This window comes from Delftia sp. NA_296.1 (assembly GCF_052692095.1).
Genome location: NZ_JBQZGF010000007.1, coordinates 281594 through 383145, shown reverse-complemented (window position 1 = coordinate 383145; position 101552 = coordinate 281594). Strand labels below are relative to the sequence as shown.

The window sequence follows — 101552 nt, the reverse complement described above, 5'->3', positions numbered from 1 at the left end:
CACGCGCTTGACCGGGACCAAAACCTTCATTGCAGCGGCTCCTGATTGATTGATAGATTGACGTTTACGTAAACCGAAATCATTGTATGCGGCGCTGCAGCAGCTGCGGCAGGTTTCCCTGACGGCCGAGGGCCGCATGCGCGCTCACAAAAAAGAACGATCGTGCCATTTTAAGCACGACCATTGAGATTTCCTGCGGGGGAACAGCTTGAACTCAGGGTATGCACCTAGGAATAATCCTAGCTGCTTTTCTCTGCTGCCTGAGCCACCACGCCCCCGCGTTCGGTGATCTGTACCACCTGCTTGGGAACTGGCAGGCTCACGCCCGCCGCACGCAGGCCGCGCAGCACGGCGAGGTTCACCTCGGAGCGCACATTGCCCTGGCCATTTTGCGGGTCGTTGATGTAGTAGCTGAGACTGAACTGCAGACCCTGCTCGACAAAGTCGACCAGTGCCACCGAAGGCGCGGGCGTCTTGAGAACGCGCGGCTGCGCGGCTGCGGCATCGAGCAGGATGCCGCGCACCTGCTCCACATCGCTGTCCATGCCCACGACGATGTTGGTGGACAGGCCGAACTTGACGTCGAATCCGGTGAGGTTCTCCACACGCTGGGTGATCAGCGTCTCGTTGGGCACGATGGACTCGCGGCCGTTGAGCGCGCGGATGATGGTGTAGCGCGTGCGGATGTCGGTGATGCGGCCCTCAAAGCCATCCACGCGCACGTTGTCGCCGATGCGTAGCGCGCGCTCGATCAGCACCAGAAAGCCGCTGACGTAGTTGGAGGCGATCTTCTGCATGCCGAAACCCAGGCCCACGCCGATGGCGCCGCCCATGACGGACAGCGCCGTCAGGTCCACGCCCACCATGGACAGCGACACCAGCAGCCCCACCAGGATCAGCACGCTGCGCGTGATGTTCATGGCCACCTTGCGCATGGACAGGTCGCTGACCCACTGGTTGATGACCTTCTGCTCGAACAGCGTTGCTACCCACAGCACGGCCACCATCATCAGGCCCGCCGACAGCGTGCCTTCGATCAGGTTGAGCAGGCTGACCGGCGTCTTGCCGATGTTGAACTGCAGGGCCTCCAGCTCCTCCATGACCTGCGGCAGCAGGCCGATGCTGTGCAGCACGGCCGCGCCCCAGGCCAGCCAGGAAAAAATGCGCTCGATCAGGCGCACCACGGTGGAGTGGGGGAAGGTCCGGCTGAGCACCCGCGCCACGAAGCGGATCACCGACAGGGACACCAGCAGCGACACGGCCACGCGCAGCCAGAACACCGTGGAAAACCGCGCCAGGATCTCCTGGCTGGTGAAGACCAGCACCAGCGCCAGCAGCGGGAACAGGGCGCCATCGAGCGCATGGCGGCCTATCCATACGGAGGGCTTTCCATCGTTGAGATGGCCGTAGCGCGCATGCAGGCCGCGCATGGCGCCGTAGGCCAGCAGCAGGCAGGCGATGAGCACGGAGAACTCCAGCCAGGCGCTGGAGCTTTGGAAGTCGTTGATGAGCTTGTCGAAGATGTCCATGGGTCAGGGCCGTTCCGCCGCAAGGGCGCAGGCCGCCATCATCGCGCAGATCCAGGACAGGCCGACCGGACCGGGACCTACATGCAGGTCGGTCAGCGGCCCGTCTTCCAGGCCGGTTCGCGCTTGGCGGCGAAGGCCTGGGCGCCCTCCTGGGCGTCGGCATCCATCATGTTGGCGGCCATGGTCTGGCCGGCCAGCTGGTAGGCCGCCTCGATGCCCATCTCGCGCTGCCGGTGAACCAGCGCCTTGCCCATGGCCACGGCCGCACGGGGCTTGCTGACGATGGACTGCACGAAGTGCTCGACGGCATCGTCCAGCGACTCCTCGGCCACCACGCGGTTGACCAGGCCCTGCTCCAGCGCCTGCTGGGCGTCGATGAAGTCGCCCGTGAGCAGCATCTCCATGGCCTGCTTGGCCGGCACATTGCGCACCAGCGGCACGCTGGGGGTGGCGCAGAACAGGCCATAGTGGATGCCGCTGGTGGCAAAGCGTGTCGCCTGCGCAGCAACGGCCAGATCGCACTGGGCGACGAGCTGGCAGCCTGCCGCCGTGGCAATGCCGTGCACGCGCGCGATCACGGGAACGGGCAGCCGGTGGATGGACAGCATCATGCGGCTGCACTGGGCGAACAGCTTCTGGTAGTAGTCCAGCTGCGGATGGGCCGCCATGTCCTTGAGGTTGTGTCCCGCGCAAAAGGCCTTGCCGGCCGCAGCCAGCACGACCACGCGCACGGACTCGTCACGTGCCACATCGTCCAGCGCCTGCTGCAGCTGCGTGAGCATCTGCTCGCCCAGGGCATTGAAGCGCTGCGGGTCGTTGAGCGTGAGGCGCACGACGCCCCGCGCGTCGCGCTGCACGTCGAGCAGGGGGCTGGCTTCAGAAGGAGGGGTGCTCGCGTTCATGGTGCTCCAGATCCGGTTCAGAGGTCGGCCAGCACGCGCACGTGCGCTTCCACGCTGCGCGCAAGCGGCCCCATCACATAGCCGCCTTCCAGGCAGGAGACGATGCGCCCCTTGGAAAAGCGCCGCGCGATGTCCTTGATGCGCGAGGTGATCCAGGTGAAGTCCTGCTCGGTCATGCCCAGCTGGCCCATGTCGTCCTCGCGGTGGGCGTCGAAGCCGGCGCTGATGAAGATCAGCTCGGGCTTGAAGGCCTCCAGGCGCGGGATCCACATCATCTCGACGATTTCGCGGATGTCCATGCCCTTGGTATAGGCGGCCACCGGCACGTTGACCATGTTGGCGGCCGGATGCTGGTCGCCGCTGAAGGGATAGAAGGGGTGCTGGAAGATGCCGCACATGAGCACGCGGTCGTCGCCGGAGAGGATGTCCTCCGTGCCGTTGCCGTGGTGCACGTCGAAATCGATCACGGCCACGCGCTTGAGGTGGTGGCGGCTGAGCGCGTACTTCACGCCCACGGCCACGTTGTTGAAGAAGCAAAAGCCCATGGCCTGGTGGCGCGTGGCATGGTGGCCCGGCGGGCGCACGGCGCAAAAGGCGTTCTCCAGCTCGCCGGCCATCACCGCATCGGTGGCAGCCAGCGCGGCGCCGGCCGCATGCAGGGCGGCCGAGAAGGTGTGGCTGTTGATGGAGGTGTCGGTGTCGATCTGGGAGTACTCGGGGCCACCGGCCTGCTGCTCCTCGACCAGGCGCTGTGTCAGGCCCTGCAGCGCGGCCACATGCATGCGGTCATGGGCCAGTTCGATGTCGGCCAGCGAGGCCTGGGGGGCCTCGTGCCGCTCCAGTGCATCGGCCACGCCGGTCACCAGCAGCCGGTCCTCGATGGCATCGAGCCGGGCCGGGCATTCCGGGTGCCCCGGCCCCATCTCATGCCGCCAGCACTCCCTATGGGTGAAATAACCCGTCTTGCCCACAGTGATGTCTCCGCGATGTTTTTTTTAGGATAACGTCGCGCCATGCAAGCAACACACAAGATCAAGGCGCTTCTGGATCAGCTTAACACGGTGGTTGTAGGGAAACCGGCTCAGGTCCGCGACAGTGTGGCCTGCCTGCTGGCCGGGGGACACCTGCTGCTGGAAGACGTTCCCGGCGTGGGCAAGACCACGCTGGCGCATGCGCTGGCACACAGCTTCGGGCTGCAGTTCTCGCGCGTGCAGTTCACGGCCGACCTCATGCCCAGCGACCTCACCGGCGTGTCCATCTACGAGCGCGCCAGCGAGACCTTTGTCTTCCACCCGGGCCCCGTTTTCGCCCAGGTGCTGCTGGCCGACGAGATCAACCGCGCCAGCCCCAAGACGCAGAGCGCCCTGCTCGAAGCCATGGAGGAACGACAGGTCTCGGCCGAGGGCCGCACGCACCGCCTGCCCGAGCCCTTCTTCGTGATCGCCACCCAGAACCCGCAGGAACAGCTGGGCACCTTCCCGCTGCCCGAAAGCCAGCTGGACCGCTTCCTGATGCGCATCAGCCTGGGCTATCCCGACCGCGCGGCCGAGCGTTCCCTGCTGTCCGGCAATGGCCGGCGCGCCCAGGCCGATGCGCTGGCACCGCTGTTGACCACGGACGAGCTGCAGCAGTTGCAGGCAGCCGTGCTGCAGGTGCATGCCAGCGATGCCCTGCTCGACTATGTGCAGGACCTGCTGGAAGCCACGCGCTCGGGCCAGTGGTTCGTGCAGGGCCTGTCGCCTCGCGCGGGCATTGCGCTGCTGCGCGCGGCCCGGGCCGTGGCCCTGATGGAGGGGCGCGACTACGTGGCGCCCGACGATGTGCAGGCCATCCTGCCGCAGACGGCGGCCCACCGGCTGGTGCCCATAGGCTCTTCTGGCCGGGGCGCCGTGGAGCAGGTGCGCGCCATGCTGGACGCCGTGGCGCTGCGCTGATGCCGGCCGCTCCCGCGTCTTCGCCCGGCGCCCCTCAGCCGGGGGCATCGCTGCGCCAGCGCTGGTCTCCCGCGCGGCGCGTGCGCCAGTGGTGGCATGCCCGCCTGCCCCGCACGGACAGCCTGAAGCTGACCCAGCGCAATGTCTACATCATGCCGTCGCGTGCAGGCTGGGCCCTGGCGCTGACGCTGTGCGTGCTGCTGGTGGCCGCCATCAACTACCAGCTCAACCTGGGTTATCTGCTGACGTTCCTGCTGGCCGGCAGCGCGGCAGCGGGCATGGTGGTCGGCCACGGCAATCTGCGCGGCCTGGCGTTGCACCTGCTGCCTCCGGCCGGCAGCTTTGCCGGCCAGCCCTGCCGCTTCGACGTGGTGCTGCACAACACGCGCCGCAGCACGCGTTGGGGCATAGGCCTGGCCGTGCAGGGCGATACGGCGGCCATCGACTGGACCTGGATCGATGTCCCGGCACAGGGCAGCACCACGGCGCAACTGGCTTTCACGCCACTGCGCAGGGGCCTGCAATCGCTGCCCACGATCACGGCGGCCACGCGCTACCCGCTGGGCACCTTCCGCGTCTGGGCGCTGTGGCGCGCGCAGACCCAGGCCTGGATCTACCCGGCGCCCGAACACAATCCCCCGCCCCTGCCTGCGGCCAGTGCCGATGCCGGCGGCCGCAGCGCGGCCTCCACGCGCCATGGCGACGAGTTCGATGGCGTGCGTGCCTACCGGCGCGGTGATGCGCTCAAGCTGGTGGTCTGGAAAAAGGCTGCCCAGGCCTTTGCCACGGGCAGTGACCAACTGGTGAGCCGCGACCGCCCGCTGTCCCAGCAGCACCGCCTGTGGCTGGACGCCAAGGCCACCGGTCTGGCCGACCCCGAGGCCCGCCTCAGCCGCCTGACCGCCTGGGTGCTGGTCGCGCGCCAGCAGGACCTGACCTGGGGCCTGCGCCTGCCCGACGGCCGCGAGATCGCCCCCGACCAGGGCGCGGCCCACGCCACGCTATGCCTGGAAGCCCTGGCGGCCTGCCCATGAATCGCACGTCCATGCCCTCCTCCTTCCAAGCCATTGCGCAGCCCGCGGCCCCCTGGCGCCAGCGCCTGGCCGCCCTGCCGCGCGATGCGCGCGACACCCTGTTCCTGCTGGCCGTTATCGCCTGGGTGCTGATGCCCCAGGCCGCCCACACGCCCTGGTGGACCATGGTCTTCGTGGCCGGCCTGCTGCTGTGGCGCGGCCTGCTGGCCTGGCGCGGCCAGCCCCTGCCCGGCCGCTGGGTGCTGGGTGGATTGCTGCTGCTGGCCGTGGGCGCCACCTGGGTCTCGCACGGCACCTTTATCGGGCGCGATGCGGGCGTGACCCTGATCGTGCTGCTGCTGGCGCTCAAGACGCTGGAGTTGCGCGCCCGGCGCGATGCCATGGTGGTGTTCTTCCTGGGCTTCTTCGCGCTGCTGGCCAACTTCTTCTATTCGCAGTCCCTGCTGCTGGCCCTGGCCATGGTGCTGGGCCTGCTGGGCCTGCTCACGGCCCTGATCAATGCCCACATGACCGCCGGCCGCCCGCCGCTGACGCAGGCGCTGCGCACGGCAGCCCTGCTGGCGCTGTGGGGTACGCCGGTGATGGTGGCGCTGTTCCTGTTCTTCCCGCGCATGGCGCCGCTGTGGGGTGTGCCTAGCAACGACCTGGCCGGCCGCAGCGGCCTGTCGGAAAACATGCGCGTGGGCTCCATGGCCTCGCTGGTGCTGGACGAAAACGTGGCCCTGCGCCTGCGCTTCGATACGCCCGATGGTGCTCCTCCGCCTGCCAACACCCTGTATTTCCGGGGGCCCGTTCTGTCGCGCTTTGACGGACAGGAATGGCAGATGGACACGGAGGCCGTTCTGGAGGACGCGCAGTTGCGCGTCTCCGGCGAGGGCGTGAGCTACCAGATGACCATCGAGCCCAGCCGCCGCCCCTGGCTGCCCCTGCTGGACGCCGCGGCCAGGGCTCCCGAGCTGCCCCCGGGCATGGGCAGCGCCCGCATGACGCCGCAGCTGCAATGGCTGACCTGGCGCCCCATCACCGACGTGGTGCGCATCAGCGCCCAAAGCCATGTGCAGTTCAGCTACGGGCCGCGGCAGCCCACCCGCGCCCTGCGCCGCTACACCCAGCTGCCCGAAGGCAGCAACCCGCGCACGCTGGAGCTGGCCCGGCAGATGCGCGCCGACCCGCAACTGGCCGACGCCCCGCCCCGCGCCTGGGTACAGGCCGCCCTGGCGCGCCTGCGCACGGGAGGCTACACCTACACGCTGGAGCCCGGCGTGGTGGACAGCGTGCACACGGCCGATGACTTCTGGTTCGACAGCAAAGAGGGATTCTGCGAGCACATCGCCTCGGCCTTCGCCGTGCTGATGCGCGGCATGGGCGTGCCTGCCCGCATCGTCACCGGCTACCAGGGCGGCGAGCGCAACCCTGTCGATGGCTACTGGACCGTGCGCAACGCCGACGCCCACGCCTGGACCGAGGTCTGGCTGGCGGACGAGGGCTGGGTGCGCATCGACCCCACCGGCGCCGTGGCTCCGTCGCGCGTGGGCGAGTTCCAGCGCCTGCGCGCGCCCCAGGGTGCCATTGCGGGCGCCGTGGGCAACTTCGTGGGCGTGGGCATGCTGCAGCAGATGCGCGCCGTGTGGGAGGCCGTCAACAACGGCTGGAACCAGTGGGTGCTGAACTACACGCAAAGCCGCCAGCTGGACCTGCTCAAGAACCTGGGCGTGCAGTCGCCATCGTGGGTGGACATGCTGCGCCTGCTGGGCGCGCTGGCCGGCGTGGCCGCGCTGGCCTGGCTGGCCTGGATGGCCCGCGCCCAGCGCAACAGCCGCGATGAATGGCTGCGCCTGATGGACAGGACCCGCGCCCGGCTGCGGCGCATCGGCCTGGACGCCGACGCCAGCCTGCCCCCGCGTGCGCTGGCAGCCCAGGTCATGGACCGCTGGGGCCAGGACGATGCCAAAGCGGCCCAGGCCCTTCACGACTGGCTCCTGGGCATGGAGCGCCAGCGCTACGCACGCGCCCCCCAATCCGCACCCGACACCCCCGGCCTGCCCGCCCTGCGACGCCAATGGCGGGCGCTGGACTGGCCACGCACTCCGCAGCCACGGCCACAAGCCGCCGCTGCCGGCCCCACGACAAGCACACCATGACCAAGCAACGACTGATCCCTTCCGCCCTGCTGCTGCTCGCGGCCGCCGCCCTGCCCTGCGGCGCGCTGGCCAGCAAGCCGGCGCCCGCCCAGACCGGCGCAGCCAAGACTGCCGCCAAGTCCACGGCCAAACCTTCCACGAAAAAGCGCACGGCCGCTGCTGCCGCCGCCACGGCGGCAGGCGGCGCCGCCGTGGCCAGGACCGTGCAGGGCAGCACGCCCTACGGAGAACGGCCTGATGCCATGCAGATGGCCGCCGACATTGCGATGCGCCACGACCTGCCGGTGGACTGGGTGCGCGACACCATCTCCCAGGCGCGCTTTCTGCCCCAGGTTCCCCGCCTGATGACGCCGGCTGCCCAGGGCACGGCCAAGAACTGGGGCGTCTACCGCAGCCGCTTTGTCGAGCCCGTGCGCATACGCGCCGGAACCCGTTTCTGGCAGGCCAATGCCGCCGCGCTGGCGCGTGCCGAAAAGCAGTACGGCGTGCCGGCCGAAATCATCGTCGGCATCATCGGCGTGGAGACCATCTACGGCCAGCAGATGGGCAATTTCCGCGTGATCGACGCCCTGGCCACGCTGAGCTTCGACTTCCCCGCAGCCCACCCCCGCGCGCAGGCACGCACCGAGTACTTCCGCGGCGAGCTGGAGCAATTCCTGCGCTTCACGCACCGCGCCGCAACGGACCCGTTCTCGCTGCGCGGCAGCTACGCGGGCGCCATGGGCATGGGCCAGTTCATGCCCAGCAGCTGGGTGAAGTGGGCGGTGGACTTCGACGGCGATGACCGCATCGACCTGTTCGGCAGCGCGGCCGACGCCATCGGCTCGGTGGCCAACTACTTTGTCGCGCATGGCTGGAAAAGCGGCATGCCCACCCACTACCCTGTGATCATGCAGGCCCAGGGCGCCGACCTGGCCGCCCTGCTGGCGCCCGACATCCTGCCCCAGTTCACGGCCGACGAGATGGCTGCGCGCGGCGTACAGCTGCCGGGCAGCGGCGCGGCGCATCAAGGGCCGCTGGCCCTGGTCAAGCTGGAAAACGGCGCGCAGGGCCAGCCGCTGTACATCGCGGGCACGGAGAACTTCTATGCCATCACGCGCTACAACTGGTCCAGCTACTACGCGCTGTCCGTGATCGAACTGGGCCAGGAAGTCGCTGCGGCCATGGGCCGCTGATCCGGGCCATCCAAACCGTCGAGGCGGTCAGGGACGGCGCATGCGGCACATCGCAGGCTGCTCGGCACGCGCCGCCTCGATCTCTCGCACCACGCGGAAGCCGTAGCCCGAGCCCTCCACATCGAAGGGCACGCCGGGCGCGCCCTGCCTGTCCATGACGCCGACAACCAGCGCCTGCTGGAACTGGTGGTCGGCCGCGCGCATGCGGCCCTTGCGCCCGGCCAGCGCCACCTCGGCGCCTTCCAGCGCCTGCGCCACGGCCACCGTGTCGGTGCTGCCCGCACGCGCCATGGACTGGGCCAGGGCCTCGATCATCAGTTGCATGCGCATGTGCACATAGTCATCGGCAGGCCTGGGAAAGCGCTCGCGGAATGCCTTGTAGAAGGCCTGGCTGTCGGGGCCCGGCACGTTGGGCAGCCAGTCGGCCACGGCCAGCACCTTGCCCACGCCGGCCTCGCCTAAAGCGGCGGGTGCACCCAGCGCATTGCCGTAGAAGGTGTAGAAGCGGCCGTCAAAACCCGCCTCCCGCGCGGCCTTGACCAGCAGCATCAGATCGTTGCCCCAGTTGCCCGTGATCACGGCCTGGGCGCCGCTGGCCTTGATCTTGGCGGCATAGGGCGCAAAGTCCTTGACGCGCCCCACGGGGTGCAGCTCGTCGCCCACGATGGCCACATCGGGCCGCTGCGCGGCCAACTGGCGCCGTGCCTCGCGCAGCACGGCCTGGCCAAAGCTGTAGTCCTGCCCGATCAGGTAGGCGCTGCGCACGGCCGCGTCCTCGCGCAGCACCTGCATCAGCGCGGCCATGCGCATGTCGGCATGGGCGTCGAAGCGAAAGTGCCAGAAGCTGCAGCGCTCGTTGGTGAGCGCAGGATCGACGGCCGAGTAGTTCAGGTACAGCACGCGCCGGGCAGGATCGCGCTCGTTGTGCTTGGCAATGGCATCGACCAGCACGGCGGCCACGGTCGAAGAATTGCCCTGCATGACCACGCGCGCACCGCCGTCGATGGCTGCGCGCAGCGCAGACAGCGCCTCCTCGTTCTGGCCCTTGCTGTCATGGCGTTCGATGGCCAGGGGCCGGGCGCCGCCCTGCGCGGCCGGCAGTGGCACACCGCCGCGCGCATTCACGCGCTCGGTGGCCCACAGAAGGTTGCGGAACACGGCCTCGCCCGTATTGGCAAAGGGGCCGGACAGGCTTTCGATCAGCGCCAGCCGTATGGGCTCGCCGCGCGGCGGGGGCACGGGCTGTCCGCGTTCGTTTGCGGCCCGGGCCGCCAGCGCGGGCGCCGCAAATAGCGCCATGGCACCGCTTTTCAAGACCTTGCGGCGCAATTTATTCATGGCTTTTTCCCTCTTGAAATGCGTTCAACGCCGCTCAACTACGCTCCATGCGGCGACAACTTCGATGAAGCCGCGCAGTTTATAGGAGCCACTTCACCATGATCTTCTCGCCTGTTCTCCGCCGCAACGCCTTCAACCCCCAAGCCGCCGATCTGGCCCTGCAGCGCTTCCTGCAAGGCACCCTGGGCAACGCCGCCCACTCTCCCTCGTCGGTGCAGGTGCAGCGCGATGAAAAGGCCACGACGCTGCAGCTGGATGTGCCCGGCCTGTCCCGCGAGCAGCTGCAGCTGAGCATCGAAGGCGCCGTGGTCCGTCTGTCCAGCGTCGAGGGTGCGCCCCGCCAGGTGCAGCGCGCCTGGGAGCTGGACCATGAGATCGACACTGCCGCCAGCAGCGCAAAGCTGGAAAACGGCGTGCTCACGCTGTCCCTGGCCCGCCTGGAGCCGCAGAGCAAGGCCACCACGCTGAGCATCCAGTAAATCCGGTCAGCGAGTTTGTGCACCCGGGCTGTCAACCAATCCTTTCTTCCCTCCTCTTAGCAAGGTGACAGCCCGTTTTCAAAGCCCGGCACATGCCGGGCTTTTTTTGTGCTGCACAGGCTGCGCCTCAAGGTGGCCCGCCGCACAGCGCGGCGATAGGGAAGGCAGAGGCGGCCGAAGAATCAGGCCAGCGAATCGAGCGGCCAGCGCGGCTTGACGTCGAAGGCGTAGTGCCTGTTGGCCACTTCCCGGCCCGCCTGCAGGCGCATGGCTGCGGCCATGGCGATCATGGCGCCGTTGTCGGTGCACAGGTGCAGCTCGGGGTAGTGCACGCGCAGCTTGCGCTTGGCGCAGGCCGCATCCAGCTGCGAGCGCAGCAGCCGGTTGGCACCCACGCCGCCGGCCACGACCACGCGCTTCATGCCAGTCTGCTGCAGCGCGGCCAGGGTTTTCTTGACCAGCACTTCGACGATGGCGGCCTGCGTGCTGGCGGCCAGGTCGGCCTTGCGCGCCTCCAGGTCATCGCCCAGCTTCTTCGCCTGGGTCAGCACGGCCGTCTTCAGGCCGGCGAAGGAGAAGTCCAGGTCGCCCGAATGCAGCAGCGGCCGGGGCAGCTTGAAGGCCTGGGCATCGCCGCCTTCGGCCAGGCGCGAGAGCACGGGACCGCCCGGATAGGGCAGGCCCATGAGCTTGGCCGATTTGTCGAAGGCCTCGCCGGCAGCGTCATCGATGGTCTCGCCCAGGATGGCGTAGCTGCCCACGCCGTCCACGCGCATCAGCTGCGTGTGGCCGCCCGAGACCAGCAGGGCCACGAAGGGGAATTCGGGGGGATCGGCGCTCAGGAAGGGCGACAGCAGATGGCCTTCCAGGTGGTGCACGCCCAGCACGGGCTTGTTCAATGCCGCAGCCATGGCGCAGGCCACGCCCGCGCCCACCAGCAGCGCGCCGGCCAGGCCGGGGCCGCGCGTGAAGGCGATCACATCGACCTGGTCCAGCGAGCGGCCGGACTCGCCCAGCACGTTTTCGGTCAGCGGCAGCACGCGGCGGATGTGGTCGCGGCTGGCCAACTCGGGCACCACGCCGCCGTAGGCGCGGTGCATGTCGATCTGGCTGTGCAGCGCATGGGACAGCAGCGTGGGCACGCCCGTGCCATCGGGGGCCTCGACCAGGGCCACGCCGGTTTCATCGCAGGAGGATTCGATCCCCAGAATCAGCAAACTCATGGGGCTGAAGTGTAGAACCTGCGGGCGCGGCGCACGGCCACCGGCATCAATGGCCCCTGGCAGGCGGGCAGTTGCACGGCCGGCGCTCCGCTACAGGTTGTCTATGTAGGAAGAGCGCGAGAACCGCACGGGCTCGAAGCCGTCGGAGGTCCAGATTTCGCTGGCGATCAGTGCCTGGGCATCCATGGGGCGGGCAAAGTAAAAGCCCTGCAGCTCGTCGCAGCCCAGCGCCTGCAGCACTTCGCGCTGCTGCTGGTTGGTCACGCCTTCGGCCACCACGCGCAGCTCCAGCGCATGGGCCAGGCGCACGATGGCATCGACCACCGCCCGCGCATCGCTCTTGAGGGCCACGTCGCGCACAAAGCTGCGGTCGATCTTCACCTCGTCGGCGCACAGCTGGCGCAGCAGGGCCAGGCTGGAGTAGCCGGTGCCGAAGTCGTCGATGGAGATCTGCACGCCCATGCCCGTGAGTTCGGCAATCACGGCCATGGTGGTCTTGTCGTCCTCCATGGCCACGGACTCGGTGATCTCGAAGACCAGTTGCTCGGGCCGGATGCTGTGCCTTGCGATCGCCTCGGCGATGAACTGCGCCAGCCGCGTCTGAAAGAGCTGGTAGCCCGAGATATTGATGGACACCCGCATGAAGCGCCGCTCGCGCGCCCATTGCGCGGTCTGGCGGCAGGCCTCGTCGATGACCCAGTCGCCGATCTCGCTGATCAGGCCGAAGCGCTCGGCCAGCGGGATGAACACGCGGGGACTGATCAGGCCGAACTGCGGGTGGTTCCAGCGCGCCAGCGCCTCCACGCTGCGGATGCGGCCCGTGCGGGTATCGATCTTGGGCTGATAGAACAGCACCAGTTGCTGGCTGGCCACGGCGCGGCGCAGGGCCTGCTGCAGGTCGAACTGCGCGACCACGCCCTGGCGCATGCTTTCCTTGAAGATGGCGTAGGTGTTCCCGCCGGCACGCTTGGCCGTGTACATGGCGGCATCGGCCGCCGCCATGAGCTTTTCCTTCTTGCCATGGTCGGGATAGATGGCCACGCCGATGGAGCTGCTGATGGAGACCGCTTTTCCTGGCAGGTCGAACGGCTGGCTCAAGGCCTTCTGCACCCGTCCGGCCATGGCCACGGCATCGTCCACCGAAGCCAGGCAGCCCAGCAGCAGCACGAACTCGTCGCCACCCACGCGCGCCAGCGTGTCCGATTTGCGCGTCATATGGCCCAGGCGCACGGCCACCTGGCACAGCAGCGCATCACCGGCGGCATGGCCTTCCACATCGTTGATGGGCTTGAATCCATCCAGGTCGATGTACAGCAGGCCCACGCGCACCGGCCCGCAGGGCCCCGGCTGCTCCACCGAGCTGTCGGCGCGCGCAATCGTGCGGCCCAGCCGGTATTCGAAAAGCGCCCGGTTGGCCGTACCGGTCAACGGGTCCCTGAAGGCGATGCGCTTGAGCTTCACATTGGCGCGCAGCAATTTCTCATTGCTCTGCTTGAGCGACTGCGTCAGGCGCTGCGCCTTGCAGCGCATGCGGATGTAGAGCACCGAGCACACCAGCAGGAACGCCACGAACGCACCGGCACCCCACGGGCCGAGGGCATGCCATCCAGCGAACCAGACGCCCTCATCGGCAAATTGCGCCGACGCGACGCCGTCCTGGGCGGCCGCAAGCACCTGACCCTGCGCCATGCAGGGCAGCAGCGAAGCCAGCCAGCACGCAAATGTCGGGCTGCGCCAGCGCGCTGGTATCCACCGGGACACCCCCTCGGTCATGAACAGCCAATGCATGGGGAAAAACCGATCTTCTCGTGATATTTCAAACTCATGCCGATTCAGCCTCACTGCCGCATTGCGCAGCCCAATGCCGTGGTCTGCGTTGCCATGTGCGCCGGATGAACGGGGCTTTTCTTGAAAAACCGCCCCATTCGCTTTGCAAACATTCGACACGCTTACACGTCAGTTTGTGTATCGAAAATTTCAAATCATTAAAAAAATTCTATCAAATCATCGATCCCGTGCCCATGCAAGCACCGCGCGACGCCCCCGGCATGGGAATTGCATCCAGGCCCCTTGCACCAAGGCAAACTGCATCAAGGCAGGCAGACAGGACCAAGCCCCCCATGAAAACCGCTCTCAACTTTCTTGTGGCCGCGCGGCAGTGCGAAATCGGCGAGCTGGAGCAACTGCAGCGCACCAGCGCCCTGGTGGATCTGCTCAGCCGCCTCATCCATGCGCTGCAAAAGGAGCGCGGCCTGTCCAACGTCTTTCTGGCCAGCGCAGGCGCGCGCGGCGGCCCGGCCAGGCTGGCGCAGATGGCCGAGTGCGACCGCATGGCCGCTGCGGCGCGCGACGGCTTCGAACTGGTGGACATGCAGCCCGGCGGTGCGGGACTCACCGGCCACCCCGGCCATGGCGCGCGGCTGTTCAGCCGCATCGCCCATGTGCTGCAGTGCCTGGACGCCCTGCCCGCGCTGCGTGAGCGCGTCGCCAGCCGCGCGCTGTCGCCGGAGGCGGCCACGGCGCTCTATATCGATCTGGTGGCCGGCCTGCTGGCCGTGGTCTTCGAGGCGGCGGACAGCGCGCCCGAGCCCGGCATCTCGCGCCTGCTGGTGGCCTTGTTCAACTTCATGCAGGGCAAGGAGTTCGCGGGCCAGGAGCGCGCCACGGGCGTGGCGGCGTTCGGCGCGGGCGTGAGCGATGCGCCGCGCCAGCAGCACTGGCTGCACCTGATCGCCTCGCAGGAGCGCTGCTTTCAGGTCTTTGCGGAGTTCGCGCCGCCCCATTCCCTGGCCCTGTGGCAAGAAAGCAGCGCGGCCGACGCCACGCTGGCCGTGATCGAGCGGCTGCGCCGCGTGGGCTGCACGGCCACGGCGGGCGCGCCTTTGTCCGTGGAGATGGCCGAGCCCTGGTTCGACAGCTGCTCGCAGCGCATGGACGCGCTGCAGACCGTCGAGGCCCGCCTGACGGCCGAGCTGCAGCAGCAATGCCAGCACCGCATTGCCGATGCCCGCGCCGCCCTGCAGACGCTGCTGCAGGCGCCGCAGGCATTGGCGACCACGCCGGTCTCGGCCACGCTGGCGCCGGGCGAGCTGCAGCCGCCGGCCGCACGGCTGGGGCCGCAATTGGACCGTTCCGTGATGGACCTGGTGCAGGACCAGTCGCAGCGCCTGCAGGCCATGCAGGCCGAGCTGGAGACCGTGCGCGCCACGCTCACGGAGCGCAAGCTGCTGGAACGCGCCAAGGGCCTGCTGATGGCGCGGCGCCAGCTCAGCGAAGGCGAGGCCCACAAGCTGCTGCGCCAGACCGCCATGAACCAGAACCGCCGCCTGGCCGATGTGGCGCAGGCCGTGCTTTCCATGGCCGATCTCCTGCCACCTGCGCATTGAACGCCGGGCCGGTGCGAGCCATGCTGCAGTGCAGCACCGACTTGGTGCCATGGAACGCACCAGAAGGTGGCCCGGCGAGGCTGGCAAGGCCGATGGACGACATGGCCCCCTGTGAACACGGCCTGGCACGCTTTCTGCATTGACTTTGGCAACTCCCGGCCAAAGGCGGCCGGGACCCCGGTCTTGATTCAAGGCCCCAGGACAACGGCGTCACTCTCCCCGCGCAGCGCGGCTGGAGAGGACGCCGTTTTGCTTGGAGCAGGGCCCGTTTGCAAGTGTTCCATTCCCGACGATCGAAGGAGTTCCGCCATGGCGTCAAGCCCCAAGCCCACCACAGGCCCTCTCACCGCCGGCCCGGCCCTGCCCCGGCGCGACTTTCTGCGCCAGGCCGGCACGCTGGCAGGCGGTGCGGCGCTCTACACCCAGCTGGGCCACCATGGCGCCTGGGCGGCCGGCTCGGATGCGCCAGAGAAGAAAGAGGTGCGCATCGGCTTCATCCCGCTGACCGACTGCGCCAGCGTGGTGATGGCCTCGGTGCTGGGGATCGATCAGAAGTACGGCGTCAAGATCATTCCCTCCAAGGAAGCGAGCTGGGCCAGCGTGCGCGACAAGCTGGTCAACGGCGAGCTGGACTTTGCCCACGTGCTCTACGGCCTGGTTTACGGCGTGCACCTGGGCGTGGGCGGCGCCAGGAAGGACATGGCCGTGCTGATGACGCTCAACCACAACGGCCAGGCCATATCGCTGTCGAAGAAACTGGCCGACAAGGGTGCCGTCAATGGCGCGGGCCTGGCCAAGCTGATGGCCAGCGAAAAGCGCGAATACACCTTTGCCCAGACCTTTCCCACGGGCACGCACGCCATGTGGCTGTACTACTGGCTGGCGGCCAACGGCATACACCCGCTCAAGGATGCCAAGGTCATCACCGTGCCGCCGCCGCAGATGGTGGCCAATATGCGCGTGGGCAACATGGACGGCTTTTGCGTGGGCGAGCCCTGGAACCACCGCGCCATCATGGACGGCATCGGCGTCACGGCCGCCACCACCCAGTCCATCTGGCAGGACCACCCCGAAAAGGTGCTGGGCACCACGGCCGAGTTCGCACGCCAGAACCCCAACACGGCACGCGCCGTGACGGCGGCCATCATCGAGGCCAGCCGCTGGATCGACGAGAGCCTGGCCAACAAGACCCGCATGGCCGAGACCATTGCCGGCAAGGCCTATGTGAACACGGGCGTGGATGCCATCAACCAGCGCATCCTGGGCCGCTACCAGGACGGCATGGGCAAGACCTGGGACGACCCCAACCACATGAAGTTCTACGGCGACGGCAGCGTGGGCTACCCCTACCTGTCCGACGGCATGTGGTTCCTGACCCAGCACAAGCGCTGGGGCCTGCTCAAGGACCACCCCGACTACCTGGGCGTGGCCCGCTCCATCAACCGCCTGGACATCTACCAGCAGGCCGCCACCGCTGCCAAGGCCCCGCTGCCCAAGGCGGAGATGCGCAGCAGCAAGCTCATGGATGGCACGGTCTGGGACGGCAAGGATCCGCGCAAGTACGCGGACAGCTTTGCCATCAAGGCCTGAGAGATACCCTTTGAAGCCCCACCCCACAGAGGAACACACCATGGTCAGCGCCGTCTTCCACTTCCCGGCCGAATCCGCTGCCGCACCGGCAGCCGCTTCCACACCGATCTCCGCGCAGGTCTCAGGGCCCGCCGCTCCAGCCGCGCCGGCCCCCCAGGCCCGGGCACCCGCCGCCCCGCGCGACTGGGCAGCGCTGTCGCGTGCCTTCTGGCTGGCCGTGCTGCCGCCGCTGTGCGGCTTGGGTTTGCTGGTGGGCGTGTGGTCCCTGGTGGCTGCAGGCTCGGGCCAGAGCATTCCGGGGCCATTGGCGACCTGGCAGCAGGCGGTGGAGATTTTCAGCGACCCGTTCTACCGCAACGGCCCCAATGACCAGGGCGTGGGCTGGAATGTGCTCGCTTCGCTGCAGCGCGTGGCCGTGGGCTTTGGCCTGGCGGCGCTGGTCGGCATTCCGGCCGGCTTCGTGATCGGGCGCTTCAACTTCCTGTCGCGCATGTTCAACCCGCTGATCAGCCTGCTGCGCCCGGTGTCGCCGCTGGCCTGGCTGCCCATCGGCCTGCTGGTCTTCAAGGGCGCCAACCCGGCGGCGATCTGGACCATCTTCATCTGCTCGATCTGGCCCATGCTCATCAACACCGCCGTGGGCGTGCAGCGCGTGCCCCAGGACTACATGAACGTGGCGCGCGTGCTCAACCTCAGCGAATGGAAGATCGCCACCACCATCCTGTTCCCGGCCGTGCTGCCCTACATGCTGACCGGCGTGCGCCTGGCGGTGGGCACGGCCTGGCTGGTCATCGTCGCGGCCGAGATGCTTACCGGCGGCGTGGGCATCGGCTTCTGGGTCTGGGACGAGTGGAACAACCTCAACGTCAAGAACATCATCATCGCGATCTTCGTGATCGGCATCGTGGGCCTGCTGCTGGAGATGGCCCTGGTCAAGCTGGCAACGGCATTTACGTTCGAAGAGGTGAAGGCATGAATGCATCGTCCAAGTTCATCGAGGTCCAGGGCGTGGAGCAGAGCTTCAAGACCGCCAAGGGCCTGTTTCCGGCGCTGCGCAATATCGACCTGACCATTGCGCGGGGCGAGTTCGTCTCGCTGATCGGCCACTCGGGCTGCGGCAAGTCCACCCTGCTGAACCTGATCGCGGGCCTGACCACGCCCACCACGGGCGTGCTGCTGTGCGCCAACAAGGAGATCAAGGGCCCCGGGCCCGAGCGCGCCGTGGTCTTCCAGAACCACTCGCTGCTGCCCTGGCTGACCTGCGAGGGCAACATCCACCTGGCCGTGGAGCGCGTCTATGGCCGCACGGAAAGCCGCGCCCAGCTCAAGGCACGCACCCTGGCCGCGCTGGAGCTGGTGGGCCTGGGCCATGCCGCGCACAAGCGGCCCGGTGAAATCTCGGGCGGCATGAAGCAGCGCGTGGGCATTGCGCGCGCGCTGTCGATGGAGCCGCAGGTGCTGCTGATGGACGAGCCCTTCGGCGCGCTCGATGCGCTCACGCGCGCCAAGCTGCAGGACGAGCTGCTGGAGATCGTGGCGCGCACGCAAAGCACCGTGGTCATGGTCACCCACGACGTGGACGAGGCCGTGCTGCTGTCCGACAAGATCGTGATGATGACCAACGGCCCGGCCGCCACCATCGGCGAGGTGCTGCAGGTCGGCCTGGCCCGCCCGCGCAACCGCGTGGCGCTGGCCGAGGACGACCGCTACCGCGAGTGCCGCAAGGCGGTGATCGACTTCCTCTACACACGCCAGGGGCATGTGGAAAAGGCGGCCTGAACCTTCGCCGGTCCTGCCGCCTTCCAGGCCCTGCACATTGCGGGCCGGCCGGGCCCCGGTTCAGTGCCGGCCCGAGATGTAGTGCTCCAACTGCTCGATGATGAACTTCTGCTCGGAGATGATGTCCTTGACCAGGTCTCCGATGGAGATCAGGCCCAGCAGCTTGCCGCCCTCGTCCACCACGGGCAGGTGGCGCAGCCGGTTCTCGGTCATCACCGCCATGCATTCCTGCGTGGTCTGGGTGGGGCCGACGAAGAGCACGTCGCGCGTCATCACGTCGCGCACCAGGGTGGCGCCCGAAGTGCGCCCCAGCAGCGCGATCTTGCGCGCGTAGTCGCGCTCGGTGACGATGCCTGCGATCTCGCTGCCCTCCATCACGAGCAGGGCTCCAATGCCCTTGTCGGCCATGAGCCGCAGCGCATCGAGCACGGAATCGGTAGGCGCGATGCTGTACACCGCGCCGCTGGCCTTGGACTTGAGAATGTCTGCAACTGCTGTCATGGGTGCCTTTCAGTCGTTCGCCAATTCGGTTCTAGTGTCATCCGAACTGCGCCCAAAAAGCAACAGGGCCAGCGCGTGTATGCACACGCACCGGCCCTGCCCGTTCCCCTGATCCCAACCTATCCGTTGGTCCTGCAATAGAGCCACCTGCAGCGCATACGACTGGCGCTACCTAAGCGAGGGACGCCGAGCAAGAGCCGCCTCGCGGCGGGGGCGCCTAGCCGACGGCGTCGTTCCCCTCCCGCGAAGCGAGAGAGGGGCGCCGTGCAACGGGAAGCCGCGAAGCGGCTCAGGGGGTGTTGCATCATTTCAGCGGCGGCCGCCCAGCAGACTGCCACCAATCTTCATCAGATCGCTGAGACCTACCTGGCCGTCGCCATCCTGATCGAGCAGGCTGCCCAGCAAACCACCACCCAGACCGCCCTGCTGCTGCGCCTGCGCATGCTCGCGGCCCAGCACCTGGCCCAGGCCGCCGGCATCCATGCCGCCTGCGCTCACGCGCTGTGCAAGAAAGGACATGACGATGGGGGCCAGCAGCTGCAGCAGCTGGGCCGCGCCGCCGCTGCCCAGGCCCGTGGCCTGGCCCAGTCCGTCCTGCGCGCGCTGCTGGTTGCCACCCAGGATGTGGCCCAGGATGGCCGCGCCATCGAGCCCGCCACCTGCATTGCCGCCCGCGCCTGCGCCGCCGCCCAGCAGCGAGCCCAGCAGGCCGCCGAGGTCCAGGCCACCGGCGCCGCCGCCGCTGGCCGCGCCATGGTCGCGCTGCAGAGCGCCGAAGAGATTGGCCGCGCCCTGCGGATCGGCCGCATTGCGGCCCAGCGAGGCCAGCAGCACGGGCAGGGCCGCGCCCACGGCGCTTTCGGTCTGGGCGGGGCTGGCGCCGATCTGGTCCGCCATCTGCTGCATGGGCGCGCCCTGCAGTTGGGCCATCAGTTCGGCGGCCAGGGAAGAGCTGGAGTTCATGGTCGTTCCTTCATCCGGTCGCCCGGTCAACACAAAGCCACATGGTATGCGCAAGCCTGCGCAGCGCACATGACGGTGCCACGTCCAAGTGTCAACGATGTTTTCCAGCGTCCGCAGGAACCCGCAGGGATCAGGTCGTGGTCAGCACCCTCTGCGGCTGCGCGCGCGCCTGCCGCATCTGTGGCGCGCTCTGCACCTGGCTGCGTGCCTGGCCGCCTGCCGGGCTCTGTGCCTGGGCCTTCATGGAGCGGCGCAGGGCCACGGCATCGCCCGCTGCGGCAGGCGAGCGGCCCGTGGCGTCCAGCCGGAACACCTGCACGGTTTCCGACACGGTCTGCGCCTGGGCCTGCAAGGCCATGGCCGATGCCGCGTTCTGCTCGACCAGGGCCGCGTTCTGCTGCGTGATGCTGTCCAGATGCGCCACGGCCGCGTTGACCTGCGAGATGCCGCTGAGCTGCTCGCTGGAGGCGCTGTGGATCTCGCCGATCAGCAGGCTCACGCGCCGCACCAGATCCAGCGATTCGATCATGGTCTTCTGCGCCACCTCGGTCCTCTGGTTGCCGTCCAGCACCTTGGCGGCGGAATCGTCGATGAGCTCGCGGATCTCCTTGGCCGCCGCCAGCGTGCGCTGCGAGAGGCTGCGCACCTCGGCCGCCACGACCGCAAAGCCCCGGCCCTGGTCGCCCGCGCGCGCGGCCTCCACGGCAGCGTTCAGCGCCAGGATATTGGTCTGGAAGGCGATGGAGTCGATGAGCTGCGTGATCTCTCCGATGCGCCCCGACGCGGCCTGGATCTGCTTCATGGTGGCGGCCACGCCATCGACGGCGCCGCTGCTGCGTTCGGCCACCTCGCTGGCCTGGGCGGCCAGGTCCGTGGCCTGGCGGGCCGAGTCGGCCGTGTGCTTGACGGTGCCCGTGATCTCCTCCATGGAGGCCGCCGTCTGCTGCAGGTTGCCCGCCTGGGTTTCGGTGCGCGCGGACAGGTCATGGTTGCCCTGCGCGATTTCCCGGCTGGAGATCTGCATCTTGTCGCTTTCCTCGCGCGCATCGCGCACGATGGACAGCAGGTTCACGTTGAGCTGGCTCAGCGCCTTCTGCAGATCGCCCACCACGTCCTTGCGCGTGATGCGTATGGTCTGCGTCAGGTCGCCGGCCGCCAGGCGGTTGGCCAGCAGCACCATCTGCGCCAGCGGCGCCACGGTCAGCCGGTAGGCCCAGGCCCCGGCCAGGCCCGTGAAGATGCAGACCGCCAGCCAGGCCAGCGCAGACCATGCGTCCAGCGTATGCCCTCCCGCCAGCGCCGCGCCAAAGGCCGCCGCCACCACCATGAAGAAGATCAGCACCAGCTTGCCGGCCAGGCCCAGGCTCAATGCGTTGGCCAGGCGGCCGCGCAGGTTGTTGCGCAACAGGTGGCCGGCACGCAGCACGTGGACCCGGCGCCCGGCGTCCTTCTCGGCGCGCATGGTGGCGTAGAGGCGCTCGGCCGCATCCGTCTGCTCGCGCGTGGCCTCGGTGCGCACGGACATGTAGCCCGAGGGCCGGTCGCCATCCATCAGCGGGGTGACATTGGCCATGACCCAGTAGAAGTCGCCGTTCTTGCGCCGGTTCTTCACGGGGGCGGACCAGGGCAGGCCCGCCGAGATGGTCTCCCACATGTCGCGGAAGGCTTCCTCCGGCATGTCGGGGTGGCGGATCATGTTGTGGGGCTGGCCCAGCAGGTCTTCGCGCTCGTAGCCGCTGACCTCGATGAACATCGGGTTGCAGTAGAGGATGCGGCCCTTCAGGTCCGTGGTGGAGACCAGGGTCTGGCCCTTGGGAAACGAGTACTCGCGCGTACTGACCGGCAGATTCACTCTCATAGGCATCCTCCCTTGAAGAAGAAAAATCCTGCGTGCCCCATCCGGCCCAGCGAACCGCTGGCCGGAGTTCACAGTTTTTACCCCGAATCGCCACATTTGAAACAAATAAAAACAAAACCTCCATTGGATTCAGACATCTGATAGGACCGTATCGATAGCACGCGCACCGCTTTGATGCATGCGGCGCACCAGCCTGGCACGGCCGCGCGGACTCGCGTCCCCGGGCGATCAGTCGCCACAGGGCAGCAGGCCTGGCACGCAGCTTGCTAAATACCGGGCGTGGCCATGAAGGGCCGCAGGGCCAGGCGCAACGACGTGCCACGGCCCGGGACAAAGGCGTCACCCCGCGCGCAGCCATCGGCCGCGCAGCGTGGGGACGCCTTTTTTGTTTTCCGAACCGCAACGGGGGCACGATGAAAAAATCCAGGCTGGTGATGGTGGGCAACGGCATGGCCGGCGTGCGCACGCTGGAGGAGCTGCTCAAGATCGCGCCCGACCTCTACGAGATCACGGTATTCGGTGCCGAGCCCCACCCCAACTACAACCGCATCATGCTGTCGCCTGTGCTGGCGGGCGAGCAGCGGCTGGACGAGATCATCCTCAACGACTGGTCCTGGTATGCGCAGCACGGCATCACCCTGCATGCGGGCTGCCGCGTGCACGCAGTCGACCGGGCGCGCCGCGTGGTGCACGCCGTGGACGCGGCCGGACAGCCGGTGAGCGCCGAGTACGACCGGCTGATCCTGGCCACGGGCTCGCGCCCCTTCATGCTGCCCGTGCCCGGGCGCGAGCTGGAAGGCGTGCTGGGCTACCGCGACATTGCCGACACCCAGGCCATGATCGCGGCGGCCGCCAGCCACCGCCATGCCGTGGTCATCGGCGGCGGCCTGCTGGGCCTGGAGGCCGCCAACGGACTCATGAAGCGCGGCATGGACGTTACCGTGGTGCATGCGGGCGAGCGCCTGCTGGACCGCCAGCTGGACGAGACCGCCGCCGCCTTGCTGCAGGCCTCGCTGGCCGAGCGCGGCATGCGCTTTCTGATGCAGGCCCAGACCCGGGCGCTGACGGGCGACGGCCAGGGCCGCGTGGCCTGCGTGCACCTGCAGGACGGGCGCGAGGCACCGGCCTCGCTGGTGGTCATGGCCGTGGGCATCCGGCCCGAGACCACGCTGGCCGAGCAGATGCACCTGCACGTGCAGCGCGGCATCGTGGTCAGCGACACGCTGCAGACCGTGACCGACCCGCGCATCTACGCCGTGGGCGAGTGCGCGGCGCACCGGGGCGTGGCCTACGGGCTGGTGGCGCCGCTGTTCGAGCAGGGCAAGGTGCTGGCCAACCACCTGGCGGAGATGGGCATCGGCCGCTACCCGGGCTCGCAGACCTCGGCCAAGCTCAAGGTCACGGGCATCCATCTGTTCAGCGCGGGCGACTTCCGCGGCGACGAGGGCACGGAGGAAATCGTGCTCAGCGACCCCGGCGCGGGCGTGTACCGCAAGCTGGTGCTGCGCGGTGACAGGCTGGTCGGCGCCTGCCTGTATGGCGACACCGAGGACGGTGGCTGGTACTTCCGCCTGTTGCGCGATGGCGTGGCAGTGCAGGAACTGCGCGACCGCCTCATGTTCGGCGAAAGTCAAGCCAGCCAGGCCAGCCAGGCCGACCCGGCCAGCGGCCCGTGACGGCGCCCGCCCCCGTGCCCTGCCCTTCCCTCATCCACCCCAGGCCCGCCATGCAAGAAACCCGATCCACCTGCCCCTATTGCGGCGTAGGCTGCGGCGTCCTCATCGAAAGCGATGGTGCGCGCATCACGGGCGTGCGCGGCGATCCGGCGCACCCCGCCAACCACGGCCGCCTGTGCACCAAGGGCAGTACCCTGCACCTGACGGCCTCGCCCGCCCTGGCACAGCAGACGCGGCTGCTGCAGCCCGCGCTGCGTGCCACGCGCGGCGCGGCGCCCCAGGATGTGGGCTGGGATGCCGCACTGGACCTGGCCGCCGGCAGGCTGGCCTCCATCGTGCAGGAGCACGGCCCCGACGCCGTGGGCCTGTATGTGAGTGGCCAGTTGCTGACCGAGGACTACTACGTCTTCAACAAGCTGGCCAAGGGCCTGATCGGCACCAACAACATCGACACCAATTCGCGCCTGTGCATGAGCAGCGCCGTGGCCGGCTACAAGCTCACGCTGGGCGCCGACGCGCCACCGGCCTGCTACGAGGATGTGGACCATGCGGACTGCCTTTTCATCGCGGGCAGCAACGCGGCCTGGGCGCATCCCGTGCTCACGCGGCGCATCGAGCAGGCGCGTGCCGCGCGGCCGCAGATGAAGATCATCGTGGCCGACCCGCGCCGCACCGACACGGCCGGCATGGCCGACCTCTTCCTGCCGCTGCGCCCCGGCAGCGACACCCTGCTGTTCCACGGCATGCTGCACATCATGGAACTGGAAGGCTGGCTGGACCAGGCCTACATCGCACGCCACACCAGCGGCTTTGCCGACCTGCAGGCCCTGGTGCGGGAGGCCACGCCCGAGCGCGTGGGCGATCTCTGCGGCCTGCCCCGGCACGACCTGTTCCAGGCCGCGCAATGGTTTGCGCTGGGCGGGGATGCACGCGACGGCGCCGCCCGTGGCGCCACGCTGAGCCTGTACTGCCAGGGCCTGAACCAGAGCAGCAACGGCACGGCCAAGAACGCCGCGCTGATCGGCCTGCACCTGGCCACGGGCCAGATCGGGCGCGCGGGCGCGGGGCCGTTTTCGCTCACGGGCCAGCCCAATGCCATGGGCGGGCGCGAGGTGGGCGGGCTGGCCAATCTGCTGTCGGCCCACCGCGACCTGGCCAACCCGGCCCACCGCGCCGAAGTGGCCGCACTGTGGGGCGTGGACGACGTGCCGCCCCGCCCCGGCAAGACCGCCGTGGAGATGTTCGAGGCCGCCGCCGAGGGCGAGATCCGCGCGCTGTGGATAGCCTGCACCAACCCTGCGCAAAGCATGCCCGACCAGGCCCTGGTGCGGCGCGCGCTGCAGCGGGCCGAATTCGTCATCGTGCAGGAGGCCTTTGCCACCACCGCCACCTGCGCCTACGCCGACCTGCTGCTGCCTGCCACCACCTGGGGCGAGAAGATCGGCACGGTGACCAACAGCGAAAGGCGCATCTCGCGCGTGCGCCCCGCCGTGGCCGCACCCGGCGCCGCACGCCATGACTGGCGCATTGCCGTGGACTGCGCGCGGCGCATGGAGGCACGGCTGCGCCCGGGCCGGCCCAGCCTCTTTCCCTACGACACCGAAGACGCCGCTGCCGGCGCCCAGGCCATCTGGAACGAGCACCGCGAGAGCACGCGCGGGCGTGACCTGGACATCACCGGCCTGTCCTGGGATCTGCTGGACGCGCAAGGCCCCCAGCAATGGCCGCTGCCCGAAGGCGCAGCCCAAGGCCGCGCACGGCTCTACGAAGACGGCCGCTTTCCCACGCCCGATGGCCGCGCACGCTTTGCCCTGCTGCCCTGGCAGCCGCTGGCCGAGCCGCCCGATGCGCACTACCCCTTCAGCCTGACCACGGGCCGGCTGCGCGACCAGTGGCACGGCATGAGCCGCACGGGCCAGCTGGGCCGCTTGTTCGGCCATGCGGCCGAGCCCTGCCTGCAAATGCACCCGCGGGACATGGCCGAGCGCGGCCTGCGCGCGGGCGACCTGGTGCAGATGAGCAGCCGGCGCGGCGCCCTGCTGGTGCCGGTGCAGCCCGATGACACGCTGACGCCCTCCCAGCTCTTCATGGCCATGCACTGGGGCGGCGAGTACCTGGGCGGCACTTCAATGGGCGGCACTTCAATGGGCGGCGTCAATGCCCTGACCACACCTGCCTTGTGCCCCGGCTCCAAGCAGCCCGAACTCAAGCACACGGCCGTGAAGCTGCAAAAGGCCGAACTGCCCTGGACCCTGCTGGCCATGGCCTGGCTGCCCGAGGACCGGGTGCTGGCCGTGCGCGAGCAGTTGTCCGCCCTCATGCCGCACTTCGGCTTCGCCAGCTGCGTGCCCTTCGGCAATGCCGTCCCGCTGCAGGACGCCGCCCGGGCCCGGCACGGCGTGCTGCTGCGCGCCGCCGCGCATGAGGCGCCGGGCGAGGCCGTCCTCGCACGGATCGAATCCCTGCTGGGCCTGGATGCCGCCGACACCCTGCGCTACAGCGACCGCCGCCGCCAGCACAGCCGCGCGCTGCGGCTGGACCGCCACAGCCTGTCCACCACGGTCGAAGCCCTGCTGCTGGCGGGCGACACGCGCGCGGGCAGCTGGCTGTCCACCCTGCTGCAGGACCAGATGCCGGCACAGGACTATGGCCGCCTGCTGCTCATGCCCTCGGGCTCGGCGCCGCTGGCCATCCAGCCGCGTGCGCGCCAGGTCTGTACCTGCTTCGATGTGGACGAGACCGCCATCGCAGGCGCGCTTGCGCGCTGCGAGGGCAGCGACGACGCGCGCCTGGCCGCGCTGCAGGGCCAGTTGCGCTGCGGCACCAATTGCGGCTCCTGCCTGCCCGAGCTCAAGCGTCTGGTGCGCCACATCCCCCTGGCGAAGAGCCAGGAGGCCGCATGAAAGAGGCGATTGAACAACGGGTTTGCATATATAGCGAAAAGTAATGAAACCTGCGGGAAAATATGCCCCCACAGGATTCCACCCACGATTGCAACGCCATGGGCATCAGCCAATACATCAAGGAAATAGGCCGCGGCGCACGCGGAGCCAAGGCGCTGGAGCGCCCGCAGGCGGCCGACCTGTTCGGCCAGGTGCTGGACGGCGGCGTCAGCGACCTGGAGATCGGGGCCTTTTGCATCGCCATGCGCATCAAGGGCGAGACCGTCGAGGAGATGAGCGGCTTCCTGGACGCCGTGCATGCGCGCGTCGCCCGTTTTCCCGCCGCGGCCAATGGCCGCCCCGTGATCGTGCTGCCCAGCTACAACGGCGCGCGCCGCCTGCCCGTGCTCACGCCCCTGCTGGCCCTGCTGCTGGCACGCGAAGGCCTGCCCGTGCTGCTGCACGGCATGCGCACCGAGGCGCGCCGCATCCTGGCCAGCGATGTGCTGCAGGCTCTGGGCATTGCGCCGCTGCCATCTCCCCAGGCCCTGGCCGGCGGCCAGGTGGCCCATATCCATACCGAACATCTGCACCCGGCCCTGGCGCGCCTGCTGTCCGTGCGCGAGGTCATCGGCCTGCGCAACCCGGGCCACAGCGTGGTCAAGCTGCTGGCGCCCTGCGACGGCCCCTGCCTGCTGGTGACGGCCTACACCCATCCCGAGTACCTGCCCATGCTGCACGGCACCTTCGGGACACTGGGCATGAATGTCCTGCTCTCGCGCGGGCTGGAAGGCGAGGTCGCGGCCGACCCGCGCCGGCTGCCGCGCTACGACGGCTTTGTGGCAGGCGCTCACCAGCTGCTGGCCGAGCAGCAAAGCGGCACCGCCTCCGACGTGCCGGGCCTGCCCGCCGAGATCGACGTGGACACCACGGCGCGCTACACCGAAGACGTGCTCGCGGGCCGGCTGCCCGTGCCGCCCGCGCTCACACGCCAGGTGGAACACATCGTCCACCTTGCCGATCAGATTCGCTGAATACCCCAGAAAAAACGGAGCCCCGCCATGACGACCCCGTCCCACACCCCCGCGAACACCGCCCGGCGCGGCACCTGCACCCTGGTCGGCGCAGGCCCCGGCGACCCGGAGCTGCTGACCATCAAGGCCCTCAAGGCCATACAGGTCGCCACCGTGCTGCTGGTCGATGACCTGGTCAGCGACGCCATCGTGGCCCATGCCGCGCCCACGGCGCGCATCGTCTACGTGGGCAAGCGCGGCGGCTGCAAGAGCACGCCCCAGGCCTTCATCGAAAAGCTCATGCTGAGCGCCGTGCAGGAGGGCGAGACCGTGGTGCGCCTGAAGGGCGGCGACCCCTTCATCTTCGGGCGCGGCGGCGAAGAGGTGGAGCACCTGCGCGAAGCGGGCGTCGAGGTCCAGGTCATCAACGGCATCACCGCTGGCCTGGCCGGGCTCACCAGCCTGGGCGCCCCGCTCACGCACCGCGACCGGGCGCACGGCGTGGTCTTCATCACGGGCCACGCCAAGCCCGGCGACAGCGGCACCGACTGGCGCCAGCTGGCCGCCACCGCGCGCGATGCGCGGCTCACCCTGGTGATCTACATGGGCGTGAGCAGCGTGGAGCACATCCGCGCCGAGCTGCTCAATGGCCTGCCCGCAGCCACGCCCGTGGCCGTGATCCAGCACGCCAGCCTGCCACAGCAGCGCCACGCGCTGACCACGCTGGGCGCGCTGGTGGAGTGCATTGCCGACACGGGCCTGGGCAGCCCCAGCGTCATCGTCGTTGGCGATGTGGTCCATGGCGTACGGGCAATGGCCGAACCTCAGACGCAGCTCACCGCTGCGGTTGCAGCCGCCTGAGTGCGAGATTGCTGCAATCAAAAATCTATCGATTCATAAAAGTCATTAGTTTTCATTAAAAATCCCCTGTTGGCTGCCGAAACGGCGTTTAGACCGTTTTGGCAGACCGTCAGCTCCGCCAGGCGGCGGTAGCGCCATCGGGGGATTCCATGAAAACACCAGGCCTTACTTTCACTTCCACAGCTGCGCAGATACGGCTGTCCGCATGGCGGCGCACGTGGTCGCCGCTGCTGGCCGGCTGCGCGCTGGGCATGGCCCTGCTCATGCCCGGCTTGGCTGGAGGCGCCGAAATGGTGCTGGCCACGCGCGTCACGGCCGCTGCAAAGCCCTGGCTCACACCCGCGCACCGCCAGTGGCTGCAGGCGCGCGGGCCGCTGACCGTGGGCATTTCCCTGCCCGACCATCCTCCCCTGGAAATGATCGATGGCGAGCGCTTCCAGGGCATCACGGCCGACCACCTGGGACTGCTGTTTCCCGCGCCGGTGCGCTTCAAGACCTATGGATCGCGCGTGGCCGTGCTCGATGCGCTGCGGCGCGGCGAGATCGACCTGGCCTGCGAGGGCACCGAGCTGGAGGCCGAACGCGCCGACCTAGCCCTGAGCGTGCCCTACCTGCCCAGCCAGCCCGTGCTGGTGTCGCTCTCGCATGCGCCCTTCGACGCGGAGCGCCGGGGCGCGCGGCTGGCCATGACGCCCGACCAGCTGCTGCGCTCCCAGGTTGCGGCCGCCTATCCTCTCAGCGAGCTGCTGACCTATGAAACACCCCGCCGCGCGCTGGAGGCGCTGAGCCTGGGCGAGATCGACGGCTTCGTCGGCGACACGGTCACGGTGCACTACCTGATCCAGGCCAACTACCTGCTCAACCTGCGCGTGCAGGGCTTTGCCCCCATAGAAAGCCGGGGCTTCGGCATGCTGGTGCGGCATGACGATACGCAGCTGAAGGCCTATCTGGACCAGGCACTGCCCGCCATCACCTTGCAGCATGGCGACGACATTCTGCACAGCTGGAGCGGCAGCCGCCGTCCGCTGCTGGGAAGCGACCGCGTGGCCCTGACACCCTCGGAAAAGCAGTGGCTGGATGCCCATCCCCGCATTCCCGTGGTGCTCAACAGCTCGCTGGGATCGCTGGGAAAGCTGAATGCCGACCGCCAGGCCGAGGGCATAGGACCCGACTACCTGGACCTGATCAGCCACCGCGCCGGCCTGCAGTTCGACTACGTGACCGCACGCAACTACACCGAACTCGAGGCCATTCTGGGCTCGGGCAAGGCCCTGCTCACCCCCGTCTACACCTCGCCGCCGATTGCATCGCCCGATATCAAGCTGCTGCCGCCCTACCTGCGCAGCGCGGTGGTGGTGCTGGCCCGGCCCGAGGCGAATGCGGGCACACAGCGCGACAAGGGCATACACCACCTGCAGGGACTGGAGGGCAAGCGCGTGGCCATGGTGGCTGGCTTCTTCCTGGAAGACACGGTGCGCCGCGAGCATCCGCGCATACGGCTGCAGCTGTATCCCGACCTGGCCCAGGCCCTGGCCAGCGTGGCGGCCGATGACAGCGATGCCTTCGTCGGCAACGACTACGCAGCGCGCTATGCCAACGCCCAGCAATTGGGCAACCAGTTGCAGCTCACCGGCATCCTGGAGGACTACACCCGCCCCGTGAGCCTGGCCGTGCATGCCGCCGAGCCCGAGCTTCTGAGCATTCTGGAGAAGGCCCAGCTGTCCATCTCACCCGAAGAAATGGCCGAAATCGTGCGCCTGTGGGCGCCGCGCGATAGCGGCAGCGGCACGCGCTTTTGGCGCGAGCACCGCCAGCGCCTGCTGCTGCTGCTGGCAGCGCTGGCGCTGGCCACGGCCACCTCCCTGGTCTGGGGCTTTTACCTGAGCCGCCAGATGCGCAGGACGCGCCGTGCCGAGCGGCGCGCCGAGGCCGCCAACCGGGCCAAAAGCCTGTTCCTGTCCACCACCAGCCACGAGATACGCACGCCGCTGAGCGCCATCATCGGCCTGCTGGAGCTGGCTCAGGACCGCGAAAAACTCGGCCTGCCCCACCGCGATACGCTGGCCGCGGCCCACAAGGCCTCACAGGGCATGCTCCTGCTGCTGGGCAATGTGCTGGACCTGCACCGCATCGAGTCGGGCCACATCGACTCCACGCCCCAGCCCGTGGCGCTGCGGCCGCTGATCGAAGATATGGCCCCGCTGCTGCAGGGCCTGGCGCACGGCAAGCGGCTGTCGCTGCGCACCCAGGTTGGCAAGGGCGTGGACCACAGCGTGACGGCCGACCCGCTGCACCTCAAGCAGGTGCTGTTCAACCTGCTGAGCAATGCCATCAAATTCACCGAACGCGGCAGCGTCACCCTGCGCGCGCAAGGCACCCGCCGCCATGACCGCCTGCTGCTGCAGATGGAGGTGGAGGACACCGGCATCGGCATTGCCCCGCAGGACCAGGCCCGGCTGTTCAAGCCCTTTTCGCAGGTGCCGGGCGCCCATCAGGACCAGGCCTTCGGCAGCGGCCTGGGCCTGAGCATCACGCGCCGCCTGCTGGAACACATGGGGGGGACCATCACCCTGGAGAGCGTGCCGGGCCGGGGCTCACGCTTCACGGTCAGGTTGAGCCTGCCGCTGGTGGAGCCGGACGACAGGCCGTCGGCCGAAGAGGTATTGCCCCGGATCATGCCCGCCCCCTTGGAGCTGCGTGCAAAGGCCGATACAGGCACCGAGCCCCTGCCCGAAGTCCCGGCCGAGCCTGAACTCAGAATCCTGGCCGTGGAAGACTATATGTTCAATCGCGAGCTGCTCAAGAGCCAGCTCACCGCGCTGGGCCACGGCATCTCGCTGGCCGGCGATGGACAGGAGGCCTGGGCGCGTTGCCTGGTCGAGTCCTTTGATCTCATCATCACCGACGGCCGCATGCCGATCATGGACGGCTTCGAGTTCATCCGGCGCCTGCGTCGGCGGGAAGCCGAAAACCAGCTGCGCCGCTGCCGCGTGATTGCGCTGACCGCCAGTCCCGAGGCCTCCGAAGCGCTGCGCTACCTGCAGGCCGGTGCCGACGAGGTGCTGTCCAAGCCCGCTTCCATGGAAGACCTCAGGCGCGTCATCGAGCAGGTGCGGGACGAGTTGCAGGGCAGCGCGCCCGGCACCTGGCATCGGCCACCGGCCGCACCCTCCACGCTCAGCCCGGCTTGACCGAGCTGCTGGCCGTCACGCGGCTTTGCTCGAAGCGCTGGGCCAGCTCGCGGCGCAGGTCCTTGCGGATCAGCGCGGCCTGCCAGCGGCGCTTTTCCTCGTCGGTGGCCGGCACCAGCGTGGGCACGGGCGCAGGCTGCTTGTTCTCGTCCACCGCCACCATGGTGAAAAAGCAGCTGTTGACATGGCGCACCACCTGGGTGCGGATGTCCTCGGCCACCACCTTGATGCCGATCTCCATCGACGACTTGCCCGTGTGGTTGACGCTGGCCAGGAAGGTCACCAGCTCGCCCACGTGGATGGGCTGCAGGAACATCACCTGGTCCACGCTCAGCGTGACCACATAGCGGCCCGCGTAGCGGCTGGCGCAGGCATAGGCCACCTGGTCGAGCTGCTTGAGAACGGCGCCGCCATGGACGTTGCCCGAAAAGTTCGCCATGTCGGGCGACATGAGCACGGTCATGCTCAGCTGGTGCGATGGGAAATTCATCGCTGGATTCTAGGTCCCCCCTGAGTCGCTGCGCGCCTTCCCCCAGAGGGGGACGACACCCTCGGTGCGGGGCGGCGCGGCCGGCATAGGCCCTTCCTCGGTGTCCCTGGCTTCAGGACACGCCAGTTTCACAGGGCACGCGAAGGGCTGGCACAAGTGCGCGAGAATGGGCGCCCTTTTGCCCCCCGAGTGACGTTTTTGTGACCTCTTCCCTCTCTTTCGACGCCATCGTCATCGGCGCCGGCGCGGCCGGTCTGTTCTGTGCGGCCCAGGCCGGACAGCGGGGCCTGTCGGTGCTGCTCCTGGACCACGCGGAGAAGGTGGCCGAGAAGATCCGCATCTCGGGCGGCGGCCGTTGCAACTTCACCAACCGCGATCTGGACGTGCGTGCGCCGCACAAGCACTTCGTGGGCGGCAACCCGCAGTTCTGCCGCTCGGCCCTGTCGCGCTACACGCCGGCCGACTTCATCGCGCTGATGGACAGGCACGGCATTGCCCACCATGAAAAGCACAAGGGCCAGCTGTTCGCCGACCGCTCGGCCGAGGACATCATCGCCATGCTGCTGGCCGAATGCCAGGCCGGCGGCGTGCAGCGCTGGCAGCCCTGCAAGGTCGATTCCGTCGCGCATGCGGATGGCCAGTACCGCCTGCAGACCAGCCGTGGCGCCGTGCAGGCGCCCAGCCTGGTCATCGCCACGGGCGGGCTGTCCATTCCCAAGATCGGCGCCACCGACTTCGGCTACCGCCTGGCCCAGCAGTTCGACCTGCCCCTGGTCGAGCGCGTGCCGGGCCTGGTGCCGCTGACCTTCGATGGCGACGCCTGGGCCCCCTACGCCCAGCTCGCCGGCCTGGCCCTTCCGGTCGAGATCAGCACCGGCAGCAAGAAGGAACGCATGGCCTTCATGGAAGACCTGCTGTTCACGCACCGCGGCCTGTCCGGCCCCGCCGTGCTGCAGATCTCGAGCTACTGGAAGCCCGGCACGCCCCTGTGCATCAACCTCGCTCCCGAGGTGGACCTGCAGGACGAATTGCTCAAGGCCAAGTCGCGCTCGCGCAAGCTCATCGCCAACGAACTGGCGCAGTGGCTGCCCTCGCGCCTGGCCGATGCCTGGGTGCAGCAGGACGCGGCCTGGCAACGCCCCATTGCCGAAGCCTCGGACAAGGCCCTGAACCAGCTGGCCGAGCGCCTGTCGCGCTGGGAGATCGTGCCCACCGGCACCGAAGGCTACAAGAAGGCCGAAGTGACGCTGGGCGGCGTGGACACGCGTGCGCTTTCGCAACAGACCATGGAATGCAAGACCCAGCCCGGCCTGTACTGCATCGGCGAAGTGGTGGACATCACCGGCTGGCTGGGCGGATACAACTTCCAATGGGCCTGGGCCAGCGGGTATGCCTGCGCGCAGGCCTTGCCTTGTGCGTGATTTGTCAGATCGCTTTCGTCTCGCGTATAATCGCCCGCTTTGCTGGCAATTGCCCCGTCGGCCAATACTAGTTAACTATTGACGGGGACCAACCGCTGAACATGGCTCTCAGGCCCGATCTTCCCGAGAACCCGCTGTCAGCACAGATATCTGGAAATCTAGCTAATGACCACCATCCGCGTAAAAGAAAACGAGCCCTATGAAGTTGCCCTGCGCCGCTTCAAGCGCACCATCGAAAAGCTCGGCCTGCTGACCGACCTGCGCGCTCGCGAGTTCTACGAGAAGCCCACATCCGAACGCAAGCGCAAGAAGGCTGCCGCCGTCAAGCGTCACTACAAGCGCGTTCGCAGCATGCAGCTGCCCAAGAAGCTGTACTGATCAGCCCTTGACCAGCCGGCTCTCGTCAGCCGCAAAACCCGCGCTCGGGACGCCAGGCGCGGGTTTTTTGTTTTTGTTTTTTGGTTTTTGTTTTCCGACGCCACTACCTCAGGAGAAATGCCATGAGCCTCAAGGCCCAGATCACCGAAGACATGAAGACCGCCATGCGCGCCAAGGACAGCGAACGCCTGGGCACCATCCGCCTGCTGCTGGCCGCGATGAAGCAAAAGGAAGTCGATGAGCGCGTCGAGCTCGACGACGCCGCCGTCATCGCCATCGTGGACAAGCTGATCAAGCAGCGCAAGGACAGCATTGCCGCCTTCGAGGGCGCGGGCCGCCAGGACCTGGCCGACAAGGAAAAGGCCGAAACGGCCGTGCTGACCGCCTACCTGCCCGCACGCATGTCGGCCGAGGAAGTGGCCACCGCCGTGAAGGCCATCGTGGCCGAGCTGGGCGCCTCCGGCCCCGGCGACATGGGCAAGGTCATGGGCGCGGTCAAGGCGCAGCTGGCTGGCAAGGCCGACATGGGCCAGGTGTCCGCTGCCGTCAAGGCCGCACTGGCAGGTTGAACCTGCTGCGGCAGCCGCGCCCTTTTCAGGACGCTGCTGCCGCCCATTCCTGCTGAAAGTGCTCCTGCAGGAATTCGACACAGACACGCACCTTGGCCGACAGCTGCAGCCGCGTCGGATAGACCGCCCAGACATTGGCCTCCTGCCGCCATTCGGGCAGCAGCTGCACCAGGCGCCCGGCCTGCAGATGGGCGCCCACATCCCATAGCGAGCGCAGCGCAATGCCGCGCCCGTCCACGGCCCACTGCACCACCATCTCGCCGTTGTTGGCCGACAGCGGCCCCGTGACCTTCACCGATTGCTCGGCGGCGCCCGCGCGCAGCCGCCACACGCCAAAGGCCTGGTCGCGCTCCTTGATGGCCAGGCAGTCGTGGGCCGACAGCTCGGCCGGCGTGCGCGGCGTGCCACGGCGCGCCAGGTAGGCAGGCGCCGCGCACAGCACGCGGTGGTTGTCGGCCAGCCGCCGCGCAATCAGGTGGGGCGCGATCTCGTCGCCCACGCGCACATCCAGATCGAAGCCCTCCCCCGCCACATCCACCAGCCGGTCGAACACATCCAGCCGCACCTGCAGCCCCGGATGGCGCTCCACCAGCCGGGACAGCGCCGGCGCGATCACATGCCGCCCAAAGCCGAAGCTGCTGCTCACGCGCAGCAGGCCGCGCGGCTCGCTGCGCGTGATGGCCACCTCCTGCATCAGCTGGTCCATGTCGTCGAGGATGCGCTGCGCCCAGTGGAATACGCGCTCGCCCTCCTCGGTCACGGCCACGCGGCGCGTGGTGCGGTGCAGCAGCTTCACGCCCAACTCCTGCTCCAGCAGGCGGATGCGCTTGCTCACATAGGCGGGCGATGCACCCAATTCCTCGGCCGCAGCGGCAAAGCCGGATTTGCGGGCCACCACGGTGAAGACACGCAGGTCTTCGGGAGTCGGTTGTTTATTCACGATCTGTAAACAATGGAACCACAGTTGGCCGATTGTATTTAGCCCTGGCGCAGCCAACAATGCCATGCATGCGGCCAGGCTGTCAGCGGCGCCGCTTCATATCCATCCATTCGATCCAAGGACAGACACCATGCAAGACACATTCAAGATCGCCGTCATCGCCGGTGACGGCATTGGCAAGGAAGTCATGCCCGAAGGCCTGCGCACGCTGGAGGCCGCCGCCAGCCGCTTTGCGATCAAGCTCGAATTCCACCATTTCGACTGGGCCCACTGCGACTACTACCTGGCCCACGGAAAAATGATGCCCGACGACTGGAAGGCGCAGCTCTCCGGCATGGACGCCATCTTCTTCGGCGCCGTGGGCTGGCCCGCCACCGTGCCCGACCATGTCTCGCTGTGGGGCTCGCTGCTCAAGTTCCGCCGCGAGTTCGACCAGTACATCAACCTGCGCCCCGTGCGCCTGTTCGAAGGCGTGCCCTGCCCGCTGGCCGGCCGCAAGCCCGGCGACATCGACTACTACGTGGTGCGCGAGAACACCGAAGGCGAATACACCTCGCTGGGCGGCATCATGTACGAGGGCACGGACCGCGAGATCGTGATCCAGGAATCGGTCTACTCGCGCAAGGGTGCCGAGCGCCTGCTCAAGTACGCCTTCGACCTGGCCCAAAGCCGCGAGCGCAAGCACGTCACCCTGGCCACCAAGAGCAACGGCATCGCCATCAGCATGCCCTGGTGGGACCAGCGCGCCGAGGACGTGGCCAAGGCCTACCCGGACGTCACGCTGGACAAGCAGCACATCGACATCCTGACCGCGCGCTTCGTGCTGCAGCCGGGCCGCTTCGACGTGGTGGCCGCCACCAACCTGTTCGGCGACATCCTCAGCGACCTGGGACCGGCCACCACGGGCACCATCGGCCTGGCCCCCTCGGCCAACCTCAACCCCGACCGCAGCTTCCCCAGCCTGTTCGAGCCCGTGCACGGCTCGGCGCCCGACATCTACGGCAAGAACATCGCCAACCCCATCGCCATGGTCTGGTCGGCAGCGCTGATGCTGGACTTCCTGACCCACGGCCAGGGCGCAGGCCGCGCGGCGCACGACGCCATCGTCTCGGCCATCGAGGAAGTCATCAAGAACGGCCCCCGCACGCCCGACCTGGGCGGCACGGCCAGCACCACCGAAGTGGGCCAGGCCATCGCGGCACAGATCGCGGGCAAGTAGGCCTCAGGGCTGCTGCGCCTGCCGGGGCCGGCGCACGGCCCTGATGCGGCCGCTTTCTCCGCCGCCGCAGAAGAAGCGGTCGCCGCCGTCGGACTCCAGCCCCGACACGCCCGTGCCGGCCGGCATCTCCAGCCGCTGCAGCACGGCACCGCTGTCCGGGTCCAGGCGCCGCAGATCGCTCTGGCCCTCTTCCCAGGTGCCGTGCCACAACTGGCCGTCCACCCAGGAGACGCCGGTGACGAAGCGGTTGGACTGCAGGGTGCGCAGCACCGCCCCGGTGTCGGGATCGATCTGATGGATCTTGCGGCCGTGGTACTGGCCCACCCACAGCGAGCCTTCGGCCCAGGCCATTCCCGAATCGCCGGCATCACCACCGCCCCCGGGTGCAGGAATGGTGGCCAGCACGTGGCCGGTGGACAGGTCGATCTTCTGGATACGGTCATTGGCGATCTGGAACAGATGCCGGCCATCGAAGGCCGTGCCGGCATCGCCCGGCACAGGGATGCTGCGCACGATCCGGCCGCTGTCGGGGTCCAGCGCCTGCAATTGGGTGCCGGTGGCGAACCAGACCTGGCTGCCGTCGTAGGACACCCCGTGCACGCAATCGATGCCGGGAAAGGGACCGTATTCGCGGATGATTTCTGCAGCTTCTGTCTTCATGCGGAACTCCTGGTTGCGTTGGTCGGCCCATGCTAGCCAGCCGGCAGCACAGCGGGGAGTAACAAAGTCGTCGTGAATCCCGGCGCAGGCCGGGCCACCCAGCGGCGGGCGCGTCCCCGGCCCACGGGCTGCGCCAGCGCGTCGCGCTCCAGCGCCTCCAGGGTCCTCTGGACGCTGCGCTGGCTCGCGCCCAGTGCCAGGGCCAGCGCCGAACTGGCCCAGGCCTCGCCATCGGAGAGCAGCGCCAGCACCGGCCCGCACAGCACGCCCGGCGCACCTTCCACGGGCCGTGCCAGCACGGCCACCCGGGCCTGCCGGGGCGCCAGCACAAATCCCAGGGGCGTGGCGTGAACTTCGGCCAGCGGCCGCAGCAGGCGGCGCAGGCGGCCGATCTCGACACGCAGACGCGCACGGTACGACTCATCGGCCTGCCGGGCGCGAAATACCTGCGCCACCAGCGCCTCGCGTGAGACATCGCCGGGCCAGGCCTCGCCCAGCGCGCGCGCCAGCGCAAACAGCACCGGGCGCCCCGCCAGCGAGACCGCCGCCGGTCCGGCGCGCACCGCATGGCGGCAGGCATCCACCACCAGCGCGCCCGAGGCCAGCAGGGTCCCGGCCTCATCCAGCGACAGCAGCTTCTGAGCCTGCGCTCCGGCCGGCTCCCGCTCCAGCAGCACTGCAGCAGGCGCGTGCAGGGCCTGGGCGGCCTGCCCCACCTCGGCGGCCAGTGCTGCAATGCCGGCGGCGCCGGCCGCCTGCGCGGCATCGGCCAGCGCACTGTGCGCCGCACGGATGTCCAATCGGCGCATGGCGATACCCGCCAGGGCCAGGGCATGGAACGCCTGCAAGGCGGCAGGCAGCATCGCGGGCCGCAGTCCGCCCAGCAGACCCTCGGCCTCGCCCAGGCGGCCCAGCAGCAGGCAACGGCGTATTTCCAGATAGCCTGCATGCGCGGCGTTCACGGGATCGCCATGCGCCTGCAGCACTGCCCGCGCCGCAACCAACCTGCGGGCCGGCCATGCCAGCTCGCGCAGGGCCAGTGCGATCTCGGCCTCGGCCACTACGCAGCGGGCCCGGGCCACGGCCTCATGGGCGCCGAAGGCGCGCGCAGCGCTGCGCAGCAAGGCCCTGGCCCGCACCAGATCGCCCAGCTGCGCCATGGCGATGCCACGCAGTGCCAGCGCGGGCGCATCGTCGCGCAGCGCCACCCGGTTCAGCGCGCCAAGGGGGTCGCCAACCGCGAGCGCACGGGCCGCCGCCGTGATCAGAGAATCCATGCCCATCCCATCCATCGTGTGCGGCACGGCTGTGCCTGCAATTCATCCCGGGCCAACGCATGGTCACGGCCCGGTCATCGGTGGGCGCTAGGCTGGGTCGCCAAACGCCCTGCCAAACGCTTTGCCACACCCACTCCCCCGCCATGATGCTCCGCCGCCATCTTCTGCTGTCCGCCGCTGGCGGCTCGCTGCTGCCCTCCATCCTCCAGGCCCAGGTGGCCCCCGCCGCCATCACGCGCGACGCGGCGCGGCCGCTGCTGCCCTCGGGCCTGCAAAGCGGCGATGTGCTGGGTGACCGCGCCATCGTCTGGGCGCGCGCCAGCCGCGATGCGCGCATGTGGATCGAATGGTCCACCACCTCCGGCTTTGCCAACCCCACGCGCGTGCGCGGGCCTGATCTGCTGATGGACAGCAGCGACGGCACGGGCCGCATCGACCTGCAGGGCCTGCCTGCGGGCCAGGACATCTTCTACCGCGTGGTGCTGGAGGACTTTGCCAGCGCCAATGTGCGCTCGCCCGCCGTGCAGGGGCACTTTCGCACGCCGCTGGCGGCGGGCATGCCCGCCACGCGGCCGCTGCGCCTGGTGTGGAGCGGCGACACCGCAGGCCAGGGCTTCGGCATCAACGAGGCCTTTGGCGGCATGCGCATCTACGAGGCCATGCGCAGGACCGACCCCGACGTGTTCCTGCACAGCGGCGACACCATCTATGCCGACGGCCCCATTGCCGCGCAGATGAAGCTGCGCGACGGCACGCTGTGGAAGAACCTGGTCACGCCCGAGGTCGCCAAGGTGGCCGAGACGCTGGACGAATTCCGGGGCCGCCACCGCTACAACCTCATGGACGCCAACGTGCGCGCCCTGGGCAGCGAGGTCGCCCAGATCTGGCAGTGGGACGACCACGAGGTCACCAACAACTACTCGGACAGCAAGAGCGTGGCCAACGACGCGCGCTACACAGAAAAGAACGTGCAGCTGCTGGAGGCGCGCGGCCAGCGCGCCTTCATGGAATACGCGCCCATGCGTCCCTTCGGCGCGGCCATGCACCAGCGCCTGTACCGCCGCCTGCCCCAGGGCCCGCTGGCCGACATCTTCGTGATCGACATGCGCAGCCACCGCGGCCCCAACAGCCACAACCTGCAGGCGGCCGAAGGCCCGGACACCGACATGCTGGGCCGCCCCCAGGTGCAGTGGCTGCTGGACGGCCTCAAGCGCAGCCGCGCCACCTGGAAGCTGATCGCCAGCGACATGCCCATCAGCCTCTTCGTGCCCGATGGCAAGGATGCCGAGGGCCGCGCCCAGTGGGAGGCCGTGGCCAATGGCGAGCATGGCGCACCCCGGGGCCGCGAGCTGGAGATGGCGCGCCTGCTCAAGGGCATCAAGGACGCGGGCATCCACAACGTGGTCTGGCTCACGGCCGACGTGCACTACACGGCCGCCCACCATTTCAGCCCCGAGCGCGCCAGCTTCCAGGACTTCGACCCGTTCTGGGAATTCGTCTCCGGCCCGCTGAATGCGGGCGGCTTCGGCCCCAACGAGATGGACAAGACCTTTGGCGGCGAAGTCGTTTTCCAGAAAAGCGCAGGCCACGCCAACTCGGCGCCCAGCGAAGGCTTCCAGTTCTTCGGCCAGCTCGACATAGACCACCGCAGCCAGGCGCTGACCGTGGTGCTCAAGGACCTGGACGGCAAGGCGCTGTACACGAAGACGCTGGAGCCGCAGCGCAGCTGAGCCTGCCGCCTGGAGATCACGGCATTGCCCCCGCCGCAGGCCCCTGGCCGGCGAACAGGGCAAGATGGCCGGCTGCGGCATTCGGGCCGCTCAGACACAGCACGGAATCTCCATGAAGCACTACGACTACATCGTCATCGGCGGCGGCAGCGGCGGCATTGCATCGGCCAACCGCGCCGCCATGCACGGGCGCCACTGCGCGCTGATCGAAGCCGGCGAGATCGGCGGCACCTGCGTCAACGTGGGCTGCGTGCCCAAGAAGGTCATGTGGCATGCGGCCCAGATCGGCGAGGCCATGCACCGCTACGGCCCCGACTACGGCTGGGATGCCACCGTCGACCGCCTGGACTGGCAGCGCCTGCTGGACAGCCGCAGCGCCTACATCGACCGCATCCATGCCTCGTATGAAAGCGGCCTGGCGCGCAACAAGGTCGAGCTGATCCAGGGCTTTGGCCGCTTCGTGGATGCGCGCACCGTGGAGGTGGGCGGCCAGCGGCTCAGTGCCGATCACATCCTCATCGCCACGGGCACGCGCCCGGCACGGCCCGACATTCCGGGCGCCGAGCTGGGCATCGACTCCGACGGCTTCTTCGCCCTGAAGGCCCTGCCTGCGCGCACGGCCGTGGTGGGTGCCGGCTATATCGCCGTGGAGATTGCCGGCGTGCTGCACGCGCTGGGATCGCAGACCCATCTGTTCCTGCGCCAGAACTCGGCACTGCGCGGGTTCGATCCGCTGCTGAGCCAGACCCTGATGGAGATCATGGAGGCCGAAGGCCCCGCCGTGCACCGCCAGGCCACCCCGAAGGCCGTGGTCCGCAACGCAGACGGCAGCCTGGACCTGCAACTGCAGGACGGCAGCAGCCACACCGTGGACTGCGTGGTCTGGGCCGTGGGCCGCCGACCCGACACCTCGGGCCTGAACCTGGAGGCCGCAGGCGTGGCGCTGCAGGACAGCGGCCACATCGCGGTGGACAAGTTCCAGGACACCAATGTGCCCGGCATCCACGCCGTGGGCGACATCACGGGCCGCATCGAACTCACGCCCGTGGCCGTGGCCGCCGGCCGGCGCCTGTCCGAGCGCCTGTTCAACGGCAAGACCGGCGAGCACCTGGACTACGACAACGTACCCACCGTGGTCTTCAGCCACCCGCCCATCGGCACCGTGGGCCTGACCGAGCCGCAGGCACGCGAGCGCTTTGGCGACGATCAGGTCAAGGTCTACCAATCGGCCTTCACCGCCATGTACACGGCCGTCACGCGCCACCGCCAGCCCGCGCGCATGAAGCTGGTCTGCGTGGGCCCCGAGGAACGCATCGTGGGCATACACGGCATCGGCCTGGGGATGGACGAGATGCTGCAGGGCTTTGCCGTGGCCCTGAAGATGGGTGCCACCAAGCGCGACTTCGACGACACCGTGGCCATCCACCCCACGGCGGCGGAGGAGTTCGTGACCATGCGCTGAACAGGCGCACAGTCTGCACTCAGCGGTTGACCACGGCCTTGGGCAGGGCCAGCGTCAAGAGGCTGCCGGCCACCAGGCAGGCGGCGAACAGCAGCAGGCCTGCGCTCGACGAGTGCGTGAGATCCTTGAGCCAGCCCAGCAAATAGGTGGCCGCAAAGCCTCCCAGGTTGGCAATGGAGGCGATCAGCGCAATGCCTGCGGCCGCCGCCGGCCCCGTCAGGAACGTGGCGGGCAGGCACCAGAACACGGGAAAGGCTGCCATGATGCCCGCCGTCGCCAGAGAGAACAGCAGCACGGTGGCGAACACATGGCCGGTGTACAGCGTGCTCAGCGCCATGGCGGCCGCGCCCGCCAGTGCCGGCAGCACGATGTGCCAGCGCCGCTCGCGGCGCCGGTCGGAGCTGATGCCGTTGAGCAGCAGCGCAGCGATGGCAAAGGCATTGGGAACGGCCGTGAGCAGGCCGATCTCGGCCGTGCTCCTGACCCCGGCCTCGCGGATGATGGTGGGCAGCCAGAAGCTGATGGCATAGGTGGACATCATCAGGCTCAGGTCGATCATGCCCAGCAGCCAGACCCGGCCGCTGGACAGCGCCGCCCACAGCGAATGGTGGGACTCGGCCAGCCTGTCGCTGTCGAGGTTGGCGCGCAGCACGCCCTTGTCGCGCGGCGACAGCCATTTGGCCGACTCGATGCTGTTGGGCAGGAAGACGAAGACCAGCAGGCCCAGCACCACCGAGGGAATCGCCTCCAGGAAGAACAGCCACTGCCAGCCCGCATGGCCACGCACGCCGGCAAAGGCCGTCATGATCCAGCCCGACAGCGGCGCCCCGACCAGGCTGGCCAGCGGCAGGCCGATCAGGAACAGCGCCATGATCTTGCTGCGCATGCGCGTGGGATACCAGTAGGTCAGGTACAGCATGACGCCGGGAAAGAACCCCGCCTCGGCCACACCCAGCAGAAAGCGCAGCACATAGAACTGCATGGGCGTGCTCACGAACATGGTCGCGCCCGAGATCAGGCCCCAGGTGATCATGATCCGAGCGATCCACAGCCGCGCGCCCATGCGCGCCAGCACCAGGTTGCTGGGCACCTCGAAGAGGATGTAGCCCACGAAGAACAGGCCCGCACCCAGGCCGTAGACCGTCTCGCTGAAGCCCAGGTCCTGCTGCATCTGCAGCTTGGCCAGCCCCACGTTGATGCGGTCCAGATAGGCGGCCAGGTAGCACAGGCAGAAGAAGGGCACGAGCCGCCACGTCACGCGCCCGTACAGCTGCCGCCGCTCCTTCTCCTGCTCCTGCAAGTGGACCCCCTGCCCCTGCATACCGCCAATGCCTGCATTGCTGTGAACTGACATTTCAGCTCCTTGCTGTGTTGACCATTGCCACCGTTCATGGCCCTGCGTCGCCGCGTTGGCGCACTGCAGCCGGATCCGGCGGAAACATCTGTCTGCAGTGGAAATTTCAAGTGCCTACGCTCAATGCTACGCACGATAGTCAAAAACAAATCAAGTAGTTTCCCGATAGTAATCATCAATCAAGTCGCACAAAAATCCCTGTACGCAAGGGAAACAAGGGGCGTCAACTCACGCAATGCCTTGGTACTCCTTTGTAGTGAACCCGACTCAATTCAAGTGCATACGCTTCAAAACCCCGAATCCGCGGAATGACATCCGTGATCAGAACCAAGGAGACACCCCATGCCCAGACTGCATTCAAGGACAGGACAAGCCATTGCCCTGGCCGCCCCGGCACTTGCCCTGCTCCATGCCATCGCACCGCTGCCGGCGGGCGCGCAGGTCACGCTGCAGGGTCAGATCGATGCCTTCGCGGGGTTCTCGCGCCCTCTGGGCGCGGACAAGGGCACGGGCGTGCTCACGCCAGGCGGCATGCAGACGAATTTCTGGGCCTTGCGCGGAACGGAGGACCTGGGTTCTGGATTGAAGGCCGTGTTTGCACTGGAGGCCTTCTACCGCGCGGACAGCGGCGCCGAAGGGCGTTTTGCCAATGACGCCTTCTTTGCGCGCAGCGCCTATGTGGGCCTGAGCAGCGGCTGGGGCACGCTGCAACTGGGGCGCAACACCACCCCCTACTGGCTGGCCACCATCGCCTTCAACCCGTATGCAGGGTCCTTTTCGTTCTCACCCGCGGTGCTGCACAGCTTCGGGCCCAACGGCACGGCCGCCGCGCCGCTGCGGGGCGACTCGGGCTGGAGCGACAGCCTGCTCTACACCAGCCCGTCCTGGGGCGGATTCACGGCACGGCTGCAGTATTCGTTCGAGCCGCCGGCCGGCACGCCCGCATCCCAGCGCCGCGATGCGGACAAGTACGGCGCCAGCCTCAGCTATGCGGGCGGCGCATTCGCCGCCGCCCTCGCCTACCAGAGCGTGGCCTATCCCAATGCCGCCACCACCGCTACCGCCACCGGCTTTGACCGCCAGAGCGCCTGGCTGCTGGGCGGCTCCTACGATCTGGGCATGGTCAAGCTGTTCGCCCAATACCAGCGGCTGGCCGACACCGTGGCCGGCGCGGACCGCCGCAGGAACAGCGGCCAGTTCGGCCTGTCCATTCCCGCAGGCCCGGGCGCCGTGCTGGCCTCATATGGCCATGCGCGCACCTCGGGCGCCGAAGACGCCAGGCGCAACACCTGGGCCGTGGGCTATGACCACCCCCTGTCCAAGCGCACGGACATCTACCTCAACAGCCTGCACGACCGCATCACGGGCACGGGCGCCGGCAGCGGCCAGACCTGGGGCCTGGGCCTGCGTCACTATTTCTGAGTCCTGGGCTGGGGCTGGGCCGGTGGCTGCTGCACCACGCGCAACACCGTCTCCACCATGTGGTCGCCCCAGCGCTGCAGCTCGGCCTGCTGCAGCAGCTCCTTGTCGAAGAAGGCGCTCAGCGTGTGGCGATTGGAGAGGTAGAAGTAGCCCAGTCCCATGACCGTGATGTAGAGATCGTCGATGTGCACATCGGGACGGAACAGGCCCTGGGCCATTCCCGATTCCACGGCCTTGCGCAGCAGCGTGATGGCGTTGGGAAAGAAGTCGCGTATGCCCGAGGCCTTCTTCAGGTGCTTGCCCTTGAGCAGGTTTTCGGTGTTGAGCAGGAAGATCAGCTCCGGGTGCTCCTGGTAGTAGCGCCACATGAAGCGCACCACGGCCTCCAGCGCAGCGCGCGGATCGTCGAAGTCCACCACCAGCTTCCCCTCGGCCTCCACCAGCTTGCGGTAGGCGTTCTCCAGCACGGCGGCGAACAGCTTGTCCTTGCTGCCGTAGTGGTAGTAGAGAAGGCTCTCGTAGCACTTGGCCTGCTTGCCGATGCGCTGCACGCTGGCGCCGTCGTAGCCACTTCTGGCGAACTCGATCTCGGCCGCCAGCAAGATGGCCTCCTTGGTCGTCTTGCCGGTCTTGGCAGTCCGCTTGCGCCCCGCAGACGCCTTGGCAGGGGCCTTGGAAGGGGCCGACTTCGCAGCGGCTTTCCTGGCGGGCGCAGCCTTGCGCTTCGGGGTGGCGGGAACTTCCTCGGGATCAGTGGTCATGGGCACGGCGTCAGGTGAAGGGGGCGTTGCGTCGGCCATTCTAGGGAAAAACGCCATATTGAAATTGAGTGTTCACTCAAACAAAATTGAGTGAACACTCAACAAGGAGAGCCCCCCCATGGAAACCTATGTACTCGATACCTGGTACCCGCTGACCTGGTCGCGCAACGTGGGCCGCCAGCTGTCGGCGCACCGCATCGTCGAACGCGACGTGGTGCTCTACCGCACCGAGGCCGGCGCCGTCGTGGCCATGGAGGACGCCTGCCCCCACCGCCTGCTGCCGCTGTCCATGGGCAAGCTCAAGGGCGATGCCATCGAATGCGGCTACCACGGCCTGACCTTCGACTGCAGCGGCCGCTGCACGCGCGTGCCGGGCCAGGACATGATCCCGGGCAACGCCGTGGTGACCACCTATCCGGTCAAGGAGAACATGGGCCTGGTCTGGATCTGGATGGGCGATCCCTCGCGCGCCGACAGCGTGCCGGTGTTCGACCTGGCCCAGTACCACGACCCGGCGTGGAGCGCCGTCGAAGGCGATGCGCTGCGCATAGAGGCCAACTACCTGAACCTGGCCGACAACCTCTGCGACCCCGCCCATGTGAGCTTCGTGCACCTGAGCACGCTGGGCAACGCGGCCAGCGAGGACATCCCCGTGCACCACGAGGAGCTGGACGGCCGCATCGTCACCTGGCGCTGGATCATCGATGCGCCGGCCATTCCGCTGTTCGCCAAGTACGGCAATTTCAGCGGCAACGTGGACCGCTGGCACTACTACCACTACCACGCGCCCAGCATCGCCATCATCGACTTCGGCAGTGCCGCCACGGGCACGGGCGCACCCGAGGGCCGGCGCGACAACTGCATGCAGATCTATGCCTGCCACTTCATGACGCCCGTGGACCGGAACACCTCCATCGACCACTGGCTGCACGTCAAGAACTTCACGGCCGATGCCGACACCAATGCGGCCCTCTCTGCCGACTTCCGCGTCGCCTTCGCCGAGGACAAGGCCATCCTCGAAGCCATAGAGCGCAACGAAAAGCGCTTTGCCACGCGCAAGACCATCAAGATCGCCATCGATGCGGCCCCCCGGCGCATGCGCCGCATGGTGGACCGCATGATCGAGGGCGCGCCCACGGGCGGCTGAGGAGCGGGCCATGCACGACGACACCCACCCGCCCCTCCCGCCCATCGGCTGCAACGGCCGTGGCGTGCAGCGCTCCTCGCGCCACCAGCCCATCGGCCTGCAGGAGCTGCCCATACGCGAGCAGTTCCGCCTGGTCAGTGAAACCGGCGCCTTCGACTGCTTCGACCGCCTGCCTCTGCGCACGCAAATGGCCGAGTACGAGGCCGCCATCGCCGAGTTCAACCTGCCCGTGCACACGGCCAGCTGGTTCTACCGCCTGGGCGAGGACGAGGCCCTGCTGACCCACAACCTGCGCATCTGCCAGGCCATAGGCGCGCGCTGCCACAACATCATGACCTTCAAGCACCACCGCGACGGCCATGTGCTGGATGATGCAGAGATCACCGACCACTACCTGCGCGTCTACGACAACGCCATGTCTCTGGGCGTGGAGCCCAGCTTCGAGCTGCACGTCAACATGTGGACCGAGGATTTCCTGCGCGTACGCGAGGTGGCCCGGCGCGTGCAGGCGCATGGCGTGCCCTTCCACTTCACGCTGGACTACAGCCATGTGAACTTCAAGATCGGCAACCCGGCCGAGCAGGAACTGTCGGGCGTGCGCGAACTGGTCGAGAGCGGCGAACTGGTGCTGGACCCCTTCGAGCCCGGCTCGCTGTGCGAACAATGGCTGGACATGGGCATCGTGCGCTGGGCCCAGCTGCGCGCAGCCGGCCCCAACCAACCCCTGAACCTGTGGCACCGCAACGAGGACGGCAGCCCGGGCCGGGGCATCCAGTACCCCATGCTGCGGCCCGGCCCCGGCGAATGGCATTCGCCCTGGCACGCCTACCTGCTGGAGCCCTCCAAAGAGGCCATCCGCAAGGTGCTGGCCTACCACCACGCGCACCCGCACAGCCCGCTGCGCCACCTCACCACCGAATTCATCAACCTGCCCGACTACGGCCTGGGCGCACGCTATGACCTGCTGGCGCAGAACGTGGCGGCCGCACGCTTCATGCGGCAAGCCTGGGACGAGATCTGCGCCCGCCCCGCAGTCCAGGCCTCGTGCAAAGGTGCATCATGACCCCCGCACAACACCCCCAAGGCCACGCCGTCATCATCGGCGCCGGGCATGCCGGCGGCACCCTGGCCGCCCTGCTGCGCCAGTACGGCCACCCGGGTCCCATCACCCTGGTCGGCGGCGAAGACCTGCCGCCCTACCAGCGCCCGCCGCTGTCCAAGGCCTGGCTGCAGCAGGCCATGGGCCCGGACGATCTGCTGCTGCGGCCCGCCAGCGCCTATGCCGACCAGGCCATTGCCCTGCGCCTGGGCGTGCGCGCCATGGCCATAGAGCCGGGCTCGCGGCAGGTAGCGCTGAACGACGGGTCGGCACTGCACTACGACCACCTGGTCATTGCCACAGGCGCCGCACCGCGCTGGCTGGCCCTGCCCGGGGGTGAGCGGCCCGGCGTGACCTACCTGCGCACCATGGAAGACGCGCAGGCGCTGCGGGGCCACCTGCAGACCGCCCGCTGCCTGGCCATCATCGGCGGCGGCTATGTGGGTCTCGAAGTCGCGTCCACGGCCCGCAAGCTGGGGGTGCAGGTCCGGGTCATCGAGCGCGAAGGCAGACTGCTGTCGCGCAGCGCCTCGCCCCAGATGGCCGCACATCTGCACGGCCTGCATGCAGGCCAGGGCGTGGAGGTGCATTTCAACGCCTCGGTCACCGCCATCCAGGGCGACAGCCCCACCGGCATCACGGCCCTGAGGATGGCCGATGGCTCCCGCCTGGAATGCGATGCCGTGCTCATCGGCGTGGGTGCAGCGCCTAGCGTGGAGCTGGCGCAGTCCCTCGGCCTGGACTGCGCGGGCGGCATTGCCGTGGACGGCGAAGGCCGTACCGCCATGGCCGGCATCTACGCCATAGGCGATGCCACGCGCCGCCCGCTGGCCGGCTACCCCGGGCTGCACCGGCTCGAAAGCGTGCCCAGCGCGCTCGAACAGGCCCGGCGCGCAGCCTGCGCCATCACGGGCCGCGCACTGCCCGCCCATGAAGCGCCCTGGTTCTGGTCCGATCAGTACGACACCAAGCTGCAGATCGCCGGCCTGCCCGGCCATGGCGACCAGACCGTGCTGCGCGGCGACCCGGCCAGCGGCAGGTTCGCCGTCCTGCACCTGCGCGGTGGCCAGCTGTGCGCCGCCGAATGCGTGAACTCACCGGGCGAATTCATGGCAGCGCGCAAGGCCATCGCCGCCACGCACTGCGCCGACCCCGGTTTCCCACCCCTCCCCCCAAAAGCCCCACCCACGCCATGACCACCATCACCTTCATAGAACACTGCGGCCGCGAGCACGTGGTACAGGCCACGGACGGCCAGAGCCTCATGCGCGCCGCCGTCTCCAACGGCGTGCCGGGCATCGATGCCGAATGCGGCGGCGCCTGTGCCTGCGCCACCTGCCATGTCTACATACAACCGGAGTGGCTGGACCGCGTGGGCCCGGCCCAGGGCGGCGAAAGGGAGATGCTGGACTTCGCCCTCGACGTGCGCGGCGACTCGCGGCTGGCCTGCCAGATCACGGTATCGCCACAGCTGAATGGGCTGGTGGTGGGCATGCCGGTGGCGCAGAGCTGACGCGGCATCCGGCCGGCCCCAGGCTCACTTCCGCTTCCGCTTCCGCCTCCACTTCCACTTCCACTTCCACTTCCCAAGACGACTTCAGCGCGACGCCAGGCCGTTCCCCACCGCCCGCAAACACTCCACCAGCAATCTCGTCGTCGCCGTCATCGGCTGGCCGCGCAGGGTGATCAGGCCCACGGGCGGCAGGTCGATGGGCACGGGCAGGTCCAGCACGGCGACCAGTCCCTGCTGCGCGAAATGCTCGGCCACGCCGCGCGCCATGAAAGCCACGGCGCCGCGCTGGTGCAGGAAGCTGATCTGCGACAGGAATGAGGCGGACTCCACCAGATCGGCCGGCGGATGCAGGCCGTGGGCGAAGAACTGCTGCTCCAGCTTCACGCGCAGCGATGCCCAGGGCGGGGGCATGACGCAGGGCATGTCGGCCAGCGCCTGCCAGCTCGCAGGCTGCGCCAGCAACGCATGGCCGGGGCGCACGACGGCGACCATGGGCTCGTCGTACAGGGCTTCGGTCTCCAGGTCGGGCGAGGCATAGCCGGGTTCGAGCCGGCCCACGAACAGGTCCAGCTCGCCCATGCGCAGCTTGGGCAGCAGCCGCGTGAGATCGCCCTCCTCGACCAGCACCGTGGTCTGGGCCGATCGCGCCTTCAACTGCTCGACGGCCCGGGCCAGCAGCACGGGGGTGGCCACGACCATGGCGCCCACGCTGGTGCGCCCGCGTGTGCCGCTGGCCTCGGCCGCCATTTCATCGCGCGTGCGTTCGAAGCCCGCCAGCACCGAGCGCGCAAAGCGCACCATGCTGACGCCGGCCGCCGTGGGCTCGGTGCCGCGCGTGGAGCGCTCGAACAGCGTCATGTCCAGCATGCGCTCGATCTCGGCCAGGGTCTTGGAGACGGCGGGCTGGGTGACGGCCAGGAACTCGGCGGCGCGGCCCAGGTGGCGGAACTGGTCCAGCGCCACCAGCAGCTGCAGATGGCGCAGCTTGAGGTTGGAGCGCAGCACGCGGTCTATCTTGCTCATGGGTCTTCATAGCTTTGAGGTTATGAAGCCAGTCTATCTTTTCATTGGATTGTCATGATCAGGCGCTGAACAATCGCGCCAGTCAGCCCAAGGCCCGGATCACAGGGCTGCAAAAGCCAATACAGGAGACAAGCGATGAACACCCCACGCACACGCCATGCAAGCCGGCGCGAATTCGTGCTCGCCACGCTCGGCGCCAGCGCACTGGCCGCCACCGGACCTCTTTTCGCCCAGAACTGGCCCGAACGCCCCATCACCTTCATCTGCCCCTGGCCTGCGGGCGGCACGGCCGACCAGTCCATGCGAGCGCTGTGCACAGTGGCCGGCAAGCTTCTGGGCCAGCCGATCGCGGTGGAGAACCGCGCGGGCGCATCGGGAATGATCGGCGCCAAGGCGCTGGCCTCGGCCAGGGCGGACGGCTACACCATCGGCCAGATTCCCATCTCGGTCACGCGCTTTTCGCAACTGGGCAGCCTGCAGGCCGATCCGCGCAAGGACTACACCTACATCGCGCGCACCTCGGGCCAGACCTTCGGCATTGCCGTGCCCGCCAATTCGCCGTTCAAGACGCTCAAGGACTTCGTGGCCGCCACCAAGGCGAGGCCCGGCCAGGTGACCTATGCCCATGCAGGCGTGGGCGGTGCCACGCATGTGGGCATGGAGGAGTTTGCGGGCGTGGCCGGCATACAGCTCAACCATGTGCCCTACAAGGGCGGCGCCGAGGCGCTGCAGGGCGTGCTGGGCGGCCATGTGGATGCGCTGGCCGACTCCAGCTCCTGGGCTCCCCATGTGGAGGCCGGCAAGCTGCGCCTGCTGGCCACCTGGGGCGAGCAGCGCACGGCGCGCTTCAAGGACGTGCCCACGCTGCGCGAATGCGGCTACGACGTGGTGGTCGATGCGCCCAACGGCATTGGCGCGCCGCGTGGCCTGGACCCGGCCGTGGCGGCCAGGCTGCGCGAGGCCTTCCGCGCCGCCGTGGCCAGCCCCGAGTTCAAGTCCGTGGCCGAGAAGCTGGATGCACCGCTGCTGTACCTGGACGGCCCGGACTACGAGAAGTACGTGAACACGGTCTACCAGAAGGAGACCGTCCTCATCGACAAGCTCAAGCTGCGCGAATTGATGAAGGGCTGACAGCCCGCGAACCCACACCGATGAAAGCCCCGCATGTCCCGCACCGATAGCCCCCTGCTGCACCTGCATCCCAACGACAACGTGCTGGTCGCCAAGACCGCTCTGTCGCTGGGCCAGGAGATTCCCGAATTGGGCGTGCGCGCCCGCGCCCAGGTGCCTGCGGGCCACAAGATCGCCGCGCGCCGCATCGCAGAGGGCGAGCAGGTGAAGAAGTACGACACCGTGATCGGCGTGGCCATGCGCGAGCTGGAGGCCGGCGACTATGTGCACAGCCACAACCTGCGCATCGTGGACTACTACCGCGACCCGGCCTTCGGCGCCGACGTGCGGCCCGTGGACTATGTGCCCGAGGCGCAGCGCGCCAGCTTCCAGGGCTTTGTGCGCGCCGGCGGCGGCGTGGGCACGCGCAATTTCATCGGCATCCTGTCGTCGGTGAACTGCTCGGCCACGGTGATCAAGCGCATTGCCGCACATTTCACGGCCGAGCGCATGGCGGCCTTCCCCAACGTGGACGGCGTGGTGGCGTTTGCCCAGACCAGCGGCTGCGGTATGTCCTCGCCCAGCGAGCATTTCGACGTGCTGCGCCGCACGCTGGCCGGCTATGCGCGCCACCCGAACCTGGCCGGCGTGCTCATCGTGGGCCTGGGCTGCGAGCGCAACCAGGTCGATGCCCTGGTGCAGTCGCAGGGCCTGAGCGAAGGCCGGCTCATGCGGACGCTGGTGATGCAGGAAGTGGGCGGCACGCGCGTGACCATAGAGGCCGGCATCCGCGCCATCGAAGAGATGCTGCCCGAAGCCGACGCCGCGCGGCGCAGCACGGTCAGCGCCAGCCACCTGAAGATCGGGCTGGAGTGCGGCGGCTCGGACGGGTTTTCGGGCATCACGGCCAACCCGGCCCTGGGCGCGGCCATGGACATCCTGGTGCGCCACGGCGGCACGGCCATCCTGTCGGAAACGCCCGAGATCCATGGCGTGGAATTCATGCTCACGCGCCGCGCCATAACACCGGCCGTGGGCCAGAAGCTGCTGGACCGCCTGGCCTGGTGGGAGCGCTACGCGGCCGGCCAGAACGCGCAGTTCAACGGCGTGGTCGGCCACGGCAACCAGGCCGGGGGCCTGGCCAACATCTTCGAGAAATCGCTGGGCTCGGCCATGAAGGGCGGCACCACGCCGCTGCGCGCCGTCTACGAATACGCCGAGCCCATCACCGAGCCGGGCTTCGTCTTCATGGATTCGCCGGGCTACGACCCCGTGGCCTCCACGGGCCAGATTGCCAGCGGTGCGCACCTGATCTGCTTCACCACGGGGCGCGGCTCCATGTTCGGCAGCAAGCCCGCGCCCACCATCAAGCTGGCCAGCAACACGCCCATGTACCGCCGCCTGGAGGAAGACATGGACATCAACTGCGGCCTGATCGTGGACGGCGAATGCGGCGTGCCCGAGATGGGGCAGCGCATCTTCGCGCAGATCCTGCGCCACGCCAGCGGCGAGCCCACCAAGAGCGAGGCCCTGGGCCTGGGCGACCATGAGTTCGTGCCCTGGCACCTGGGCATCGTGAGCTGAGCCGCCCCTTACAACACCTGCATCCACCGATTCCATGCCACTGACCCTGACCCGCCCCGAGCTGCTGCGCAGCGCCAACTTCATCGCCGGCCAATGGACGACCGCGACGGCCACGCCCGCCGCACCTGCCCCACGCCTGGCCGTGACCGACCCCGCCACGGGCGCACTGATCACCGAGGTGCCCGACTCCGGCGCCGCCGAGGCCCACGCCGCGCTGGACGCCGCGCATGCCGCCTTCCCCGCCTGGCGCAGGACGCCTGCCAAACAGCGCGCCGCCATCATCAAGCGCTGGAACGACCTGGTGCTGGCCCACCAGGACGACCTGGGCCGCCTCATCAGCCGCGAGCAGGGCAAGCCCCTGGCCGAGGGCAAGGGCGAGGTCGCCTATGCGGCCAGCTACATCGAATGGTTCGCCGAAGAGGCCACGCGCATGAACGGCGAGATCATTCCCGCGCCCGTGCCTGGCCGGCGCATGTTTGCGCTGCGCGAGCCCGTGGGCGTGGTGGCCGCCATCACGCCCTGGAACTTTCCGGCCGCCATGATCGCCCGCAAGATCGCGCCCGCACTGGCCGCCGGCTGCACCGTGGTCTGCAAGCCCGCGGAAGACACGCCGCTGACCTCGCTGGCCCTGGTGCTGCTGGCCCAGGAGGCGGGCGTGCCGGCCGGCGTGCTCAACATCGTCACGGCCTCGCGCGAGAAGACGCCCGAGGTGGTGGATGTCTGGCTGGACGACGCGCGCGTGCGCAAGATCACCTTCACGGGCTCCACGCCCGTGGGCAAGCACCTGGCGCGGCGCAGCGCCGACACGCTCAAGAAGCTCTCGCTGGAGCTGGGCGGCAATGCGCCCTTCATCGTCTTCGAGGACGCCGACATCGATGCCGCCGTCGACGGCTTCATGGCCGCCAAGTTCCGCAATGGCGGCCAGACCTGCGTGTGCCCCAACCGCGTCTTCGTGCACCGCAGCGTGCACGACACGTTCGCACAGAAGCTGGCCGCGCGCGTGGCCGCGCTGCACGTGGGCCCGGCCAGCAACCCGGCCTCGCAGATCGGCCCCATGATCAATGCGCGTGCCGTGGAAAAGATCGAGCGCCATGTGCAGGACGCCGTGGCGCGCGGCGCCAGGGTGCTCACGGGCGGCAGGCGCCTGGATGCCCTGGGCGCCAACTACTACGCGCCCACCGTGCTCACGGGCGCCGATGCCTCCATGGCCTGCGCCTGTGAGGAAACCTTCGGCCCCGTGGCGCCGCTCACCGTCTTCGACAGCGAGGACGAGGTCATCGCCGCCGCCAACGACACGCCCTTCGGCCTGGCCGCCTACTTCTACAGCAACGACGCACGCCGCATCTGGCGCATGGCCGATGCATTGGAGACCGGCATCGTCGGCATCAACGAAGGCGCACTGGCCGCCGAGGCAGCGCCCTTCGGCGGCGTCAAGGAATCGGGCTACGGCCGCGAGGGCTCCACCCACGGCCTGGACGACTACCTGCACACCAAGTACGTCTGCCAGGGCCTGCTGGACTGAATCTTTCCCTCAACGAAATCACCGGACACCATGCCAGCCCATAACCCCTTCAAGACCGCCCTGGCCGCAGGCCAGCCCCGCATCGGCCTGTGGCTGTCCATGGCCGACCCCTACCTGGCCGAGGCTGCCGCCACCTGCGGCTACGACTGGCTGCTGATCGACGGCGAGCACGCGCCCAACGACGTGCGCAGCACCCTGGCCGCACTACAGGCCGTGGCCCCGCACCCGGCCCAGGCCGTGGTGCGCGTGGTCGAAGGCAGCACGGCCCTGATCAAGCAGATGCTGGACATAGGCGCCACCACCCTGCTCGTGCCCATGGTGGACACGGCCGAACAGGCGCGCGCCGTGGTGGCCGCCACGCGCTACCCGCCGCTGGGCGTGCGCGGCGTGGGCAGCGCCGTGGGCCGCGCATCGCAGTGGAGCGCACGCGCCGACTACCTGCAGGTGGCCGACGACGAGGTCTGCCTGCTGGTGCAGGCCGAGACCGTGGCCGCGCTGCACAACCTTGAAGCCATCTGCGCGGTGGACGGCGTGCACGGCGTCTTCATCGGCCCCGCCGACCTGGCCGCCTCCATGGGCCACCGCGGCAACCCCGGCCACCCCGAAGTGCAGACCGCCATCGAAGCAGCCATGAAGACCATCATCGCCAGCGGCAAGGCGGCCGGCACCCTGACCTCTGACCCCGCCCTGGCCCGCCGCTACCTGGACCTGGGCTGCAGCTTCGTGGCCGTGGGCGTGGATGTGCTGCTGTTTGCGAATGCGGCGCGCAGGCTGCGGGGGCAGTTCGATGATTCGCCAGTGGCCGAGCCTGTGCAGCGCCTCGGGGCTGCGTATTGAGAACATGGGGCGGCACAGGCGCGGGTCACTCGCCTGTCATGATTTTCATGAATCCATCGTGATCCACGGGGCCTGAGCCATCCGAGTCAATCTCCGCAATCAGCTCGTCAAGCTCCTCCTCCGTGAGTTGGTCCCCTAAAACTTTCCTCAAGTCTGTAATAGGAGTGAAGGCAACGCCATTTTTGTCATAAAGACGGTACGCTTCCCGAAGATCTTTGGCGTCACCAGGAACGGGCAGCACCATCATTGCACAAGCAAAAGGCAGCAATACCGTATATCTAGTCTGTGCAACGATGTTTATCTTCCGCATCAAGGCAACCCAGCCACCCATTGCTTTATTAAATTGATTCATGAAACACGCCATTCATTGAAAATATGAAAAGAGGCATATTCATTCAAGGCGCACACAGGTTCTGCACAAACGCATGCGTATCCTGCCCCGAGCCCGTCTCGCTGCCGCCCGTCAGATAGCAGCCATCCTGGCTGAGCGCAATGGCACCGCTGTTCTTGCCGCCAGGCAGCGTGCCCAGGTCCACCGATCCTCCGGCCAGGGTCCACTTGAACGCATGGCGCGTGCCATCGCCCATCTCGCTGCTGCCCACCACATTGCCGTTGTCGCCTATGTCCGACACCGAGGCATGCATGCCACCGGTTGGCGCGGGGATGTCGGTGCGCACATTGGTCGTGGTGTCCCAGTGGAAGGGAACGGGATCGCCGTTGGTGTTGCTGTACTTGCCGATGACCCGGCCATTGGCGTTCAGCGTCTTGGCACTGCTGCGCTGCGCGCCCGTGGACAACACCAGCGGCGCCGAAGCCGGATTGCTCCACAGCACGGCATGACCGCCCTGTGCACCAAAATCACAATGGCCCAGAATGCGCGAGTTCACCACCTGGGAAGCGCGGCAGTGCAGCGCATCGGCAGGCAGCGGCAGCGCGGCGGAGGCGTAGGTTCCCAGCAGCCCCGGGGACCACAGCACGGGCTGGGGCCGGCCGCTGGAGCCGGGACAGTTGCCGACGATATTGGGCATCGTCGGATTCACGGAATGGTCGTCCACATCGGCGGGCACGCAGTTCGTGGCAACCAGGCCCAGCAGGCCGGCCGGCAGCGTGCGTGCCGTGGTTTCGTTGTTGCGCCACATCACCGGCAAGGCCGTGTTGTCGGCATTGAGGCTGACACCCGCGACCGCGCCACTCTGGCTGAGCGCGGTCACCTTGGTGCGCACGCCGCCCACAAGGGCCTGCAGGGCCTGGACGGTGGTGGGCGCCGTGGCATTCCAGACCACGCCAGTGGGCAGCGAATTGCTGTTCATGCACCACCCGACCAGACGGCCCACATTGGTGATGGCGCCTGCCACGCAATTGCGACCATCGACCAGATGTGCCAGATCCACCGCGCTGCCGGGCGCCAGGGCAACAAAGCCCGAGGCAGATCCATTGGCCTCTGCACAGGCGCCCACTACATATCCGGAATTATTGACATCCAGGCCTGCGCACTGCGGACCCGAGGCAGTCCCTATATCCTGCATGGGTCCTGCCTGAGCCATACTGGAGGCAAGCATCAAGCCGCCAGTCAAAACCAGAGGGAAATAAAATGCCGGAACAGTCATACGCATTCTCCTGCCAAAGAACCACAGTTTGACAACACGAATCGAACTTGTTTCTGACTGATGGATTGAAATCAGATGCTGACTATTGATATTCAATCACGCAGCGATCTCTGCGCACAAATATGTGATTGTTATTGATAAATCACAATTAATAGGAGGTCCGCACCATTTGCATGCTCAGCAATGGGGTGGGGCCCGCAAGGGGCCCCGCCGTGTGATTCACTCAAAGGAAAACAGGAAAAAGCGAAGGGAAAGACCTGCCCGCTCAGCCCAGCAGCAGCCAAGTCCCCAATCCTGCGGCAGCAGCCACAATCGCCACACGCCGCGCGAACTGCGGCGCATAGGTCAGCAGCAGGCCCAGGGCCAGGGCCGCAAAGGTCAGCAGGCCCAGCCAGGCGGCCACGGCCACCGAGGCATTCCAGCGCAGCAGGCAGGGCGCCAGCGATAGGGCCAGCAGCGCGTGGCCAGCCAGCCGCCAGGCCTTCAGGCGCGCGGGTGCCAGGCCTTCGGTGCCCAGCTGGTCCTGGTGCCGGTCCATGGAAGCGGCGATGACGGCAAAGCCTGCAAAGGCCAGAAAAAAGGCGGCAAGAATCATCATGACGCGCGCTCCAGCGTGGGGGCATGGCTGGCGGCACGGGCTTGCGTGCGGGCGGCTGCAGGCAATGCAGCCGCTGCCGGCTTGCCGCGCAGCAGCCACCAGGCCACCACGCCATGGATGGCGGCCAGGCCCAGCATCAGCAGCTCGAAGCTGGCGATGCTCCACTGCCCATTGGCCAGGGTCTGCACCAGCGATGCGCCGCCCGTCAGCAGGTTGAGCAGGGGCAGCAGCGCGTACAGCACGGCGGCCAGCGCCATCTGCTGCAGCCAGGCATTGCGGTGCGAGACCCGCAGCGGATGCAGCAGGCACAGCAGCCAGATGATGAAGAAGCCGTTGATCTCCCAATCACTTCGTGCCTGCATGGGCACGGGCAGCAGGCGGTTGAGCCAGAAGAAGCCGGCCACGGCCACCGACAGGCCCGCGATGGAGCCCACGTTGAGCACCTCCACCAGACGGTGGCCGAAGGGCGTGCGGCCCAGCTTGCGGCGCTCGGGCATGCGCTTGACCACCCACAGCACCATGCCCGACGCGGCCATGAAGGTGCCGACCACGCCGCTGAGCAGCAGCAGCCAGCGCGTGGCGGGCTCGGCAAAGCGGCCCAGGTGCACGCCGGTGATCACGTTGCCGGTGGCGCGCACCCAGGAGATGGCGGGCGCCTCGGGGCTGGCCTGCAACTGGCCGGTCACGCCGTCGAAGCGCAGGGTCTCGGACTGGCCGCGGTTGATGAGGCTCATGCCGCCGCCTTCGCGCAGTTCGACCACCGCGCGCGAGGTGCCGGGCGCGTTGACGGTGATGCTGCCCACGCCGTGCTCGGGCCAGCGGCGTGCGCCCTCGGCCATCATGGGCGCGATATCGGCCAGCGCGGCCGCCTGGCGCTCCTGTTTGCCACCGCGCGCGCCCGGGCCCTGGTTGGCCGCCTGCCCGCGTGCACCGCGCACATCGGCGAAGTAGGCATTGGTGTCGCCGTTGTAGGCCGCCTGTATGCCCCAGGGCATGAGCATGAACATCAGCAGCACCAGGCCGCTGAAGGTGATGACGATGTGAAACGGCAATGCCAGCACGGCCGTGGCGTTGTGCGCATCCAGCCAGGAGCGCTGGCCCTTGCGCGGGCGGAAGGTGAAGAAGTCCGTGAAGATCTTCTTGTGCGTGATCACGCCCGTGATGATGGCCACGAACATCAGCATGGTGGCGAAGCCCACGATCCAGCGGCCCCAGATGCGCGGCATGGCGTGCAGCTCGAAGTGGAAGCGGTAGAAGAAGTTGCCGGCGCGTGTCTCGCGCGGCTCCAGCTTCTCGCCCGTGGCGGCGTCGATCTCGGCGCGCTTGGTGCCTGCGCGGCCCGTGGCGGCGCCGGGCTCTCGCCAGGATGCGGCCACCGCCACCTGGCGCGGGCCGGGCAGGCTCAGCGTCCAGGTCGTGGCCTCCGGCGCGATGCGCTGCATGGCCTCCAGTGCGCGCTGCGCGGTGTCGGCGTCCTGCACCGAGCCGTGCAGCTCGGGCCGCATCCAGTCGTTGATCTCGTCGCGGAAATAGCTCAGGGTGCCCGTGAAGAACACCGCGTAGAGCAGCCAGCCCAGCAGCAGGCCGCTCCAGGTGTGCAGCCAGGACATGGACTGGCGCAGTCCCTCGGGTTTGCCGTCTGCCCTCATGCGGCGGCTCCGTTCGACAGCACCCAGGCCAGAAGTCCCAGGCCCGCGCCCGGCAGGCCGATCACGGCCCAGGCGCGCCAGGCGCTGGCGCAGCCAAAGGCCCACATGGCCGCCACGGCGTAGATGATGAAGGCCAGCAGGGTCGAGCCCAGCGCCGCATCGGCCCGTTCCACGCCCAGCCAGACCATGGCGCGCGCGCCCGTGGCGGCGCAGGCGGCCGACAGCAGATAGCCGCCGCCGATCGCCGCCAAGGCGCGCGAGGCCACGGCCACGCGGTAGCGCAGCAGGGATGGAGAGGACCCTCCCGGGGTCGAGGCTTGCATGGGGATGACCTTTCTTGCGGATCGTTGCCCGTCATGGACGCCGCGGACGCTGCAGACACCGCGCGCAGGCCCGGACGGACAAAGGCGCCACAACAGTTCAAGGTCTGTGCGGCGCCGGGCGTTGGCCGCGCGCCTGAAGCACGCCGCCTTTCAAAGAGCGGGAATGATAATGATTTTTATTACCCGAGTCATTTAAAGAAATGCAAAGCCGGCCTCCTGCCACCGGCCCCGACCATCTCCCTGGCGCCTTTTCCCCTATCGCGCCCGCCCCGCCAGCCAGCGCCCGCCGAACTGGTTGATCACCATGCCCGCCAGCACGGCCAGCGTGCCCATCCACTGCATCAGGGTGGGCCGCTCGCCCAGCAGCAGCATGGCCGAGACCAGGCCCACCACGGGCACCATCAGAGACAGCGGCGCCACCGTGCCGGCCGCATAGCGCTGCAGCAGGCGCGTCCACAGGCCATAGCCCAGCAGCGTGGCCAGCAGCGCCAGGTACAGGATGGAGGCCACGGCGGTCAGGTCGATCCCCGCCAGTTGCTGCACGACCGTATCCGCGCCATCGGTCCAGACGGCCAGGGCCATCAGCGGCGCGATGGGAAAGATGCTGCTCCAGACGATAAAGGGGAAGGGCTCGTAGGGGCCGCTGCGCGCCGCATAGCGCGTGATCATGTTGGACACGGCCCACATGCAGGCTGCGCCCACGGTCAGCAAAAAGCCGGCCAGCGTCATGGCGTTGTCGCCTTCGCCATGGGCGCTGCCAATGGCAACCAGCCCACCCAGCGATACCACCAGGCCCAGCCAATGCCACAGGCGCGCGGGCTCGCCCAGCAGGAAGGCGGCCAGCAGCAGCGTGACGAAGGCCTGCGTCTGCAGCACCACCGAGGCCATGCCGGCCGGCATGCCCAGCTTCAGGCCCAGGAACAGCATGCCGAACTGGCCCACGCCCTGCACCAGCCCATAGGCGGCCAGATAGCGCCAGCCCACCGACTTGGGCGGGCGCACGAACAGCAGGAACGGCAGCGACGCCACCACGAAGCGCAGCGCGCTCAGCAGCATGGGCGACAGCGTCAGCAGGCCGAACTTCATGGCCACGAAGTTGGTGCCCCAGATCAGGATGACCAGCAGCGCACGCGCCCAGTCGCCACGGCTCAGGTGCTGCGCGGTCATGCCCTGCCCTCGGTGCGGCGGGGCCTGCAATGGTCAGGGACAGCGGCCGGCAGCACCGGCAAGGAACAGGAAGAAGGCATGGCGGGCAATGGGCAAAAAGAAAAGGGGCGGATCACATCCGCCCCCGGCGTTTGTACCACCGCCGCCCATGCGCTGCCGGGCGGCCGTGGCTCGGCCCTGCGTTTCAGTCCGCCGCGTAGTCGATGGGATCGTGGGCATGCTGGCGCCCCAGCGCGCCGGCCATGGCCAGCATGAAGGCCAGGCCGCGCCGCACATCGGGCTCGCGTGCCATGCGCATCAGGCCGATCAGGGTGGGCGTTTCCTCCATGGCCTGCACCTGGGCCGCCGCCATGCGCGCGGCATTGCCCGCGGCCCAGGCCCCGCCCACGCCATCCTCGAAGGCCTTGGCGACCTTCTCGACCATGTAGTCGTCTGCCATGTCCACCAGGTCCGCCGTGACCGACAGCAGATCGACCACGCGGTTCAGGCGCCGGCCCGCCAGCAGCGGCTCCAGCTTGCCCACCAGCTCGGCCAGCCCCTGCAGCGCGGCGTCGTCCTGCAGCAGGCCGCCAGCGGCGGGCTGCGCCACGGGAATGTCGGAAGCGATGTTCATCTTGGTGCTCCTTGTCTTCGTGCTTGGAATGACAATGCAAAGGCCCTGGCCTCAGACCAGGGCGCGGGCCACGGCCCAGTACATACCGCGGTTGAAGCCCTTGCGCATCATCGAGCCGACCTTGGTCGGCGGCGTGGGCTTGACGTCGACCTGGTAGTCGTACCAAAGCGGCATGCCGTCGTCCAGGCCCATCTGGGCGATGGCCACCACGCGCCCGTCGTAGGCATCGCTGGTGCGGCCGAAGCGGATCTGCGAGGCGATGTTGTTCACCACCACGGGCGACTGGTTGTGGCAGGCGCCGCCGGCCTTGCTCACCGGCAGGTCCACCGTATCGCCCAGCACATAGACATGGCTCTGGCCCAGCACCTGCATGGTCTCGTGGTCGGTGGGCAGCCAGCCTTCGCCGTCCTGCGCCTGCGACAGGCCGCAGTCGCGCACGGCCTGCACGGCGCGTATGGGCGGCGTGGCCATGAGGATGTCGAAGTCCTCGGCCTGGCCCTCCTCCGAGTGGGCCACCTTGGCCTCGGGGTCCACGCGCGCCAGCGTGAATCCGCGCTGGTGGCGAATGCCGCGCTGCTCGAACACCGTGGGCAGGATCTCGCAGGTGTCCTTCTGCAGGAACAGGCAGTTGCGCAGCAGCTGCGAGACCGTGGGATAGGTGTAGACGATCTCCACTTTGTCGCGCACGCCGCGCCGGCGCAGCAGGTCGTCCAGCATCAGCGTGGTCTCTATGGGCGCGATGCCGCACTGGTGCGGCACATTGGGCGTCTTGGGAAAGGTCACGGTGACGAAGATGCGGCCCTTTTCGATGCGCGCCAGCTTGTCGGCCAGCTGCCGCGCGGGCGCGTGCTGGTAGAAGTGGTCGCCGGCCTCGGCCAGGCCTTCGATGCGCTCGGGCGAGGGCACGCAGCCCGTGGAGATCACCATGTGGTCGTAGCCGAAGCGCTTGCCGCTCTTGCAGTGCACGGCCTGCAGCGCGAAGTCGAAGCGCTCCACCTCTTCCACCTGGAAGTCGATCTCGGGCCGCAGCAGGCCGCGCTGCCTGCGCCGCAGCTCGTCGCGGAAGAAGGCATTGAAGGCCACGTACATGAAGGCCGGCTTGTAGTAATGCCAGGGCGAGTTCGACAGCATGGTGATGCGCACCTTGCCCGTGACCACCTCCGGATACAGCTTGCTGACCAGGTGGTTGGCGGTCATGGTGCCGCCAATGCCCCCTCCGATGATCAAGATGTGATGCGCCATCCCTGCTACTCCTTTTGCTTTCGCCTCAGTGGAACAACCGCTGGCGCCGCACGGCGCCAGCGCCGGAAAATGCGCCGCTCAGTCAGGCTTGAGCGATCGCCACACCCCGTCCCAGAGCGCGTCGAACAGGGGCTCTATGGGCGTGTCGATGATGCCGTCCAGCCGCAGGCAGATCATCCGGATCGCGCTGCCGTACATCAGGCTGGCCGCCACCATGGGCTCCATCTGGCGGATCTCGCCATCGGTCATGCCGGCGAACACGAAGCCGCGCATGCGCACGAAGGCCGAGGCCGAGCAGATGGCCTGCTCGTCGGGCAGAAACTCGCGGTGGCGCGCATTGACCACGAAGCCCATGGCCTCGGGCTCGGCCTCGGCCAGCCCGAACAGCATGCGCAGCACCTCGCGGCAGCGCTGGGCGCTGCCCGCGTGCCGCTCCTCGATATCGTCGAGCAGCACATTCATGCGCGCCAGCAAATGCCGGTACAGCTCGCGCGCAATGCCTTCCTTGTCGGCAAAGTGGTTGTAGAAGAAACCGATGGACACGCCGGCCTCGGCGCACAGGTCCTGTATCGAGGTATTGAAGAAGCCCCGCTCCACGAACAGCCTGAGCGCCACGCGCAGCGTCTGCACATGGCGCGATCCCGCGTGCGGAAAGAAGGTCCAGGCCTCGTCTTGCATGAGAACCGATAGTAGAACGAATCTTCATTCTATTTTTCACAAGCACTTGCAAACTACACCAGGGTTTTCCAGAAAAAACGGTACCCAGAGCATCAGCCGCAATGCCTGGCCCATTCCCGGCCATTGCCCTGCGGGACCGTAGAATCCGCGCGCAGCCATTGGAGACAGAGACAACAATGACGGGCTGCACACGAATCCGATCCAAAGGCCTTTTGCAAATGCAACTCCCCATCCACGTCATCGACGCATTCACATCGGAACGATTCAAGGGCAATCAGGCCGCCGTCATTCCCCTGGATGCATGGCTTGCCGACTCCACGCTGCAGGCCATTGCCGCAGAGAACAATCTCTCGGAAACCTCGTTCCTGGTCTGGAGTGCCGAGCGCGACGCCTTCGAGATCCGCTGGTTCTCCCCGCTCACGGAGATCGCGTTCTGCGGCCATGCCACGCTGGCAAGCGCCTTCGTGCTGTTCGAGGCCGACCCGGCGCTGCGCAGCATCACGTTCTGGGCCGCTGCCGTGGGCAAGGTCACCGCCACGCAGGAGGATGGCGGACGCATCGTCATGACCTTCCCGCGCCGCGATGCCAAGCCGCTGGATGAGGTACCGGCCGCGCTGCGCGAAGGCCTGACGCCCGCACCCACGGCCTATCTTGTGAACCAGCAGGCCTACGTGGCGGTCTACGCCGCCGAGGCCGATGTGCTGGCCGTCAAGCCGGATCTGGAACGCCTCAAATCGCTGGGGCCGCTGGACGTGGTGGTGACGGCGCCTGCGGATGCGTGCGCATCGTATGACTTCGTCAGCCGCTACTTCTGGCCCGCCAATGGCGGCGAGGAAGATCCCGTCACGGGCTCCATCCATGCGGCGCTTGCGCCTTACTGGGCGGGCAGGCTGGGCAAGAACCGTCTGATCGGCCACCAGGCCTCGCGCCGCACGGGCACGCTGTTTTGCGAAGTGACCGATGCCAGCGTCGAGGTGGCTGGCCACTGCGCGCGTTACCTGACCGGGACGATCACCGTCTGACACCGGGCTCGTCCCGATGGAGCCGACGCGGAAGGCGCATCAGCGCCGCAGGCAGCGGCCGGCGCCATCGACAAGGCGGGCCATTTCCCTGTCCACGCCCAGGTCGGCGCAATAGGCGCCCGCCCCGCGCAGTGACAGATCCAGAGTGGCAGGCTTGCTCCTGGACACCTCGGCTCTCAACCGAAAGCCTGCCACGTTGGGCGCGCCGTAGTCGGCGGTCTCCAGCACGCCCGCCCTGGTGTCGCGGATGGCATGGCCGTGGCCAAGGTGGTACGCGCCCTCGTTGCCGGCCATGGCTTCGTCAAGGCAGGCAAAGGCCTGCTCGGCCGTGGCACCTTGGGGCAGGGCCAGCGACGCGGTTGTGCCTGGGCCCAGGGCATCGCACATGCCTGCAGAGATTGCGCAGCCGCTCAACAGGCCTGCAAGGCCCAGTACCCATATCCGCATTCACGCTTCCTTTCCAGAGGCCATGGAATCCGCGGCAGTGTATCGACCCGGCAGCGGCGCCGGGCTCGCAATGCGCAGGGAATAGTCTCTCGCCTTGCCGATACCCCCGAGACACGCAGGTACCATCCGCGCATGAGTACCCACTACGAATCCCTGTCGCAAGCCGACGCCTACCGCGACGCCTTCGACGTGGAAGCGCCCGCGGCCAGCGAGCGCAACATGACGCCGCGCAAGTCCGGCTTTTTCATCCGCAGCGTCGCCGTGGCTGCAGAGGCAGCCGCTGAACAGGCAGAACCTGCAGCTCCCGACACACCGCCTGCAGCACCCACCACTGCCGCACGCGAGCTGGTTGCCGCCCAATGGGGCCTGGTGCCGCACTGGGTGAAGTCGGCCTCCGATGGCCGGCTGCGCGCGCTCAAGCTGGTGAATGCGCGCTCCGAAACGGTGTCCACGGCCCAGGCCTTCCGCGATGCCTGGCTCAATGGCCAGCGCTGCATCGTGCCCATGGCCGCCTTTTTCGAGGATGACTACCGCAACGGCAAGGCCCTGCCCACGCGCATCTCGCGCATCGACGGCAAGCCCATGGGCGTGGCCGGCGTGTGGGCGCAGTGGACGGGCCCGGACGGCGAGGTGCTGCTGAGCTACGCCCTGCTCACGGTCAACGCCAACAGCCATGCGCTGCTGCACCGCTACCAGCAGCCCGGCGCGGAAAAGCGCATGCCGGCGATTCTCAACGAAGGCGCCTACGACGCCTGGCTCAACGCGCGCGTGGAAAAGGCCCGCGAGTTCATGCGCCAGTACCCGTCCAACTGGCTCACCGCAAATCCGGTGGAGCGAAAGGCCGACAAGCGGCCTCCAGGCCTGATGGGCTGACGGGCTGACGGGCTGACGGGCTGGCGCATGGCCCTTGTCCCGCGCGCTACGGCGCCTTGGGCAACGCGTTGATGGAGCGCAGGATGTCGCGCGTGATGTCCTGGCGCTTGGGCAGGTCGGCCAGCCGGTGGGGCGTGTCCATGTTCATGGCGAAGAACACGGGGCCGGCCGGCCATTCCACCCAGCCCACCCACCAGCCGATACGGCCCGTCCAGCCGGTTTTGGCGCGCAGTATCCAGTCCGGGCCGGCCTCGTTGATCATCACGTCCTTCACCAGCCGCTGGTGCTCCACCGGCAATGGCAGCCGATTGCGGTACAGCCGCTGCAGGAAGGCCACCTGCTCCAGCGCCGAGATGGCCAGGTCGCCTTCCACCCAGAACGGAGCCTCGCCCGTAGCCAGCGCATTGCCGTAGTCGATCTTGCGCATGTAGGCAGCCTCACGCGCGCTGCCAAGCTCCCTGGCAAAGCCTTCGTACACCCAGACGGTGGAGTTGCGCATGGCCGAGCGCAGGTCCTGATCGGCATTCCAGGCCGGCAACTGGCGCTTCACGCCATCCCAGGGAATGCGCTGGAATTCATCGCGCAGCAGCCCGGCGTCCAGTGCGAACAGGCTGTGCGGGATCTTGAAGGTGGAAGCGGGCGAGTAGCGCCGCGCCGCCCGGTCACGGTTGTGGACGTAGACGGCTTCGGCCTGGCCTCTGGCATCGACCACGACGATGCTGCCATCGACCTTGGCATCGGCAAAGAAGCGGTCCCACTCGGGCTTGTCCTGCAGTTCGGCAGCCGCCAGCGCCGCCTGTGACAGACAGGCGAGCAACGCGGCGCACATCAGATTTCTTCGATTCATGCAGGCAGTTTAAGAGCTGTACCACCGCACGGCGATGGTGCACCGCCCGCCCGGCTGCCCTGTTTTGACTCGCTGTTTTCCCGTTTTGGTGTTCCGGCAGCATCGCTCGGGCCCCAGGGGCCCCGTATGCGCTGGCACGACTTGTGCAAGGCCGCTGCAGGCCGGCCAATGCAGCCATGGCGGCAACGGCAGACGGCCCCATGACCACAACAAGCAAGGGAGTCATTGCATGCACAGGTGCGCACGGGCATTGAGAACATTGGTGGCGGGAGGATGGGTCGCGGTCCTGGGTGCGGCGCAGGCGGCGCAGGCGGCCGAGCAGGCGATCACGCGGCCGTCGCTGGTGGCGGTGGAATCCATCAGCGCCGTGGACACGGTCTGGCTGATGACGGCCACGGTGCTGGTGCTGCTGATGACGCTGCCCGGCATTGCGCTGTTCTATGCGGGCATGGTGCGCCGCAAGAACGTGCTCAACACCATGGCCAGCGTGGTGGCGATTGCCTGCCTGGTGAGCATTCTGTGGTTTGCACTCGGCTATTCGCTGGCCTTCACGCCCGGCAATGCGTGGATAGGCGGTGATTCGCGCGCCTGGTTCGCGGGGCTGGATTTCAACGCCGCCAAGGGACTGGTGGCCGTGAGCCACCTGGCGCCGCATGTGCCCGAAGCAGCCTATGCCATGTTCCAGCTGGCCTTTGCCGTGATCACCGCCGCCTTGCTGGTGGGCGCCTGGGTGGAGCGCATGCGCTTCGGTGCCATGCTGATCTTCGTGGGCCTGTGGAGCCTGCTGGTGTATGCGCCGGTGGCGCACTGGGTGTGGGAGCCCGGCGGCTGGCTGGCGCGCATGGGCGCGCTGGACTTTGCCGGAGGCACCGTGGTGCATGTGAACGCGGGCGTGGCCGGCCTGGTCTGCGCCTGGTTCCTGCGGCCGCGCCGCGGCTACGGGCACGAGCCCTTCGAGCCCTACAACCTGGCCTTGACCATGATGGGCGCAGCCCTGCTGTGGATGGGCTGGTTCGGCTTCAACGCCGGCTCATTGCTGGCCGGGGACAGCCGGGCGGCGCTGGCGCTGGCCGTCACCCACATTGCCGCCAGCGCGGGCGCCCTGGCCTGGTCGCTGGCCGAGTATGTGGTGCGCGGCAAGGCCACGCTGCTGGGGCTGTGCTCGGGGCTGGTGGGCGGGCTGGTGGCGATCACGCCGGCGGCCGGCTTCGTGACGCCGCTGTCGGCACTGTGCATCGGCCTGATCGCCGGTGTCGCCTGCTACTGGGGCGCCACGGGCCTCAAGCGGCTGCTGGGCGCGGACGATTCGCTGGATGTGTTTGGCGTGCATGGCGTGGGCGGCATCGTGGGCTCGCTGCTGACCGGCGTGTTTGCCAGTCCGCAGATCGGCGGCGTGCAGGGCAGCGTGCTCACCCAGGCCGTGAGCGTGCTGGCCGTGGCCTTGTTCACGCTGGTGGCCACGGCCGTGCTGCTGTGGTTGCTGGACATGCTGATCGGCCTGCGCGTGGATGAGGAAAGCGAGCTGCAGGGCCTGGACCTGGCGCTGCACCGTGAACGCCTGAGTGGATGAACGGCCGGGCCGCAAAGCGGCCCGGCGCCCGATGATCGTCAAACCGAAGGAGTGCCCACTACATGCCCGAAAGCGAACTCCTGGCCATCGCCGCGCACCTGCATGTGCTGCTGCGCAGAAGCTGCGGCCGCGTGACCGATACCGAATGGCTGGCGGCCAATGCCGAATACGCCGCCGAAATCATCCGCTTCGCCCGGGAGCAGGAAGGGACGCGCAGCACGCCCGAGCTGGTGGACTGGACCCACCGCTTCGAAGCTGCCTGGAATGCCGCGCTGGCCGGGCCCGCCGAGCGCTCGCCGCTCATGCAGCGCGCCGGCGAGCTGATGCGCCAGCGTGCGGAAAACCGCAAGTACGTGGGCACGCTGCGCTAGCGTCTTGCCTGATCAGGCCGGTGGCGCGGGCACGGAGTGCAGCAGCACGGGCGCGTCGCCATCGCCGTTGACGCTTTCCATCTGCACGCCAAAGCCCCACAGGCGCGCTGCGTGCTTGAGCACTTCCAGCGCATCGTCGGACAGGGGCCTGCCCTGGTAGCGCGTGTGGCGCAGGGTCAGGCAGCGGTCGCCGCGCAGGTTCACGTTCCAGACCTGGATATTGGGCTCGCGCGCGCCCAGGTCGTACTGCTGCGACAGGGTCTGGCGCAGGGTGCGGTAGCCGTCGTCATCATGGATGGCGCTGACCAGCAGCTCGCGTTCGCTGGCATCGTCGTGGATGGAGAACAGCCGCATGTCGCGCATCAGCTGCGGGCTCAGGTACTGGCCGACAAAGCTCTCGTCCTTGAAGTTCTGCATGGCATGGTGCAGCGCCGGCAGCCAGGGCGTGCCGGCCAGGTCGGGGAACCAGCGGCGGTCTTCCTCGGTGGGGTCCTGGCAGATGCGGCGGATGTCGCGGTACATGGCAAAGCCCAGCGCATAGGGATTGATGCCGCTGTAGGCGCGGTGGCCGGCCGGGGGCTGGTAGATCACGTTGGTGTGGGAGGACAGCCATTCGATCATCACGCCGTCGGTCAGCCAGCCTTCGTCGTACAGGGTGTTGAGCAGGGTGTAGTGCCAGAACGTGGCCCAGCCCTCGTTCATCACCTGGGTCTGGCGCTGCGGGTAGAAGTACTGGGCGATCTTGCGCACGATGCGCACGATCTCGCGCTGCCACGGCTCCAGCAGCGGGGCGTTCTTCTCGATGAAGTACAGCAGGTTTTCCTCGGGCTCCTTGGGAAAGCGCTCGCTGTGCTGCGCCGCGCTGTCCTTGCCGGGGCGCGCCGGCAGGGTGCGCCACAGCTCGTTGACCTGCTGCTGCGCATAGGCCTCGCGCTGCTCGCGCTCGGCCCGCTCGCGCGCCAGGCTTTTCTTGGAGGGGCGGCGGTAACGGTCCACGCCCAGGTTGGACAGGGCGTGGCAGGAGTCCAGCCATTGCTCCACCGTCGTCAGGCCGTGGCGCTCCTCGCACTGGGAGATGAAGTCGCGCGCATAGACCAGGTAGTCGATGATGCTGCCCGCATCCGTCCACATGCCGAACAGGTAGTTGTTCTTGAAGAAGCTATTGTGGCCGTACGCCGCATGGGCGATCACCAGGGCCTGCATGGCGGTGGTGTTCTCCTCCATCAGATAGCTGATGCAGGGGTTGGAGTTGATGACGATCTCGTAGGCCAGACCCATGTGGCCGCGCCGGTAGCGCCTCTCCGTCGCCATGTACTCCTTGCCATAGCTCCAGTGGCGGTAGCCCACGGGCATGCCCACGCTGGCGTAGGCGTCCATCATCTGCTCGGCCGAGATCACTTCCAGCTGGTTGGGATAGGTGTCCAGGCCGTAGCGCTCTGCCGTGGCCGCAATCGCTGCGTGATAGCGTTCGATGAGCTCGAAGGTCCAGTCGCTGGGATCGGGCAGAGGCTCGGCCGGCCGCGCCCCCGCCGGCAGCGGCGCGGAGGGCACGATGCGCTGGGCCCGGTCGCTGGCCAGATGGGATTTCCACTGCGGCGTGACATGGCGGGGCGCCAGCACGGGATAGTGAGAGAGGTTCATACCGATACCCCCTCTTTCTTGAACAGGTCTCGGAACACGGGATAGATCTCGCTGGCGTCCGACACCTTGCGCATGGCGAAGTGCGAGAACAGCGGCAGCACCTGGCTGTACTCCTGCCACAGGCTCTGCTCTTCCTGCACCACCTGCACATAGGCGAAGTAGCGCACCAGCGGCAGGATTTTCTCGACCAGCAGGTTGCGGCAGTTGGAGCCGTCGTCGCCGAAGTTGTCGCCATCGCTGGCCTGGGCCACGTAGATGTTCCAGTCCCCGGACGGATAGCGCGCGCGGATGATCTGGTCCAGCAGCACCAGCGCACTGCTGACCACCGTGCCGCCGCTTTCCTGGGAGTGGAAGAACTCGTCCTCGCTGACCTCGGCCGCCTGCGTGTGGTGGCGGATGAACACGATGTCGATCTTCTCGTAGTGCCGCGTCAGAAACAGGTACAGCAGGATGAAGAAGCGCTTGGCCAGGTCCTTGCGGTCCTGGTCCATGGAGCCGGACACATCCATTACGCAGAACATCACGGCCTGGCTGATGGGCGCAGGCACGCGCGTGCGGTTGCGAAACCGCAGGTCAATGGGGTCGAGAAAGGCCACCGTGCCCATGCGCAGCTTCAGCGCATCGATGCGCTGCTGCAGCTCGGCCGCCGCCTCGCTGGTGCCATCGTCCTGCGCCAGCAGCGCTTGCAGCTGCTCTTCCAGTGCCTTGAGTTCGCGGTGCGGTGCCTTGGTCAGCGCAATGCGCCGGCCCAGGGCGCCGCGCATGGTGCGCAGCAGCGCCAGGTTGTGCGGCGTGCCGTCGTGGCTGTAGCCGGCGCGGCGCGTCTTGTACTGCATGGTGTTGCCGATGTGGGTGCGCAGCAGGCGCGGCAGGGCCAGGTCTTCAAAGAACAGTTCCATGAACTCTTCCTTGGTCAGGGTGAAGGTGAAGTCGTCCTCGCCCTCGCCGCTGTCGCTGGCCTGGGAGCCGCCGCCTGCGCCGCCCTGCGGCCGGGCAATGCGGTCGCCGCGCACATGCTCGGTGTTGCCCGGATGCACCGTGTCATGGACGCCGCCCTGCCCGTGGTGGAACACGGGCTCGCGGATGTCCTTGCGCGGGATGGAGACGCTCTCGGACTCCTCCATGTGGCGGATGCCGCGCTTGTCCACCGCGCGGCGCACCGCCTCGGCGATCTGCGCCTTGTAGCGGCGCACGAAGCGCTCGCGGTTGCCCACCGACTTGTTCTTGCCGGCCAGCCTGCGATCGATGATTTGCAATGCCATCTGTTCCCCCCAGCCCGGGCGCGCCGAAGGGCGGCGCACCCACCCGTCAGTTGCTCTTGCGAACGCGCAGGTACCACTCGCACAGCAGGCGCACCTGCTTGGACGTATAGCCCTTGGCCTCCATCCGGGTGACGAAGTCCTCGTGCTTGCGCGCGTCCTCGGCACTGGCCTTGGCGTTGAAGCTGATCACGGGCAGCAGCTCCTCGGTATTGGAGAACATCTTCTTCTCGATCACCACGCGCAGCTTCTCGTAGCTGGTCCAGCTGGGGTTCTTGCCCTGGTTGTTGGCCCTCGCGCGCAGCACGAAGTTGACGATCTCGTTGCGGAAGTCCTTGGCATTGGCAATGCCCGCGGGCTTCTCGACCTTCTCCATCTCGGCGTTGAGCGCGTTGCGGTCGAAGGCCTCGCCGGTATCGTTGTCGCGGTACTCGCTGTCCTGTATCCAGTAGTCGGCGTAGGTGACGTAGCGGTCGAAGATGTTCTGGCCGTACTCGCTGTAGCTCTCCAGATAGGCGGTCTGGATTTCCTTGCCGATGAACTCGGCATAGTGCGGCGACAGGTACTCCTTGATGTAGCTGGTGTACTTGGTCTCCAGCTCGGCAGGGAACTGCTCGCGCTCGATCTGCTGCTCCAGCACATACATCAGGTGCACCGGGTTGGCCGCCACCTCGGTGCTGTCGTAGTTGAAGACCTTGGACAGGATCTTGAACGCGAAGCGCGTGGAGATGCCTGACATGCCCTCGTCCACGCCCGCATAGTCGCGGTACTCCTGGAAGCTCTTGGCGCGCGGGTCCGTGTCCTTGAGGCTTTCGCCGTCATACACCTGCATCTTGCTGAAGATGCTGGAGTTCTCGGGCTCCTTCAGCCGTGTGAGCACGGCGAACTGGGCCATCATCTTGAGCGTGCCGGGCGCGCACACTGCGCTGGCCAGGGACGACTCGCGGATCAGCTTTTCGTAGATGCGCACCTCCTCGGAAACACGCAGGCAGTACGGCACCTTGACGATGTAGACGCGGTCCAGGAAGGCCTCGTTGTTGCGGTTGTTGCGGAAGGCCTTCCACTCGCTCTCGTTGCTGTGGGCCAGCACCATGCCGTCGAAGGGAATGGCGCCAAAGCCTTCCGTTCCCTTGTAGTTGCTCTCCTGCGTGGCCGTCAGCAGCGGGTGCAGCACCTTGATAGGCGCCTTGAACATTTCCACGAACTCCAGCAGGCCCTGGTTGGCCAGGCACAGGCCGCCCGAGTAGCTGTAGGCGTCGGTGTCGTCCTGCGCGAAGTTCTCCAGCTTGCGGATGTCCACCTTGCCCACCAGGCTGGAGATGTCCTGGTTGTTCTCGTCGCCGGGCTCGGTCTTGGCAATGCCCACCTGCCTGGAGATGCTGGGATAGCGCTTGACCACGCGGAACTGGCGTATGTCGCCGCCCAGCTCCTCCAGGCGCTTGACGGCCCAGGGCGACAGCACATGGTTGAGGCAGCGCCGGGGAATGCCGAACTGCTCCTCCAGCAGCGGCCCGTCCTCCACCGGATCGAACAGGCCCAGCGGCGACTCGTTCACGGGCGAGCCCTTGAGGGCGTAGAACGGCACTTTCTGCATCAGGTATTTGAGGCGCTCGGCGATGGAGCTCTTGCCACCGCCCACGGGGCCCAGCAGATAGAGGATCTGCTTGCGCTCTTCCAGGCCCTGGGCCGCATGGCGGAAGAAGCTCACCACCTGCTCGATGGAGTCTTCCATGCCGTAGAACTCGGCGAAGGCCGGATAGCGCCGGATGACCTTGTTGGCAAACAGCCGCGACTGGCGTGGATCATTGCGCGTGTCCACCATTTCAGGTTCGCCGATGGCTGCCAGCATGCGCTGGGCAGCACCTTCGTAAGCCATGGGATCGCGCTGGCACAGGGCGAGAAATTCGTCCAGCGACATCTCTTCTTCGCGAAGGCGAACGTAACGTGCAGCCGAGTTGCTGATGACATCCATACGACCTCTCCCGGCGGCACCCGAGGGCGAACAGTGCCGCGAAGTTGCAAGGCATTCGCTACCGTGTGGAACTGTTGTAGCACCTTGCATCGGCTTTGAATAGCTCATACGTCCCACATGTCTGCATTGCGCGCGAGGTCACAATGTCAGGTTCCTGGACTACCCCGCTTTTTGCGGCGCCGGGACAGGGGCTTGAGCCAGCCGGGCCTTCAGCAAGGCCCGTGAATACAGCGCCTGACGCTCCCACTTTTGACAAATGATAGTCCGCACTCACACAGCGGCACAGGCCCGAATTCAGAACCGATGTCTCCTGCCGACAACCCCCTACTTGCCGCCGGTCGCCCATCGCGCAAACTGGCTGCCGTGACGCCGATGCACCTGCTGTGGGCCATGTGCCTGGTGCTCGGCCTGCTGCTCGCCCTGCTGGCACCGGGCCTGGCCAAGGCCGCACCGGCAGCAGGCCCTTTGGGTGCCTTGCAGGGCACGCTGGGCGGTGGCTCCGCGTCCGACAAGGAACGAAGCAACGCCATTCAGGCCCAACTGGATGCCGCCGCATCGGCCACAAAGGAAGCCGATGCGCTGGCGCAGGAACTGGACCGCCTGCGCGCCAGGGCACGCACGCCCGTGCCTGCCCTGCCAGCGCCGCTGAGCGACGAGCAGCTGGGCAGCCTGTTCGATCGCTGGAAGGAACGCGTTCCCGCCAACGCCAGCCAGGAAGTGCTGGAGCGGCTGCTGGCCGATGAGCGCGATGCCATCGCCGCACTCAAGGTGGGCATCGAAAAATCCGCGGCCGACCAGGCCAACCTGGTGTCCCAGCCCGGCCCGGGACGCATCGATCTGTCCATCCTCCAACAACGCGCGCAGGAAAACGCCGAGCCCGTGACCGCCGAGCCCGGCGAAGCCCCCGACCTCACCCAGGCCCGCCAGGCAAGGCGCAGCGCAGAGCACCGCCGCGCCCTGCTGGAGCTGGCGCTGCGCCAGGAAGAGCAGTCCACCATCGAAGCCCGCCAGCGCCTGCTGGCCGCCCAGTTGCAGGCCCAGCGCCGCGAGCTGCTGGAGCGCATGCCGCGCGCCGCCTGGCTGACCCAGCGCATTGCCGAGCGCAGCCGCCAGCAACTGGAGCAGCAGGTGCAGGAGATGGAGCTGGCCGCCCAGCACGCTTCCGCCGCCGATCCCGCCATACGCGACCTGGCCCAGCGCAATGCGGCGCTGGCCGCGCAGATCCTCAAGAACTCCAATGAACTGGCGCAGGAGCGCAAGACCCTGGCCAATGACGAATATGTCCGCGACCAATTGAGCGCCACGCTGCGCGACACCCAGGCACGCCTGCGGCTGGGCGGTGGCAGCGCGGCCGTGGGCCAGTGGCTGTGGCAGCAGCGCGTGGAGCTGTCCTCCGGCAACACCTTGCAGTCCAGGCACCGCGCCGTGCAGCGCCAGCTGGCCGAGCTGCGGCTGATGCTGTTCAACTCCAGCAAATGGCGCCAAAACCCCGGCGCGGATACGGCGGCACAGGCCCCGGCCGACGCTGCGGATGCAGGCGGCGTGGCAGCACCTGAATCTGCCGCCAGCGTCACCACGGCCATCAATGCATCCACCTCGGCACAGCAGACCGCCCTGCTGGCCCGGCAGGTGGCGCTCACCGATCAATTGCAGCCCGTTTTGCTGCGCCGCATTGCCGTGCTGGAGCAGACCGATGAAGCCCTGCGCGCCGCCCTGCGCAGCGGCAACGAACTGCGCCAGGTGCTGGACAAGGAACTGCTGTGGTTCCCCAGCCACCGCCCCATGGACCGCACCTGGCTCAGCGAGTGGCAGGCGCTGGAGCAGGACATCGAAGGCAGCAGCTCCCCCTGGAAAACCGCGCGCGCCCTGGCCGCCAGCATCTGGAACGATCCCTGGGCGTTTGGCGCCGTCGGCCTGATCGTGGCCCTGCTGCTGGGCCTGCGCCGCTACGCGCTGCGCCAGCTGCAGGCCATCTCCGTGCGCGTGGGCGACTTCATGCGCGACAACTTCGGGCTGAGCCTGCTCGCGCTGGGCTGGAGCCTGCTCTACACCCTGCCCTGGAGCTTTGCGGCCGCGGCGCTGGGCAGCCTGCTGCAAGGCCCCGATACCGTGGGCACGGCGCTGGAGCCGCTGGGCGCCACCCTGGTCCAGCTCAGCGATTTCATCTTCGTGGCCACCTTGCTCAACGCCCTGTTCTGCCCAGGCGGGCTGGCACTGGCGCACTTCGGCTGGCCGGCCGCCCGCGTGCAGATGCTGCGCCAGATGGTACGCCGCGCCGCCTGGCTGATCGTGCCTGCCGAACTGCTGGGCGGCCTGGCCTTCTACAGCCATGACAACCACGCCATCAGCACCTGGGGGCGCATCTCCATCCTCATGCTGTCGCTGGGCCTGGCCTGGATGGCCTGGTTGTACTTTCGCCGTGTCATGCAGCAAAAGCGGCCCGGCATCCACTGGGGCCAGATCGTCAGCGTGGTGCTGATGCTGATGCTCAGCGCGCTGGCCGTGGGCATCGTGCTCGGCTATGTCTACACGGCCACCGAATTCATCCAGGCCCTGATGGCCAGCTTCGTGTTCCTGGGCGCGGTCGAGGTCGTGGTCAACCTGCTGCGGCGCTGGCTGCTGCTGGGCGAGCGGCGCCTGGCGCTGAACCGGCTGCGCGAAGCCGCCAGGCTGGCCCAGAGCGGATCGGGCGTGGACACCGGCAAGGCACCCACCGACGAAGCCACCCAGATGGCCCTGGTCACCGTGGGCGCCCAGGCGCACCGGCTGCTGGGCCTGCTGCAGCAGGTGCTGGTCGTGCTGACCCTGGTCTACGCCTGGCTGCCCGTGCTGCCTGCGCTGCTGCGCTCCGAAGGCGTGGTGCTCTGGTACACCACCAACACCGGCGCCGACGGCATCGCGCATGCCGCCCCCGTAAGCCTGATGGATGCGCTGCTGGGCGTGATGATCCTGCTGCTCACCTTCAGCTTTGCACGCAACCTGCCGGGCCTGCTGGAAGTGACGCTGTCGGCCTCCAACCGCATCAGCAGCTCCGCGCGCTACACCCTGGCCACGCTGGCGCGCTACGCCATCACCATCGCGGGCACGGTCAGCGCCTTCACGCTGCTGGGCCTGCGCTGGGGCCAGCTGCAATGGATGGTGGCGGCGCTCACCGTGGGCCTGGGCTTCGGCCTGCAGGAGATCTTCGCCAACTTCGTCTCGGGCCTGATCCTGCTGGTGGAGCGGCCCTTCCGCGTGGGCGATGTCATCACCATCGACACCCTCACCGGCACCGTCACGCGCATCCGCACGCGGGCCACCACGGTGCTGGACTTCGACAACAAGGAAATCGTCATCCCCAACAAGACCTTCATCACCGGCCAGGTGACGAACTGGACCTTGAGCGACGACGTGACCCGCCTGGTGATCGACGTGCCCGTGGCCCACGGCAATGACCCCGAGCGAGTGCGCGACATGCTGCTGGGCATTGCCAGGGAACACCCCCAGGTGCTGCGCGAACCCGAGCCCAACTGCTGGTTCATGGCGCTGGAAGGCAACGGCCAGCGCTTCGAGCTGCGCGCCTACGTGGGCAAGGTCGAAGACCGCCTGCCCGTGCGCCACGACCTCAACCGCCGCGTCAACGACCGGCTCAAGGACGCTGGCATTGCCGTGGCCTTCCCGCAGCTGGACCTGCATGTGCGCAACATGCCGGCAAATCCTGCGGGGCAGCCGGCGCAGCAGACACCGCCCCAGCCGGCTGCATGAGACATTGAAACCCGCCACTCTCGACCCATGGAGTGGCGGGCCATGGGCACCACGGCATTCCACCCTCAAATCACCGTGACTCATATACCCTAGGATCATTCTGAAAATTTTCCTCCCCCTTCATTTCCTCCTCCAACTGAATGGCAATCCGCACACAATCGGCATCTCACAACGATGTCTGCGGACGCTTCAAATCCTGGGAGGGGCAATGGCGGAAAGAAGATATACCAGTGCAGGAATGGATGGCTGGCTCAATGTCAGGCGCGAGCCTTCGGGCGCTATTGTTGCGCTGCCGGAGCATATTGCCACCGAGATGGAATCCAGCTCGAATGGGCGCGACCATTTCATCGTCAAGGAGGGCGTCGAAAGTGGCAACAGGTTTTCTGTGAAACAGGGATACCTCCGAAAACAGGCTCCCGCATATCGGCCTGCTGCAATTATTCAATTCATTTTGAGCCGCAAGACCCTGATCTATCCAGGGGGTCGTGTCCGAGCTTTTACAGACGACGAAAATCCTATTAAAACAGGAACGCACCCTGTTCAAATCCCAGATTTCCCACACTCAATAGGGTCTGCATATTTACATAAAACACCCTATGCCAAAAATTGGTTTTTCCTCAACAATGGAAGTGCAACTCCTTTTCGCAACGATAGATACCTGCACCCAGGGCACGAAAGTGCCGGATGCATCACCGTGGATCCGGCGCAATGGAATTCACTTTATCAATATCTAATTCTCTGCAGGAGTGGTGATGGCAAAACTGTTGGCATGGTTTCCGTGGTTCGCTAGCGCCCTGCTTCTCGCTGGATGCTATGCACAAGAAAAAAGTCCAGAAGATCTCCTGGCATCGGAAGAGGTGGGCGATGCTGACTTTGTACGCAACTGGCTTCAAACAAATCGGCATGCAGACCAAACCGCGGCGCAGAACTTCTACCAGCACGGCATGAAAGACTTTCAACGTAAAGCATGGTCTCCCGCCGCCAAATCCTTTGGAACGAGTATGCGACTCTATCCTTCCCCCGAAGCCTTGTATAGATATGTGGACGTCAAACTGCAAATGCTCGCCATGGTCAGAAAGCGAGAGGGCGATATTCAAGAAAAGCTTCCACTGGACATGAACTACGCGCTCAAGCTCTACCGTTCTGCGCTTTCGGCCAACATGGTATTGGGAACATTGTCCGAAGAGGAAAAGACGCGCATTGAAAACCATGTGAGTTGCCTGCAGGCCTATGCAGCGGCTGGCCGTCCCGACATGGACTGCGAGCCGCTGCACTGGTACTACAACGCGGCCCGATGAACACAGGGTCAGAACACTTCCCAGTTCTCACCAGCGCGCTCGGCTGCAGTGCGGGGGCCAGGCACCCGCATTGCCGTGGATGTGGATCTGCTGTCGCCCCGCATGGCGGCCTGCGCCCCGGACTGGCGAGGCAAGCTGTCGGCACCTGAAGGCAGACCACGCATGCCGGAGGCCACGGCGGGCTTCGCGACAGGAGCCTGATCGGCAGGTGAGGACAGCCCGTCCAGCTTGAACAGGCTGACCAGATCGACCAGCCTGGCAGCCTGCGCGTTCAAGCTTGCGGCAGCCGCCGCCGATTCCTCGACCAGGGCCGCATTCTGCTGCGTGACCTGGTCGAGCTGTACGACGGCATCGCCCACCTGCGCCACACCGTCGGCCTGCTCGGCCGTGGCCGCGCCTATTTCGCCGATCAGGTCGGCAACGCGCTGCGCCTGCTGGACGATGTCCTTCATCGCGGAGCCCGTCTCGCTCACCAGGCCCGATCCCTCGTCCACCTTGGACACGCTCTCGCCTATCAGGGCCTTGATCTCCTTGGCTGCCCCCGCGCTGCGCTGGGCCAGGCTGCGCACTTCGGATGCCACCACGGCAAAGCCGCGCCCCTGCTCGCCCGCCCGCGCTGCCTCCACGGCGGCATTGAGCGCCAGGATGTTGGTCTGGAAGGCAATGGAGTCGATCACGCCGATGATGTCCTCGATCTTCCGGGAACTGGCGGTGATCTGCTCCATGGTGGCCACAACGCGGTCCACGATCTTGCCGCCGCCGGTGGCGGCCTGGCTCGACGAAGCGGCCAGCTGGGTGGCGGTACGCACCGTATCGGCATTGAGCTTGACGGTGGCGTTCATCTCCTCCATGGAGGCAGCGGTCTGCTCCAGATTGCTGGCCTGCTCTTCCGTGCGCTGGCTCAGGTCCGCATTGCCCGAGGCAATCTGGCTGGCGCCGGTCGCGATGGATTCGCTGCTTTGCCGCACATCGGCGACCACGCGCGCCAAGCCGGCCCTCATGTCCTCCATGGCGCGCAGCAGGCTGGAGGTGTCGCCGGGCGCCAATTGCACCCGCACGGACAAATCGCCCTGCGCGATCTGGCGCGCCACCTCGGCGGCATAGGAGGGCTCGCCGCCCAGCTGCTGCTTGACCGTCCTGGTAATCATCCAGGCCACCAGACCGCCCAGCGCGGCGGCCAGCAGCGTCAGCACCAGCATGGCCACGCCGTCTTCGGCCACGCGGCGCAGGGAGCCGTCCACCGTGGCCTGCGTCTGTGCCTTCTGGTAATCGACCAGTGCCTCGACCGCATCGAAATAGGTCGTCTGCAAGGAGCGCAGGCGCCCCATGATCAGATCCCTGGCGGCATCGCCCTGGTTGGCCAGGCCCAGGTCCCCGGCCTGGCGCATGGTCTCCACGAAAGGCTGGCGCGCCTGCCGTATGTCGGCAAAGAGCCGGCGCGCCTGCTCGGTCTGCAGGCGCTGGTCCAACTCCTTCATGACCAGGCCGTTCCTGGCAACCACTTCATCCAGCCGGCGGCTCTCCTCGGCCATCTGCGCCGGATCGGTGATCAGCGCCAGATTGCGCACCACCCGCGCCGACACATTGGCGTTGTCCTTGAGCGATTGCAGCCGGGCCAGATTGCCCATGCGGTCCTCGGCCAGCACGCGCAGCTGCTCGCCCTGGTCATGCAACTTCATCCAGCCGAAGGCCGCCACGCATACGCAAACCACGATCACCGCGAAAAAACCCATGCCCAGCATGGTTCCCAACTTCATACGCCTCAGAAAACCCACGTCGCTCTCCCTCGAACCACCTACGCAAACCGGCCAGACTGCTGGCACGGAAGAAACACATTCAGGAACAAATTTGACAATTTGAATCAGTTGCATCGCCTTCCCAAACCCTGCACATCCAGTAGGACAGCGCCTTGCCGACATGCAGGCATCGGGCTGCCAGCGGTCTGCAGTCAGCGATGGGAAGCCAGGGGCGCGTAGATATCCCGCAGCAGGTGCTCCAGCTGCGCCAGCACCATGGCGCTGGCCCGGCTGCGGACGGCCTGCGGCTTCGTGGCCGTGAGCACGTCGCGGTAGAGGTGCTCGACGTCGAGGGGGCGGATCACCGTGGAGCGCCGTGGCCGCAGCATGCGCAGGCTGATCCACGGCAGCACACTGGCGCCCAGCCCTGCGCGCACCGCGCCGATCTGGGTGGCAGTGGAGTTCACCTCGCCTGCCACCTGGTAGCCGGTGTCCAGCGCCGCAAAGGCCCGGTCCAGCGCACCGCGCGTGGCATTGGGCAGGCTGGGCAGCAGCAGTGGATGCCGTGCCAGATCCTGCAGCGACATGGGCTTGCCATCCGCCTCGGGCGCCAGGGCGCGGGCGCAGCCAAAGAAGAAAGGCTCGCGTACCACGGGCCTCGTCTCCAGCTTGGCCGTGGCCTCCGAGGCATAGAGCACCCCCATGTCGAAGCGGCCACTGTGCACGCCCTCCACCAGATGGCCGCTCAGCCCTTCGTGGATGGACAGGATGACGGCCGGCCAGCGCTCACGGCAGGCGGCCAGCAGGGGAACGGCCAGCACCTGGGCGATGCTGCCCGCAATGGCCACCGATACAGAACCGGCCACCTGCGATTCCTCGACCTGAACGCAGGCCCGCGCATCGGCCACCTGCCGAAGGATGGCCTGTGCCTGGCCGTACAGCAGCCGGCCCGTGGCCGTGGGCTGCACGCCCAGCGCGCCACGCACCAGCAGCGTGCTTTGCAGTTCCAGCTCCAGCAGCTTGAGCTGGTGGCTCACGGCGGATGGCACCACGTGCAGCACATCACAGGCGCGGGTGATGCTCTGGGCATCGATCACGGCAATCAGGTATCTGAGCTGGCGCAATTCCATGTCAGGTCCGAAGAGGGGTTCGATTTGCACGAAGGCCGGTTCTGAATTCCTCAGCCATGCGCTGCGAGGTGCTGCCTACATTGTGCTTACCGCCACTCCGCTACCCAAGCCCCATGCCGTTCCACCCCCGATCCCTGCTATATGTTCCTGCAACCTCCGCACGCATGCTGGCCAGCGCAGGGCGGCGCGGTGCCGATGCCCTCGTGCTGGACCTGGAAGACGCCATTGCCCCCGCGCAGAAGGAGCAGGCCCGCGCCATGCTGCAACCGGCCATCGCCAGCCTGCGCGGGCAGTGCCCCGTGCTGGTGCGCATCAACGCGGACAGGGCATTGGCACAGGCCGATACCGAGGCCGCCTTGCAGGCTGGTTGCGATGGCCTGGTCATCCCCAAGGTGGAATCTGCCGCCGATGTGCAGCGCATCGCAGCCCTGGCCGATCTCCACGGCAGCCCGCCGGTGCTGCTGCAGGCCATCGTGGAGACGCCCACCGGGCTGATGCGCCTGCTGGACATTGCCCGGGCCTCACCCCGGCTGGTGTCGCTGGCCTTTGGCGGCGAGGACTTCGCCACTGCATTGAGCGTGGCGCCCACGCCCCAGGCCCTTGCCATGCCGGCACAGGCCGTGGTCATCGCAGCCGTGTCAGCCGGGCTGCATCCCATGGGGCTGGCAGGCAGCATCGGCGGCTATGCGGATCTTGCGCAGTTCGGCGAACTGGCCCGGATCTCCCGCGCACTGGGCATGCAAGGTGCCGCCTGCATCCACCCGGCCCAGTTGGCGGCCGTGCACGCAGCCTTCGGAGCCAGCCAAGAGGACCTGCGCCAGGCGCGCGACACCGTGCTGGCCTATGAACAGGCGCTGGCGCAGGGACAGGGCGCCGCGGCCGTTGACGGCCGCATGGTCGATGCACCCATTGCACAGCGCGCACGCCAGTTGCTGCGCAGCACCGGGGAAGCCGCATGAACGCCACGGACAACACAGGCTCCCTGCCCCTGCGCGGCATCCGCGTGCTCGACCTGTCGCGCCTGGCTGCAGGCAACATGCTCACGCTGCAGTTGGCCGACTTCGGCGCCGAAGTGATCAAGGTCGAGGCGCCAAGCGGCGATACCCTGCGCGACTGGAAGAACGACGGCCAGCCGCTGTGGTGGCAGATCTACGCGCGCAACAAGAAAAGCATCTGCCTGGACCTGCATGACGGGGCCGATGTGCAAAGTCTTCTGCAGCTGGCCGAATCGGCACAGGTCCTGGTGGAGAGCTTTCGCCACGGCGCACTGGAAAAGTTCGGACTGGGACCCGATGTCCTGCTGCAGCGCAATCCCCGCCTGGTGATCGTGCGCATCTCAGGCTGGGGCCAGACCGGTCCCTATGCGCAACGGCCCGGCTTTGGCACCCTGGTCGAAGCCTTCTCGGGCTTTGCCCAGAAGAATGGCTTTCCCGACAAGCCACCCGCCCTGCCCAACCTCGGCCTGGCCGACATGATCGCGGGCCTGGCGGGCGTGGGCGCCACCATGTTCGCACTGCGCGAAGTGGAAACCAATGGTGGCCGCGGCCAGGTGGTGGACCTGTCGCTGCTGGAACCCATGTTGGCCGTGCTCGGCCCCGACCCCGCCATCTTCCAGCGCACCGGCCGGCGGCCACGGCGCATGGGCAACCGTGCCGACATCGCCGCACCGCGCAATGCCTACCAGTGCGCCGACGGGCGCTGGCTGGTGATGTCGGGCTCCACCCAGCGCATGGCCGAACGGATTTTCGAGGCCATGGGCCGCAAGGACCTGTGCAGCGATCCCCGCTTCGCCACCAACGCGGCACGGCTGCGACATGTCGATGCGCTGGACGCGCTGATCGCCGGCTTTGTGGCACAGCGCAGCCTGCAGGACAACCTGTCGCACTTCGGCCAATGGGAGGTGACCGTGGGGCCGGTGCTTGACGTGGAGCAGTTGCTGGCCGACGAGCATGTGCGCGCCAGGGCCTGCATCACCTGCATCCCCGATGCCGACGGCCAGCCCCTGCCCATGCACAACGTCTTTCCGCGCCTGTCGCGCACACCCGGGTCCATCCGCAGCCTGGGCCCTGCGCTGGGAGAGCACCAGCACCTGGTGCCACCGGGCGCCTGGAGCGATCACCCTGCCCCGACCGAATGAACCCTCAGCCCATACAACGAAGGAGACATACCATGGCCTTTCTCAGGACTTTGCTCACCAGGGTCGCCACGGCGGCAGCCCTGGGCCACGCCGCCCTGCTCTCTTTGCCAGCCCACGCGGCCCCTGCGCAACTGGTCACCCTGGTGGTGCCTGCCGCGCCGGGCGGCTCCAACGACATCGTGGCGCGCGTCATGGAGCCGCTGCTACGCGGCGAACTCGACCGGCCCGTGGTGGTCGAGAACCGTGGGGGCGGCGGGGGCAATGTCGGCGCAGCCTACGTGGCACGCGCCGAAGCCGGCAGCAACATCTGGCTGCTGACATCAGCCAGCATCGTCACCATGAACCCCGGCTTGTTCGCCAACCCGGGCTTCGACACGCTGCGCGACTTCGTGCCCGTGGCCGGCATTGCCAGCGTGCCCCATGTGCTGTTGGTCAACAAGGACTTTGCGCCGTCCACCCTGCCCGAGCTGCTGGCCTTGCTGCGCAGGGAGCCGGGCAGGTACTTCTTCGGCTCTGCCGGTAACGGCACCTACTCGCACATCCTCATGGAATTCCTCAAGCGCGCCGAAAAGGTGGATGCCTCCCATGTCCCCTTCCGTGGCGTGGCCCCGGCCATGACCGAACTGATGGCCGGGCGCATACAGATGCTGATCAGCACCCTGCCTTCGGCCATGCCCTACCTGCAAAGCCGCGACGTCAAAGCCCTGGCCGTGTTCTCCGACCAGCGCAGCGAGTTCCTGCCCGACCTGCCCCTGGCCCGCGACACCGTTGCCGGCCTGGTTGGCGACCTGTGGATTGCGCTGTACGCGCCCAAGGACACACCCTCGCAGGAAGTGCAGCGCATGCGCCAGGCCGTGGACAAGGCCCAGGCATCACCGGGACTGCGCGAGAAATTCCGCAAAATGGGCGCCAGCGTCTACGCCCCCACCGCTGCAAAACTGCGGCTGCAGACGGCAGCCGACCTGGCACGCTGGAGCCAGTTGATCCGGCAGGCAGGCATCCAGGTGGACTAAGCAGCCGGCCCATTTCAAGACATTCCAGAGCATTCCAAGGAGACTTCATGAAACTGCTGAGATTCGGCCCCGAGGGCCAGGAAAAGCCCGGCCTGCTGGATGCCGAAGGCCAGATCCGCGACCTGTCCGCCCTGTTGGACGACTACACGCCCCGCCTGCTCGGCCGCGAGGCGCTGCGGGCCCTGGCCGCCATCGACCCCGCCAGGCTGCCCCTGGTGAAAGGCCCGGTGCGCATCGGCATGCCCTGGAGCGGCATGTCCAAGTTCGTTGCCATCGGCCTGAACTACCGCGACCATGCCGAGGAAGCCGGCATGCCCATTCCCAAGGAGCCCATCCTCTTCGCCAAATGGCCCAGTTGCGCCTGCGGCCCCGACGACGACATTCCCCTGCCCGAGGGCAGCACACGCATGGACTGGGAGGTGGAACTGGGCATCGTCATCGGCGAGCGCGCGCGCAATGTGTCCGTGGCCGATGCGCTGGAGCATGTGGCCGGCTACTGCCTTGCCAACGATGTGTCCGAGCGCGAATACCAGATCGACCGCAGCGGTGGCCAGTGGAGCAAGGGCAAGGGCTTCGACCGCTTCGGCCCCATCGGTCCCTGGCTGGTCACGCGCGACGAAGTGCCCGATCCGCAGGCCCTGCAGCTATGGCTGGATGTGAACGGGGAGCGCCGCCAGAGCGGCAGCACGCGCACCATGATCTTTGGATGCGCCGAACTCATCAGCCACTGCAGCCGCGTGATGACGCTGGAGCCCGGCGACCTCATCATCACCGGCACGCCCCCGGGAGTCGGGATGGGCATGAAGCCGCCGCGCTATCTGAAGGCTGGCGATGTGATGGAGCTGGGGATCGAGGGGCTGGGCGTGCAGAGGCAGCGAGTGGCGTAGATCCACAAAAAAGCGGCTTCAAAAAGCCGCTTTATTTTTGAGCTGAACCAGCGCTCAGCTGCCCGCCACCTTCATGCGGTTGATCAGGATCGAGCCCACGGTCTTGGCGCCGTAGTTGTAGGCATCTGCGCCCACGGCCTCGATGCCCTTGAGCATGTCCTTGAGGTTGCCGGCGATGGTGATCTCATGCACGGGGAAGGCGATTTCGCCGTTTTCCACCCAGAAGCCGCTGACACCGCGCGAGTAGTCGCCGGTCACGTAGTTCACTCCCTGGCCCATGAGCTCGATCACGAACAGGCCCGTGCCCAGCTTCTTGAGCATGGCGGGCAGGTCGTCGCCGGCCTTGGTGCGGCGCGAGGTCATGACCAGGTTGTGCGATCCGCCGGCATTGCCGGTGGTCTTCATGCCCAGCTTGCGGGCCGAGTAGCTGGACAGGAAGTAGCCCTCGACGCGGCCGGCATCCACCACCTTGCGGGCCTGCACGCGCACACCTTCCTCGTCGAAGGGCGAGCTGCCCTTGCCGCCGAGGATGAAGGGGTCTTCCGTGATGTCGATGTGCTTGGGGAAGACGGGCTTGCCCAGCGAGTCGAGCAGGAAGGTGCTGCGGCGGTACAGCGCGCCGCCGCTGACGGCCTGCACGAAGCTGCCCAGCAGGCCTGCGGCCAGCGTGGACTCGAACAGCACCGGGCATTCGGTGGTCGGTATCTTGCGGCTGCCCAGGCGGCTCAGGGCGCGCTGGGCGGCGTAGCGGCCCACGGCTTCGGGCGAGGCCAGGTCGGCCGCGTTGCGCATGGAGCTGTACCAGGCGTCGCGCTGCATCTCGCCATTGCGCCCGGGCAGCGAGGCGATGGGCGCCACCGACAGGCTGTGGCGCGAGCTGGCGTAGCCGCCACGGAAACCATTGGTGTGGGCGCTGAAGAAATGGCTTTGCTGGGCCGAGACGCCCGCGCCTTCGCTGTTGGTGATGCGCTTGTGCGTGCGCAGCGCGGCTTCCTCGCATTGCAGCGCCAGTTCGGCCGCAGCCTCGCTGGTGAGGTCCCAGGGGTGGAACAGCTGCAGGTCGCGGTGGGTGCCGGGCTGGGCGATGTCGGCCGCATCGGGCAGGCCGGCCATGGGATCTTCGGCCGTGAAGCGTGCGATGTCGTAGGCGGCCTGCACGGTCTGCTGGATGGCGGCATCCGAGAAGTCCGAGGTGCTGGCGTTGCCACGGCGGTTGCCCAGGTAGACGGTCACGCCCAGCGACTTGTCGCGGTTGCGCTCCACGGTCTCCAAAGCCCCTTTGCGCACACTCACGCTCAGGCCGCAGCCCTCGGAAGCCTCGGCCCCGGCGTCGGTGGCGCCGAGCTTCTTGGCGTGGACCAGGGCACGGTCCACCAAGTCTTCAAAAAACGGTTGGCTGTAGCTGAAGCCGGAATCAGCCTGCGGTTTGGCGGTGCTTGCCGAGCGGGGACGGGGTTTTTTCATAGCGGCGGCTATGATAGCCGCCACTGCAGCGCTCTCCGCGCCGCCACTGCATTTGTCCCCTACCCCATGTCACGCAAACCCAAAAAAGGCTACTACGTCAAAGGTCACTTCGTTGCCGAAGGCAGCGAACTCGACCTGCAGCTCAAGGCCGAACTCAAAGGCACCCCCGACTCCAGCAAGACGGATCTCAAGCGCGAGTCCGACGCCTTGCAGGACCTCGGCAAGGATTTGCTGACGCTGCGCTCCGACCTGTTCAAGCGCCTGCAATTGCCCGACCAGTTGGCCGATGCCCTGGCCGAGGCCAAGCGCATCACCAATTTCGAAGGCAAGCGCCGCCAGATGCAATTCGTCGGCAAGCTCATGCGCAAGCTGGACGAGACCGAGATCGCCGCCGTGCGCGCCGCGCTGGACGAGCAGCACAACGGCTCGGCCGCCGAGAAGATGGCCCTGCATGCGGCCGAGCAATGGCGCGACCGCCTGATTGCCGAGGAATCGGCCCTGTCCATCTGGCTGGACCATTTCCCCGACACCGACACCCAGCAGCTGCGCGCCCTGATCCGCCAGGCCCGCAAGGACATGCCGGGCGCCCATGAGGCCAATGTGCAGGAATCCACCGGCCTGGCCCAGCGCAAGGGCCGCGCCTACCGCGATCTCTTCCAGCTGGTTCGCCAGCAGCTGGGCGGCACGGGCCGCGAGGCTGCCGAGGACGGTGACGGCACTGGCGAGGAAGCTGACGATGAGTGAACCCGTCCATGACGCTGTGCGCATCGGCATCGTCTCGATCAGCGACCGTGCCAGCAGCGGCGTCTATGAGGACAAGGGCCTGCCGGCCCTGCAGGACTGGCTCACCCGCTCGCTCAGGAACCCCATCACGTTCGAGCCGCGCCTGATCCCCGACGAGCAGGCCGGCATCAGCGCCACGCTGATCGAACTGGTCGATGCAGGCTGCTCCCTGGTGCTGACCACGGGCGGCACCGGCCCCGCGCCGCGCGATGTCACACCCGAAGCCACCCTGGCCGTGGCCGACAAGGAAATGCCGGGCTTTGGCGAGCAGATGCGCCAGATCAGCCTGGCCTTTGTGCCCACGGCGATTCTGTCGCGCCAGGTGGCGGTGATCCGTGGCAAGAGCCTGATCATCAACCTGCCTGGCCAGCCCAAGGCGATTGCCGAGACTCTGCAAGGCCTGCAAAACCCTGATGGCACGCAAACGGTCAACGGCATCTTTGCGGCCGTGCCCTATTGCGTGGACCTGATCGGCGGGCCCTATCTGGAAACGGACGACAGCGTGTGCAAGGCCTTCCGGCCCAAGAATGCCGTGCGCGCGCCGCGCACTGCGGACTGAGGTCCAGGGCCAGGAGGCCCCTCAGGTGCATCCAACAAGGCAGCCTCAGGGCTGCCTTTTTTGCGGCCGCACGGCCTGACTGTCGCACCGGGGCCACCAAGCCCGTGCTTGCCCCAATGCGGCAGGCCCCTGTCCCTGCCAGCATGGAATCACCCCGGCCCCTGCGCAACAGCAGCGGGCTTTTTCCATCCAAAGCAAGGAGACTTCATGCAGCAACGCCCCAAGACATCGCTGATGACACCGCTGGCCCTGGCACTGTGCGCCGCCGCACTGGCAACGCCGGCCCTGGCGCAGCAGGACAAGGTTCGGATCGGCTTCATCACCGACATGTCCAGTCTCTATGCCGATGTCGAGGGCAAGAACGGCGCCGTGGCGATACAGATGGCCATCGACGACTACGGCGGCAAGCTGCTGGGCAAGCCCATCGAGCTGCTGACGGCCGACCACCAGAACAAGGCCGACATTGCCGCCAGCAAGGCGCGCGAGTGGATAGACACGCAGGGCATCAGCCTGGTGTTTGGCGGCACGAACTCGGCCACGGCCCTGTCCATGGCCAAGGTGGCGCAGGAGAAAAAGCGGGTCTTCATCGACAACGGCGCCGGCAGCTCGGCGCTGACCAACGAGCAGTGCAGCCCCTACACTGTGCACTACGCCTTCGACACCGTGGCCCTGGCCAAGGGCACGGGCGCGGCCGTAGTGGAGGCCGGCGGCAAGAGCTGGTACTTCGTGACCGCCGACTATGCCTTCGGCCATGCGCTGGAGGCCGATACCACCAAGATCATCGAGGCGCGTGGCGGCAAGGTGCTGGGCTCGGTCAAGACGCCGCTGAACGCCAGCGACTTCTCCAGCTTCATGCTGCAGGCGCAGAACTCCAAGGCCCAGATCCTGGGCCTGGCCAACGCGGGTGGCGACACCATCAACTCCATCAAGGCCGCGCGCGAGTTCGGCGTGACCAAGGACATGAAGCTGGCCGGCCTGCTGGTGTTCTTCACCGACGTGCACAGCCTGGGCCTGAAGAACACCCAGGGCATGCAGTTCACCACCAGCTGGTACTGGGACATGAACGATGCCTCGCGCAAGTTCGCCGATGCCTTCATGGCCAAGACCCAGCGCCGCCCCAGCGAGATCCAGGCGGCCGACTACTCGGCCACCATGAACTGGCTCAAGGCCGTGGAGAAGGCCGGCACGCTGGACGCCGACAAGGTCATGGCCACCTGGCGCGGCATGAAGATGGACGACTTCTTCGGCAGCGGCTACCTGCGCGAGGACGGCCGCTACGTGCACGACATGTACCTGATGGAAGTGAAATCCCCCGCCGAATCCAAGGGCACCTGGGACTACTACAAGCTGGTCAAGAAGCTGCCTGCCGAGCAGGTCTGGACCACCAAGGCCGAGAGCAAGTGCCAATACTGGCGCTGAACTGGCACTGAGCCGGGGGGCAGCCCGGCCGCTCCCGCCCCTCGCTTTTCTCCACTGAATCTCCATGCCTTGGTCAATGCCGGGACATCGAACCGCGCCAGACTGGTAAGTTCGAGCATTGGGCGCGGCGCCGGGCAGGAACTTCTTCCCCTGCGGCCGACCGCGCGGCAGGGGAAGAATGAAGTTCAATCGCAAGTGGATCATTGGCGCCGTGGTGGGCGCCTGCATCATCGCCGGGGGCGCACTGTGGAAGGCCAGCGCCAAGCCCGCCACCCGGTACGCGACGGCCGCCGTCACCGTGGGCAACCTGGAGCAGACCGTGCTGGCCGTAGGCCGGCTGCATGCAAAGGAGCTGGTTGCCGTGGGCGCCCAGGTCTCCGGACAGGTCAAGCGCCTGCATGTGGAACTGGGCCAGCAGGTCAAGGCCGGCGACCTGATCGCCGAAGTCGATGCCCAGCCGCAGCGCATCAAGCTGCGCAATGCCGAGGCCTCGGTCACCGCGCTGCAGGCGCAGCTGGCCGCGCGGCGCGCGGCCCTCGTCCAGGCCCGGCTCACTTTCCAGCGCCAGCAGGAACTGCTACAGGCCGACGCCACCTCGCGCGCCGACCATGAGGCCGCCAAGGCGGCGCTGGACACGGCCCAGGCCGAGGTCGGCGCCCTGCAGGCCCAGATCGAGCAGGCACGCACCCAGGTGGAGACCGAGCGCATCAACCTGGGCTACACCCGCATCGTCGCGCCCATGGACGGCGTGATCGTGGCCGTGGTCACCAAGCAGGGCCAGACCCTGAACTCCTTCCAGACCACGCCCACCATCGTCATGCTGGCCAAGCTCGACGTGATGACCGTGCGTGCCGAGATTGCCGAGGCCGACGTGGACAAGATCCAGCTCGGCCAGACGGCATGGTTCACCACGCTGGGCAGCAACCGCCAAAAACACATGGCGAAGATAGAGCGCATCGAGCCCGCACCGACCTCCATCGTCAATGACGCGGGCGGCGCCGCCTCGCCCGCTGCGGCCACGCCCGCCGCCAAGGCCATCTACTACAACGCCCAGTTCGACGTGCCCAACCCGGACGGCAAGCTGCGCCCCTCCATGACCGCCCAGGTCACCGTGCGCGTGGCCCAGGCCGACAAGGCCGTGCTGGTGCCGGCCGCCGCACTGGGCAGCCGGGCAGAGGACGACAGCTACACCGTGCGCGTGCGCGACGGCGAAGGCAAGGTCGCCGAGCGCAAGGTGCGCATCGGCCTGCGCACCAATGCCCAGGCCCAGGTGCTGTCGGGCCTGGAGGCCGGCGAGCAGGTGGTGATCGGCGAGGCGGGCCCGAACAACGCCCCCGCCGCCGACCCCATGGGAATGTGAGCATGGACCAGCCATTGCTGCAAATGCGGGGACTGCGCAGGGAGTTCCCCGCCGGTGACACCACGGTCGCCGTGCTCAAGGACATCGACCTGACCATCGAGGCCGGCGAGATGGTGGCCATCGTCGGCGCCTCGGGCTCGGGCAAGTCCACGCTGATGAACATCCTCGGCTGCCTGGACCATCCGACCTCGGGCAGCTACCGCATCGCCGGCCGCGAGACCGGCGAGCTGGGCCCCGACGCGCTGGCCGCGCTGCGGCGCGAGCATTTCGGCTTCATCTTCCAGCGCTACCACCTGCTGGCCGACCTCACGGCCCAGGGCAATGTGGAGCTGCCATCGGTCTACGCCGGCACGGCGCCCACGGACCGCCATGCGCGCTCGGCCGCCCTGCTCGAACGCCTGGGCCTGGCCGACCGCATGCAGCACCGGCCGGGCCAGCTGTCGGGCGGGCAGCAGCAGCGCGTGTCCATTGCCCGCGCGCTGATGAACGGCGGCGCCGTCATCCTGGCCGACGAGCCCACAGGCGCGCTGGACAAGGCCAGCGGCGAGCAGGTCATGCGCATCCTGCAGGAGCTGCATGCCGACGGCCACACCATCATCCTGGTCACGCACGACATGGCCGTGGCGGCCCACGCCTCGCGCGTGATCGAGATCAGCGACGGCGCCATCATCGCGGACCGGCGCAGCGCCCCGCATGAAAGCAAGCCCCCGCTGGAGGCGACAGCCGCCCCGCGCGCCGCCTCCTGGCGCATGTTCGGCGACCGCTTCGGCGAAGCGCTGCGCATGGCGCTGCGGGCCATGAACGCGCACCGCCTGCGCACCTTCCTGACCATGCTGGGCATCATCATCGGCATCTCTGCCGTGGTCTCGGTGGTGGCGCTGGGGCGCGGTGCGCAGCAGCAGGTGATGAACCAGATCAGCGAGCTGGGCACGAACACGCTGGACATCTTCCCCGGCAAGGACTTCGGCGACACGCGCGCCGCCGCCATCGAGACCCTGGTCGCCGCCGATGCCCAGGCCCTGGCCGAGCAACCCTATGTGGACAGCGCCACGCCCAATGTGTCGGTCAGCGTCACGGCGCTGTACCGCGAGAACGCGGCCATGGCCCAGGTGACGGGCGTGGGCTTCGAGCACTTCCGGGTGAAGGGCCTGCGCCTGGCGTCAGGGCGGTTCTTCGACCAGCGCGACGTGGACCTGCACGCCCAGGTCGCGGTCATCGACCAGAAGGCCGCCACCGCGCTCTTCCCCGGCAACCCCAGCCCGCTGGGCGAGGTGGTGATGCTGGGCGAGATGCCCGTGGAGATCGTGGGCGTGCTGCGCCCCGCGCAAAACAGCTTCGGCGGCTCCACGCCCACCTTCTTCGTGCCCTACACGGCAGCCGCCACGCGCCTGGTCGGCAAGTACCACCTGGACAGCATCACGCTGCGCATCAAGGACGAGGTGCCGGCCGAGATCGCGCTGAAGGCGGCCACCAGCCTGCTCACGGAACGCCACGGCACAAAGGATTTCTTCGTCTGGAACTCCGACCAGATCCGCCAGGCCATCACGCGCACCAGCACCACGCTGACGCTGCTGGTCTCGGCCATCGCCATGATCGCGCTGCTGGTGGGCGGCATCGGCGTGATGAACATCATGCTGGTGTCGGTGACCGAGCGCACGCGCGAGATCGGCGTGCGCATGGCCATCGGCGCGCGCCAGTCGGACATCCTTCAGCAGTTCCTGATCGAGGCCGTGCTGGTCTGCATCGTGGGCGGCATCCTGGGTGTCTCTCTGGCGCTGAGCCTGGGCCTGGCAGTGAGCCTGTCGGGCTCCAGCTTCCAGCTGTCGTTCTCGGCCGCCTCCATCGTGCTGGCCGTCGCCTGCTCCTCGCTCATAGGCATCACCTTCGGCTTCCTGCCCGCGCGCAGCGCGGCGCGCCTGGACCCCGTCCAGGCCCTCTCCAGAGATTGACATGCATATGCTCAAGACCAGCGCGCTGGCATGCGCCGTGGCCCTTGCGGGCTGCGGCGCCATCACGCGCACCCCCTACGAAGCGCCACAGGTGGCGCTGCCCGCGCAGTTCGAACATGCGCAGGCATCGTCCCCGGCAGCCACGCCCACGCCCACGCCCATGCCCATGACCGATGCGTGGTGGCGCGGCTTCGCCGATCCACGGCTCGATGCCTGGATTGACCTGGCGCTGGCGCGCAACCCTGACATGGCCACGGCCGGCATCCGTGTGCGGCGGGCCGCGCTGCAGGCGCAACTGGCAGGCCATGCGCTGCTGCCCCAGCCCAGCGGCAGCGTAGGCACGGGCGCCAGCCGCCCGCTGTCGGGCAGCCAGCGCAGCATCCTGGAGAACGCCAGCGCCACACTGGGCGTGGCCTGGGAGCTGGACCTGTTCGACCGGCTGGGCGCGCAGCGCGATGCCGCCGTCTTCGAAGCACAGGCCAGCGTGCAGGACAAGGATGCCGTGGCGCTGTCGCTGACCACCACCACGGCCAGCCTGTACTGGCAACTGGCGCTGGCCAACGAGCGCCTGGACATGTCACGCCAAAGCCTGGAGTACGTGCGCCGCACGATCGACCTGGTGCAGGCCCAGTACCGCAGCGGCGCGGTGTCCGGCCTGGAGCTGCGCGAGGCCCGGCAGGCCCTGGCCGAGCAGCAGGCCCTGCTGAGCCAATACACCCAGGCCCGCGCCGAACTGCGCCAGGCATTGGCCGAATTGCTGCAGGGCGCCGAGCCGCCCGGTGGCGAGCCCCAGGCGCTGCCCGTGGCCGACCTGCCCGCCGTGCAGGCAGGCCTGCCCGCCGACCTGCTGGGACGCCGCCCCGACCTGCGCGCCGCCGAACTGCGGCTGCGCGGCGCCCTGGCCGGCAGCGATGCCACGGCCGCCAGCTACTACCCGCGGCTGTCGCTCACGGGCAGCCTGGGCACCTCCAGCAGCACCCTGCTCGATGTGCTGGCCAATCCCGTGGCGGCCCTGGGCGCCAACCTGGCCCTGCCGTTTCTCAATGTGCGCGAGATGCGGCTGAACACCGCCATCGCACGCAGCCAGTACGAAGAGGCGGTGGTCAACTTCCGCAAAACGCTGTACGCCGCGTTGGCCGAAACGGAAAAATCCCTGTCCGCCTGCACCGAACTGGCCCGCCAGGAAGAGGCCCAGCAGCGCGCCACGCAGGAATCCGTGGAAATCACGCGGCTGTACGAGGCGCGCTACCGCGCCGGCCAGGTGCCGCTGCGCACCTGGCTGGACGCCCAGGAGCGCCGCCGCGCAGCGCAGCTGGCCCTGTCCGCGCTGCACCTGGCACGCCTGCAGAACCAGCTCACGCTGCACAAGGCGCTAGGCGGAGGGTGGCCGGCTTCCTGAAGCCACCACCCAGGGTCCGCCAGAGTCAGAACGAATGCGCCATGCCCACGTAGAAGCCGGTCTGGCTGCCGCCCGGCGCCGGGTTGTTGTTGGTGGTCTCCACCGAGAAGTTCGCATTGCCGCCATTGCGCACATTGCCCACGCTGGCGTACAGCAGCGTGCGCTTGGACAGCGCGTAGTCGGCGCCCGCCATGAACAGGTTGGCGCTGCCGCCGCCCTTGTTGACCGTGGTGCGGTAGCCCGCCCCGATCAGCGTCAGCGGGCCTGACACGTTGTAGCGCGCGCCCATCCAGTACTGCTGCGCCTTGTTGGGCACGCCGGCCGCGCTGTCGGGCGCGGACAGCTGCTCATAGCCCGCGAACAGCTTGAGCGCGGACAGCGTCACCGTGCCGCCAAGCGTCAGGTTGCGGGAGGTGGTGTAGAGATCGCTGAAGCGGCCATTGGCATCGCGGGCCACGTCGTAGATGGCGCGCAACTCGAACGTGGGCGCGGTATAGGACACGGACAGCGCATCCTTGCGCAGCCGCGATGCGCCCTGCGGCTGCTCGCCCAGGCCGGTCAGCGCCAGCACGCGCAGGCCGCCCCAGTTGGGCGTCTCGTACGAGATCATGTTGTCATGCCCGCCCCAGTTGCGCCCCCGCACCAGCGTGGCCGAGCCGATGAACTGCTGGCCCGTGGGGTCCAGCGCCCAGTGCGCATCCGAGATCGACAGGTCCTTGCCCAGCTTCAGCGTACCCCAGCCGCTGCGCAGGCCCACGAAGGTGCGGCGGTTGAAGAAACCTGCGCCGTTGAACCTGGCATCGTCGATGCTGAAGCCCGACTCCAGCGTGAACAGCGCATGCAGCCCGCCGCCCAGGTCCTCCTCCCCCTTGAAACCCAGCATGCTCGTGCCCCACTGGTTGCCCACGGCCCGCCACAGATTGCCAGAGCCCCCCGTGGCCGGGTCGTACACATTGCTCTGGTAATCCACCCCCGCGACCACACGCCCATAGAGCGTGACCGAACTCTGGGCCTGGGCCGCCAGGGCCGTGCCCAGCGCCAGCGCCGTGCCCAGCCATTGAATGGTTCTTCTAGCCATGTCGTCTCCTCCTCCCGATTGCCAGTTGGCGAAAGCCCTCGCCACGAGGGCCAGGGCGTACTGAAATCCTTGCCGGCCACGCGTGAAAACTGCGGCCGTGCAGTCAGCGCGTTCTTGTTCTTGTGCCTGCGAAGCCTGCGGGGCAACGCCGGTAACGGCTGGCCATGGAATTCTCGGTGGGAGAAGGTGGCTGGAGATAAACGATTCGGCGACGGACTGATCCTCAGCCATCACGGACCGCTAGGTGTTTTCCCAAGGAAAGGCCGCCGCGCCATCCACGGCGGCCACCGGGCCGCGCATTGCACGCAGCCCGGATCGGCTCAATGCCGCGCGATCAACGCGCCGTCGTATCGCTGCTGGCCGCCACGATGGGGATATAGAACTCCCCGCCCGCGCGGTTGAATTCCTCGGCCTTGGCCTGCATTCCGGCGGCAATGCCTTCCTGCTCGGCCACGCCCTTGGCAGCGGCGAATTCGCGCACTTCCTGGGTGATCTTCATGGAGCAGAACTTGGGGCCGCACATGGAGCAGAAGTGCGCCACCTTGGCGCTGTCCTTGGGCAGGGTTTCGTCGTGGTAGGCCTGGGCGGTGTCGGGGTCCAGGCCCAGGTTGAACTGGTCCTGCCAGCGGAAGTCGAAGCGCGCCTGGCTCAGCGCGTCGTCGCGGGCGCGGGCGCCGGGGTGGCCCTTGGCGACGTCGGCCGCGTGGGCGGCGATCTTGTACGCGATGATGCCCTGCTTGACGTCGTCGCGGTCGGGCAGGCCCAGGTGTTCCTTGGGCGTGACGTAGCACAGCATGGCGGTGCCGAACCAGCCGATCATGGCCGCGCCGATGGCGCTGGCGATGTGGTCGTAGCCGGGGGCGATGTCGATGGTCAGCGGGCCCAGGGTGTAGAACGGCGCCTCGTGGCAGTGCTTGAGCTGCTCGGTCATGTTGGCCTGGATCATGTGCATGGGCACGTGGCCGGGGCCTTCGATCATGGTCTGCACGTCGTGCTTCCAGGCCAGTTGGGTCAGCTCGCCCAGGGTCTGCAGTTCGGCGAACTGGGCCTCGTCATTGGCGTCCGAGGCGCTGCCGGGGCGCAGGCCGTCGCCCAGCGAGAAGCTGACGTCGTACTGCTTCATGATGTCGCAGATGTCCTCGAAGTGCTCGTACAGGAAGCTCTCGCGGTGGTGGGCCATGCACCACTTGGCCATGATGGAGCCGCCGCGCGAGACGATGCCTGTGCGGCGCTGGGCCGTGAGGTGGATGTAGGCTAGGCGCACGCCGGCGTGGATGGTGAAGTAGTCCACGCCCTGCTCGGCCTGCTCGATCAGGGTGTCGCGGAAGATGGGCCAGGTCAGGTCCTCGGCGATGCCGCCCACTTTCTCCAGCGCCTGGTAGATGGGCACGGTGCCGATGGGCACGGGCGAGTTGCGGATGATCCAGTCGCGCGTGGTGTGGATGTTCTTGCCGGTGGACAGGTCCATCACGTTGTCCGCACCCCAGCGGATGGCCCAGACCAGCTTCTCGACCTCTTCCTCGATGCTGGAGGTGACGGCCGAGTTGCCGATGTTGGCGTTGATCTTGACCTTGAAGTTGCGCCCGATGGCCATGGGCTCGATCTCGGGGTGGTTGATGTTGGCCGGGATGATGGCGCGGCCGCGCGCCACTTCGTCGCGCACGAATTCGGGCGTGATGATCTTGGGGATGGCGGCGCCCAGGCCGTTGCCGGCCAGGCGCGCCTCGCGCGCGGCGTCCTGCTGGTACTCGGCCATCCATTCGCGGCGGCCGTTCTCGCGCAGGGCCACGTATTCCATCTCGGGCGTGATGATGCCCTTGCGCGCGTAGTGCATCTGGGTGACGTTGCCACCGCTCTTGGCGCGGCGGGGTTGGCGCTGCAGCGATGCGGCCTCGGCCCGCAGGCGGGCCACGCGCTCGTCTTCCTCGCCGCGCTTGCCGCCGTCGTCCAGGGCCTGGCGCAGGCGGCCGGCGTAGTACTCGCTGTCGCCGCGCGACTCGATCCAGGCATTGCGCACGCCCGGCAGGCCGCTGCGCACGTCGATGGCCACGGCCGGGTCGGTGTAGGGGCCCGAGGTGTCATAGACGCTGACCTGCTCGCCATTGGTCAGTTGGATATCGCGCACGGGCACGCTCAGGCCGGCATGCAGGCTGCCTTGCAGATAGCTCTTGGTGGAGGCCGGGAACGGCTTGCGCGACTGCGCCAGCAGGTCGGAAAAACGCTGTGCGTCTGGAGCTTCGCCGGCTGCGGGGGTGAAGATGGAATCGGGAGCGTTCATGTCGGGTTCCTTGCGTTCAAAGCGTCGATCAACAACGCTCCGGGAACCGGACACTCCTTGGGCTGTGCCAAAGGCCGCGCACCGGGCTATGCCAGTGTGGGCCTGCCAGGGCCGTATGGCCTTGGCCCCTGGTTGCCACGCACGCCAAGGCGCACGAGCAGCCTTGGTTGGCAAGGGTCGATGCGCATCGGATGGTGGCCTGCCTGGCCGTTGCGGCCCTGCGTGTATCCGCCGTGGCGGACTTCCATCCTCTGACTTCGGCCCCGCTTCAGGGTCCCGCTCTTCTTCCGCCGGTATCAACCGGATCAAGTTCGTCGGGTTCGCCGCCTGGCCCATGCAGCGCATGGACCGGTTGGCATCTCAGTGCATCAGCACACCCCGGAGCAGAGCGCAGTATAGGGGATGGCAAGGCGCCCTTGCCCTGCGGGTTTGCCCAGGGGCCTGAAAGCCCTGCTCAATCGAAGCCGCGCATCTGTGCCCATTCGGCCACCGGTGCGCGCGTGGCGCGCCAGCTGTTGATGGGGGCATCCTTGTCCTCGTAGCCCAGCGCAATGCCGAAGGCCACGTGGTAGCCCTCGGGCAGCGCCAGCGCCTGGGTCACGGCGTCGTTGTAGCGGCGCCAGAAGCCCTGGGCGCAGGTGGCCAGGCCATTGGCGCAGGCCAGCAGCATGAAGGACTGCAGGTAGATGCCCAGGTCCACCCATTGCGGCAGGCCCATGCGCTCGTCCACCGCCACGATCAGGCCCACGGGCGCGCCGAAGAACTGGCCGTTGCGGGCCAGCTGCTCCAGCCGCGCGGGCTTGTCGTCGCGCGGAATGCCCAGCGACTGGTACAGCTCCTCGCCATTGGCAAAGCGCCGGCTGCGGTAGGGCTCCCAGAGATTGGGCGGGTAGGACAGGCCGGGCTGGGCGTCCTGGGGCTCGGCCTCGGCAACGGCGGTGAGCAGCTGCTGCAGCGGCTCGCCCGTCAGCGCCAGCACGCGCCAGGGCTGCAGGTTGCCGCCCGAGGCCGCTTGTGCCGACTGTTCCATCAGGGAGCGCACCAGGGCCGCATCGGGCGACTGGGGCAGGAAGGCGCGCACGGAGCGGCGCGCATGCAAGGCCTGTTCAACGTTCATGCTGGTCGGAGTCTCCGGTCTTCTTGGGGGATCTTTGGTGATCTTCTGCAGGCCTACTTGCCCATGATCTGGTCGATCTTGTCCTTCTGGAAGGCCTGCGGGCGCTCGGACTCGCAGGGCACGCAGTCGCCCACCTTGCTGCCGGCCGAGAGCTTGGCAATGGCCTCCCACAGCAGCGCAATCTGCTGCTCATGCGCGGCCGCGCCATCGCTCAGGCCGCGCATGGCCTGGGCCACGGGGTCCATTTCCTGGGTGATGCCGTAGGCCGTGAACGGCTGGGGCGCGGCAGAGGCCGGAACCTTGATGGACTCGGCCTTGGCCGATGCCAGGTCGTGCTCGGTCACATCGGCGCTGTGGCCGTTCTTGCTGGCGATGATGCGCGCCGGAATGCCCACGGCCGTGGCGCCTGCGGGCACGGGCTTGATGACCACGGCATTGCTGCCGATCTTGGCGCCGTCGCCCACCTCGAAGCCGCCCAGCACCTTGGCGCCCGCGCTGACCACCACATCGCGGCCCAGCGTGGGATGGCGCTTGGCGCCCTTGTACAGCGAGGTGCCGCCCAGGGTCACGCCGTGGTAGATGGTGCAGCCGTCGCCGACCACGGCCGTCTCGCCGATGACGACGCCCATGCCGTGGTCGATGAAGACGCGCTCGCCGATGACGGCGCCGGGGTGGATCTCGATGCCCGTGAGCCAGCGGCCGATGTGCGAGATGAAGCGCCCCAGCCACTTGAGGCCATGGTTCCAGCACCAGTGCGCCGGGCGCTGCAGCCAGATCGCATGAAGACCCGGGTAACAGGTGATGACCTCCCAGGTGCTGCGTGCCGCAGGGTCGCGGTCGAGGATGCACTGGATATCGGAGCGCAGGCGGTCAAGCATCTAGGGGCTGGTTATTGTTGACAAGACCGCTCAGTCTAGCGTTTCGGTGCGGTGCTCTGCAGCATGGCCTTCGCAACACCGCGCAGGATGTGGATTTCCTCGGCGGTCAGTTGCGAGCGGTTGAAAAGCTGGTTGAGGCGCGGCATCAGCTTCTTGGGTGCGGCCGGATCGAGAAAGCCGATATGCGCCAGCGCCTGCTCCCAATGGCCCAGCATGCCGGCCACCTGGGCCGCGTCGGCGCGCTGCGGCGCAGGCGTGTGCTCCACCACGGGAAAGCCGCCCAGCGCCTGGCGCCATTCATAGGCCACCACCTGGATGGCCGCCCCCAGGTTCAGCGAGCCGAACTGCGGATTGGACGGAATCGACAGCGCCACATCGCTGCGGTAGACATCGTCGTTGCTCATGCCGAAGCGCTCGCAGCCGAACAGGAAGGCCACGCCGGACTGGTTGCAGCGCGGCGCGGGAGCCGGTGCGGACACGGATGCATCGGCGGGCGGCGCGGCCTCATCGGGCGCAGCCAGCACATCCAGCGCCCCGCTGAGCAGCAGCTCGAAATGCTGGCGCGGCGTGCGCGTGGGCGGGCCGAAGTCGCGCGGCGTCATGGCCGTGGCGCACAGATGGCTGATGCCGTCCAGCGCCTCCTCCAGCGTCTCGACCACGCGCGCATTGCCCAGCACGTCCAGCGCGCCGCTGGCCCGCTGGATGGTCTCTTCCTTGCGCAGCACGTTGGGCCAGCGCGGGCGCACCAGCACCAGGTCGTCAAAGCCCATGGTCTTCAAGGCGCGGGCGGCGGCGCCCACATTGCCGGCGTGGCTGGTTTCTATCAGTACGAATCGGGTTTTCATTGCGTCGCTGGCCTGCCGGCGCCGGCAGAGCCCCCAAGACGGGACAGGTTGCGCAGCACAAAACGGACAAGGCGGGTAAAATTGCGCGCTATTGTCGCCGCCCCGCATCGCCGGACGCGGCTTTTTCCGTTCTTACCCGCGTCAAACAGCCTGCTTTTGCCAGAGAGGACCGTCCTCTCCTTGCACAGCCGCTGCTCCGCCTACGCCTCACAATCTATGTCGACCAACCTGCATCCCATGCTCAACGTGGCCATCAAGGCCGCACGCGCCGCCGGCGCCATCATCAACCGCGCGGCTCTTGACGTGGAATCCGTGCGTGTCGCACAAAAGCAGGTCAACGACTTTGTGACCGAGGTGGACAAGGCGGCCGAGCAGGCCATCATCGAGACGCTGCTGGGCGCCTACCCGGGCCACGGCATCCTGGCCGAGGAATCGGGCAACGAGTTCGGCGCCAAGAACTCCGACTACGTCTGGATCATCGATCCGCTGGACGGCACCACCAACTTCATCCACGGCTTCCCCGTGTACTGCGTGAGCATTGCCCTGTCCTTCAAGGGCAAGGTGGAGCACGCCGTGGTGTACGACCCCTCGCGCAATGACCTGTTCACCGCCACGCGCGGCCGCGGTGCCTACCTGAATGACCGCCGCATCCGCGTGTCCAAGCGCATCCAGCTCAAGGACAGCCTGATCTCCACCGGCTTCCCCTTCCGCCGTGGCGACAACTTCAAGCAGTACATGAACATGCTGGGCGACGTGATGCAGGAAACCGCAGGCGTGCGCCGCCCCGGCGCAGCCGCGCTGGACCTGGCCTACGTGGCAGCCGGCTTTGCCGACGGTTTCTTCGAAAGCGGCCTGCAGATCTGGGACGTGGCCGCCGGCAGCCTGCTGGTGACCGAGGCCGGTGGCCTGGTCGGCAACTTCACGGGCGAGGCTGATTTCCTGGAGCAGAAGGAATGCCTGGCGGGCAATCCGCGCATCTATGGTGCGCTGGTCGGCATCGTTGGCAAGTACAGCAAGTTTGCTTCGGCTGGGGAGAAGGCTGGTGTGCGGCAGGCGCTGTCTGATTCTGGAGAGGCGGCTCCCGTCGCTGATGCTGAAACTGCTGAGTCTGAGCAGCAGCCTGAGGCTTGATTCCGGCTTCTCCTCTCTTATGAAAAACAGCTCCCTCAAGGAGCTGTTTTTCGTTGGGCGCGGGTTCGGTGCGCTTTTTGCCCCTGCCGGGGGGTTGCTTTTCGAGGCCGGGTCTCGGCCCGGCGGCCGACTGCCCTTTCTTGATTCGCCAAGAAAGGTCAGATCAAAGAAGGCGACCCGAATGCCCACGTCCCTTCGCTTCGCTGCGGGCAACCTGCGCCGGGCCGCCTGCGGGGTTCGCCGTGAAACTCACTTCGCGCTGCGCGCTACGTTCAGACAATCACGGCGAGTCAGTTGACGAGGCAGTCCTGTCCTGCGGCAGGACTGCAACCCCGCAGGCGGCCCGACGCAGGCGTGGGCATACGGGAGGGGTGAGAGGGGGCCAGGGTCAGGGGCAGCATGCTGCCCACTGCACGGTTACCGCCTCTTTTACCTCGCGCGCGCGTTGATCACCGCCTCGGCCACGTTGCGTGGTGCTTCGGCGTAGTGCTTGAA

The 101552-nt window shown here is 67.6% G+C and carries 86 protein-coding genes and 1 riboswitch (1 of these 87 cut by a window edge); of the genes, 47 read left to right on the top strand and 39 right to left on the bottom strand.

The window, feature by feature from the left end; translation table 11 throughout:
* Window positions 1-239: 239 nt before the first annotated feature.
* From ACUTR7_RS19515 to ACUTR7_RS19505, 3 genes are all read right to left on the bottom strand, one after another.
* A complete protein-coding gene (locus ACUTR7_RS19515) occupies window positions 240-1529 on the bottom strand; it encodes a mechanosensitive ion channel family protein (protein ID WP_013803461.1) in 1290 nt (429 codons plus the stop codon).
* Between the two features lie 92 nt (window positions 1530-1621).
* On the bottom strand, window positions 1622-2431 hold the full coding sequence (locus tag ACUTR7_RS19510; RefSeq protein WP_445609588.1) for an enoyl-CoA hydratase: 810 nt from the start codon (window positions 2429-2431) through the stop codon (window positions 1622-1624).
* Between the two features lie 17 nt (window positions 2432-2448).
* A complete protein-coding gene (locus ACUTR7_RS19505; protein ID WP_049801441.1) occupies window positions 2449-3354 on the bottom strand; it encodes a histone deacetylase family protein in 906 nt (301 codons plus the stop codon).
* A 90-nt stretch (window positions 3355-3444) separates the two neighbouring features.
* On the opposite strand from ACUTR7_RS19505, the gene ACUTR7_RS19500 reads away from it, so the two are divergent.
* The 4 genes from ACUTR7_RS19500 to mltB are packed head-to-tail and all read left to right on the top strand — an operon-like array spanning window position 3445 to window position 8715.
* Window positions 3445-4365 (top strand): AAA family ATPase, encoded by a 921-nt coding sequence (locus ACUTR7_RS19500; RefSeq protein WP_099753123.1) that lies wholly within the window; start codon window positions 3445-3447, stop codon window positions 4363-4365.
* Window positions 4365-5399 carry a DUF58 domain-containing protein gene (locus ACUTR7_RS19495; RefSeq protein ID WP_445609587.1) on the top strand — a complete coding sequence of 345 codons (1035 nt, stop codon included), beginning with the start codon at window positions 4365-4367 and terminating at the stop codon, window positions 5397-5399. The genes ACUTR7_RS19500 and ACUTR7_RS19495 overlap by 1 nt, the downstream gene beginning before the upstream one ends.
* Window positions 5396-7540: a transglutaminase family protein gene (locus tag ACUTR7_RS19490; protein WP_445609586.1), complete on the top strand. Its 2145-nt coding sequence runs from the start codon at window positions 5396-5398 to the stop codon at window positions 7538-7540. The genes ACUTR7_RS19495 and ACUTR7_RS19490 overlap by 4 nt, the downstream gene beginning before the upstream one ends.
* The gene (mltB, locus tag ACUTR7_RS19485) at window positions 7537-8715 is read left to right on the top strand and encodes a lytic murein transglycosylase B (RefSeq protein WP_141829311.1); all 1179 of its coding nucleotides are present in this window, start codon (window positions 7537-7539) and stop codon (window positions 8713-8715) included. The genes ACUTR7_RS19490 and mltB overlap by 4 nt, the downstream gene beginning before the upstream one ends.
* Window positions 8716-8742: 27 nt before the next feature.
* Here mltB and ACUTR7_RS19480 read toward each other — a convergent pair whose 3' ends face one another.
* Window positions 8743-10053, bottom strand: a complete 1311-nt coding sequence (locus ACUTR7_RS19480; protein ID WP_445609585.1) for a branched-chain amino acid ABC transporter substrate-binding protein — start codon at window positions 10051-10053, stop codon at window positions 8743-8745.
* Window positions 10054-10151: 98 nt separating this feature from the next.
* Between ACUTR7_RS19480 and ACUTR7_RS19475 the strand changes: the two genes are divergently transcribed.
* Window positions 10152-10532 carry an Hsp20/alpha crystallin family protein gene (locus tag ACUTR7_RS19475; RefSeq protein WP_034391459.1) on the top strand — a complete coding sequence of 127 codons (381 nt, stop codon included), beginning with the start codon at window positions 10152-10154 and terminating at the stop codon, window positions 10530-10532.
* Between the two features lie 182 nt (window positions 10533-10714).
* Here the strand turns inward: ACUTR7_RS19475 and tsaD are convergent, their stop codons facing one another.
* Together tsaD and ACUTR7_RS19465 are read right to left on the bottom strand one after the other, a co-directional pair.
* Window positions 10715-11755, bottom strand: a complete 1041-nt coding sequence (gene tsaD, locus ACUTR7_RS19470; protein ID WP_012204300.1) for a tRNA (adenosine(37)-N6)-threonylcarbamoyltransferase complex transferase subunit TsaD — start codon at window positions 11753-11755, stop codon at window positions 10715-10717.
* Window positions 11756-11845: 90 nt separating this feature from the next.
* Window positions 11846-13543 carry a putative bifunctional diguanylate cyclase/phosphodiesterase gene (locus ACUTR7_RS19465; protein WP_445609584.1) on the bottom strand — a complete coding sequence of 566 codons (1698 nt, stop codon included), beginning with the start codon at window positions 13541-13543 and terminating at the stop codon, window positions 11846-11848.
* A gap of 332 nt (window positions 13544-13875) precedes the next feature.
* Here ACUTR7_RS19465 and ACUTR7_RS19460 point away from each other — a divergent pair, with 332 nt between their 5' ends.
* From ACUTR7_RS19460 to ACUTR7_RS19445, 4 genes are all read left to right on the top strand, one after another.
* Window positions 13876-15141: a nitrate- and nitrite sensing domain-containing protein gene (locus tag ACUTR7_RS19460; RefSeq protein WP_099752629.1), complete on the top strand. Its 1266-nt coding sequence runs from the start codon at window positions 13876-13878 to the stop codon at window positions 15139-15141.
* A gap of 309 nt (window positions 15142-15450) precedes the next feature.
* Window positions 15451-16731 carry a CmpA/NrtA family ABC transporter substrate-binding protein gene (locus ACUTR7_RS19455; protein ID WP_065346497.1) on the top strand — a complete coding sequence of 427 codons (1281 nt, stop codon included), beginning with the start codon at window positions 15451-15453 and terminating at the stop codon, window positions 16729-16731.
* A 40-nt stretch (window positions 16732-16771) separates the two neighbouring features.
* Window positions 16772-17707, top strand: coding sequence for a nitrate ABC transporter permease (gene ntrB / locus ACUTR7_RS19450; protein ID WP_034391448.1), 936 nt, complete (start codon window positions 16772-16774; stop codon window positions 17705-17707).
* A complete protein-coding gene (locus tag ACUTR7_RS19445; protein ID WP_445609583.1) occupies window positions 17704-18510 on the top strand; it encodes an ABC transporter ATP-binding protein in 807 nt (268 codons plus the stop codon). Before ntrB ends, ACUTR7_RS19445 begins: the two co-directional genes overlap by 4 nt.
* Before the next feature lie 60 nt (window positions 18511-18570).
* On the opposite strand, the gene ACUTR7_RS19440 is transcribed toward ACUTR7_RS19445, so the two are convergent.
* The 3 genes from ACUTR7_RS19440 to ACUTR7_RS19430 form a co-directional block, all read right to left on the bottom strand.
* Window positions 18571-19011 (bottom strand): CBS domain-containing protein, encoded by a 441-nt coding sequence (locus ACUTR7_RS19440; protein WP_012204294.1) that lies wholly within the window; start codon window positions 19009-19011, stop codon window positions 18571-18573.
* Window positions 19012-19320: 309 nt separating this feature from the next.
* Window positions 19321-19974: a DUF937 domain-containing protein gene (locus ACUTR7_RS19435; RefSeq protein ID WP_012204293.1), complete on the bottom strand. Its 654-nt coding sequence runs from the start codon at window positions 19972-19974 to the stop codon at window positions 19321-19323.
* A 130-nt stretch (window positions 19975-20104) separates the two neighbouring features.
* On the bottom strand, window positions 20105-21832 hold the full coding sequence (locus tag ACUTR7_RS19430; protein WP_445609582.1) for a methyl-accepting chemotaxis protein: 1728 nt from the start codon (window positions 21830-21832) through the stop codon (window positions 20105-20107).
* 413 nt (window positions 21833-22245) lie between these two features.
* Here ACUTR7_RS19430 and ACUTR7_RS19425 point away from each other — a divergent pair, with 413 nt between their 5' ends.
* From ACUTR7_RS19425 to ACUTR7_RS19405, 5 genes are all read left to right on the top strand, one after another.
* Window positions 22246-23508, top strand: coding sequence for an NAD(P)/FAD-dependent oxidoreductase (locus ACUTR7_RS19425; protein WP_445609581.1), 1263 nt, complete (start codon window positions 22246-22248; stop codon window positions 23506-23508).
* A 50-nt stretch (window positions 23509-23558) separates the two neighbouring features.
* A complete protein-coding gene (locus ACUTR7_RS19420; protein ID WP_445609580.1) occupies window positions 23559-26411 on the top strand; it encodes a nitrate reductase in 2853 nt (950 codons plus the stop codon).
* A gap of 98 nt (window positions 26412-26509) precedes the next feature.
* Window positions 26510-27424 (top strand): DNA-binding protein YbiB, encoded by a 915-nt coding sequence (ybiB, locus tag ACUTR7_RS19415; RefSeq protein WP_063326787.1) that lies wholly within the window; start codon window positions 26510-26512, stop codon window positions 27422-27424.
* Between the two features lie 27 nt (window positions 27425-27451).
* Window positions 27452-28264 (top strand): uroporphyrinogen-III C-methyltransferase, encoded by an 813-nt coding sequence (cobA, locus tag ACUTR7_RS19410; RefSeq protein WP_445609579.1) that lies wholly within the window; start codon window positions 27452-27454, stop codon window positions 28262-28264.
* A gap of 251 nt (window positions 28265-28515) precedes the next feature.
* Complete coding sequence (locus tag ACUTR7_RS19405; RefSeq protein WP_445609595.1) at window positions 28516-31455, top strand: ATP-binding protein; 2940 nt, start codon at window positions 28516-28518, stop codon at window positions 31453-31455.
* Here the strand turns inward: ACUTR7_RS19405 and ACUTR7_RS19400 are convergent.
* The gene (locus ACUTR7_RS19400; protein ID WP_013803479.1) at window positions 31442-31945 is read right to left on the bottom strand and encodes an acyl-CoA thioesterase; all 504 of its coding nucleotides are present in this window, start codon (window positions 31943-31945) and stop codon (window positions 31442-31444) included. The genes ACUTR7_RS19405 and ACUTR7_RS19400 overlap by 14 nt on opposite strands.
* 200 nt (window positions 31946-32145) lie before the next feature.
* Between ACUTR7_RS19400 and ACUTR7_RS19395 the strand changes: the two genes are divergently transcribed.
* From ACUTR7_RS19395 to ACUTR7_RS19385, 3 genes are all read left to right on the top strand, one after another.
* Complete coding sequence (locus ACUTR7_RS19395; RefSeq protein WP_445609578.1) at window positions 32146-33366, top strand: NAD(P)/FAD-dependent oxidoreductase; 1221 nt, start codon at window positions 32146-32148, stop codon at window positions 33364-33366.
* 165 nt (window positions 33367-33531) lie between these two features.
* A complete protein-coding gene (gene rpsU, locus ACUTR7_RS19390; protein ID WP_012204283.1) occupies window positions 33532-33744 on the top strand; it encodes a 30S ribosomal protein S21 in 213 nt (70 codons plus the stop codon).
* A 122-nt stretch (window positions 33745-33866) separates the two neighbouring features.
* Window positions 33867-34313, top strand: coding sequence for a GatB/YqeY domain-containing protein (locus ACUTR7_RS19385; RefSeq protein WP_034391431.1), 447 nt, complete (start codon window positions 33867-33869; stop codon window positions 34311-34313).
* Between the two features lie 25 nt (window positions 34314-34338).
* Here the strand turns inward: ACUTR7_RS19385 and ACUTR7_RS19380 are convergent, their stop codons facing one another.
* The gene (locus tag ACUTR7_RS19380; protein ID WP_445609577.1) at window positions 34339-35253 is read right to left on the bottom strand and encodes a LysR substrate-binding domain-containing protein; all 915 of its coding nucleotides are present in this window, start codon (window positions 35251-35253) and stop codon (window positions 34339-34341) included.
* Between the two features lie 130 nt (window positions 35254-35383).
* On the opposite strand from ACUTR7_RS19380, the gene ACUTR7_RS19375 reads away from it, so the two are divergent.
* Window positions 35384-36472: a tartrate dehydrogenase gene (locus ACUTR7_RS19375; protein WP_180317689.1), complete on the top strand. Its 1089-nt coding sequence runs from the start codon at window positions 35384-35386 to the stop codon at window positions 36470-36472.
* A gap of 3 nt (window positions 36473-36475) precedes the next feature.
* Here the strand turns inward: ACUTR7_RS19375 and ACUTR7_RS19370 are convergent, their stop codons facing one another.
* Complete coding sequence (locus tag ACUTR7_RS19370) at window positions 36476-37132, bottom strand: Vgb family protein (RefSeq protein WP_071954759.1); 657 nt, start codon at window positions 37130-37132, stop codon at window positions 36476-36478.
* A 32-nt stretch (window positions 37133-37164) separates the two neighbouring features.
* Window positions 37165-38409, bottom strand: coding sequence for a helix-turn-helix domain-containing protein (locus ACUTR7_RS19365; RefSeq protein ID WP_445609576.1), 1245 nt, complete (start codon window positions 38407-38409; stop codon window positions 37165-37167).
* Window positions 38410-38552: 143 nt separating this feature from the next.
* Here ACUTR7_RS19365 and ACUTR7_RS19360 point away from each other — a divergent pair, with 143 nt between their 5' ends.
* Both ACUTR7_RS19360 and gorA read left to right on the top strand, forming a co-directional pair.
* The gene (locus ACUTR7_RS19360) at window positions 38553-40139 is read left to right on the top strand and encodes an alkaline phosphatase D family protein (protein WP_445609575.1); all 1587 of its coding nucleotides are present in this window, start codon (window positions 38553-38555) and stop codon (window positions 40137-40139) included.
* Between the two features lie 112 nt (window positions 40140-40251).
* The gene (gene gorA, locus ACUTR7_RS19355) at window positions 40252-41601 is read left to right on the top strand and encodes a glutathione-disulfide reductase (protein ID WP_034391427.1); all 1350 of its coding nucleotides are present in this window, start codon (window positions 40252-40254) and stop codon (window positions 41599-41601) included.
* Window positions 41602-41620: 19 nt separating this feature from the next.
* On the opposite strand, the gene ACUTR7_RS19350 is transcribed toward gorA, so the two are convergent.
* Window positions 41621-42955, bottom strand: coding sequence for an MFS transporter (locus tag ACUTR7_RS19350; RefSeq protein WP_445609574.1), 1335 nt, complete (start codon window positions 42953-42955; stop codon window positions 41621-41623).
* A 342-nt stretch (window positions 42956-43297) separates the two neighbouring features.
* On the opposite strand from ACUTR7_RS19350, the gene ACUTR7_RS19345 reads away from it, so the two are divergent.
* Window positions 43298-44377 carry a porin gene (locus tag ACUTR7_RS19345; RefSeq protein ID WP_445609573.1) on the top strand — a complete coding sequence of 360 codons (1080 nt, stop codon included), beginning with the start codon at window positions 43298-43300 and terminating at the stop codon, window positions 44375-44377.
* On the opposite strand, the gene ACUTR7_RS19340 is transcribed toward ACUTR7_RS19345, so the two are convergent.
* A complete protein-coding gene (locus ACUTR7_RS19340) occupies window positions 44368-45138 on the bottom strand; it encodes a TetR/AcrR family transcriptional regulator (protein ID WP_202760019.1) in 771 nt (256 codons plus the stop codon). The two genes, ACUTR7_RS19345 and ACUTR7_RS19340, sit on opposite strands and share 10 nt — an antisense overlap.
* Before the next feature lie 118 nt (window positions 45139-45256).
* On the opposite strand from ACUTR7_RS19340, the gene ACUTR7_RS19335 reads away from it, so the two are divergent.
* From ACUTR7_RS19335 to ACUTR7_RS19320, 4 genes are read left to right on the top strand one after another with little or no spacing between them, the layout of a single operon-like run.
* Window positions 45257-46285 (top strand): aromatic ring-hydroxylating dioxygenase subunit alpha, encoded by a 1029-nt coding sequence (locus tag ACUTR7_RS19335; RefSeq protein ID WP_445609572.1) that lies wholly within the window; start codon window positions 45257-45259, stop codon window positions 46283-46285.
* 10 nt (window positions 46286-46295) lie between these two features.
* Window positions 46296-47348 carry a xylose isomerase gene (locus ACUTR7_RS19330; protein ID WP_445609571.1) on the top strand — a complete coding sequence of 351 codons (1053 nt, stop codon included), beginning with the start codon at window positions 46296-46298 and terminating at the stop codon, window positions 47346-47348.
* Entirely contained in the window at window positions 47345-48580 is a 1236-nt protein-coding gene (locus ACUTR7_RS19325) for an NAD(P)/FAD-dependent oxidoreductase (protein ID WP_445609570.1), read from the top strand. Before ACUTR7_RS19330 ends, ACUTR7_RS19325 begins: the two co-directional genes overlap by 4 nt.
* Window positions 48577-48897: a 2Fe-2S iron-sulfur cluster-binding protein gene (locus ACUTR7_RS19320; protein WP_202759710.1), complete on the top strand. Its 321-nt coding sequence runs from the start codon at window positions 48577-48579 to the stop codon at window positions 48895-48897. Before ACUTR7_RS19325 ends, ACUTR7_RS19320 begins: the two co-directional genes overlap by 4 nt.
* Before the next feature lie 84 nt (window positions 48898-48981).
* On the opposite strand, the gene ACUTR7_RS19315 is transcribed toward ACUTR7_RS19320, so the two are convergent.
* Window positions 48982-49920 (bottom strand): LysR substrate-binding domain-containing protein, encoded by a 939-nt coding sequence (locus tag ACUTR7_RS19315; protein ID WP_099752442.1) that lies wholly within the window; start codon window positions 49918-49920, stop codon window positions 48982-48984.
* A gap of 135 nt (window positions 49921-50055) precedes the next feature.
* On the opposite strand from ACUTR7_RS19315, the gene ACUTR7_RS19310 reads away from it, so the two are divergent.
* Genes ACUTR7_RS19310 through hpaI form a run of 4 tightly spaced genes read left to right on the top strand, consistent with a single transcriptional unit; the run spans window position 50056 to window position 54973 of the window.
* Entirely contained in the window at window positions 50056-51051 is a 996-nt protein-coding gene (locus ACUTR7_RS19310; protein ID WP_445609569.1) for a Bug family tripartite tricarboxylate transporter substrate binding protein, read from the top strand.
* 33 nt (window positions 51052-51084) lie between these two features.
* The gene (locus tag ACUTR7_RS19305; protein ID WP_141829349.1) at window positions 51085-52614 is read left to right on the top strand and encodes a UxaA family hydrolase; all 1530 of its coding nucleotides are present in this window, start codon (window positions 51085-51087) and stop codon (window positions 52612-52614) included.
* Between the two features lie 34 nt (window positions 52615-52648).
* Window positions 52649-54136, top strand: a complete 1488-nt coding sequence (locus ACUTR7_RS19300; RefSeq protein WP_445609568.1) for an NAD-dependent succinate-semialdehyde dehydrogenase — start codon at window positions 52649-52651, stop codon at window positions 54134-54136.
* Between the two features lie 30 nt (window positions 54137-54166).
* Window positions 54167-54973: a 4-hydroxy-2-oxoheptanedioate aldolase gene (hpaI, locus tag ACUTR7_RS19295; protein ID WP_445609567.1), complete on the top strand. Its 807-nt coding sequence runs from the start codon at window positions 54167-54169 to the stop codon at window positions 54971-54973.
* Window positions 54974-54998: 25 nt separating this feature from the next.
* Here hpaI and ACUTR7_RS19290 read toward each other — a convergent pair whose 3' ends face one another.
* The 9 genes from ACUTR7_RS19290 to ACUTR7_RS19250 all read right to left on the bottom strand — a co-directional run bounded on the left by ACUTR7_RS19290 (window position 54999) and on the right by ACUTR7_RS19250 (window position 62850).
* Complete coding sequence (locus ACUTR7_RS19290) at window positions 54999-55325, bottom strand: EF-hand domain-containing protein (protein ID WP_128422775.1); 327 nt, start codon at window positions 55323-55325, stop codon at window positions 54999-55001.
* 43 nt (window positions 55326-55368) lie between these two features.
* Window positions 55369-56430 (bottom strand): HAF repeat-containing protein, encoded by a 1062-nt coding sequence (locus tag ACUTR7_RS19285; RefSeq protein WP_224986357.1) that lies wholly within the window; start codon window positions 56428-56430, stop codon window positions 55369-55371.
* Window positions 56431-56845: 415 nt separating this feature from the next.
* The gene (locus ACUTR7_RS19280; RefSeq protein WP_445609566.1) at window positions 56846-57178 is read right to left on the bottom strand and encodes a DUF3325 family protein; all 333 of its coding nucleotides are present in this window, start codon (window positions 57176-57178) and stop codon (window positions 56846-56848) included.
* Window positions 57175-58827 carry a PepSY-associated TM helix domain-containing protein gene (locus ACUTR7_RS19275; protein ID WP_445609565.1) on the bottom strand — a complete coding sequence of 551 codons (1653 nt, stop codon included), beginning with the start codon at window positions 58825-58827 and terminating at the stop codon, window positions 57175-57177. Before ACUTR7_RS19275 ends, ACUTR7_RS19280 begins: the two co-directional genes overlap by 4 nt.
* On the bottom strand, window positions 58824-59150 hold the full coding sequence (locus ACUTR7_RS19270) for a DUF3649 domain-containing protein (protein WP_016449744.1): 327 nt from the start codon (window positions 59148-59150) through the stop codon (window positions 58824-58826). The genes ACUTR7_RS19275 and ACUTR7_RS19270 overlap by 4 nt, the downstream gene beginning before the upstream one ends.
* Before the next feature lie 255 nt (window positions 59151-59405).
* On the bottom strand, window positions 59406-60317 hold the full coding sequence (locus ACUTR7_RS19265; RefSeq protein ID WP_012204260.1) for an O-acetylserine/cysteine exporter: 912 nt from the start codon (window positions 60315-60317) through the stop codon (window positions 59406-59408).
* Window positions 60318-60501: 184 nt separating this feature from the next.
* On the bottom strand, window positions 60502-60930 hold the full coding sequence (locus ACUTR7_RS19260; RefSeq protein WP_445609564.1) for a DUF1641 domain-containing protein: 429 nt from the start codon (window positions 60928-60930) through the stop codon (window positions 60502-60504).
* A gap of 51 nt (window positions 60931-60981) precedes the next feature.
* On the bottom strand, window positions 60982-62172 hold the full coding sequence (locus ACUTR7_RS19255) for an NAD(P)/FAD-dependent oxidoreductase (protein WP_445609563.1): 1191 nt from the start codon (window positions 62170-62172) through the stop codon (window positions 60982-60984).
* 78 nt (window positions 62173-62250) lie between these two features.
* Window positions 62251-62850 carry a TetR/AcrR family transcriptional regulator gene (locus tag ACUTR7_RS19250; protein WP_012204257.1) on the bottom strand — a complete coding sequence of 200 codons (600 nt, stop codon included), beginning with the start codon at window positions 62848-62850 and terminating at the stop codon, window positions 62251-62253.
* A 218-nt stretch (window positions 62851-63068) separates the two neighbouring features.
* On the opposite strand from ACUTR7_RS19250, the gene ACUTR7_RS19245 reads away from it, so the two are divergent.
* The gene (locus ACUTR7_RS19245; RefSeq protein WP_445609562.1) at window positions 63069-63872 is read left to right on the top strand and encodes a PhzF family phenazine biosynthesis protein; all 804 of its coding nucleotides are present in this window, start codon (window positions 63069-63071) and stop codon (window positions 63870-63872) included.
* Between the two features lie 39 nt (window positions 63873-63911).
* Here ACUTR7_RS19245 and ACUTR7_RS19240 read toward each other — a convergent pair whose 3' ends face one another.
* Window positions 63912-64319, bottom strand: coding sequence for a hypothetical protein (locus tag ACUTR7_RS19240; protein ID WP_445609561.1), 408 nt, complete (start codon window positions 64317-64319; stop codon window positions 63912-63914).
* Between the two features lie 132 nt (window positions 64320-64451).
* On the opposite strand from ACUTR7_RS19240, the gene ACUTR7_RS19235 reads away from it, so the two are divergent.
* Entirely contained in the window at window positions 64452-65192 is a 741-nt protein-coding gene (locus ACUTR7_RS19235; protein ID WP_034391396.1) for an SOS response-associated peptidase, read from the top strand.
* Between the two features lie 46 nt (window positions 65193-65238).
* Here the strand turns inward: ACUTR7_RS19235 and blaOXA are convergent, their stop codons facing one another.
* Window positions 65239-66039, bottom strand: a complete 801-nt coding sequence (blaOXA, locus tag ACUTR7_RS19230) for a class D beta-lactamase (protein ID WP_269848135.1) — start codon at window positions 66037-66039, stop codon at window positions 65239-65241.
* A gap of 229 nt (window positions 66040-66268) precedes the next feature.
* Here blaOXA and ACUTR7_RS19225 point away from each other — a divergent pair, with 229 nt between their 5' ends.
* Complete coding sequence (locus ACUTR7_RS19225; protein ID WP_445609560.1) at window positions 66269-67609, top strand: ammonium transporter; 1341 nt, start codon at window positions 66269-66271, stop codon at window positions 67607-67609.
* Between the two features lie 62 nt (window positions 67610-67671).
* Window positions 67672-67980: a hypothetical protein gene (locus ACUTR7_RS19220; RefSeq protein WP_012204250.1), complete on the top strand. Its 309-nt coding sequence runs from the start codon at window positions 67672-67674 to the stop codon at window positions 67978-67980.
* Between the two features lie 12 nt (window positions 67981-67992).
* Here ACUTR7_RS19220 and ACUTR7_RS19215 read toward each other — a convergent pair whose 3' ends face one another.
* Genes ACUTR7_RS19215 through ACUTR7_RS19205 form a run of 3 tightly spaced genes read right to left on the bottom strand, consistent with a single transcriptional unit; the run spans window position 67993 to window position 72852 of the window.
* On the bottom strand, window positions 67993-69621 hold the full coding sequence (locus ACUTR7_RS19215; RefSeq protein WP_445609559.1) for a SpoVR family protein: 1629 nt from the start codon (window positions 69619-69621) through the stop codon (window positions 67993-67995).
* Entirely contained in the window at window positions 69618-70883 is a 1266-nt protein-coding gene (locus ACUTR7_RS19210; protein WP_097203007.1) for a YeaH/YhbH family protein, read from the bottom strand. Before ACUTR7_RS19210 ends, ACUTR7_RS19215 begins: the two co-directional genes overlap by 4 nt.
* Before the next feature lie 46 nt (window positions 70884-70929).
* Window positions 70930-72852, bottom strand: coding sequence for a PrkA family serine protein kinase (locus tag ACUTR7_RS19205; protein ID WP_012204247.1), 1923 nt, complete (start codon window positions 72850-72852; stop codon window positions 70930-70932).
* A 372-nt stretch (window positions 72853-73224) separates the two neighbouring features.
* Between ACUTR7_RS19205 and ACUTR7_RS19200 the strand changes: the two genes are divergently transcribed.
* The 3 genes from ACUTR7_RS19200 to ACUTR7_RS19190 all read left to right on the top strand — a co-directional run bounded on the left by ACUTR7_RS19200 (window position 73225) and on the right by ACUTR7_RS19190 (window position 77894).
* Window positions 73225-76596: a mechanosensitive ion channel domain-containing protein gene (locus tag ACUTR7_RS19200; RefSeq protein ID WP_445609594.1), complete on the top strand. Its 3372-nt coding sequence runs from the start codon at window positions 73225-73227 to the stop codon at window positions 76594-76596.
* Between the two features lie 238 nt (window positions 76597-76834).
* The gene (locus tag ACUTR7_RS19195; RefSeq protein WP_143343526.1) at window positions 76835-77386 is read left to right on the top strand and encodes a hypothetical protein; all 552 of its coding nucleotides are present in this window, start codon (window positions 76835-76837) and stop codon (window positions 77384-77386) included.
* A complete protein-coding gene (locus ACUTR7_RS19190) occupies window positions 77349-77894 on the top strand; it encodes a hypothetical protein (RefSeq protein WP_016453827.1) in 546 nt (181 codons plus the stop codon). Before ACUTR7_RS19195 ends, ACUTR7_RS19190 begins: the two co-directional genes overlap by 38 nt.
* Window positions 77895-77902: 8 nt before the next feature.
* On the opposite strand, the gene ACUTR7_RS19185 is transcribed toward ACUTR7_RS19190, so the two are convergent.
* Both ACUTR7_RS19185 and ACUTR7_RS19180 read right to left on the bottom strand, forming a co-directional pair.
* Window positions 77903-79651: a methyl-accepting chemotaxis protein gene (locus tag ACUTR7_RS19185; protein WP_445609558.1), complete on the bottom strand. Its 1749-nt coding sequence runs from the start codon at window positions 79649-79651 to the stop codon at window positions 77903-77905.
* A 191-nt stretch (window positions 79652-79842) separates the two neighbouring features.
* Window positions 79843-80790, bottom strand: coding sequence for a LysR substrate-binding domain-containing protein (locus tag ACUTR7_RS19180; RefSeq protein WP_445609557.1), 948 nt, complete (start codon window positions 80788-80790; stop codon window positions 79843-79845).
* Between the two features lie 26 nt (window positions 80791-80816).
* On the opposite strand from ACUTR7_RS19180, the gene ACUTR7_RS19175 reads away from it, so the two are divergent.
* Genes ACUTR7_RS19175 through ACUTR7_RS19160 form a run of 4 tightly spaced genes read left to right on the top strand, consistent with a single transcriptional unit; the run spans window position 80817 to window position 84797 of the window.
* On the top strand, window positions 80817-81719 hold the full coding sequence (locus ACUTR7_RS19175) for an HpcH/HpaI aldolase/citrate lyase family protein (RefSeq protein WP_445609556.1): 903 nt from the start codon (window positions 80817-80819) through the stop codon (window positions 81717-81719).
* A complete protein-coding gene (locus ACUTR7_RS19170; protein WP_445609555.1) occupies window positions 81716-82897 on the top strand; it encodes a CaiB/BaiF CoA transferase family protein in 1182 nt (393 codons plus the stop codon). The genes ACUTR7_RS19175 and ACUTR7_RS19170 overlap by 4 nt, the downstream gene beginning before the upstream one ends.
* 32 nt (window positions 82898-82929) lie before the next feature.
* Window positions 82930-83910 carry a Bug family tripartite tricarboxylate transporter substrate binding protein gene (locus ACUTR7_RS19165; protein WP_445609554.1) on the top strand — a complete coding sequence of 327 codons (981 nt, stop codon included), beginning with the start codon at window positions 82930-82932 and terminating at the stop codon, window positions 83908-83910.
* A gap of 47 nt (window positions 83911-83957) precedes the next feature.
* A complete protein-coding gene (locus ACUTR7_RS19160; protein ID WP_445609553.1) occupies window positions 83958-84797 on the top strand; it encodes a fumarylacetoacetate hydrolase family protein in 840 nt (279 codons plus the stop codon).
* Between the two features lie 54 nt (window positions 84798-84851).
* Here ACUTR7_RS19160 and pmbA read toward each other — a convergent pair whose 3' ends face one another.
* Window positions 84852-86261, bottom strand: a complete 1410-nt coding sequence (gene pmbA, locus ACUTR7_RS19155) for a metalloprotease PmbA (protein WP_202759731.1) — start codon at window positions 86259-86261, stop codon at window positions 84852-84854.
* A gap of 66 nt (window positions 86262-86327) precedes the next feature.
* On the opposite strand from pmbA, the gene yjgA reads away from it, so the two are divergent.
* The 6 genes from yjgA (at window position 86328) to ACUTR7_RS19125 (ending at window position 93730) form a co-directional block, all read left to right on the top strand.
* Window positions 86328-87005, top strand: coding sequence for a ribosome biogenesis factor YjgA (yjgA, locus tag ACUTR7_RS19150; RefSeq protein ID WP_096915647.1), 678 nt, complete (start codon window positions 86328-86330; stop codon window positions 87003-87005).
* Window positions 86998-87603, top strand: coding sequence for a molybdopterin adenylyltransferase (gene mog / locus ACUTR7_RS19145; RefSeq protein ID WP_445609552.1), 606 nt, complete (start codon window positions 86998-87000; stop codon window positions 87601-87603). The genes yjgA and mog overlap by 8 nt, the downstream gene beginning before the upstream one ends.
* Window positions 87604-87810: 207 nt before the next feature.
* Entirely contained in the window at window positions 87811-89022 is a 1212-nt protein-coding gene (locus tag ACUTR7_RS19140; RefSeq protein ID WP_012204238.1) for an ABC transporter substrate-binding protein, read from the top strand.
* Between the two features lie 178 nt (window positions 89023-89200).
* Entirely contained in the window at window positions 89201-90382 is a 1182-nt protein-coding gene (locus tag ACUTR7_RS19135) for an efflux RND transporter periplasmic adaptor subunit (protein WP_445609551.1), read from the top strand.
* A gap of 2 nt (window positions 90383-90384) precedes the next feature.
* Complete coding sequence (locus tag ACUTR7_RS19130) at window positions 90385-92331, top strand: MacB family efflux pump subunit (protein ID WP_012204236.1); 1947 nt, start codon at window positions 90385-90387, stop codon at window positions 92329-92331.
* A 1-nt stretch (window position 92332) separates the two neighbouring features.
* Window positions 92333-93730, top strand: coding sequence for an efflux transporter outer membrane subunit (locus ACUTR7_RS19125; RefSeq protein ID WP_445609550.1), 1398 nt, complete (start codon window positions 92333-92335; stop codon window positions 93728-93730).
* Window positions 93731-93755: 25 nt separating this feature from the next.
* Here ACUTR7_RS19125 and ACUTR7_RS19120 read toward each other — a convergent pair whose 3' ends face one another.
* The 5 genes from ACUTR7_RS19120 to ACUTR7_RS19100 form a co-directional block, all read right to left on the bottom strand.
* Window positions 93756-94808, bottom strand: a complete 1053-nt coding sequence (locus tag ACUTR7_RS19120; RefSeq protein WP_445609549.1) for a porin — start codon at window positions 94806-94808, stop codon at window positions 93756-93758.
* Between the two features lie 334 nt (window positions 94809-95142).
* On the bottom strand, window positions 95143-97086 hold the full coding sequence (gene thiC, locus ACUTR7_RS19115; protein ID WP_034368871.1) for a phosphomethylpyrimidine synthase ThiC: 1944 nt from the start codon (window positions 97084-97086) through the stop codon (window positions 95143-95145).
* A gap of 265 nt (window positions 97087-97351) precedes the next feature.
* Window positions 97352-97477: riboswitch (TPP riboswitch) on the bottom strand.
* Window positions 97478-97540: 63 nt separating this feature from the next.
* Window positions 97541-98203, bottom strand: a complete 663-nt coding sequence (locus ACUTR7_RS19110; RefSeq protein ID WP_445609548.1) for a nitroreductase — start codon at window positions 98201-98203, stop codon at window positions 97541-97543.
* A 53-nt stretch (window positions 98204-98256) separates the two neighbouring features.
* Window positions 98257-99081 (bottom strand): serine O-acetyltransferase, encoded by an 825-nt coding sequence (gene cysE, locus ACUTR7_RS19105; RefSeq protein ID WP_013803521.1) that lies wholly within the window; start codon window positions 99079-99081, stop codon window positions 98257-98259.
* A 35-nt stretch (window positions 99082-99116) separates the two neighbouring features.
* Window positions 99117-99926, bottom strand: coding sequence for an RNA methyltransferase (locus ACUTR7_RS19100; RefSeq protein WP_445609547.1), 810 nt, complete (start codon window positions 99924-99926; stop codon window positions 99117-99119).
* Window positions 99927-100142: 216 nt separating this feature from the next.
* Here ACUTR7_RS19100 and ACUTR7_RS19095 point away from each other — a divergent pair, with 216 nt between their 5' ends.
* The gene (locus ACUTR7_RS19095; protein ID WP_016449664.1) at window positions 100143-101057 is read left to right on the top strand and encodes an inositol monophosphatase family protein; all 915 of its coding nucleotides are present in this window, start codon (window positions 100143-100145) and stop codon (window positions 101055-101057) included.
* 429 nt (window positions 101058-101486) lie between these two features.
* On the opposite strand, the gene fusA is transcribed toward ACUTR7_RS19095, so the two are convergent.
* Window positions 101487-101552, bottom strand: the 3' portion of a protein-coding gene (gene fusA, locus ACUTR7_RS19090) for an elongation factor G (RefSeq protein ID WP_244386616.1). 2037 nt of this gene lie beyond the right edge of the window; the window shows 66 of its 2103 coding nt (coding positions 2038-2103); its start codon lies off the right edge, out of view — the gene reads right to left on this strand; the stop codon is at window positions 101487-101489.

Bases quoted from the DNA above. Each gene is read 5' to 3' on its own strand.
- ACUTR7_RS19515 (WP_013803461.1), bottom strand. From the start codon at position 1,529: ATGGACATCTTCGACAAGCTCATCAACGACTTCCAAAGCTCCAGCGCC.
- ACUTR7_RS19510 (WP_445609588.1), bottom strand. From the start codon at position 2,431: ATGAACGCGAGCACCCCTCCTTCTGAAGCCAGCCCCCTGCTCGACGTG.
- ACUTR7_RS19505 (WP_049801441.1), bottom strand. From the start codon at position 3,354: ATGGGGCCGGGGCACCCGGAATGCCCGGCCCGGCTCGATGCCATCGAG.
- ACUTR7_RS19500 (WP_099753123.1), top strand. From the start codon at position 3,445: ATGCAAGCAACACACAAGATCAAGGCGCTTCTGGATCAGCTTAACACG.
- ACUTR7_RS19495 (WP_445609587.1), top strand. From the start codon at position 4,365: ATGCCGGCCGCTCCCGCGTCTTCGCCCGGCGCCCCTCAGCCGGGGGCA.
- ACUTR7_RS19490 (WP_445609586.1), top strand. From the start codon at position 5,396: ATGAATCGCACGTCCATGCCCTCCTCCTTCCAAGCCATTGCGCAGCCC.
- mltB (WP_141829311.1), top strand. From the start codon at position 7,537: ATGACCAAGCAACGACTGATCCCTTCCGCCCTGCTGCTGCTCGCGGCC.
- ACUTR7_RS19480 (WP_445609585.1), bottom strand. From the start codon at position 10,053: ATGAATAAATTGCGCCGCAAGGTCTTGAAAAGCGGTGCCATGGCGCTA.
- ACUTR7_RS19475 (WP_034391459.1), top strand. From the start codon at position 10,152: ATGATCTTCTCGCCTGTTCTCCGCCGCAACGCCTTCAACCCCCAAGCC.
- tsaD (WP_012204300.1), bottom strand. From the start codon at position 11,755: ATGAGTTTGCTGATTCTGGGGATCGAATCCTCCTGCGATGAAACCGGC.
- ACUTR7_RS19465 (WP_445609584.1), bottom strand. From the start codon at position 13,543: ATGCATTGGCTGTTCATGACCGAGGGGGTGTCCCGGTGGATACCAGCG.
- ACUTR7_RS19460 (WP_099752629.1), top strand. From the start codon at position 13,876: ATGAAAACCGCTCTCAACTTTCTTGTGGCCGCGCGGCAGTGCGAAATC.
- ACUTR7_RS19455 (WP_065346497.1), top strand. From the start codon at position 15,451: ATGGCGTCAAGCCCCAAGCCCACCACAGGCCCTCTCACCGCCGGCCCG.
- ntrB (WP_034391448.1), top strand. From the start codon at position 16,772: ATGGTCAGCGCCGTCTTCCACTTCCCGGCCGAATCCGCTGCCGCACCG.
- ACUTR7_RS19445 (WP_445609583.1), top strand. From the start codon at position 17,704: ATGAATGCATCGTCCAAGTTCATCGAGGTCCAGGGCGTGGAGCAGAGC.
- ACUTR7_RS19440 (WP_012204294.1), bottom strand. From the start codon at position 19,011: ATGACAGCAGTTGCAGACATTCTCAAGTCCAAGGCCAGCGGCGCGGTG.
- ACUTR7_RS19435 (WP_012204293.1), bottom strand. From the start codon at position 19,974: ATGAACTCCAGCTCTTCCCTGGCCGCCGAACTGATGGCCCAACTGCAG.
- ACUTR7_RS19430 (WP_445609582.1), bottom strand. From the start codon at position 21,832: ATGAGAGTGAATCTGCCGGTCAGTACGCGCGAGTACTCGTTTCCCAAG.
- ACUTR7_RS19425 (WP_445609581.1), top strand. From the start codon at position 22,246: ATGAAAAAATCCAGGCTGGTGATGGTGGGCAACGGCATGGCCGGCGTG.
- ACUTR7_RS19420 (WP_445609580.1), top strand. From the start codon at position 23,559: ATGCAAGAAACCCGATCCACCTGCCCCTATTGCGGCGTAGGCTGCGGC.
- ybiB (WP_063326787.1), top strand. From the start codon at position 26,510: ATGGGCATCAGCCAATACATCAAGGAAATAGGCCGCGGCGCACGCGGA.
- cobA (WP_445609579.1), top strand. From the start codon at position 27,452: ATGACGACCCCGTCCCACACCCCCGCGAACACCGCCCGGCGCGGCACC.
- ACUTR7_RS19405 (WP_445609595.1), top strand. From the start codon at position 28,516: ATGGCCCTGCTCATGCCCGGCTTGGCTGGAGGCGCCGAAATGGTGCTG.
- ACUTR7_RS19400 (WP_013803479.1), bottom strand. From the start codon at position 31,945: ATGAATTTCCCATCGCACCAGCTGAGCATGACCGTGCTCATGTCGCCC.
- rpsU (WP_012204283.1), top strand. From the start codon at position 33,532: ATGACCACCATCCGCGTAAAAGAAAACGAGCCCTATGAAGTTGCCCTG.
- ACUTR7_RS19385 (WP_034391431.1), top strand. From the start codon at position 33,867: ATGAGCCTCAAGGCCCAGATCACCGAAGACATGAAGACCGCCATGCGC.
- ACUTR7_RS19375 (WP_180317689.1), top strand. From the start codon at position 35,384: ATGCAAGACACATTCAAGATCGCCGTCATCGCCGGTGACGGCATTGGC.
- ACUTR7_RS19370 (WP_071954759.1), bottom strand. From the start codon at position 37,132: ATGAAGACAGAAGCTGCAGAAATCATCCGCGAATACGGTCCCTTTCCC.
- ACUTR7_RS19365 (WP_445609576.1), bottom strand. From the start codon at position 38,409: ATGGATTCTCTGATCACGGCGGCGGCCCGTGCGCTCGCGGTTGGCGAC.
- ACUTR7_RS19360 (WP_445609575.1), top strand. From the start codon at position 38,553: ATGATGCTCCGCCGCCATCTTCTGCTGTCCGCCGCTGGCGGCTCGCTG.
- gorA (WP_034391427.1), top strand. From the start codon at position 40,252: ATGAAGCACTACGACTACATCGTCATCGGCGGCGGCAGCGGCGGCATT.
- ACUTR7_RS19350 (WP_445609574.1), bottom strand. From the start codon at position 42,955: ATGTCAGTTCACAGCAATGCAGGCATTGGCGGTATGCAGGGGCAGGGG.
- ACUTR7_RS19345 (WP_445609573.1), top strand. From the start codon at position 43,298: ATGCCCAGACTGCATTCAAGGACAGGACAAGCCATTGCCCTGGCCGCC.
- ACUTR7_RS19340 (WP_202760019.1), bottom strand. From the start codon at position 45,138: ATGACCACTGATCCCGAGGAAGTTCCCGCCACCCCGAAGCGCAAGGCT.
- ACUTR7_RS19335 (WP_445609572.1), top strand. From the start codon at position 45,257: ATGGAAACCTATGTACTCGATACCTGGTACCCGCTGACCTGGTCGCGC.
- ACUTR7_RS19330 (WP_445609571.1), top strand. From the start codon at position 46,296: ATGCACGACGACACCCACCCGCCCCTCCCGCCCATCGGCTGCAACGGC.
- ACUTR7_RS19325 (WP_445609570.1), top strand. From the start codon at position 47,345: ATGACCCCCGCACAACACCCCCAAGGCCACGCCGTCATCATCGGCGCC.
- ACUTR7_RS19320 (WP_202759710.1), top strand. From the start codon at position 48,577: ATGACCACCATCACCTTCATAGAACACTGCGGCCGCGAGCACGTGGTA.
- ACUTR7_RS19315 (WP_099752442.1), bottom strand. From the start codon at position 49,920: ATGAGCAAGATAGACCGCGTGCTGCGCTCCAACCTCAAGCTGCGCCAT.
- ACUTR7_RS19310 (WP_445609569.1), top strand. From the start codon at position 50,056: ATGAACACCCCACGCACACGCCATGCAAGCCGGCGCGAATTCGTGCTC.
- ACUTR7_RS19305 (WP_141829349.1), top strand. From the start codon at position 51,085: ATGTCCCGCACCGATAGCCCCCTGCTGCACCTGCATCCCAACGACAAC.
- ACUTR7_RS19300 (WP_445609568.1), top strand. From the start codon at position 52,649: ATGCCACTGACCCTGACCCGCCCCGAGCTGCTGCGCAGCGCCAACTTC.
- hpaI (WP_445609567.1), top strand. From the start codon at position 54,167: ATGCCAGCCCATAACCCCTTCAAGACCGCCCTGGCCGCAGGCCAGCCC.
- ACUTR7_RS19290 (WP_128422775.1), bottom strand. From the start codon at position 55,325: ATGAATCAATTTAATAAAGCAATGGGTGGCTGGGTTGCCTTGATGCGG.
- ACUTR7_RS19280 (WP_445609566.1), bottom strand. From the start codon at position 57,178: ATGATGATTCTTGCCGCCTTTTTTCTGGCCTTTGCAGGCTTTGCCGTC.
- ACUTR7_RS19275 (WP_445609565.1), bottom strand. From the start codon at position 58,827: ATGAGGGCAGACGGCAAACCCGAGGGACTGCGCCAGTCCATGTCCTGG.
- ACUTR7_RS19270 (WP_016449744.1), bottom strand. From the start codon at position 59,150: ATGCAAGCCTCGACCCCGGGAGGGTCCTCTCCATCCCTGCTGCGCTAC.
- ACUTR7_RS19265 (WP_012204260.1), bottom strand. From the start codon at position 60,317: ATGACCGCGCAGCACCTGAGCCGTGGCGACTGGGCGCGTGCGCTGCTG.
- ACUTR7_RS19260 (WP_445609564.1), bottom strand. From the start codon at position 60,930: ATGAACATCGCTTCCGACATTCCCGTGGCGCAGCCCGCCGCTGGCGGC.
- ACUTR7_RS19255 (WP_445609563.1), bottom strand. From the start codon at position 62,172: ATGGCGCATCACATCTTGATCATCGGAGGGGGCATTGGCGGCACCATG.
- ACUTR7_RS19250 (WP_012204257.1), bottom strand. From the start codon at position 62,850: ATGCAAGACGAGGCCTGGACCTTCTTTCCGCACGCGGGATCGCGCCAT.
- ACUTR7_RS19245 (WP_445609562.1), top strand. From the start codon at position 63,069: ATGCAACTCCCCATCCACGTCATCGACGCATTCACATCGGAACGATTC.
- ACUTR7_RS19240 (WP_445609561.1), bottom strand. From the start codon at position 64,319: ATGCGGATATGGGTACTGGGCCTTGCAGGCCTGTTGAGCGGCTGCGCA.
- ACUTR7_RS19235 (WP_034391396.1), top strand. From the start codon at position 64,452: ATGAGTACCCACTACGAATCCCTGTCGCAAGCCGACGCCTACCGCGAC.
- blaOXA (WP_269848135.1), bottom strand. From the start codon at position 66,039: ATGAATCGAAGAAATCTGATGTGCGCCGCGTTGCTCGCCTGTCTGTCA.
- ACUTR7_RS19225 (WP_445609560.1), top strand. From the start codon at position 66,269: ATGCACAGGTGCGCACGGGCATTGAGAACATTGGTGGCGGGAGGATGG.
- ACUTR7_RS19220 (WP_012204250.1), top strand. From the start codon at position 67,672: ATGCCCGAAAGCGAACTCCTGGCCATCGCCGCGCACCTGCATGTGCTG.
- ACUTR7_RS19215 (WP_445609559.1), bottom strand. From the start codon at position 69,621: ATGAACCTCTCTCACTATCCCGTGCTGGCGCCCCGCCATGTCACGCCG.
- ACUTR7_RS19210 (WP_097203007.1), bottom strand. From the start codon at position 70,883: ATGGCATTGCAAATCATCGATCGCAGGCTGGCCGGCAAGAACAAGTCG.
- ACUTR7_RS19205 (WP_012204247.1), bottom strand. From the start codon at position 72,852: ATGGATGTCATCAGCAACTCGGCTGCACGTTACGTTCGCCTTCGCGAA.
- ACUTR7_RS19200 (WP_445609594.1), top strand. From the start codon at position 73,225: ATGCACCTGCTGTGGGCCATGTGCCTGGTGCTCGGCCTGCTGCTCGCC.
- ACUTR7_RS19195 (WP_143343526.1), top strand. From the start codon at position 76,835: ATGGATGGCTGGCTCAATGTCAGGCGCGAGCCTTCGGGCGCTATTGTT.
- ACUTR7_RS19190 (WP_016453827.1), top strand. From the start codon at position 77,349: ATGGCAAAACTGTTGGCATGGTTTCCGTGGTTCGCTAGCGCCCTGCTT.
- ACUTR7_RS19185 (WP_445609558.1), bottom strand. From the start codon at position 79,651: ATGAAGTTGGGAACCATGCTGGGCATGGGTTTTTTCGCGGTGATCGTG.
- ACUTR7_RS19175 (WP_445609556.1), top strand. From the start codon at position 80,817: ATGCGCTGCGAGGTGCTGCCTACATTGTGCTTACCGCCACTCCGCTAC.
- ACUTR7_RS19170 (WP_445609555.1), top strand. From the start codon at position 81,716: ATGAACGCCACGGACAACACAGGCTCCCTGCCCCTGCGCGGCATCCGC.
- ACUTR7_RS19165 (WP_445609554.1), top strand. From the start codon at position 82,930: ATGGCCTTTCTCAGGACTTTGCTCACCAGGGTCGCCACGGCGGCAGCC.
- ACUTR7_RS19160 (WP_445609553.1), top strand. From the start codon at position 83,958: ATGAAACTGCTGAGATTCGGCCCCGAGGGCCAGGAAAAGCCCGGCCTG.
- pmbA (WP_202759731.1), bottom strand. From the start codon at position 86,261: ATGAAAAAACCCCGTCCCCGCTCGGCAAGCACCGCCAAACCGCAGGCT.
- yjgA (WP_096915647.1), top strand. From the start codon at position 86,328: ATGTCACGCAAACCCAAAAAAGGCTACTACGTCAAAGGTCACTTCGTT.
- mog (WP_445609552.1), top strand. From the start codon at position 86,998: ATGAGTGAACCCGTCCATGACGCTGTGCGCATCGGCATCGTCTCGATC.
- ACUTR7_RS19140 (WP_012204238.1), top strand. From the start codon at position 87,811: ATGCAGCAACGCCCCAAGACATCGCTGATGACACCGCTGGCCCTGGCA.
- ACUTR7_RS19135 (WP_445609551.1), top strand. From the start codon at position 89,201: ATGAAGTTCAATCGCAAGTGGATCATTGGCGCCGTGGTGGGCGCCTGC.
- ACUTR7_RS19130 (WP_012204236.1), top strand. From the start codon at position 90,385: ATGGACCAGCCATTGCTGCAAATGCGGGGACTGCGCAGGGAGTTCCCC.
- ACUTR7_RS19125 (WP_445609550.1), top strand. From the start codon at position 92,333: ATGCATATGCTCAAGACCAGCGCGCTGGCATGCGCCGTGGCCCTTGCG.
- ACUTR7_RS19120 (WP_445609549.1), bottom strand. From the start codon at position 94,808: ATGGCTAGAAGAACCATTCAATGGCTGGGCACGGCGCTGGCGCTGGGC.
- thiC (WP_034368871.1), bottom strand. From the start codon at position 97,086: ATGAACGCTCCCGATTCCATCTTCACCCCCGCAGCCGGCGAAGCTCCA.
- ACUTR7_RS19110 (WP_445609548.1), bottom strand. From the start codon at position 98,203: ATGAACGTTGAACAGGCCTTGCATGCGCGCCGCTCCGTGCGCGCCTTC.
- cysE (WP_013803521.1), bottom strand. From the start codon at position 99,081: ATGCTTGACCGCCTGCGCTCCGATATCCAGTGCATCCTCGACCGCGAC.
- ACUTR7_RS19100 (WP_445609547.1), bottom strand. From the start codon at position 99,926: ATGAAAACCCGATTCGTACTGATAGAAACCAGCCACGCCGGCAATGTG.
- ACUTR7_RS19095 (WP_016449664.1), top strand. From the start codon at position 100,143: ATGTCGACCAACCTGCATCCCATGCTCAACGTGGCCATCAAGGCCGCA.